Below are 115,343 nucleotides of genomic sequence, written 5' to 3'. Positions count from 1 at the left end.
AATCTAGTAATTCAGGGACGATTAGAAAAATTGGATAATCATCATCAATAGTCATAAATGGGATGGCGCGAAATAGATTGGAAACATGTTCAAGCAATACCAATCTGCGCATGCGGACATAGCTATTATCTGGTGGTAATGATAAAAATGAATGCAGAGAACTAAGAGAAGGGAAATGTAATGGATCAACCATTATGATGCTATCAAAATAAATTCCAAGAGATCTAAGATGATTAGATATGTTATAACCAAAGCGTTGAATCGGAAGTAATAATCGATAACTTTTAGACGCCCGAATTTCTGTTGTAAGCGCCGCAGCGTGAGTATCCCAAAATTTATTTAGCAACACAATTAGGTTTGTAAGTTGATTATCTAAATCGGGAGAGCTAATTATCTCTTTCAGGATGAATCTACGTAATTCCTTCAGTTCTAAATTTATAAATGCGTGTTTATATTTTTCAGAAAAAGCGTTTTCCATCAATAAAACATATTCATTCTGTATGCTTTTTGTAATACAACTCATCATCCATCTCCGAATGGTGATAAAAAACCATTAAAAACAATAGATTGATATTATTTTTTTAACAATCAAATAATATCAACTTCACCACACAACGATTTCCCAGTGTAGTGGTTCTTATCATGTGTATATTGTTAGTCATGTTATCGTAGAAAATTCAGTGGTCAATAACTCATTGAGGTAGCTACTAAAGTTTGCGGTTACCGGGAAGCGCCAGTAAAAAAACCGGCCATAAAGGCCGGTTGGGTCCGGAGCGCGGTTTCACTATCAGGGGCGTCTGAATAACACGATGCTGCGCCCGGCCAGATCGAAATCCATTTCTTCGGTAATCCGCATTCCCTGCTGCGCGTTATCGGCAGTCGTCAGTTCAAGTACCCAGCCGCCTTCTCCCCACATCGGAATACGGAACGGTACGCTGCCTTCAAACGGATTGAAAAGCAGTAAGGCGTCATGCCAGATCCCCGCTTCCGGCTGGAGATCGGGACGACTAATGCATACGCCTATCGTCGATCCCTCATCCCATTGCTCGGATTGCTGCGGTCCTCCCCCGGCGTTAAACCAGCGGATCTCCAGACCGTCACGCCAGCTCTCCCGGCGCAGCAACGGTTGCGTGGTGCGCAGTTGAATCAGATGACGGGTAAACTCCCGTAGCGCATTGGCGGTTTCCGGCAAATTATCCCAGTGGACCCACGATATTTCACTGTCCTGACAGTAGCCATTGTTATTACCCATCTGACTGCGGCCAAACTCATCGCCCGCTAATAACATCGGCGTGCCGTGCGAGAAAAGCAAGGTGGTCAGGAAATTACGTTTCTGTCGCTCGCGTATCGCATTGATGCCCTCGTCGTCGGTTGGCCCTTCTGCGCCATAGTTACAGGAGCGGTTATCATTATGCCCGTCATTATTATCTTCGCCATTGGCTTCATTATGCTTGTCGTTATAAGACACCAGATCGTTCAGCGTGAAGCCGTCATGGGCAGTAATAAAGTTAACGCTTGACCAGGGGCGACGGCCGCGCAAATCATAGAGATCGCCGGAACCCAGCAGGCGTGCAGCGAAATCATTTGTGACGTTGTCACCTTTCCAGTATTCGCGCACCGTATCGCGGTATTTATCATTCCATTCGCCCCACCCTGGTGGAAAACCGCCAACCTGATAGCCGCCCGGTCCGATATCCCAGGGTTCGCCAATCAGTTTCAGTTTTGCCAGCACCGGGTCTTGCGTTACCGCATCAAAAAAACCGCCTCTCTGATCAAAGCCTTCCGGCTCACGACCAAGAATGGTGCCCAAATCAAAACGAAAGCCGTCGACATGCATTGACTCCGCCCAATAGCGAAGCGAATCCATCACCATTTGCAGTACCCGTGGATGAGAGGTATTGACGGTATTACCTGTCCCTGTATCGTTAATGTAATAGCGATGCTGATCGGGCATGGTGCGATAGTAGGAGAAGTTATCGATACCTTTAAATGATAGCGTGGGACCAAGCTCATTCCCTTCTGCCGTATGGTTATAGACCACATCCAGTATCACTTCGATGCCGGCATCATGGAAAGCGCGCACCATATCGCGGAATCCCTGAATACCTTTTGGACCATAGTAGCGCGTCGCCGGCGCAAAAAAGCCAAGCGAGTTGTATCCCCAGAAATTTTTCAGTCCTTTATCGAGCAGATGCTGATCGTCCGGGAACCAGTGAACGGGTAAAAGCTCGACGGAGGTAATGCCCAGACTTTTAATGTAATCCACGCTGGTTTTATGCCCCATGCCCTCAAACGTACCGCGTAGAGGCTCAGGGATCGCGGAATTAAGCTGGGTAAAGCCTTTTACATGCGTTTCATAAATAATGGCGTTCGACCACGGTATGGAAGGCCGTTGTCTATCCTCCCAGTTAGCCTCAGCCGGATCAATCACCCGGCATTTAGGCGTAAATGGCGCGCTATCCTGGTCATCAAAGGTCAAATCTTTATCGTCATGAAGTAATTGATACGCGAAATGCGCATCATTCCACTGAATATCGCCCACCAGCTCACGGGCATAAGGGTCAATAAGCAGCTTATTGGGGTTAAAGCGATGGCCATTTTCCGGGTCATAAGGGCCGTAAACGCGGTACCCATACAGCGCGCCGGGCTGCAACTTCGGGACATAGCCGTGCCATATTTCGTCGGTATATTCCGGTAACTCCAGACGAGCGATTTCATGCTCCCCGCTCGGATCGTAAAGACAAAGCTCGACGCGTTCCGCATGGGCGGAAAAAATAGCGAAATTCACACCTTCGCCGTCATAATTTGCGCCAAGCGTATGGCTGTATCCTGCTCTGATTTCAAAAGCCCTGTTTGTTGTCATTCTCTTTCTCCACCCACGGTAAACGTTGTCCTGTCACGGCACATCAACACATAAACTCAGTCGCTATTAAAACCAGTACGCCGCCCTGGTGTGAGGCCAACGACAGGCGTTCACCAGGCATTAACCTCTCCTGGGTAAGCACATTGCGATAACGATGCTGATTAAGCTGTCCGGGTATAATAATGTCGGTTCCTGACCAGAAAACGCTATGCGATTGTGACAATAAGCCGTCACATTCGGCGAACACCAGTCGGGGCGCAACAACAATCAGCGCATCATCATGATCGACTCTGGCGTAAGCGATGACCTTGTCGGCACGCTGACCAACAGCCCGCAGCGGTATATAGTCGCCAAAACGGAAGAGCTCATGATTCTGCTGACGCAGACGCAGTAATGCGGCTGTGACATACTGATTTACCTGCCCGTTCAGCCAACTCTCTTCGCGCGAGAAAACTCCCGACGTCAGTTGGTCTAACTGCTGCGCCAGCGTGGCGAAATCTGGTTCGCGGCGGTTGTCGGGATCGACAAGGCTAAAATTCAACGCCTCGCTCCCCTGATAGATATCAGGTACTCCCGGCGCGGTTAATTTGATAACGGTCTGCGTCAGGCTGTTAACCAGCCCTGCGCGGATGAAGGGTTGCAAGGAACGATAAAAATCCTGCAAAAATGTCTGATTATCCGGCGCCAGTAAATAACGGGCGTAATCAAGCATTGCCGTTTCGTAAGCCTCATTACTGTCCACCCAATCGGTACGTAACTTCGCTTCGCGTAGCGCTTTCTCCACAAAGGCTTCAAAGCGTGTTTTCAGCGCGTTTAAACCTTTTTCGTCCTGTGGTTGTAGCACCGGGGACCAGACGCCGGTCAGCGCCTGATATAACATCCACGTATCCGCCGATTTTGGCGCAGTGCCATCATTCAAAAATTTGACATGGGTCTGGTTCATCTGCCGCCAGCGAGCAAGACATTCGCTCCACTGTTCCGGCGCTTCGGTAAGCGTATACAGCCGTGCTCGCGCATCCTCGCCTCGCTTGGTATCGTGGGTCGACGTACCGGATAACGCATCAGGCTGTCGCGCCTGTCGGGTTTTCATCTCATGGTGAAAGCGTTCGATGGAGAAGTGATGGGTGACGGGCTCGGCGCCGACTTCATTTAACGCCAGTCCCATGTTTTGACGAAAGAAAAGCGTATCCTCTACCGATTTCGCCATCAGCGGACCGGTGAGTTGCTGGAACCGAACGCGAAACTGTGTCGCCTCCTCCTGGCTGGAGGTGGGAACATCGCCGGTAAGAAGGCGGCTCAGAAATGTAAGCGCTTCTGGCTGCGGAGGGTTTTCAAGCGTCTTTACCCGTTCCACAATACGGTGTAACAGGCAAATATCGGTCGGCGGTAGCCCTTCTGCTGTGCCGTAAGTGCGATATACGGGAAAGGCAATTAATAACTCGCGTAACGCCTGCCGAACGACGCTCTCTTCGTGTGCGATCTGTAGCTCGCTGGCAATCGATAGCGCAATCGCGAGCAGCCGGGTAAATTCCCCCTCGAAATTGCGATCGACCATCAGCAATTTAGCTGCCCGTAATTCCGCCCGCATATCCACTGGCGCGCCTTTAACGGTCTCGTAAGCCTGGCGCAAATTGTCTATCTGTTCATCGTCAACCAGCACCTCCGCCAGCGAGGCGATGAATTCATAGCCTGTGGTGCCGGAAACCGGCCAGTCGTCAGGAAGTTGCTCGCCTTTAGCGAGAATTTTTTCCACGGTGATATAGCACGCCGGCCCCACTTCCTGACGTAAACGCGCAAGATAGGCTTTCGGATCGGCGAGGCCGTCGATATGATCGATACGTAAACCGTCAACCGCCCCCGTTCTGACCAGCTCCAGAATCAGCCGATGTGTATCGTCGAAGACGATTTTATCTTCCACCCGCATTCCTACCAGCCCTGTGACCTCAAAGAAACGCCGATATGAGAGCGAGCGAGCGGCATCGCGCCAGGACATTAATTTCCACGGCTGGCGCTCATGCAAATCAGCAATGGCGGCTTTATCGGTAAGCGCCAGTATTTCAGCCTCGCGCCCCTGCCACGTCGCCGGCGCAAGCGGATAATAGTTATCATAATAGGCGAACGTGGGTTTACCCGTGGCGGGATCGGGCTTGATCGCAATTTCTCCGTTTTCCAGCACGGCGTCAAACGTGTCGCCTAAAAAAGGCAGCGTCAGTCGGCGCGACCAGTCAATATCGAAATAGCGCGCGTAACGGCTCTCCTTGCCATATTCAAGCACGTCGCGCCACCAGGCGTTTTCCAGCGAGCTGGCCATGTGATTAGGCACAATATCGATGATCAATCCCAGACCTTGTGCTTTAAGTTCAGCCACCAGTCTTTCAAATCCTTCGCGCCCGCCAATAGAGGGCTCAATCTCATTCGCATCGGTGACATCATAACCATGCGTTGACGCTTTGGTGGCGGTAAAGATGGGTGAGGCATAAAGATGGCTGATACCCAGATTTTTAAGGTAAGGCACCAGCGCCGCAGCGCGATCGAAGGTCATGCCATTACGAAACTGAAGGCGATACGTTGCAGTTGGGATCATGATGCAGACTCTCCCTGGGCTAAGCGGACAATAAGAGAATGTTGGGAAAGCGACCCGGTGGATTCATTCGGCCAGGCGAAGAGAGTCTTACCCGGTAAATCGGGCAGCAATACTGTCGTGGCGCTAATATTCAGCGCCAGTGACAGTGTTCCTCCCGGAAAACGCCAGCTAACGGCAATAAACCCGGGCGCGGTTTGCAATACCGTTCCTGAGCTCTCACGGGCAGCGGACAACAGCGGTACGATATGCTTCTGGCGCAAAAGCAGTAGTTCGCGGGTAAACGCCAGCCACGCTTTACCCTCTTCACTGTGCTGTTGCTTCCAGTTAAGTTTTGAGCGTTGGAAGGTCTCTGGCGCATTCGGGTCCGGAACATTTTCCCCTGCATGATCGGCAAACTCTTTTGCGCGACCGTCACGAACGGCGCGGGCTAAATCCCCATGGAAATCGGTAAAAAAAAGAAAAGGACGGCTTTCGCCATACTCTTCGCCCATAAAAAGCAGCGGAATATGCGGTGAAAGCAGCAACGTGGCGAGCAATACTTTTGTTCGTTCAGCACCCGCCAGGGTTATCAGTCTGTCGCCCTGGGCGCGGTTACCGACCTGATCGTGATTCTGAATAAAATCCACAAAGGTGACCGGGGGTTGTCCGGTACTTTTTACGCCGCGAGGTTCGCCGGTTTGTGGTGAAGTTTCTCCCTGATAAGCGAATCCTTCGGCCAGCGCTCTCGCGAGGTGTTTTTCCGGGGCATCAGCAAAATCGTTGTAGTAGGCCTGGGTCTCTCCGGTCGCGAAAACGTGGACGGCATTATGAAAATCGTCATTCCATTCGGCGGTAAACAGCGGCGCATTGCCGCCCTGATCACGGGGATGCAGAGAAATAATATTGCGGCTATCTTCGGTAGTCAGATGAATGGGTCTGTCGGTAATGTCTTCCCGAATACGTTGTGCGATTTCAACCAGCACATGCTTTGCGCTACTGTCTTCAATCTGATCGATAGCGTCAAAGCGTAAGCCGTCGAGATGGTATTCTGTCAGCCAGTATAACGGTGCCTCGATGATATAGCGCCGCACGGCGTCGACATCATAGGCGATACCGTTTCCCCACGGCGTCATGCGCTCTTTGTGGAAAAACGCCGGCGCCAATAGCGGTAAATAATTTCCCTCCGGGCCGAAATGGTTCAGCACAATATCCAGGACGACGGAAAGACCATACCCATGCGCGGCGTCAATAAACGCTTTGAAATCATCCGGCGTCCCATAGGCAGAATGCGGCGCGTAAAGCAGTACGCCGTCATAGCCCCAGCCGCGTTCGCCGCCAAATTGCGCAACGGGCATCACTTCAATAACGGTAACGCCGAGTTCAGCGAGATAAGGCAGCTTCGCTATTGCGGCGCGGAAGGTGCCTTCCGGAGTGAACGTGCCTGTATGCATCTCGTACACCACGGCCTGCTCCCAACGGCTACCTTTCCACCCGGTGTTGCGCCACGCGTAGCTGCCTGGATCAACCACATATGACGGACCGTTGACGTCAGTTTTTTGGGCGCGGGAAGCCGGATCGGGGACCACCATGCCATCGCTGAGTACAAAGTTATACTCCGTACCTGGCGTCACCCCGGAGACGTCCAGCGTAAACCAGCCGTCACCGCTCGCCTGCATTTCCTGGTCTTTACCCGCAAGCCTGAGCATAACCTTTTGCTGACCGGTGGCCCAAAGACGAAAGCGGACAACATCAGCGGCGATATATTCAGCCCCCCAGCTTTTGCAAAAAATTTTTGAACTCATCTGTCGCTCCGTTTAACCCATAACCTCTACAGCATCCGAAGAACAAGCATAGACTATGGGGCTAATCTTTACGTGACACTGTCACTTAACGGACGTTCTTTTTCGTATCTGCGTGTAAAACCGTGGAATTATTGTCGGGATTGCTCAGATGTACCGAAGTGCGCGGTATCGCCTCGCCCGTGTTCGCCAGAGCCCTGAACACGCTGTAGCTGGATAACCTCCCCCTGCTCCCAGGCGTTAGCCCCCTTGATAACGGGATGTTCAGGCAGATCCTGCCGCTCGCGTTTAATGGCCTGGGTATCAATTCCCAGGCGGCGATCCCGATCGGCCAGCAGCGCGGGGTCAAGCTGCCCGTCGCCAGTAAAGCCCATCATCAGCGCAGGGATACCCATTGGCAGGGTTTTATCCCGATCGGTATGCCAGGTGTGCCAGGTCTTGCCATAAGTATTAACAATCTTACTCATCAACGCCTTATCAGCGACCTGCGGTAAGCCAGGCGCCACCAGGCTACCGGATTTCACCTCGTACTGGTGGCTGTGCCACAGTTTTTTCTCCTCGGGAGGAAGCGTTTTAAATAAACGTTCGCTGATAATGTACTCCACCCCCATCAGGCGCGCGTTTTTCGTATTGCCGTCGTAAATCACCGCCTGCATGACATCTTCGTTCAGGACGGTAACGTAATGGTGCGCTTCCATCTGTCCGTTTTTATCACCGCTATAAAAATGGAACCCGTCAAGGTAGGTACTGATGGCATCGACAGGTGGTCTGGATTGAATAGCCGCCGCGCCTGTTTCCAGGGTACGTAATTTGGCAGAGGTTTTTTCCCCAGGAATAGGCGTTTGCGGCGGCGTATTATTGGCGCCACATCCGGCCAGAAAAGGAATGATAAAGAGTGTCAGCGGTAAAATTTTCATTAGGTCTCCATATAGTGAAAGGGCTCTAATGAAAATAGTGCAATACCACGTGATTGGTAGAAGAAATGGAAGATGTCATTTGTGACGGTGTCACAAATAGTAAAACCCGACACACAGGCCGGGTTTTGATATCAGTTTACTCTTATTTTGAGAGTTCTTTCTTGATTTCGTCTTTTATTTTGCTTAATTCACTCTGCGGGTTTTTCTTACAAAGCTCAACGGCTAACGGCACTGCTGTCGTCTCAGTTTCCTGGAAATCAACGTAGTCCCCGCCTTTAAAATCTTCATCTTCATTCAGCACCCAAAAAGCGACTGGCGCCATCGTCTGCGGATTGAGATCAACAAACTCCTGGCAGCTCATACCTTTAGGCGTAACGTTTGTTTTAGTAGTATCTGTTGCCGCATTCACGCTAACACTGGTTACCAGCGCTGCCACGATAATACCTGCTGTAGCAAGGGAGAATTTATTCATTGTTGTTGCTCCAATAATTATATAAATAACCTCTACATCTGCACGTTAACCCGTTAATGTAGAACGTAGAAATAATACCCCTCCTCTCTCAGGAATAAAGATCATCCTCCGTGATATGGCTATTAATGATATTTACGTTGACTGATTTTGATGTTTGCTAAAGAAAGCAACATGGCGAGCAGATTTTAGGGCGAAAAAGTAGACCGCGACAACAGCAAATGACGTGGTATGCGCTACGTTGAGCTGATGAAAGAGAACTTCGCTCTGACATGCTGTCGCAATCGCGCGCCAGCCAGACACAAACGGTGGGCAGAACAAACATCGTAAACAGATTTCCTGTCAGCATTCCGGAGGCAACCACCAGCCCTGGCCAAAACGGCTTGTGGCGTCTACACCGCTGGCGAACTCTATCAGGGCTAAACCAACCACTATTGCCCCGGTAGTCATCAGCACCGGGCGCAATCGGATCTACAATACAATTTCATAGCATTTACAGATAGTCTGACAATTTCAGGTTTCCGTAATCATAAAAATCACCTTTCGTACACAAACTGTATACTTCCAGTAGATTTATTGTTATTTAGCACTATAACTGCAAGTAGTTGAATTCAAAGGGTAATAATTCAGGTATTATTGGACAGGGAATTTACATTATTAAGATAAATAAATGCTTATCGGTGAAGTGAGCGACGTTTAAGTTTTGTTGCAACCACGGCTTTATACTTTTTACGAGTGCTATTTTTTTGGCTAATTAAAAAGGTAAAGTTAATGAAACTATCCGTAACATTGACGTTTTTCGGTTACATGATGGCATCCAGTTTAGCACAAGCTAGCGGTATCAATATGTGGCGTGAACCCAAACCTGTTGTGAAAGAGGGTAAATATTACAGCTTAATCGTGGATCGTGGCGAGTTGCAGAAAGCAGTAAAAAGCAGCAATAACAACTATCTCTTTTCCGAAAAAGGTGCAGGAGTGAAACCGCTGGTATTGATCGGCTCTCCGGTAGAGATTAGCGAATTTATGTTGCAAAATAAAACTCGCAGTATTGAAAACCACATTAAAGGTCTACCTGACATTTATATGGGAGTGACAAAATATAAACCCAAACAACGTTTTACCGGCTTATTTCCGCTGCAGGATATATTGACTCAAACTGTTGATCAGGTATCGAAATTTGTGCCCGGTACCGATATCACCGATGCGGTGGGGATCCCCTCCGACCTAAAAGCATTACAGCAAGCCATTTTGGCTATGAAGCCAAAAGATAAAACCAGCAACAATATACTGTACGTCAAATTTAGCTACTTGCCGGAAGATGGAATGGTGAAAGTAGGAAGCAAAACAGTTTCTTTTGGTCGTATTCTGGAGAAAATGCAGCAGAGTAATCGTACCCTGCGTAGATAAGCAGGCAGCTGGCAGTATTTCCAGCTTCTGGAATGTTAACTAAAGCTACAAAAGTTATCTGGAGGTAATAGGTAAGAATAAGTTGTAAAACAGAGGCTTAATTGCAATTTATATATTTAAAGAGGCAAGTGATTATGACTGGAATATTTGCAGATCAAACTGTAGAGGTAGTTAAAAGCGCGATCGAAACCGCAGATGGGGCATTAGATCTTTATAACAAATACCTCGACCAGGTCATCCCCTGGAAGACCTTTGATGAAACCATAAAAGAGTTAAGCCGTTTTAAACAGGAGTACTCGCAGGCAGCTTCTATTTTAGTTGGTGATATTAAAGTTTTGCTTATGGACAGCCAGGACAAGTATTTTGAAGCGACACAAACTGTTTATGAATGGTGTGGTGTCGTGACGCAATTACTCACAGCGTATATTTTACTATTTGATGAATACAATGAGAAAAAAGCATCAGCCCAGAAAGACATTCTCATCAGGATATTAGATGATGGCGTCAAGAAACTGAATGAGGCGCAAAAAGCTCTCCTGGAAAGTTCACAAAGTTTCAACAACGCTTCCGGAAAACTGCTGGCATTAGATAGCCAGTTAACCAATGATTTCTCGGAAAAAAGCAGTTATTTTCAGTCACAGGTGGATAAAATTCGTAAGGAAGCTTATGCCGGTGCTGCAGCCGGCATAATCGCCGGTCCGTTTGGATTAATTATTTCCTATTCTATTGCTGCGGGCGTGATTGAAGGGAAATTGATTCCAGAATTGAATAACAGGCTAAAAGCAGTGCAAAATTTCTTTACTAGCTTATCAGCTACAGTGAAACAAGCGAATAAAGATATCGATGCGGCAAAATTGAAATTAGCCACTGAAATAGCAGCAATTGGGGAGATAAAAACGGAAACCGAAACAACCAGATTCTACGTTGATTATGATGATTTAATGCTTTCTTTACTAAAAGGAGCTGCAAAGAAAATGATTAACACCTGTAATGAATACCAACAAAGACACGGTAAGAAGACGCTTCTCGAGGTTCCTGCCGTCTGATACATTTTCATTCGCTCTGTGTACTTTTAACGCCCGATAGCGTGAAAAAAATGAGAGAGGGAGAAAAAGCGATATTCAACAGCCCGATAAACAAGAGTCGTTACCGGGCTGGCGGAGTTATCAGGCGTTAAGCTGGTAGTCGAGAGTGATTTCCGCATTCAGAACCTGCGAAACCGGGCATCCGGCTTTTGCTTTCTGGATGATTTGATCGAAAGTTGAAGCATCAATATCTGCTACCGCGACTTTGCTTTGTAGTGCAATTTTGGTAATGGCGAAGCCCGCATCCACCTTATCAAGCGATACGTCAGCGGTGGTGTCAATGGAGGTGGGCGTAAATCCAGCCTCTCCCAGCATGAGTGATAGCGCCATGGAGAAACAGGCCGCATGTGCGGCGCCGATTAACTCTTCCGGGTTGGTTCCCTGCGCGCCTTCGAACCGGGTATTGAATCCATACGGTTGTTGATTAAGCACGCCGCTTTCTGTTGATACAGTACCTTTACCCCGTTTGATGTCGCCTTCCCAGTGTGCCTGACCTTTCTTATGGATTGTCATTTTTGCTCTCCTGTTGGCTCAAAAAATAAAGTATAGACCATGCTGCTAATCTGCGTTGACCATGCCGATGGAGGTAGCCTGTTGTCAATTACCCGCACTTCAGATATAGAAAATGGTTTATGCTTTTTCATTTATGGATATTAAACCAACAGGCCTCCCTTTCTTTAAAGAATATACCCCTCCTTTTATCCTTACTTTTTCTTCTGTAAGCGTATTCCATGATATATATTTTAATGTGTATTAAGCTTTGCCCTATCCCATTGTAATAAATGATAAAAATCGCAATAAGTAGTCTTTTAAATGTATATTAATTGACCACTATTTGTATGAGGATATGTAATTGGCAAACGTAGTATATTTTCTTCTGAGGTAAACAACTAGAATTCCGCCTTGCGTTAAAATAACTCCAGGACTAATCTTAACCACAGCCGCAAAAATATTTGCCATGCTGAATACGAATTAATTTTCTGCGAGCCGTACTAAATAAATACATGTTCACGGAGGCATTATATGTTTACTTATCACTCAGCAAATACCTCAGCAGCACAACCGGCCCTGGTCAACGCGATTGAACAAGGATTACGCGCGGAGTTAGGCGTTGTCACTGAAGATGATATTTTAATGGAGCTGACCAAATGGGTTGAGGCTTCCGACAATGACATCCTCAGTGACATCTACCAGCAGACCATCAACTATGTGGTAAGCGGGCAGCACCCGACTCTGTAAAACCTGCTATGCTGTATCGGCAACCTTAGGGGTTACGTTTCTTTCGCGTAAGCGAATTTGTCCTTAAAACTAGCAACAGGATTGAGGAGTTAACATGAAATCGAACCGTCAGGCTCGTCATATACTTGGACTGGATTACAGAATTTCCAACCAGCGTAAGGTTGTTACTGAAGGCGACACCAGCAGCGTGGTGAATAACCCAACCGGCAGAAAGCGCCGCGCCGATAGCCAAAAGTAATCGTACAGTCCTGAAATGACGTTAAACACCATTGCATCTGCAATGGTGTTTTTGTTTATAGGAATGACCTTAACGTCTCACAATGCTTTATACTCAGCGTCGGTTCCCTGGTGGAAGGCAATATATGATGATAAACGACGGTGCCAGGGACAGTTATTCGAAAAAGAGTGAGTAACATGGAAACTACAACCAAGAAAGCACGTTCCCTTTATATCCCTTACGCTGGCCCTGTATTGCTGGAATTCCCCCTGTTAAACAAAGGCAGCGCTTTTAGCGTAGAAGAGCGCCGCAACTTCAATTTGTCAGGACTGCTGCCGGAGGTCGTCGAGTCGATTGAAGAACAGGCCGAACGCGCCTGGCTCCAGTATCAGGGGTTTAAAACGGAAATCGATAAGCATATTTATCTGCGTAATATCCAGGATACCAACGAAACGCTCTTTTATCGACTGGTGCAAAACCATCTTGAAGAGATGATGCCGGTTATCTATACCCCGACCGTGGGCGCGGCCTGTGAGCGCTTCTCTGAGATTTATCGCCGGGCGCGCGGCGTGTTTATCTCTTATCCGAATCGTCACAATATGGACGACATTTTGCAGAATGTGCCTAACCATAACATTAAAGTTATTGTGGTAACGGATGGCGAGCGGATTCTGGGGCTTGGCGATCAGGGCATCGGCGGGATGGGGATCCCTATCGGTAAGCTGTCATTATACACCGCCTGCGGCGGCATTAGTCCGGCCTATACCCTTCCCGTTGTGCTGGATGTCGGCACCAACAATCAGCAGTTACTCAACGATCCGCTTTACATGGGCTGGCGTCATCCGCGCATTACCGACGATGAGTATTATGCGTTTGTCGATGAGTTTATTCAGGCCGTTAAGCAGCGCTGGCCAGATATCCTGCTACAGTTTGAAGATTTCGCGCAGAAAAACGCAATGCCGCTGTTGGCGCGCTATCGTGATGAGATTTGCTCCTTTAACGATGATATTCAGGGCACCGCAGCCGTGACCGTCGGTACGTTGATCGCCGCCAGCCGCGCTGCCGGCAGTCAGCTTAGCGAGCAGAAAATCGTTTTTCTCGGCGCGGGTTCCGCCGGATGTGGGATTGCTGAACAAATCATCGCGCAGACTCAGCGTGAAGGTTTAAGCGAAGACGCCGCTCGACAGAACGTTTTTATGGTCGATCGCTTCGGCCTGTTGACGGACCGGATGCCTAATTTATTGCCGTTCCAGGCTAAACTGGTGCAGAAATGCGACAATCTCCAGCACTGGGATATCGAAAATGACGTGCTGTCGCTGCTGGATGTGGTGCGTAACGTGAAGCCGGATATCCTGATCGGGGTTTCCGGCCAGACCGGGCTCTTTACTGAAGAGATCATCCGCGAGATGCATAAGCATTGCCCTCGCCCGATCGTCATGCCGCTCTCTAATCCCACCTCTCGCGTGGAGGCCACGCCACAGGACATTATCGCCTGGACGGAAGGCAACGCGCTGGTGGCAACCGGCAGCCCATTCTCGCCGGTCATCTGGAAAGATAAGATTTATCCGATCGCACAATGTAATAACGCCTATATTTTCCCTGGCATCGGACTGGGGGTTATCGCTTCCGGCGCATCGCGCATTACTGATGAAATGCTGATGTCAGCCAGTGAGACGCTGGCGAAACATTCTCCGCTGGTGAATAACGGCGAAGGATTAGTGTTGCCAGCGCTTAAGGACATCCAGGTCGTGTCGCGCGCTATCGCTTTTGCCGTAGGCAAAATGGCGCAGCAACAAGGTGTAGCGGTGAAAACCTCTGCGGAAGCGCTGCAACAGGCGATTGACGATAACTTCTGGAAACCGGAATACCGCGATTACCGTCGGACTTCCATTTAATACGTACCCGGCGGTGAATGCCGCCGGATATCACTTTCTGCTTTAGTTTTGGTGAGTCTGTCGACACACCTGCATTCCTTTTCCTGCTTATTTGTCAAGCTACTAATATTAGCCACCTTTATGTATTGAACGGGGATTTATCAGGATAATCCTGGCTAAACTATTACATTGTATTTCTGCCGCCTTGCATAACTCATCAGAAATATTAATCCTAAAGAGGTAATAGCACCTTACCTGCTATTACCTGCTATGCAGTTCACTATTAATAAAGGAGAAGGTTATGAAAGCTGCTGTTGTCACACAAGATCATCAGGTTGATGTTACTGAGAAAACGCTGCGTCCCCTTCGCCACGGTGAAGCTTTGCTAAAAATGGAGTGCTGCGGCGTATGCCATACCGATCTACACGTGAAAAACGGAGATTTCGGTGACAAAACCGGCGTCATTCTGGGACACGAAGGCATTGGCGTCGTGGCGGAAGTCGGTCCCGGTGTCACCTCGCTGAAACCCGGCGATCGCGCGAGTGTCGCGTGGTTTTATGAAGGATGCGGACACTGTGAGTATTGCAATACGGGCAATGAAACCTTATGCCGCAACGTGAAAAATGCCGGTTACACGGTAGATGGCGGCATGGCCGAAGAGTGTATTGTCGTCGCGGATTATGCGGTGAAAGTACCGGAAGGTCTGGACTCTGCGGCGGCAAGTAGTATTACCTGCGCGGGCGTTACCACGTATAAAGCGGTGAAGATTTCTCATATTAAACCTGGCCAGTGGATTGCCATCTACGGTCTGGGCGGTCTGGGTAATCTGGCCTTGCAGTACGCGAAAAACGTTTTCAATGCGAAAGTGATCGCCATTGATGTCAATGATGGACAACTGAAACTGGCCGAGGAAATGGGCGCAGATCTGACCATTAATTCACGTACGGAAGATGCGGCTAAAATTGTGCAGGAAAAAACCGGTGGCGCGCACGCAGCGGTGGTTACCGCGGTCGCTAAGGCGGCGTTTAATTCCGCAGTAGATGCCGTTCGCGCCGGAGGCCGCGTGGTGGCAGTCGGGCTGCCGCCAGAAGCCATGAACCTTGATATCCCTCGCCTGGTGCTGGATGGCATTCAGGTTGTCGGTTCGTTGGTGGGGACACGTCAGGATCTGACCGAAGCCTTCCAGTTCGCGGCGGAAGGAAAAGTCGTGCCAAAAGTCGCTTTACGTCCGCTTGAAGATATCAACGTTATTTTTAAAGAGATGGAACAGGGACAAATTCGTGGCCGTATGGTCATCGATTTCCGTCGTTAAACGATTTGCTGTGGTCGTCTGAGTAGGTTTGATAACAGACAGCAGATGAAAACAAGGCGCTACGAGGATAGCGCCTTGTTTATCAGATCGCGAAAGAATTACTGAATACCTTCTTCGCTCTCTTTTTTTGCTTCCGCCTTCTCGATTTCACGATACCAGCGTGGATGATGTTTCTTCGCCCAGCGACGGCTGACCTTCCCTTCGATCATGCCCTTAATCGAGCCTTTCACCCAAAATGCCATATACATATGGATGAGGATCGCGTGCATTAAAATAATGCCCGCCGCCGCATGAATTAACAGGCTATAACGCACCACCTGCATGGGGAAATACTGCGCGAAATACGGACGCCAGATAATCACGCCAGTTACCAGCAGCACAAAAATCATACTCATAATGGACCAGAACATCATCTTCTGTCCGGCATTGTATTTGCCGACATCCGCCACCTTATGCTCATTGCCTTTCAATACTTCGACAATATTTTTCAGCCACGGAATGTCTTTTTTATCCGGGATGTTGTGGTGGACGAAACGCACGAACATAAACATCAGCGCGATGAAAATGGCAATACCGAAGAACGGGTGCAAAATACGTCCCATCTGCGGCGTGCCAAAGGTTTGCGTCAACCATTGTAGCGTCGGGAAGAAAAACGAAATCCCCGACAGCGCTACCAGGAAGAAGCAGATCACCACCGTCCAGTGACAGGCGCGATCGACAAATTTCGTGCGCACAATCATTTTCGACTTACTCATGATGATCCTCCTCATCGTCGTCCGTTTCTTTATTCGGGCCAATACCGATGTAGTGGTAAATCAGACCGGCGAAAGTGGCGATAAAGCCCGCTGCGGCCAGCGGTTTTAGCGCCCCTTTCCACAGATTGATTGAGGTATCGATCTGCGGATCTTTCGGCAAGCCGTGGTACAACTCCGGCTGATTGGCATGGTGCAGCACATACATAACGTGCGTACCGCCGACGCCCTGCGGGTTGTAGATACCGGCATGTTCAAAGCCACGCGCTTTTAACTTCTCCACGCGTTGCTCACCCAGTTCCAGCATCTCTTTTTTGGTGCCGAAGTGAATAGCCCCGGTCGGACAAGTTTTGACGCAGGCCGGTTCCTGGCCCACGCTGACGCGATCGACGCAAAGCGTACATTTATAAACGCGGTTGTCCTCTTTGTTGAGGCGCGGAATATTAAATGGACACCCGGCGATACAGTAACCACAGCCGATACAGTGTTCAGATTGAAAATCAACAATCCCGTTCGCGTACTGGATGATAGCCCCGGCAGATGGACAGGCTTTAAGACAGCCCGGATCTTCACAGTGCATACAACCATCTTTACGAATCAGCCACTCCAGCTTGCCGTTCTGCTCGGTTTCGGTAAAGCGCATCACCGTCCAGGACTTGGCGCTGAGATCGGCAGGGTTATCGTACACCCCGACACAATGGCCAACGTCATCGCGAATATCGTTCCATTCAGAACAGGCTACCTGGCAGGCTTTACAGCCGACACAGGAGGAGACGTCGATCAGTTTCGCGACTTCGGCTTTGTAATCACGCGCCTGTGGAGGTGGCGTGATGGCGTTTGTTGCGGACCGTTTAATAATGTCCTGCGTTTCCATAGACATATGTTCGCCTCCCTTACGCCTTCTCGATGTTAACTAAAAACGCTTTGTATTCCGGCGTTTGCGAGTTGGCATCACCGACATTTGGCGTCAGAGTATTGGCGATATAGCCTTTGCGCGCGACACCCTCAAAGCCCCAGTGAATCGGGATCCCCACCGTTTCAACCTGCTGACCGTTGACATGCAGAGTGCGAAGACGACGAGTTACCACCGCGACCGCGCGAATAAACCCGCGTTTACTGCTCACCTTCACATAGTCGCCGTTAGCAATACCTTTCGCTGCCGCCAGCGTCTCACTGATCTCCACAAACTGTTCCGGCTGAGCGATAGCGTTAAGTAGCGCATGTTTGGTCCAGGTATGGAAATGCTCTGTGAGGCGGTAAGTCGTGCCCACGTACGGAAACTGCTCCTTCTTACCCATGCGCAGCGCATCTTCTTCATACAGACGCGCCGCCGGGTTCGAGACCACATTCGGGTGCAGCGGGTTAGTGCCCAGCGGCGTTTCCATCGGCTCGTAGTGTTCAGGGAACGGCCCTTCCGCCATTTTATCAATAGCAAACAGACGTCCCAGCCCTTCCGGCTGCATGATAAACGGATTGGTCCCGCTCCCCGGCGCCGCGTTGTTAAAGTCCGGAATATCGTTCCCTGTCCACTTCGCGCCGTTCCACTGGATCAGCATCCGTTTTGGATCCCACGGTTTACCCTGCGAGTCCGCCGAAGCGCGGTTATACAATACGCGACGGTTTAGCGGCCACGCCCACGCCCAACCCAGTGTATTGCCAAGCCCTGACGGGTCGGCATTATCACGTCTGGACATCTGGTTGCCCTGCTCCGTCCAGCTACCGGTATAAATCCAGCAGGAGGAGGATGTCGTACCGTCATCGCGCAGTAATGCAAAACTGCTCAACAACTGGCCTTTCCTGGCAAGCAGTGTACCGTTGGCATCATAGAGATCTTCCAGCGCATAGCCGTTGTTCTCTTTCGCCACTTCTTCCGAATGCGGTTCATCCGGCTGCTTGTAGTTCCAGCTCATCTTCAATAGTGGTTCGGCGCCTTTACCGCCTTCTGCGCGATACATTTCACGCAGACGATGGTAAATACCGGCCAGAATCTCGCCGTCGTTACGCGCTTCGCCCGGCGCGTCCTGACCTTTCCAGTGCCACTGTAACCAGCGACCGGAGTTAGCGATAGAGCCATCCTCTTCCGCAAAACAGGTAGACGGCAGACGGAAGACTTCGGTCTGAATCGTTGTCGGATCGACATCATTAGATTCGCCGTGGTTCTGCCAGAACGTCGACGTTTCAGTCACCAGCGGATCGATAACGACCAGATACTTCAGTTTGCTTAAGCTTTGCACCACTTTGTTTTTGTCCGGGAAGGACGCCACCGGGTTAAAGCCCTGACAGAAATAGCCGGTGACTTTCCCGCTATCCATCATGTTGAAATATTTGATCACGTCATAGGACTGATCCCACTTAGGCAGCCAGGCAAAGCCCCAGTCATTCTCTTTCTGCGCCGCATCGCCATAGAAAGATTTCATCAGGCTGACGAAGAACTTAGGATAATTACCCCAGTAGTTGACCTGATCGGCCAGCGTCGCTTTGGGGGTATTCGCGGACAGATAAGTTTGCAGATCGGCCTGTTTTTCTGACGGTAGCGTCAGGTAGCCCGGCAGGCTGGTGGAGAGCAGTCCTAAATCCGTTAAGCCCTGAATATTAGAGTGGCCGCGCAAGGCGTTCACACCGCCGCCAGCCATCCCCATATTGCCGAGCAGCAACTGGATCATCGCCATAGTACGGATGTTCTGCGCTCCGACAGTATGTTGCGTCCAGCCCAGCGCATACAGGAAGGTCGTCGTGCGATCCGGAACGCTGGTAGAGGCCAACACCTCACACACCTTCAGGAAGTCCGCTTTCGGCGTACCGCAGATGTTTTCCACGACGTCCGGCGTATAGCGCGAAACGTGCTGCTTCAGCAGATTCCACACACAGCGTGGGTGCGTCAACGTTTCATCACGTTTGGCATAGCCGTTTTCATCGAACTGGTAGTTCCAGGAGGATTTATCGTACTGACGCTTTTGGGCGTCATAGCCGCTGAAAAGGCCGTCATCAAAGGCAAAATCATCCCGCACCAGCAGGCTGGCGTTGGTGTAATGCTTAACGTATTCAGCGTTGATTTTGTTATTTTCGATCAGGTACAGCAACACGCCGGACAGAAAGGTAATGTCTGTACCGGAACGTATTGGCGCATAGATATCCGCCACCGACGCCGTACGCGTAAAGCGTGGATCAACGACAATCAACGTCGCATCGTTGTTGTTTTTCGCTTCCATCGCCCAGCGGAAACCCACCGGATGCGCTTCTGCGGCATTGCCGCCCATCACCATCACGACGTTGGCGTTTTTAATATCCACCCAGTGGTTGGTCATCGCACCGCGACCAAATGTTGGAGCAAGACTTGCTACCGTTGGTCCGTGTCAGACGCGCGCCTGGTTATCTACCGCCAGCATACCGAGAGAACGCGCAAACTTCTGCGTCAGCATACCCGTTTCATTGCTGGCCGCCGAGGCGCACAGCATCCCGGTAGAGAGCCAGCGGTTAACCGTGACGCCCTGCTCATTCTTTTCAATAAAGTTGGCGTCACGGTCGGCTTTCATTAATTTAGCAATACGAGTGAAAGCGTCATCCCAGCTAATGCGCTGCCACTTGTCGGAACCTGGCGCGCGGTATTCCGGATAGCGTAGGCGATCTTCACTGTGAACATAGTCCAGCAAACCGGCCCCTTTCGGGCACAGCGCGCCACGGCTTACCGGATGATCCGGGTCGCCTTCAATATGGTAAATCGCTTCTTTCGCGTTTTTTGCCCCATCTCCCAGGCTATACATTAATAGCCCGCAACCTACGGAACAGTATGTGCAGGAGTTACGGATCTCTTTTGCGCGCAACAGCTTATAGTTTCGCGCCTGAGCCAGGGCCATTTTAGGGGTAAAACCCAGTGCGGCCACCGTTGTTCCCGCCATACCGCCCGCGCAGATTTTAAAAAATTGTCTGCGGCTGACGTCCATTGCTTTCCTCTTTTTTCCACGGATGCACGCCTCCTTCGAACTGCAGCAAAACCTCAGTCCAGGATGCGTGTATAACTTCGCGAGGAAACTAACAGCAAAATCGATAACTTTTTTGCGTCAAATCAATATTGAAACGGTTCCGCTATTAAATAGCCCTATTTTTAAACCGCAATAACTCCAGGGAGGTACTAAAAAATGACACTGCATGGCATCGCCCCCGGAAAAAGTGCTATAAGTGGCAGTTTATTTTGCGCGGTATTCAGGACAGTCACAAAGCATGACATCACAAAAAGCAACGCTAATAGGGCTTGTTGCCATCGTTCTGTGGAGCACGATGGTTGGGTTAATTCGCGGCGTCAGCGAAGGTCTCGGACCGGTAGGCGGCGCAGCCATGATCTATTCATTAAGCGGCCTGCTGCTGATTTTTACCGTCGGATTACCTGATATCCGTCGTTTCCCGGGGCGATACCTCATCGCAGGCAGCGTACTGTTTGTCAGTTATGAAATATGCCTGGCGCTTTCTCTCGGTTATGCCGCCACTCGCCATCAGGCTATCGAAGTCGGCATGGTTAACTATTTATGGCCCAGCCTGACCATTCTGTTTGCTATTCTTTTTAATGGGCAAAAAACTAACTGGCTTATTGTTCCTGGATTGCTTATTGCACTTACTGGCGTTTGCTGGGTTCTGGGGGGCGAGAATGGTCTTAATCCAGGAGAAATTATCAGCAATGTCGCCACCAGTCCGCTAAGTTATTTACTGGCATTTCTTGGGGCGTTTATATGGGCGACGTACTGCACCGTCACAAATAAATATGCGCGTGGTTTTAACGGTATCACCGTCTTTGTGTTACTCACTGCCGTGGCGCTGTGGTTCCACTATTTTCTTACACCGCAGCCTGCCATGATATTTAGCCTACCGGTGATTGCTAAACTTTTTACCGCGGCATTAACGTTGGGGTTCGCCTACGCAGCATGGAATGTGGGCATACTTCATGGCAATGTGACTATCATGGCCGTAGGGTCTTATTTTACCCCCGTCATGTCCTCTGCTCTGGCAGCGCTGTTACTCAGCTCACCACTGTCATTCTCCTTCTGGCAAGGCGCAGTCATGGTTTGCGTAGGTTCGCTACTTTGTTGGCTGGCAACGCGGCGGCGCTAATAGCGACGGGCGGGCCGATGTTGATATTAAATCGACCCGCTGCACCTTGACACTCTTCATAACACAACTACGCTTTTATCTATCGCCTGTGTGTCTTTGACGATTTTTCATTTTCACGTGCTCCCCCTGCGCCATGCCAGGATTGCGCTGGTAAAAATGGATTTTATAAAATCGTTAAATATGTTAATGTGATGATATAATTATATTAACAAATATATAATTAACGCTAGCTGGCAACTGTATTAGTGCATATAATAATCAGCCGTTACTACCAAAAATAAAATCATAAACAGCCAAACAATCCCCTTCGAAAATATATTTTATTAGAAAATCCCTATTTAAATTAATACTCTCAAATGTATTAAGGAGATCTCGATCACACAAATTAAAATAATTTGTAATCTTATGAAACTTATTATTGAACTTATGCCACTCCGTCATTTAAAAATAGTCTGCCATTGACAAACGCCTCGTTTAACAATGGTTGAGGAAACACGCTAAGAAAATTATAAGGATTATTAAAATGAAACTTAAGTTAGTGGCAGTGGCAGTGACTTCCCTGTTGGCAGCAGGCGTTGTAAATGCAGCCGAGGTATATAACAAAGACGGCAATAAACTGGATCTGTACGGTAAAGTTCACGCTCAGCATTATTTCTCTGATGATAACGGAAGTGATGGTGACAAAACTTACGCGCGTCTGGGCTTTAAAGGCGAAACGCAGATCAACGATCAGTTAACCGGTTTTGGCCAGTGGGAATATGAATTCAAAGGCAACCGTACTGAAAGCCAGGGCGCTGACAAAGACAAAACCCGTCTGGCGTTTGCTGGTCTGAAATTCGCTGACTACGGTTCTTTCGACTACGGTCGTAACTACGGCGTTGCTTACGACATCGGCGCATGGACCGACGTTCTGCCAGAGTTCGGTGGCGATACCTGGACTCAGACTGACGTCTTCATGACTGGCCGTACTACTGGTGTTGCCACCTACCGTAACACTGACTTCTTTGGCCTGGTTGAAGGTCTGAACTTTGCCGCGCAGTACCAGGGCAAAAACGACCGTGACGGCGCGTACGAGTCTAACGGCGACGGTTTCGGTCTGTCCGCAACGTATGAGTACGAAGGTTTTGGCGTAGGTGCGGCCTATGCGAAGTCTGACCGTACTAACAACCAGGTGAAAGCAGCGAGCAACCTGAATGCTGCGGGTAAAAACGCTGAAGTCTGGGCTGCTGGTCTGAAATATGATGCGAACAACATCTACCTGGCGACCACCTACTCCGAAACGCTGAACATGACCACCTTCGGTGAAGATTCAGCGGGTGATGCGTTTATCGCGAATAAAACCCAGAACTTCGAAGCGGTTGCTCAGTATCAGTTCGACTTCGGTCTGCGTCCGTCCATCGCTTACCTGAAATCCAAAGGTAAAAACCTGGGTACTTACGGCGACCAGGATCTGGTTGAGTACATCGATGTCGGCGCAACCTATTACTTCAACAAAAACATGTCCACCTTCGTTGATTACAAAATCAACCTGCTGGACGACAGCGCTTTCACCAAAGCGGCTAAAGTGTCTACCGACAACATCGTTGCTGTTGGTCTGAACTACCAGTTCTAATTTTGTTGTAGTCTGAATACAAAGCCAGTCCTTTCAGGGCTGGCTTTTTCTCTTGATGTAGACTCGGTCATAAGGAGTATGCCGTGCAGACGTTCACTGGTCGTTGTCTTTGCGGACAGAGCCATTTTACCGTTGACGTCGAAATGCTGGATGTCTATGCCTGCCATTGTACGCTGTGTCAAAAATGGTCGGGTGGAATAGCCATGTATCTGGAAGCCTGCGGGCAACCACAGCTAGCCCCCCTTTCCCCGGAACCGCCATACTTTTCATCCTCTTCACGCGGCGAACGCTACTTCTGTTCCGGCTGCGGGTGTCCGCTGTGGTTTCGGCTTACCGATACCGATCGCTATTTTATTCCCTGGACCTTACTGGAACTGAACGAAGTTGATCGCCGTCGGCTGATTCTGGCTGCGGAAATTTATACCGAAACCCAGCCTGCTTTCTGGCGACTGACGGGGCAATACGCACGCCTCAGCGGTAAAGAAGTTGAGGAAATGGACTCCCCCTGCCAGCTAGCGCATTAAGCGCTTATCTCATCAGGCGTTATGTTATCGGCGTTGGGCTTTTGCCAGGCTGAACCACATCCCTACCGCCAGCAAAAGAAGCATACTCCCGGCGCTGCTTAACGCCACGCTATGCGACCAGATAAAGGCCTGTCTGGCGGCGTCCAGTATTGCCTGCCCCAGCGTGGGCGGCAGGCTATTCGCCAACTGCACAGCTTCACCCATTGAAGATGACGCTCTGGCAATCTCTTGCGCCTCAAGCCCGGCAGGCAGACGGATAGAAGCGGAGAAGCTACGGCTTAACAACAGGCCGAAAATGGCAATGCCCAGTCCTGCGCCCAGTTCATAAGCCATCGTTTCGATCGCGCCGGCCGCCGCCGCTTTTTCTGCCGGCGCAGCGGCCATAATTGCCGACGTGGAAGCCAGCAATGCGCTGGCGGCGCTAAATCCCAGCAGCGCCATCAGCCCCCAGGCCTGCCATTGCTGGGTGCTGAAATCCGTCATCGCCAGACCATAAAAACTCAGCGCGCTTAACGCCATGCCGCCCGTCGCGACCAGCCGTAGTCCCAGACGCGAGACCAGCACGCCCGCAATCGGCCCGCTGAATCCACTGGCGACCATCACTGGCAGCATAAATACCCCGGCCTCATAAGGCGATAGCCCGTGAACAAACTGTAGCTCTTGCGCCATCAGCAGCTCAAAACCCACCAGAGTGATCATCGCGGTCATCGCCATCACGACGCCGCTCAGGATAATGCGATGGGTAAATAGTCGCATATCAATCATCGGACGCGATGTCGCAAGCTGTGTGCGGATAAAGAGTCCCAGGAGCAACGCGCCGGTAAGCAGGGTAAACGAGATGATCCACAGCGACAGATGCCCTTTCAGCGCGGTTTTAGCGCTATAGACCAACAGCAAAATGGCAATAATCAGCATCACCGCATGGCCAAGATTGAGCGGTTGATCGCGACGGCCCGCCTGGCGAGGAACATAACGGGCGGTTAAGCCCATGACGACCAGCACAATCGGCACGTTGATCAGGAAAACCGATCCCCAGTAAAAATGCTCTAATAATATGCCGCCGATGAGCGGCCCAAACGCCGCTCCGCCTGAACCTACCGCTGCCCAGACGCCCAGCGCCATGTTGCGATGCTTCTCTTCACAAAAGGTGGCGCGTATCCCGGCCAGCGTCGCCGGTACAATCATCGCCGCGCCAATAGCCAGCAATACCCTGGTGGCGATAAGCCAACTGGCGGTATGCGAAAACGCCGCCGCCAGTGATGCCAGGCCAAAGAGCGTCCCACCCAGCATCAGCAGGCGTTTAAAACCGATACGATCGCCAAGCGCGCCCATCGGCAACACCATGCCAGCCATGACCAAAGAATAAATATCAATGATCCACAGCAGCTCGTTGCCGCTGGCCCCCAGTGTCATACTCAGTGTCGGGGCGGCGACATGCAAGACCGTGGCATCAATGGCGACAGGAATATAGACCAGCACAATAATGACTAACGTTAACCACTGACGAAACATAACTCTCCCTTCAAAAATTCAAATTTGGACGCTTGTCCAGTTTCAGGATCCTACGGTAAGTTGAACGAATGTCCAGCTTTTTGTTACACTGCGCGCATTGGCTAATGTGGGGAAAATATGAGTTACCTTAACCGGGATGAACGCCGCGAAGTGATCCTGCAAGCGGCGATGCGCGTGGCGCTGACAGAGGGGTTTGCCGCCATGACGGTGCGACGTATCGCCTCAGAAGCCGATGTCGCCGCCGGCCAGGTGCATCACCACTTCAGCTCGGCGGGCGAGCTCAAAGCGCTGGCCTTTGTCCATTTGATACGCACCCTGCTTGATGCCGGGCAAGTTCCGCCGCCCGCCACCTGGCGTGCTCGGCTTCACGCTATGTTGGGTAGCGAAGACGGCGGCTTTGAGCCTTACATAAAATTGTGGCGAGAGGCGCAAATTCTGGCCGATCGGGATCCGCACATCAGAGATGCTTATCTCCTTACGATGCAGATGTGGCATGAGGAAACGGTCACTATTATCGAGCAGGGCAAACAGGCAGGAGAATTTACGTTTACTGCTAACGCCACGGATATCGCCTGGCGGCTTATCGCACTGGTGTGCGGGCTGGACGGTATGTATGTACTGGGTATTCCGGAAATGGCCGATCCCGCGTTTAAATACCATCTGGATCGGATGATTACGCTTGAACTCTTTGCGTAAAGTTACAAATAATTTAATAAAAATCCCTTTTAATTTACAAATAGTAACAATTAAGAAACATCATATCTCCTCTTCGCGCCGCGCTGGCCTGGTTTTTTATCTATTCTTTCACTCAATATTCTAAAAAAACTTCAATAAGTTCTCAAAAGAGCGCGTGACGCTCTGGCTCTTTTTTGTGTTTTTTTCAAATGATATGCGCATGTGAGGGGTAAAATGACACGACAAAACGAGAATTATAATCGTTATCTCTTGAGTGACTGGCGACCTGAAAATCCAGCCTTCTGGGAGAATAAAGGGAAAGGCATCGCCAGAAGAAACTTATGGATTTCAGTAAGTTGTTTGCTCCTGGCATTTTGCGTCTGGATGTTGTTTAGCGCTGTTGCCGTCAACCTCAATAAAATTGGGTTTAATTTTACCACTGACCAACTCTTTTTATTAACCGCACTACCTTCTCTTTCCGGCGCAATATTACGCGTGCCCTACTCCTTTATGGTGCCACTGTTTGGTGGTCGTAAATGGACCGTATTAAGTACCGTAATATTGATTATTCCCTGTGCCTGGCTGGGATTCGCCGTGCAAAATCCTGCCACCCCTTTCGGGGTATTTATGCTCATCGCTCTGTTGTGCGGTTTTGCGGGGGCAAACTTCGCGTCCAGTATGGGCAACATCAGTTTTTTCTTTCCAAAAGCCAGACAAGGTAGCGCGTTGGGTATTAACGGCGGACTGGGAAATCTTGGCGTCAGTATGATGCAGTTGATTGCGCCGCTGGTTATTTTTCTGCCGATATTTACTTTTTTAGGCGTCCGGGGCGTGCCGCAACCTGATGGCTCCCTGCTCGCCCTCACTAACGCCGCCTGGATCTGGGTGCCGTTACTGGTTATCGCGACGCTTGCCGCCTGGTTTGGTATGAACGATATCGGCAGTTCAAAAGCGTCTGTCGCCTCGCAATTGCCGGTGCTAAAACGTCTGCACCTGTGGCTGCTTAGCCTGCTGTACCTGGCGACATTCGGGTCATTCATCGGCTTTTCCGCAGGTTTCGCCATGCTCGCCAAAACGCAATTTCCCGACGTAAACATTCTGCAACTGGCGTTCTTTGGCCCCTTTATCGGCGCGCTGGCGCGATCGGCAGGCGGCGTGATCTCCGATAAATTCGGCGGCGTTCGCGTAACGCTCATTAATTTTATCTTTATGGCGCTGTTTACCGCCCTGCTATTCCTCACGCTGCCAGGCTCCGGTGCAGGCAGCTTTAGCGCGTTCTATCTTGTTTTTATGGGCCTGTTTTTGACAGCGGGTCTCGGCAGCGGTTCTACCTTCCAGATGATTGCGGTGATCTTCCGTCAGATCACGCTCTACAACGTCAAACTGCGCGGCGGGAGCGATGAGCAGGCGCAGCGCGAAGCGGTGACGGATACCGCCGCCGCGCTCGGTTTTATCTCCGCTATTGGCGCTGTGGGCGGCTTCTTTATTCCAAAAGCGTTTGGCACCTCTTTGGCCTTGACCGGCTCGCCGGTGGGCGCCATGAAAATCTTTTTGCTGTTTTACATCGCTTGCGTCCTGCTGACCTGGCTGGTCTACGGGCGTCGTAAGCCTAAACAACAACAATAACAACATACACACCTGTAGGACGGCCATCCGGTAATGGTTTAACGCCAAATCGGCAGGATGGCGGAAAATTTATCGAAGCAGGAGAAATGTCATGAGTAAACTGTTGGATCGCTTTCGTTACTTTAAACAAAAAGGCGATACCTTTGCCGACGGCCATGGTCAGGTGATGCATACCAACCGCGACTGGGAAGACAGTTATCGCCAGCGCTGGCAGTTTGATAAGATCGTGCGCTCAACCCACGGCGTCAACTGCACGGGCTCCTGTAGCTGGAAAATTTATGTCAAAAACGGTCTGGTGACGTGGGAAACCCAGCAAACCGACTACCCGCGCACGCGTCCCGATTTGCCGAACCATGAACCGCGCGGCTGCCCGCGCGGCGCCAGCTACTCCTGGTATCTCTATAGCGCCAATCGTCTGAAATACCCTCTGGTGCGTAAGCGGCTGATAGAACTGTGGCGCGAGGCTCTTTCCCGGCACAGCGATCCGGTACTGGCATGGGAATCGATAATGAACGACCCGCAAAAATGCCAAAGTTACAAACAGGTGCGCGGACATGGCGGCTTTATTCGTTCGAACTGGAAAGAGCTGAATCAGCTCATTGCCGCCGCTAACGTCTGGACAATCAAAACCTATGGTCCGGATCGTGTGGCGGGGTTTTCACCTATTCCGGCGATGTCGATGGTTTCTTACGCCGCCGGAACACGTTATCTGTCATTGCTTGGCGGTACTTGTCTGAGCTTCTATGACTGGTATTGCGATCTTCCGCCCGCGTCGCCAATGACCTGGGGCGAGCAGACTGATGTGCCGGAGTCCGCCGACTGGTATAACTCAGCCTACATTATTGCCTGGGGCTCTAACGTGCCGCAGACGCGTACCCCGGACGCGCACTTCTTTACCGAAGTGCGCTACAAAGGCACTAAGACGATTGCCATCACCCCGGACTATTCCGAAGTCGCTAAACTGTGCGATCAGTGGCTGGCGCCAAAGCAAGGTACCGACAGCGCGCTGGCGATGGCCATGGGTCACGTCATTTTGAAAGAGTTTCATCTCGATAATCCCAGCGACTATTTCCTTAACTATTGCCGCCGTTATACCGACATGCCAATGCTGGTCCTGTTGGATGAGCGCGCAGACGGCAGTTCTGTACCGGGGCGTATGATGCGCGCGTCGGATCTGGTGGATGGACTGGGAGAAGCCAATAATCCGGAATGGAAAACCGTCGCGCTCAACAGTACAGGCGAACTGGTCGCGCCCAACGGTTCTATCGGTTTTCGCTGGGGCGAAAAGGGAAAATGGAACCTGGAACCGGTGGCGGCGGGCGTCGAAACTGAACTGTCGCTCTCTTTACTCGGTCAGCATGATGACGTGGCGGGTGTCGCCTTCCCCTATTTTGGCGGTAACGAAAACCCACATTTCCGCAGCGTGCGGCAGGAACCGGTGCTGGTACGTCAGTTGCCGGTGAAACGCCTGGCTCTGGCGGACGGTAGCGAGCGGATGGTCGTCAGCGTTTACGATCTGGTGCTGGCTAATTATGGGCTGGATCGTGGTCTGGATGACGGCCATAGCGCCAATAATTATAACGACGTAAAAGCCTACACGCCGGCCTGGGGCGAACAGATTACCGGCGTGCCGCGTCGACATATCGAAACTATTGCGCGTGAATTTGCCGAGACCGCCCATAAAACTCACGGTCGTTCGATGATCATCCTCGGCGCGGGAGTGAATCACTGGTATCACATGGATATGAATTACCGTGGGATGATTAACATGCTGGTGTTCTGCGGCTGTGTTGGACAAACCGGCGGCGGCTGGGCGCACTATGTCGGCCAGGAGAAGCTGCGGCCGCAAACCGGCTGGCTGCCGCTGGCCTTCGCGCTGGACTGGAATCGCCCACCGCGTCAGATGAACAGTACCTCGTTTTTCTACAACCATGCCAGCCAGTGGCGCTATGAAAAACTGACTGCGCAAGAATTACTCTCGCCGTTGGCCGATCCGGCTAAATTTTCCGGACACCTGATCGATTTCAACGTGCGCGCGGAACGTATGGGCTGGCTACCCTCGGCACCGCAGCTTAATCTTAACCCGCTCAGCGTGAAAGCGAGCGCCGATAAAGCCGGGTTGTCTGCGGCGGATTATACCGTGCAGGCGTTGAAATCAGGCGCTATCCGTTTTGCCTGCGAACAGCCTGACAGTGGTCATAATCACCCGCGAAATTTATTTGTCTGGCGCTCTAACCTGCTCGGCTCCTCCGGGAAAGGTCATGAGTACATGCTCAAATATCTGCTGGGCACCGACAGCGGTATCCAGGGCGAAGCGCTGGGCTCCAGCGAAGGAATTAAGCCTGAAGAGGTGGAATGGCAGTCCGCCGCGATTGAGGGCAAACTCGATCTGTTGGTCACGCTTGATTTCCGTATGTCCAGTACCTGTCTGTTTTCCGATATCGTCTTGCCGACCGCCACCTGGTATGAAAAAGACGATATGAATACCTCGGATATGCATCCGTTTATCCACCCCCTTTCCGCCGCGGTCGATCCTGCCTGGGAATCCAAAAGCGACTGGGAGATCTACAAAGGTATCGCCAGCGTCTTTTCTGAAGTGTGTGTCGGACACCTCGGACAGGAAACCGATGTGGTGTTACACCCGCTCCAGCATGATTCCCCGGCGGAACTGGCGCAGCCATTTGATATTCTCGACTGGCGTAAAGGCGAGTGCGAACTTATTCCGGGCAAAACCGCCCCCAATATCGTCGTGGTTGAACGCGATTATCCGGCCACCTATGAACGTTTTACCTCGCTGGGTCCCCTGCTGGATAAATTAGGCAACGGCGGTAAGGGGATTGCCTGGAATACGCAAGATGAAGTCGATTTCCTCGGTAAGCTCAATTACACCAAACACGATGGCCCGGCGAAAGGACGTCCGCGCATCGACACCGCGCTGGATGCCTCGGAAGTGATTCTTGCCTTAGCGCCGGAAACTAACGGCCAGGTGGCGGTGAAAGCCTGGCAGGCGCTGGGCGAGATGACCGGGCGCGAGCACACCCATCTGGCCATCAATAAAGAAGATGAGAAAATTCGCTTTCGTGATATCCAGGCGCAACCGCGCAAAATTATCTCCAGCCCGACCTGGTCAGGACTGGAAAGCGAGCATGTCTCTTATAACGCCGGATATACCAACGTACATGAACTGATCCCGTGGCGCACGTTGTCGGGGCGGCAACAACTCTATCAGGATCATGCGTGGATGCGCGCTTTTGGCGAAAGTCTGGTGGCATATCGCCCGCCGATTGATACCCGCAGCGTCAGCGAAATGCGAGAAATTCCGCCCAACGGCTTCCCGGAAAAAGCGCTTAACTTCCTGACGCCGCACCAGAAATGGGGAATTCACTCCACCTACAGCGAAAACCTGCTGATGCTGACGTTGTCGCGCGGCGGGCCGATTGTCTGGATCAGCGAAGCCGATGCCCGTGAATTGGGTATTGAAGATAACGACTGGATTGAAGCCTTCAACGCTAATGGCGCCCTTACCGCTCGTGCGGTGGTCAGCCAGCGCGTCCCGCCGGGTATGACCATGATGTACCACGCCCAGGAGCGAATTATGAATATTCCGGGCTCGGAAGTGACCGGAATGCGCGGCGGGATCCATAACTCCGTGACCCGGGTCTGTCCAAAACCGACGCATATGATCGGCGGCTATGCGCAACTGGCTTACGGCTTCAACTATTACGGAACCGTGGGTTCGAATCGAGATGAATTCATCATGATCAGGAAGATGAAAAACATTAACTGGCTGGATGATGAGGGCCGGGATCAGGTACAGGAGGCGAAAAAATGAAAATACGCTCACAGGTTGGGATGGTACTGAATCTCGATAAATGTATTGGCTGTCACACCTGCTCCGTCACCTGTAAAAACGTCTGGACCGGACGTGAAGGGATGGAATACGCATGGTTCAATAACGTCGAAACTAAACCGGGCATCGGCTATCCCAAAAACTGGGAAGACCAGCAGGAGTGGCAAGGCGGTTGGGTTCGTGATGTTAATGGCAAGATAAGGCCCCGTCTGGGCGGCAAAATGGGGGTAATTAGCAAAATTTTCGCCAACCCGGTGATTCCGCAAATCGATGATTACTATGAACCCTTTACCTTCGATTATCAGCATTTACATAATGCGCCGGAGAGTAAGCATCAGCCCACTGCCCGCCCTCGTTCACTGATTGACGGAAAACGGATGGACAAGGTGATCTGGGGGCCAAACTGGGAAGAGCTGCTCGGCGGCGAGTTTGAAAAACGCGCCCGCGACCGTAACTTCGACAACATACAAAAGGAGATGTACGGTCAGTTCGAAAACACCTTCATGATGTACCTGCCGCGCCTGTGCGAACACTGCCTGAACCCCAGTTGTGTCGCCACCTGCCCAAGTGGCGCTATTTATAAGCGTGAAGAAGACGGCATCGTGCTAATCGACCAGGATAAATGCCGGGGCTGGCGTTTGTGTATCAGCGGCTGCCCGTACAAAAAAATCTACTTTAACTGGAAGAGCGGCAAGTCTGAGAAGTGCATATTTTGCTATCCGCGTATTGAATCCGGCCAGCCGACCGTTTGCTCGGAAACCTGCGTCGGGCGCATCCGTTATCTTGGCGTTCTGCTCTACGACGCCGACAGGATTGAAGACGCGGCCAGTACCGAACACGAGACGGATTTGTATGAACGTCAGTGCGATGTGTTTCTCGATCCGCACGATCCGGCGGTCATCGAGGAGGCGCTTAAACAGGGCATCCCGCAAAACGTCATCGACGCCGCCCAACGGTCGCCGGTGTACAAAATGGCGATGGACTGGAAGCTGGCGCTTCCGCTGCACCCGGAATACCGTACCCTGCCGATGGTCTGGTACGTACCGCCGCTGTCGCCCATCCAGTCATACGCCGACGCGGGCGGGTTGCCGCACAATGGCAATATTCTGCCGGCGGTGGAGACGCTGCGTATTCCGGTTCAGTACCTGGCCAATATGCTCAGCGCGGGCGATACCGGTCCGGTCATTCGGGCGCTAAAGCGGATGATGGCGATGCGCCACTACATGCGCTCGCAGACGGTTGAAGGCGTGACGGATACCCGCGCGATTGACGAAGTGGGTCTGAGCGTACAACAGGTTGAAGAGATGTATCGCTACCTGGCGATTGCCAATTATGAAGATCGTTTTGTCATTCCCACCAGCCACCGGGAAATGGCGCGCGACGCCTTTCCGGAGCGCAACGGCTGCGGCTTTACTTTTGGCGACGGTTGTCACGGCTCGGATACCAAATTCAACCTGTTCAACAGTAGCCGTATTGATGCCATCAATATCACCGAAGTGCGTGATAAAGCGGAGGGGGAATAATGCAAATCCTCAAAGCGATTGGCCTGTTGATGGAGTATCCGGACGACGGGTTGTGGGAATGTCGGGATGAGGCGTTCGCCCTTATCCAGCACGATGCGCCAATGCTGGCCGACTTCACTCGCGAGCTGCTTTATGCGCCGTTACTGGATAAACAAGCAGAATGGTGCGAAGTGTTTGACCGCGGGCGCGCCACTTCATTGCTGTTATTCGAGCATGTTCATGCGGAGTCCCGCGATCGCGGCCAGGCGATGGTCGATTTGTTAAGTCAGTATGAAACCGTGGGCCTGCAGCTCAACTGCCGCGAACTGCCGGATCACCTGCCGCTCTATCTGGAGTACTTAAGCGTGTTGCCGGAAGCGGAAGCGCGCGAGGGATTACAGAATATTGCCCCTATTCTGGCGCTGCTGGGCGGTCGTCTGAAACAGCGAGGAGCGCCGTGGTATCAACTGTTTGACGCCCTGCTGACGCTGGCGGGCAGCCCACTGACAAGTGACAGCGTCACTAAACAGATTGTTCAGGAATCGCGGGATGATACCCGTCAGGCACTGGATGCCGTCTGGGAAGAAGAACAGGTGAAGTTTATCGAAGATAACGCCACGACCTGTGACAGTTCACCGTTACACCATTATCAACGACGCTTTAGCCAGGACGCGGCACCGCAGTACGTCGACGTCAGCGCGGGAGGCCCGAAATGATACAGTACCTGAACGTCTTTTTTTACGACATCTACCCCTATATTTGCGCCACGGTATTCTTCCTCGGCAGTTGGCTGCGCTATGACTACGGACAATACACCTGGCGCGCGTCGTCCAGCCAGATGCTGGATAAGCGTGGGATGGTGATATGGTCGAATCTGTTCCATATTGGCATTCTGGGGATCTTTTTTGGCCATCTGTTTGGGATGCTGACTCCGCACTGGATGTATGCCTGGTTCCTGCCGATTGCGGTAAAACAGCAGATGGCGATGATCCTTGGCGGCGTGTGCGGCGTATTAACGTTGATCGGCGGCGCGGGATTGCTGTGGCGGCGTCTGACCAATCAGCGTGTGCGGGCGACATCCACTACACCAGATATTATCATCATGAGCATTTTGCTGATTCAGTGCCTGCTTGGCCTGAGCACCATTCCGTTTTCGGCGCAATATCCGGATGGCAGCGAAATGATGAAGTTGGTGGGCTGGGCGCAAAGTATTGTCACCTTCCGCGGCGGGTCTTCGGAAATGCTGAGCGGTGTGGCGTTTGTTTTCCGCGTTCATCTGGTGCTGGGAATGACTATTTTCCTGCTCTTCCCGTTCACCCGTCTGGTTCATGTCTGGAGCGCGCCGTTTGAGTATTTCACCCGTCGCTACCAGATTGTTCGTACCCGCCGCTAATTCTCGTTGCCCGGGGGTACGCTTACCGGGCAAAGAAAACGCCTGGGCGTCGTCATTCGGCAACGCACAGGCTATGATGATTCTTCAGTCAAAGGAGAACATCAATGAAACCGCAGATTTACCATGTTGACGCCTTCACCAGCGAACCCTTTCGCGGCAACTCTGCTGGCGTTGTCTTACATGCGGATACGCTAAGCGACGCGCAGATGCAGCTGATTGCCCGTGAACTTCGTCACTCGGAAACCGCCTTTTTGCTAAAAAGCGAAGAGAGTGATGTGCGCATACGCTATTTTACACCGACAGTAGAAGTCCCCATCTGTGGTCATGCCACCGTGGCCGCGCATTATGTTCGGGCAACGGTACTGGGGTTGGGAAACACCACCGTCTGGCAAACCTCGTTAGCGGGCCGTCATCGCGTTGAAATTCATGCCGAACACAACGACTATCGCATCACGCTGGAACAAGGTCAGCCCTCTTTTGAACCACCGCTAGTCGGAGAGATTCGGGCTGCCATCATCGCCGCGCTGAACCTGACTGAAGATGATATCGTGCCGGGAGCGCCAATTCAGGTGGCTTCAACAGGACATGCAAAAGTGATGATCCTGCTCAAACCAGACGTTGATATTGATGCCCTTTCTCCGAATCTGGCAGCCCTGACGGCAATCAGCCAGCAAATTGGCTGTAACGGCTTTTTTCCTTTCCAGATTCGTCCGGGAAAAAACGAAACCGATGGGCGAATGTTTTCTCCGGCGATAGGGATTGTGGAAGATCCGGTAACGGGAAACGCCAATGGCCCGATGGGTGCATGGCTCGTCCATCATGGCCTGATGGCGCATGACGGTAAAACGCTGCAGATTCAAGGCCATCAGGGGCGCGCTTTAGGCAAAGAGGGTACTGTTGATGTTACCGTCACCATTCGCGATAACCAGCCGGAAAACGTCACCATCTCCGGCCAGGCGGTCATTTTGTTTCATGCCGAATGGGCCATTGCTTTTTAATCTTTGTCAGGCCCGCAAATCCTCGCGGCAAAAAATTATTTTCCCGCCTCCGGATGGGTATCAAATGCAGCCATTACCGCGGCCAGCTCCGCCTCAGTAAAACCGTGCTTTACATCATTTACGCCGAGACCAAACTGCTGCTGAAGTAACTGATACAACGACGGTACATCCGGTACATTGGCCTGTTCAACGGCATGTCCCTGGTGGTAACGCGTGAAGTGGAAATTCGTTAATGTCAGCTTGCCGCCATCAGGCAAATGGCGGCACATCAACAAATGATGACGAAAATGGGATTGCGGCCAGTGAGCCGACCAGAAATTGCCCATCACATGATCGCTCTGCTGCTGCACCCCCAGATCAAAACAGTACATCGACTGCCAGTGCCCATGGTGGAGGAATTGTAAAATCCATGTGCCCCCCTCCTGCATCAGGCGGTATTCGCCATGCGGCGTCTGCTGGGCAATTTCGGCCTGCAGACGAAGCGGCGCGGTTAGCGTTTGGCCACCAAACCCCACGTCAGCGATCCACTGCTCATCCTCAACATCAACCAGCAGCAAACGGTGCGTGCGCGGCGGTAAACTGGCGGGATGAGACAGAATGACCCGCCCCAATAAGCTTCGGACGTTAAAACCGATGTCGCGTAACGCACGTTCAAACAGACCATTCAGTTCAAAACAGTATCCACCGCGTCGGGCATAAAGCAGTTTCTCCTCTAATGCCGTCTCATCGAGCTGTATTTCACGAGGCAGTAGCACATCCAGATTTTCAAAAGGAATCGCGCAGTTGTGCGCTAAGTGAAGCGTTCTGAGCGCTTCAACCGTAGGAACCCCCAACGGCTGACAATTTAATCGCGTAAAATAAGCATGTAAAAAAGAGGTCATCTGAGGCTTCCATTAACATTAATGCTTGTGTTCGGCACACAGGCTGAGGTGGATATCGCTGCGCAACAGGATACCCTATCCGTGGAATAGCGTTGGATACTTTTGAAAAAATAAGACAGGCCGGCTACAGCCGCCGGAGGTACGTGGGATTTTGGCCTACAAACGGAAATCGGGTGCTGAGAATCTCTTTGCGACACGCCGCCAAAATAGCGGCGTGTTAAAATTTTTAACGCCAGCTCAGCGAGTCTGATTTCTAACAAAGCTGGCTAAACATAAACGCTTTTTAATACTTGTCCAAATAGTTATGGTAGCGAGATTTTATGTCGGCCGCCCATTGCGCTTTCGCCTCGCCCATGCTGTTGGCCCGAGCGATATAATATTCTAAACTCGGAATGGCACCTGATGCCTGTGGTAAGGCATTATATTCTGCTATTCGTTCTCTGACGGTTTTATGGTCTTTATCAATATCATAAGCATAGTACGCTGGCGCCTCAAAAAAGCCCTCTTCCAATCTCATACAAATATCTTCAAAGGCCCCCTTAACTTCAACGGTATGTTCGCCATCCGATATCCTGACGATTGGCTCACGTCCAGCCATCAGCGAGAGTTGTTCGAATGTTAACATCCGACCATCAGAAAGCTCGACATCTATAGTAAACAGTCCATCACGTACAGCATCAGCAAGATGATTATGGATATTCCCTGCATTGGCACAGAACTCCTCAACTTTAGGCGTAACATTGCAACAATGTTCAATTACTCGCGTAAATCCGTAGGCCAGTCCTGCGGTAAGTACCCACAAGATGCCTTTCATGATTTTTGTTGATAATTTATTTTCATAATCTCCTGCAGCAACATGAGGTAGTTTATTTCCTGATAATGCCCTGGCATAGGTAGAAACTGATGTATGTGGCATATCATACTCCTTCAAATTTTGCTCAATAGCTTTATATGTCCTACTCCTCTCTCATTATAACGATATGTCAATCAACAAAATTGCTCAAAGGCATACATTTTCAGGAGAAAATGAGAATAACAGGCGCAACGGCCTTACCTTATGCTGCTGCAATATCGTCAGGTAGTTTACCGTTCGAGGTTATATCTATGACCATAAATCCCACCAGGGATTAGCGCTGGTTAATTATTGCGCAAAGTAATCACTGCGGATTTGTGCTGGCGTCTTATCTGGCTGAATCGTGACCACACCGCACCACATCTGACCACACAAATAAACTCGACATCCTCATTTTGTTCTTTCCGTATGTTTTGCGTCATTTAACAATTGCAGGTAGGATGCTCCGCCGGCGGTTTTATCCCTGTCACAGAATCAGGGAAAAGCGGCATTCGCCATTGCAGGCAATCGATTGGTGAGCGCCCGTCGCGGCATAAGGAATTTTTCTGTCAGGACAGGCTACAACAGGTAACGTAATGAAAACACAGACTACGCACGCCGCAGAACAACATGCGGCGAAACGACGCTGGCTGAACGCCCATGAAGAGGGGTATCACAAAGCGATGGGGAATCGTCAGGTTCAGATGATTGCTATCGGCGGCGCGATTGGCACCGGTTTATTTTTAGGCGCAGGCGCCCGATTGCAAATGGCCGGACCGGCACTGGCGCTGGTCTATCTGGTATGCGGCATTTTTTCTTTTTTCATTTTACGCGCGCTGGGCGAACTGGTATTGCATCGCCCTTCCAGCGGGAGCTTCGTCTCCTACGCCCGTGAGTTTTTGGGTGAAAAAGCGGCCTACGTCGCAGGCTGGATGTACTTTATTAACTGGGCGATGACCGGGATCGTCGATATCACCGCAGTGGCGTTATATATGCACTACTGGGGCGCATTTGGCGACGTTCCGCAATGGGTGTTCGCGCTCGGCGCGTTAACCATTGTCGGTACCATGAACATGATCGGCGTAAAATGGTTTGCCGAAATGGAGTTCTGGTTCGCGCTGATAAAAGTACTCGCCATTGTTATCTTCCTGGTGGTAGGCACGATTTTTCTCGGTACCGGTCAACCGCTTGAGGGTAATGCCACCGGTTTTCACCTGATTACAGATAATGGCGGCTTTTTCCCGCACGGCCTGTTGCCCGCGCTGGTACTGATTCAGGGCGTGGTGTTCGCCTTTGCGTCGATTGAACTGGTCGGTACCGCCGCTGGGGAATGCAAAGATCCACAGACGATGGTGCCAAAAGCCATCAATAGCGTGATCTGGCGTATTGGTCTTTTCTATGTAGGATCGGTCGTATTGCTGGTTTTACTGCTGCCGTGGAACGCCTACCAGGCGGGGCAAAGTCCGTTTGTCACCTTCTTTTCTAAACTTGGCGTGCCTTATATCGGCAGTATTATGAATATCGTGGTGTTAACCGCCGCGCTTTCCAGCCTGAACTCCGGGCTTTACTGTACGGGGAGAATTTTACGTTCAATGTCGATGGGGGGTTCCGCGCCGAAATTCATGGCGAAAATGAGCCGTCAGCATGTGCCCTATGCGGGAATTCTGGCGACTCTGGTGGTTTACGTGGTCGGCGTGTTCCTGAATTACCTGGTCCCCTCCCGTGTGTTTGAGATCGTTCTTAATTTTGCCTCGCTCGGCATTATCGCGTCGTGGGCGTTTATCATGGTGTGCCAGATGCGTTTACGCCAGGCGATAAAAGAAGGCAAAGCCGCAGACGTCAGTTTTAAACTGCCCGGCGCGCCTTTTACCTCCTGGCTAACGCTGCTGTTTTTACTAAGCGTGTTGGTACTCATGGCGTTTGACTACCCGAATGGAACTTACACTATCGCCTCGTTGCCGCTGATCGCTATTCTGCTGGTCGCCGGCTGGTTTGGCGTGCGACGTCGCGTGGCGGAGATCCATCGCACTGCGCCAGTGACGGCGGATTCGACAGAGAGTGTCGTATTGAAAGAAGAAGCAGCGACATAACATTCCCCTTCCCCGGCAGCCCCAGGCCTGCCGGGTTTAATGCGCGTTGCCGCCAACACCGCATCGCGCCCAATGCTTAGTCAGCCTTAATCAACTGCGCCACATCATTGCTGTTAATTTCCCGCTGGTTGCCTTCCTGATCGGTATAACTGGTCATCCCCGTCTCTTTATCTAACTGCGGCTTACCCTGAGTTACGATCGTTTGCCCATTCTTCGTCGTCATCACATAGTTGGTTGTGCAACCCGCAAGCATAAAAAACATTATGCCCAAACCTGAGCATATAAATAACTTTTTCATATTTTCCTCGTGAATATAATGAGTTAACTACAGCAAAAAAGCAGTGTAATTCTCACAGAATCATCAGGCTATCGGCGGGGTGTAACGAGGCGTATCGGTGCGTTTAAAGAGATGACTGGAGGGGTTTCCCCCTCCATACCCTATTTACAGAGCAATGCGAATAACATCATCCGGCTGCGTCGCTTCCTGTTCACGTGTCGATTTCTGCTTCACGCTGACGTAGAGCGTTTTACCGTCTGCCGATAGCGCCAGGCTATTCGGGTACGTCGGCGTATTGAACGTTTTAACAACGTTATAGGTCTTCGTATCGATCACGCTGACCTGACCTGCCTGACGATGCGTCACATAAGCCTCGTTACGTGTCGGGTTAAACAGGACGGCCAAAGAGGCAGGCGCCGCGATTTTGGCAAGAATATTGCTATTACGGGTATCGACAACCAGAACCTCAGTCGCCTTCGAGTCGGTGATAAACGCGCGATGACCTGCGGTATCGAGACTCAGATTAATAAAGAAGTGTTCTTTACCGTCATCCAGCAACTTCTTACGACTGAGAATTTTATTGCTGGCGGTATCGATGGTGATAAATTCGCCATCCGCATTGGTGGTGTACAGGCGTTGCGCTTTACTGTCGAGCGCCAGACCCGTACTCATTTTGCCGGTATTTTCGATCGTCGTTTTCAGTTTGATGGTTTCGCCATCCACTACCCAAATAGCACTCTCTTTGCCAACACCGCTAATGTAGATCGTGTTGGTAGACGCATCGGCAACCAGCTCACGGGGCTGTAACGGACGAACCTCTTCAGTACGTTTGCGCGCATCAAGTACCAGACGACCTTTTACATCACCCGTTTTGGCATCAATCGCGGTAACAGCGCTGTTAATGGTATTGCCAAACCACAGCGTTTGGGTCGCGGCATTGATGGTGGCGCCGAACGGCTTGAGATCGTTATGAATCGCTTGCGTGATTTCCAGCGTCACCGGGTCGAGACGATAAACTACGCCGCCTTTATCCAGTTTACGGCTTTGCGATGTAGCCAGCCAGAGCGCGTTTTCTTGCTGACTCCAGGCCATCTCATAAGCGCCTTTGCCTACCGCTTTACGCAGCATGTCTTCCGCCGCCAGCGTGCTAAATGAGGATGCGACGAGGAGCGAACCTAACAATAAAGAACCACGCAGGCGCGGCGAAAAAAGATGACGTAAGTGCATGACGACTCCCTTTGATAAAAACGTGTATAGCTGCTTCACACTACTTCGCTGCGCGGGATCTTCGTTCCGCACTTATTATAAGTTGAGAATAATAATCATTATTTATCAGAAAGTGGAGCTTTTCCTCGCCTGCGAATGTCATGGCGCTTAAATACCGCACATTTTCTTAACTTAATGTGCGATTAAAATTTCAAAACTTTACATATTGACTACCCTTAATGTCACGTTTTCCGTTGATACGCTTACATTTATCCGGCATTTTCATGAAAATTATTTCCGTTAGACAGCGACTTTATCCCGCCCTCTTATTGCCTCTGACCTTTTCCCCGGTCCTTCAGGCCGCCAGCGCGCCCAATGAACAAACCATGATAGTCACCGCAACGCCGCAAACCGTATCCGAACTGGATACACCTGCCGCCGTTAGCGTCATTGAGGGAGAAGACATGCGTCTGGCGACGCCGCGCGTCAATTTATCTGAGTCTTTAACCAGCGTCCCGGGATTGCAGGTGCAGAACCGGCAGAACTACGCGCAGGATCTGCAAATCTCTATCCGTGGATTTGGCTCGCGTTCCGCCTTTGGCGTGCGCGGCATTCGTCTGTATGTTGATGGCATTCCCGCCACCATGCCGGATGGACAAGGCCAGATTTCGAATATTGATATTAACAGCATACAAGACGTTGAAGTGTTACGCGGCCCCTTCTCAGCGCTATACGGCAATGCTTCCGGCGGCGTGATAAATGTCACCACTGAAACCGGGAGACAGCCGCCCACCCTTGAGGCCAGCAGCTACTACGGCAGTTATGGAAGCTGGCGCTATGGGCTAAAAGCCACGGGCGCGATGGGTGACGGCACACAGCCAGGCGACGTGGATTACACGGTATCGACTACCCGTTTCACCACCCACGGCTACCGCGATCACAGCGGCGCGCAAAAAAATCTGGCTAATGCCAAACTGGGCGTGCGCCTTGACGATGTCAGTAAACTCTCGCTGATTTTTAATAGTGTAGACATTAAGGCGGACGATCCCGGCGGACTGACCGAATCTGAATGGAAAGCCGATCCGCAACAGGCGCCGCGCGCTGAACAGTACAATACGCGTAAAACCATCAAACAAACTCAGGCAGGATTGCGTTATGAACGTCAGCTCAGCGCGCAGGATGATATCAGCGTGATGGCCTACGCCGGAGAGCGGGAAACCACGCAATACCAGTCTATTCCCCTGGTGGCACAGCTAAAACCAGCCCAGGCTGGCGGCGTAATTACACTGCAACGCCACTATCAGGGCATTGATTCCCGCTGGACTCACCGGGGAGAATTAGGTGTGCCGGTCACCTTCACTGGCGGAGTAAATTATGAAAATATGAGCGAAAACCGCAAGGGTTACAATAACTTCCGCCTCAACAACGGCACCCCTGAGTTTGGGCATAAAGGCGATTTACGCCGGGATGAGCGTAACCTGATGTGGAATGTCGATCCTTACCTGCAAACCCAGTGGCAGCTTACGCAAAAACTCTCGCTGGATGCTGGCGTGCGCTACAGTTCCGTGTGGTTCGATTCTAACGATCACTATATCGCGCCCGGCAATGGCGATGACAGCGGCGACGCCAGCTATCACCACTGGCTACCCGCCGGATCGCTAAAATATGCATTAACTGACGCCTGGAATCTCTATCTTGCTGCCGGTCGCGGGTTTGAAACTCCCACTATCAATGAGCTTTCTTATCGCGCTGACGGCCAAAGCGGGTTCAACTTTGACCTCAAATCGTCGACCAATGATACGGTGGAAGTCGGCAGTAAAACGCGGATTGGCAATGGCTTGTTGACCGCCGCGTTATTTCAAACCGATACCGATGATGAAATTGTCGTCGCCAGCAGTATGGGAGGACGCACTACCTACAAAAACGCGGGCAAAACGCGCCGCCAGGGCGCAGAGCTTTCGTTGGACCAGCGCTTCGCCGGCGACTGGCGGGTGAAAGCATCATGGACCTGGCTGGATGCAACCTATCGCAGTAACGTTTGTCAGGGGCAAAACTGTGATGGTAACCGGATGCCCGGCATCGCCCGTAATATGGGATTCGCCTCATTAGGTTTTATCCCGGATGAGGGGTGGTACGCCGGAACAGACGTTCGCTATATGGGCGATATCATGGCCAATGATGAAAATACCGCCAAAGCGCCTTCGTATACCGTTGTTGGACTGAATACAGGGTATAAATTTAATTACAGTCAGCTTACCGTCGATATTTTTGGGCGGGTAGATAATCTATTTGATAAAGAATATATCGGTTCGGTGATCGTTAATGAATCTAATGGCCGATATTATGAGCCAGCGCCAGGGCGTAACTATGGCGTGGGGATTAATCTGGCATGGCAATTTGAATAAATATCCGGCAAATATCCGGCAATAGCGGGGAGCCCCCGCTATTGATAAGCCATAGTTACATGACGTACTGATTTTTAATCGTCGCTACGTTTTGTTGCAAAACGTTCTGTAAGCAGTGGCGGCTGCCTTCTTTATCACCAGCCACTAACGCATTAAGCAATTTTCTGTACAGATTAACGCCGTTTTGATAATCATCAAGTTTAAAATTATCATATAAAAAATGCAGGCCCGGACCCAGGCGTACCCATAATTGCTCGATCATGGCATACAGCGTTGGCATATCCGCGTAGTGGTAGATCTCAAAGCGGAATGCGCGGTTGGCCAAAAGAATTTTCTCCATAACGCCACTTTCCAGCGCCTGTTGAAATTCATCTAATAGCGCATTCAGCGTCTGCTCGCGATCCGGGGTAATCTTACCCGCAGCGGCGACCACCGCCATCTCCTCCAGGGCAGTACGAATCGTATTAATTTCCAGCAAACTTTCCAGCGAGATCTCCGGCACCATAAACGCCTGTGCTGGCGCCACCGCCAAAGCACTGGAAGAGACCAGCCTTAACAGGGCCTCACGCACCGGCGTAATACTGACGCCTAACTCTTGAGCGATATTTTTAGTGATAAGCCTTGCGCCTGGTTTTAATGCGCCAATAGACAATTGATGCTTTAACCGATTTTCAACCTGTGTGGTCAGGCTTATATGTTGTGTTTTTTCCGTACCCGGCATTTTCCTTCCTTCACCTCTTGGCAGAACAACATCGCAATCGAGTCCCGAAGAAGTTTCGGAACTTAATTGTAAAAAAGATAATCCAGGCCTGAACGGCCAAATAAATAAAAGTGATAATTTACTTGCGTGATATTCTCATCTTTTACAACAATACAGGTTTCTTTATGGCAACCGTTTTATCTCCGTCATTCCTTCATGTATCGAGATTTTTGACCGGTTCAGGCCGCTGAGGGAGATAAGCTGCCCCACCGCGATCTGAATGATGAATATAAGTAAAGCCGGAATTTTAAAATTTGCACATTTTTATGGCGACATAATGCCGCCATTTTTTCTTTACGCATCGTCCGCTAAACGTATCACGACTTTGCCAAAGTTCTTCCCCGCCAGCAGTCCCATAAACGTTTCTGGCGCATTTTCCAGCCCATCAGTAATCTGCTCCCGATAATGTATTTTCCCTTCTTTGATCCAACGCCCCATTTCTTGCTGAAACTCATGTATCCGGTGACCATAGTCCTGGTTGATGATAAAACCTTGCAGGCGAATACGCTTTTTAAGTAATGTCGCCATCAGCAGTGGCAGTCTGTCTGGACCGTCCGGCAACGCTGTCGCATTGTAGCCGCTGACCAGACCGCAGAGCGGAATCCGCGCCGACGTATTCAGTAGCGGTAAGACGGCGTCAAAGACTTTACCACCGACATTCTCATAATAGATATCGATACCCTGCGGGCAGGCCTGCGCAAGCTGTTGTGGGAAATTATCAGCGTGATGATCAAGGCACAGATCAAATCCTAAAACGTCTGTCGCATGGCGGCATTTTTCCGCGCCGCCGGCAATACCCACGACCCGGCAGCCCTTCAGCTTGCCAATTTGCCCAACCGTTGCGCCTACGGGGCCGGTGGCGGCGACAACCAGCGTTTCGCCCTCTTTCGGCTGGCCGATATCCAGTAACCCCATATAGGCGGTAAACCCCGGCATTCCTAAAATACCCAGCGACCAGGAAGGATGTTGCGGATTATCACCCAGCTTTACCAACCCTTCGCCATCTGAAATGTCATAATCCTGCCAACCATTGTAACTCAACACCCATTCGTCTGGTCGGTAATCAGGATGGTTTGACGCGACAACGCGACTGACCGTACCGCCAACCATAACGCAGCCAGGTTCAACAGGCGGCGCATAAGAGGGTTCATCGCTCATGCGGCCACGCATATAAGGGTCGAGTGATAAAAAAACGGTACGCAATAGCACCTGCCCTTCACCGGGCGTCGCGACATCATCTTCTTCGAGGCGGAAGTTATCCATCTGCGGCGCGCCGTGGGGACGCGAGGCCAAAACCCAACGACGATTTCGGTTGGTCTGTTGCTTCATTCTATTCTCCTCATGCCTGGCATAATCCATCAATAATAGTCGAACATTAGCTTTCTGAGGGAGTTAAACACTCTCAGATATCAGGCTGTGCGCTTTTATGAACGACTTTCTTTCCCCTCTCGCTAAATATGAATTCTTGCGCTAATTCGTTGATTTATGCCGCCTTCAATAGTATTTCTAACACTATCGTAAACATTCCCTGGGGTTCCCTATGACGATTCGCTTTGCCGATAAAGCAGACTGCGCCGCGATTACCGAAATCTATAACCATGCGGTATTACATACTGCGGCCATCTGGAACGATCGGACGGTCGATACGGATAATCGCCTTGCCTGGTATGAGGCCCGTCAATTACTGGGCTATCCGGTGCTGGTAAGCGAAGAAAATGGCGTGGTGACTGGCTATGCATCATTTGGCGACTGGCGCAGTTTCGACGGTTTTCGCTATACCGTCGAGCACTCGGTTTATGTTCATCCGGCGCACCAGGGGAAAGGACTGGGGCGAAAACTGCTCAGCAGACTGATCGACGAAGCCCGACGCTGCGGCAAGCATATGATGGTGGCCGGTATTGAGTCACAGAATGCCGCCTCAATACGCCTGCATCATTCGCTGGGATTTACCGTCACCGCGCAAATGCCGCAGGTCGGCGTAAAATTTGGCCGTTGGTTAGATCTTACGTTTATGCAGCTCCAGCTTGATGAACACGCCGCGCCGGACGCCTGCTGATGAACCAGTCGCTGACGCTTATCTTTTTGATCGCCGCCGGCGTCGGGCTGGTGGTACAAAACAGTATTATGGTGCGTATTACGCAGACATCATCGACGATTCTGATCGCTATGCTGTTGAACTCGCTGGTAGGGATCGTTTTATTTGTGACGATATTGTGGTTTAAGCAAGGCGCTACGGGCTTCGGCGAGCTGGTCGCCAGCGTGCGCTGGTGGACATTGATCCCCGGTCTGCTGGGGTCATTTTTTGTATTTGCCAGCATTAGCGGGTATCAGAACGTTGGCGCCGCGACGACTATCGCGGTACTGGTCGCCAGCCAGTTAATCGGCGGACTAGCGCTGGATATCGCGCGTAGCCACGGCGTCACGTTACGCGCAATGGTCGGGCCGGCGTTTGGCGCGCTGTTGCTGGTCATTGGCGCATGGCTGATTGCGAAGCGCCAGTTTTAATGGGTTACAGGATCGTGCCGCCTTTGGTGAGCTGCTCGCGGCGCGCGTCCCGATCTTCTTGGTATTGCCTGCCGTGATGCGCGATAGCCGTGCGCAAACGCTGCTGCTGCACATAACGATCTTCGCGACGTAATTCAGCGTCATCGCTCAAGGCAATCAGCAATTCATTCATATGGGCAATTACGCTCTCCGCGATGGCGGCATCCACGCGGGCGCTCACTTCCTCCAGGTGCGACATAAGCTCTCCTACTCTTTATTCTGTAACAGCATGATTCGCCTATTATACGCGTTATTGCCGCCCGATGCGGTAATTCGCCGCCGCCCCCCTGATTTAACTTACGTCAAGTGGAAACACGGGGCTTAATAGACCGAGAATTCGCGCCTTTTTGCCTTTCTTCCGCCGTTTGCTTGCGTATAGACCCCGTAAAGTAGACGCGTGAAGAAGTCTAAGGGATAACAACGTGGCAAAATCTCTCTTGCGCAGCGGCAATCTGGATGATTATCAGGCCGTGGGCGGCGGCGGTCAGGCCGTATTTGAATCAGCATTGCAAATTCGCGAAACGCTTCGTCTGCGTAAACAGCAGGCGATGGTTGACTGTCTGGCGATTCCGCAACTTAACGATAATGGCGATCGGGTTGACTGGTATTCGCCGATTGAAGGTCAGGCGATAGCGTGGAAAGCGGCTGACGAAGAGACACGTTCTCGGGCTTTACGTTATTTAGCCAGCACTTTTGAAAGCGCGGCTGCACTCAGTCGCAAAAGTCTGCAATCCGGTAAAACAGCGCTCCAGCTATTTGGGTCGCTACTTGAGAAAGCGACGCAATTTCCCGGCGAAAATCATGTTTTCCTGGTTAACGGCAAACCGGTTATCACCTTCTGGGGATTCGTTAATCTCAACGAAAATACACGCGATGATGTGCTGGACTGCCTGCGGGTAACCGAGGCGATCCCCAACATCCCTCTGGTCGAGCCGGAGCCGGAGCCCGAAGAAAAGCCACTGGTAGAGGCGGCATTTAGTCAGGCGGATGAACCTTTGTTAACGTCTGTCATTGAGCCGCCGAAAATGCCGGAGGAACCTGCTGCGCCGCCCGTTATCGTTAGCGAGCCGAAGCCTGCCGCACCTATCCCGGTTGCTGAGGCGAAAAGAGCTCGCCGTCTACCGCTGTGGAGCTTACCTGTCGCTGCCGTGGTTATCGCCGCCGTCGCCACGCCTTTTTTCTGGCCATCTTCATCCGTTGACGGGGCCTCTCCTGTTCGCGCCGCGCCTGTCGCTACCGCGAAAACTGACGTTACCCCCTTGCCTGAACTCACCGCGCATTTGCCGCTGCATCGCGCTGAGGTGACGCCCGCCCCCAAAGCGGCGCCGCTGCCGGAAGCGCCTGTTATCATTGCCGCTATCCCCAAAGACGCGCTGGTAATGGACAGTACGCAGATGAAGCTTGGAACCACGCGCTTTTTAAACGGTAGCTGGCGCGTCAGTGTGGATGTCAAAGATCCGATTACCGGCAAGCCGCCCTCTCTGCGTTATCAGATCCAAAATAACAAAGGTATCGCGCGCGTAGTACATGGCGATAACGTGGTTTGTCGGGCGGAAATTTTCTCTGGTCTGCATCAAACGGGCGAGCTGATGATTAAAAGTCGCGGCAACGCGCGCTGCACCGACGGTTCACGTTATCCGATGCCGGAAATTACCTGTAAAGCAGGCGTCAATGACGTCGCAACCTGTACCGCCCGTTATGGCGACCACGCGGCAATTCCGTTGACGTTTAAAAAGATAGGTGCCTGATTTTATGTTGGTCAATCTGTGTGATTACAAACAGAGCGTCACGCTCATTGCAAACAGCGGCGTCCAGTTTCTTGACTTTGGCTTAACGCCGCAAGAGTCGGCCCACTACGGACGTTTTGTGCGCAAAACGGCAAACGGCCCGCTACTGCGCCTCGATTTTGATCTGACCAGCGGGCGCTACACGTTGCCAGGACGTGCTGGTGGCCAACCCGAAGTCGTGAAACCGGAAAGCACTCAGACGCTGCACTATTCTCTGGATGTACTCGACGGAATATGGCTCCCCCTGCCGTTCCTGCGTTTTAATCCGCCGCGTACCTTTATTGACGGGCCGGATAACTGGGCGCGCATTCAGGTACGTAAACTCAGCGAGCCAGATAGCGCCGGAAACACACACCGCATCACCCTCGCCTTTGACAGTCAGCTGGCAAAAAATATGCCTGCGGCGTTGGCACCTTGCGAAAACGATCTGCTCAATGGCACACGTTTTGCGCTCGCCTGGCGCGATGAAGAAGTTGCCGATTTCCTTGATCAGACATGGATTGACGGCTGGCTGCGCGAGTCGTTTCTTCAGTATGCCTCACAGGTGGAAAACCGTTCGGAACAGGCCATACAACAAGCGCTGCGTAGCTTTGAGTATCAGGCGCACTGGTTGAATTTACTGACGCTGTTAGGCGAACAGCTTACGGTGCCGGAAGTAAAGTTTGTGACACATACGTTAAGCACGCCCGCAATCCCGGTTGATCTGATTCTGGATGTCGGCAATACGCATACCTGCGGCGTATTGATCGAGGATCATGGCGATGCGAATGACGGGTTACGCCAGACAGCAGAGCTTCAGGTGCGTTCTTTAAGCGAGCCGCAGTATCTGAACGATCCTTTATTTACCAGCCGGGTAGAATTCTCGGAAGCGCGCTTTGGCAAGCAACACTTTTCTGTCGAAAGCGGACGAGACGACGCCTTTGTCTGGCCTTCCATTGTGCGTGTGGGCGACGAGGCTCGCGCCCTTGCTATGCAGCGTGTGGGCACCGAAGGCAGCAGCGGTATCTCCAGCCCGCGCCGCTACCTGTGGGATGAAACCCCCGCCTTGCAGGACTGGCGCTTTAGCCAGATCCACGGTAAAACGCAGCGCGAACCGCTTGCCACCGCGTTTCCGCTGATGAATCTGATGAACGACGACGGACAGCCGTTATTCCGCCTGCCGCATGAAGAAAGGCTACCGGTTTTTTCGCCGCAATACAGCCGTAGCACCTTGATGACGCATATGTTGTGCGAAATTCTGGCTCAGGCGCTGGGGCAAATTAACAGCGTCGCCACCCGGCTGCGGCTCGGCTTTCCCGCCTCGCCGCGCCAGCTACGCACCCTGATTTTAACGCTGCCTTCCGCCATGCCGAAACAGGAGCGAGAAATTTTCCGCCAGCGAATGTTTGAAGCGCTGGCGCTGGTCTGGAAAGCTATGGGCTGGCATCCGCAGGATGAGGATTTCACCACGCCTAAGCAGCGTGAAAAAAGCGTGGTTCCGGTACCAGAAATACAGATGGAATGGGACGAAGCAAGTTGCGGCCAACTGGTATGGCTTTATAACGAAGCCATTTCGCATTACGCCGGGCGTACCGAATCCTTTTTTAATGCGCTGGCCAGACCGGATCGCCAGCCTGAACCCGGCGTCGTCCCCGGACGCGCGTTGCGCGTGGCATCGATTGATATCGGCGGCGGCACGACGGATATGGCGATCGTTCACTATCAGTTAGATGACGGCGTGGGGGCCAATGTAAAAATTACGCCTCATCTCCTGTTTCGCGAAGGTTTTAAAGTCGCCGGGGACGATCTGCTATTGGATATTATCCAACGCTGCGTACTCCCTTCCCTGCAAACGGCGTTGCAACGGGCAGGCGTTACGGATGCCGCCGCCCTGCTGGCGACCTTATTTGGCGATTCGGGACGAATTGATACTCAGGCCATTTTGCGCCAGCAAACGGCGCTGCAATTATTTATGCCGCTGGGCCACGCGGTACTTTCCGCCTGGGAGCAAAGCGACATTAACGATCCGTTTGCTGGTTTACACGCGACATTTGGCGATCTGCTGATCCGCCGCCCAACAAGCAACGTGATGAACTATATCCAGCAGGCGATCGATCATGCCTTACCGTCTGGTTCGCCGACATTTGATATATTCAATGTGCCGTTGCAAATCCAGTTTAGCCAGCTTCAGGAGGCTCTGCTGGCCGGTCAGTTTACGCTGACAACGCCGCTTCATGCGGTCTGCGAAGCGATCTCCCACTATCACTGCGATATCTTGCTGGTGACGGGGAGACCGACCTGTTTACCCGGCGTACAGGCGCTCATCCGGCACTTACAACCGGTGCCGGTTAATCGCATTGTGTGGATGGATAAGTATCAGGTACATGAATGGTATCCCTTCAGTCAGCAAGGGCGTATCGGCAATCCAAAATCCACTGCCGCGGTAGGCGCGATGTTATGCAGCCTGGCACTGGACTTACGTCTGCCGCGTTTCAATTTTAAAGCGGCTGATATTGGCGCGTATTCGACTGTGCGTTATCTCGGCGTACTGGATAATACCGTTAATACGCTTCGCGATGAAAATATCTGGTATCACGAGATCGATTTGGATAAACCCGGCGCAACGCTGGACGCTCGCCTGCATTTTCCGCTACGCGGCAACGTAACGTTGGGCTTTCGTCAATTGGCGAACAGTCGCTGGCCTGCGACCCCACTCTATTGCCTGAGCATTAATTCCGCCGAACTGGCGAAAACCATCGCAGGCGACGGCGTACTGAATGTGCGACTGAAATTACGCGGCAGTAGCAAAGATAGCGCCCCGGAATCGTTCATATTAAGTGATGCCTGGCTCCAGGACGGGACGCCGGTCGCCGCCGATGCGCTGACATTAAAATTGAATACGCTGGCTGACCGTCGCCACAGCGGCAGCCACTACTGGATAGATAGCGGGAGTGTATACCTGAAATGACAAAACCGTTAAACGCCACCCAGGCTGTTATCGAGTGGGTTAACAACACGCGCCGTTACGCAACGCGACTGGATGACGAAGCCGACGCTCTGCTGGCGCAACTTACGCTTGCCGCGGCGGATGAGTCAGCGCTTAACGCCGCCTGCGCATCACATGGCTGCGTAGGTCTGTACGGGTATGCGCAATCCGCAAAAGCGCATCTGCTAACGACGCTATGCGGTAACGAGAATGGCAAGCTGGAAATTATCACGCCGGACCGTGACTATGATTATTTCAGCCACATCAATCCGGGTCATGCGCCAGCGAATATGGCTATTCGCTTTACGCGCGACATTTTTTCAAACGAGAACGGCTGGCCGTTGCGCCTGCGCTTGATCAGTGAAGCTGAACTGGTGCAGATCTTTATTGCCTGGACCAGCTCGTCCCCCGTTTGTCGCCAGGTCGAAAAATCCATTATCACATCACGCCTGGAGAAATGGCAATCGCTTCGCCAACCGCAGCCCGTCCCCGGCGTTACCGCTGAAGAGGTCGCGACCATCGCGAGTTTCTGGCGCTCTTGTCTTCCGTCCGCCAGACAACATATTGATGATGCGACATGGCAACACTTTGCCTCGCTCTTGCCTGCGCTGGATCTCACGACACGGGCGCACGCCTGGGCCTTACTGTGGGGAGAGCAACCAGAGATCACCCAGCAATGGCTGGCGCTGGCGCATATGTTGCAACAAACCGGCCATGCCGGGGAACTGGCGGCGCCGCTCAGCCTGCTGGTCGATCATTTTGGCTTACCGGCGGAAAACTTCCTGACGCAAATGGCGCTAACCGCCAGCGATACGCAAAGCGATGTGGTGGTGCATCCGGTTAAGGAAGGCCGACTGCTCAATGCGGTCAGCCTTTCGCTTGATTCTCTGGCGCTGCTTACCCGCGAACTGGTGCTAACCGTTGAAAACAGCGTACTGGATAACGTTGATTTACTGGATATTCCGGTCGCGCCAGACAGTCATCCTCATCCGTTATGGCGGGCGAAATTAGGCTGGATGCTGGCCCATTACCGTCAGCAGGTACAGCCCGATGTTCTGGTGATTTGCAATGCTCTGGCATCTCGCTCGCAAACGTCCACTGCCGCCCGTCACTTACTGGAGTGGGTTAACGCCACGCAGCCGCAGCATGAATCAGCGTTACCCGGCGTCGTCTGGGCTATTACTCCACAGGATGCCCGTTTTGCCACCCAGCAAAATCTGGATGAGGCCGTCCAGCAGTTGATGGGTAAACCTGGCGTGCATTGGGGAACGTTGCAGGCGCTGGATAAACACAGTATGCAGCGTTTGGTGGAGTGGTTATCGCAGGCAACATCGGCACCACAGCGACAGGCGCGCTTACAGGCGTTACGCGAACAACTGCGAGGCCGCGTGCGCGATCTGTTACCGATGTTTGATGACGCGCGGCTACCGGTTGAAACCGTGATCCGGCGTCTTCAGGCCCAGGCCGCCAGACATGGCGACCTGCTGGCCGGGCTGTTACCGCCGGTACAGAATTTCGAAGCGTTGCTGCGCACCCGACAGTCACGAGAAGAACAGGTCAGCGGCTTATTTAATGACGCGATCGATCTCTTTGCCGACGAACCAACGCGCGCTTCAGCGTCAGAAGGTCACGAAACGGGCTATCAGGCGCACAAAATGTGGATCAATCATCTGCGCCAGTGGGCCCACTGCCGGGATAATGCGCAGCGTCTGGGACTGGAACCGCAGATGCTCAACGCCGTGGCGGAGATTTTAATTACCGCCAGCTATCGCCTCGGTTTACCTCAGCAGTTACAGAAAACCATGCAGCGCGAGGAGGTGAGCGGCGCGCAGCTTCATGCCATCATTGGTAACTTCATCGCCTGGCTCGGCTACGCAAATATCGAGGAGGCCCAACGCCCGGCCAGCCGCGTTCAGAAAGGCGCAGCCATTTTCGCCGCAACGCCGTGTTCGACAATGTTGCGTCTAACAAAGCTTGACGAACAGCCCGTTCACGCCGCCAGCCGCTATGTCTATGACTGGCTTGTTGCGCTGTATACCCTGGCCAATGAGAACGCAGGATATCGACATCCGCAGGACGTTACCGACGTAGACAGATCGCAATTAATTACCCTGATAGCCTGACCTGGCGGAAAAACCATGCCCGGTAACCTGTATCGGGCTTGAGGTCAGAAAAGCGAAAACAGCAATGCGACGGGGAAACTTATCGGCCATGTCGCGCCAACCAAAAAGGCGCTCAGGAAACGAATTCGTTTTTTGTCATGAGTCAAAAACCAGGTGATGAGAAATGATATCACCGCCATGACGGCGTAAAAAATTAATATCTTTTGAAAGAGGGTCATATCAGGCATCCGCGCCAACCAGAGGAAAAAACGCGCGCAATATGCTCTTTTTTTTTGACACACATCAAGGTTTGTCAGCCTTAACAGCAAAACGTTCTCAATGCACGGCTCCGCTCACAGAATATCCTGTTTACGTATTATTGCGGATCTCGCCAACCCGTACTATACCCATAGGGGTTATGATGAAAGGTGGCGAAAATGAATGTTTCCAGTAAAACCGTCGTGCTGATTAATGTCTTTGCTGCTGCAGGACTTTTGGGTCTGATCTCGTTGAGATTCGGCTGGTTTGCTTGAGGTGTTCAACCTTTGAGTACTTGCTGCGCATGTCGGCGGGGAGGTCCCCCTCTCCGCCGACACCCGCCTATTTTTTCACGATTTTTCTGAACAGTAAATGATCCTTAATGCTTAACCATGATGTGGCGGACAAGGGTGTAGTCTTCCAGACCATACAATGACATATCTTTGCCGTATCCCGACTGTTTTTGCCCTCCATGCGGCATCTCGCTAACCAACATGAAATGGGTATTAATCCAGGTACAGCCATACTGCAATCTGGCGCTAAGCCGGTGCGCCCGCCCGACGTCCTGAGTCCAGACGGAGGATGCCAGACCATAGCGAGAATCGTTGGCCCACCTCAGAACCTGATCTTCATCATCAAAGACGGTTATACTGACCACCGGGCCGAAGACCTCGCGTTGCACGATGGCATCGTCCTGTTTTGCGTCTGCCAGCAACGTCGGAGCGAAATAGTAACCTTTACCTTCCGTTTGACTTCCGCCAGTAATCACACGGATATGGCTAAGGGCCTTCGCCTCCTCTACTGCCGCTGTGACGCGCTTCAGGTGCGCCAGCGAACTTAACGGCCCCAGCTCTGTCGACTCATCCTCCGGCGCGCCCATTTTCAGGCTGCTCACCGCGTTCCCTAGCTTTTCGACCAGCGCATCATAGATACCGCGCTGCGCGTATATACGGCACGCCGCAGTACAATCTTGTCCGGCATTATAGAAACCGAAAGTCCGGACGCCCTGCGCCACCGCATCCAGATCGGCGTCATCAAAAACAATCACCGGGGCTTTACCACCGAGTTCCATATGCGTACGTTTTATCGCTGGCGCAGTATGGCGCAGAATATGCTCCCCGGTCGCGATAGAACCGGTTAAAGAGACCATGCGTACTTTTTCATGACCGGTCAATACATCGCCAACAGTCTGCCCTCGTCCGAACAGGACATTGAGCACCCCCGGCGGAAAGATATCCTTCGCCAGCGCGGCAAGTTTAAGCGCCGTCAGCGGCGTGATTTCAGAAGGCTTAATCACCACGCAGTTACCTGCCGCCAGCGCTGGTGCCAGCTTCCAGGCCGCCATCATGAGCGGATAATTCCACGGCGCGATAGAGGCAACCACGCCAATCGGGTCCCGGCGGATCATCGACGTATGTCCTTCCAGATATTCACCCGCCGCCAGTCCACTCAAACAACGGGCCGCGCCAGCAAAAAAGCGAAAGACATCCACGATTGCCGGAATTTCATCATTAATTACGCCGTGCAAAGGCTTACCGCAGTTTTGCGATTCAAGCCGGGCGAACTCAAGGGCGTTTTGCTCGATGCTGTCCGCCAGTTTTAACAGACATTCCGCCCGTGCTTTGGGTGTGGTCTGCCCCCATTCGGCAAACGCGCTATCGGCGGCCAGCACTGCGGCGTCAACCTGCGCGGGCGACGCTTCCGCAATCTCAAGTATGACCTCGCCTGTCGCCGGGTTATAAACAGACAGCCTTTCTCCCTCGCCGTCCACCAGCACGCCATTAATCAGTAATTGATATTGCATAGCATTTTCCCATATCGTCATTAATCGATTTCCGGCGAACAGGCCGCCGCTTTCCTAAAAATAGACGGCGCGCCAGATGCTCACCCGGCACACTCGGGAAATTTAGCCAGGTTGTGAGCTGACACGCATTCCACCTCACACAAGGCTTTTAGCGCGCAGCATCTCGCGAATCAGGCTGCCAAGCTGTTTTACGGCCTGTTCTTCCCGTTCTCCCCAATGCCATGCGGTGTTAAAACGAAAGAAACGCGTCCAGGCGCCGGACGTTGAAAACATTTTCCCCGGCGCGATACTGATAAGGTGTTCAAGGGCTTTGGCGCTAAGTTCGCCGGCATCAAGCTGCTCAGGTAGCTCCAGCCAAAGAAAATAACCGCTATCGTTATGGTGAATTTTTACTTCCGCCGGGAGATGGCGCAAAAGGGTTTGCCAGGCTTGCTGTTTACGTTCGGCAAGCTGCCTTCGCAATCGGCGCAGATGCGCGTCATATCGACGTGTCGAGAGATAATCCACTAACGCCAATTGCATGGGGGAACTAGTGGATAATGTGCTCATTAACTGCAAACGCTGAATTTGTCTGGCATGGCTTCCTCCCGCAACCCAGCCGATGCGAAAACCGGGAACCAGACATTTGGAAAAAGACGAACAATGCAACACGGTGTCGTCGCGATCCCATGCTTTGGCAGGCAGAGGTTTCTCGCGGCCAAAGTAGAGTTCGCTATAAACATCGTCTTCAATTAGCGTCACGTTATAGTGCGTGAGTAACGCAACCAGCCGCGCTTTTTTCTCAGCACTCAGCGTGAACCCTAATGGATTCTGGCTGTTGGTCATTAACCAACACGCTTTCACCGGATATTCCTGTAACGCCTGTTTCAGCGCCATAAGATCGATACCTTCTTTGACATCGGTGGGTATCGACAACGCTTTCAGGCGCAATCGCTCCAGGGCCTGTAGCGCACCGTAGAAACAGGGGTTCTCCACCACCACCCAGTCCCCCGGCGCCGTCACCGCCTGTAAACTAAGATTCAACGCTTCCAGCGCGCCGGCGGTAATGACAATCTCGTCAGGAGAAACGGTAATCCCCTGCTGCGCGTAACGGCGTGCTATCGCATAGCGCAATTCTGCATTACCTGGCGGCAAGTTTTCGATGACGCTCATTGCCGTCGCGGTTTTACTGACCTGCGCCAGAGAGCGATTCAATTGCGGCAAGGGAAACAGACGCGGATCGGGAAACGCTGAAGCAAAGGGCACCACTGAGGTATCACGGCTGGCCTGCAGCATCTCAAAAATATAGGTATTGATATCTACGACTTCATCCCGAATAACGTATGCTGCCGTCGCGACTGACCGACAAACCGGATGCGGCGCGACATAATAACCGGATTGCGGACGGGCGATAATCCGTCCCTGACTTTCCAGCAACTGGTACGCATGACCGACAGTCATAAAACTCATACCGCTACTGGCGACCTGCTCCCTCAGCGAGGGTAATCGATCGCCGGGTTGCCAAACGCCAGAGGCGATTTGTTCTCTAATTTGCTCCGCCAGACGTTGATATTTTTTCATTATTTGTTCTCATTGAGCGCTGCTTGCAGGTGGCAACCGCAGTGTATATCAGTTGTTAAAATTAACAACAATTTGCTAACTGTTATGGTGCTTTCCAACAGGCGTAATGATTAGATTTCGCCACAAAACGCCGTTTCAGGGCCTCTGCTTAACGGGAAAGTCAAACCAGGTGTTCGGGTATGGTTCATGAGTAAGGGAGAAGTGCCACCATTCAGTATCCAGTGGCGTAAAGCCCGCATCACGCATCAATGTTTGTAATAACAACCTATTTGCGCGTTGCTGAGCGGTAAGCATGACATTATCGGGATGGGATAACGGACTAAAACAGTCAAAGCCGGTACCAAAATCCAGACTATTATCTGGCGAGCGTTGCGCCGCGGACGCAGTACAATTCACCAGTGGTCGTCCGGGATGGTATATCGGTATTTTACTGTCGAGTGGAACAATCGTTAGATCAAGCGTACTTCCCCGACTGTGGCCGGATCTGGCGGCAAGATAACCTTCCTCAAACAGACGATTTTTCTCTACCTGCGGATAAAATTCGTTTTTCATTTGGTTTTGAGAAGGATCTTTGGCCCACGCGATAAAATCGTTCACTGCGCTTTGCGGACGGTAGCAATCATATATTTTTAAGGTAAGTCCGAAGGGGTGTAAACGATCGGCGACCTGCTTCACTGCGTTCGCGGCTGGTCGTGTTAACAGGCAAACAGGCGCGTTATAGCCTTTAATTGAGCGGCCAATAAAGTTATGGGAAGTGAAGTATCGCATGTCTACCTGTACGTCGGGGGCGACCGTAGTAATGTCGACAACGTCTTTTGGCTGTTGGAGATCAATATGGCTTTCAGTTGACATTGCCTGAACGGACAACAGGCTGAACAAGAGGAAAGAAGATACGCATTTTACCATATGTTACACCTCGCGAGAGTCACAGGGGTGATTATGTATTTGAGCAGGGAAACATTAGCGGACAGCGCTTAAACCGATGGTTAAAATAAGCATCTTTTTCATTACGTAATAATATGAGTTCGTATCGGTAGTTACAGGATAAATGCATCAATACTTTTCCTGCATAATATTAAACTTTTCCTGCATAATATTAACGGACTGATAAACTAGCCATAAAAAAGCGCCACGTTTTGCTGATGATTATCGCCAGTCGGCCAGAACTGTGTTTACGCCTGGCTCGACTGGCTACAATAACTAATTAAAGGCAAAAGCTATAGGCAAATAGTATCCAGGTCTGCCCACTGCATACCTCCATACAGACATCCGGTGGATGCCCTTGTTCTGTACAAACCCACGCCATCGCTGGTGTTGAAAAACTGTAGCGAATAATATTAAAACAGATGCCAGAACGATAGATTTCGCTCGTTTCATCGAGCCTCCAGCAAATTTAAAAGGTCATTTTCATTACTGGATACCATACTTCCGTATAAAGCATATAAGAAATACTCAGTTTTGATAAAAAGATCACCACATCATTGATAGCGTGTTGATATTCATCACCAGCATAAAATCCTTTTGCAATATTGTGTAGGAGTCTCACCTACGCGTTGATACGTTTAAGTTGTTATGAGCCATACCTTCTTGTTAGGCGATGAACCTGTCTTATCCCTTTGTTTACAGTACATCCCAACATAAAAACAAAACCAGCTATAACACCGTAATGCCATGTACATAACTTAAGCGTACTCCATAATACAATCGAGACATGGTTTAACTTCTCGGTGGTTGCAATAGCCTGTATGATAGCCGTAGGGTTGAAGAGCAAAACGCCCAGCAATAAGATTCCCAAAACAATAATCGCAACCAACTGAAAAAGCAGCCATCCGATCGCGAAACGGCACAATAGCAGCAATAAAAACCGCAAAGGATTATTTATCAAATCTGATTCCAGCACATCCCAAAGTGGCGTTTTTCTAGGCGTATAGTTGTCTGACTTCCTCATAATTAGACACCTCATCGGTTTTAATATTTATCATCAGTTAGCTAGCTGATTAAATACAGCCAGCTAATACTTACCATTAAAACTATCAAAATTCATAGCTAAATTATAAAGTTGTTTTTAAACTCATATCACCATCCTCTCCGGAATTGGCATGGCACCTGCATCCCTTACCTACATGATATCCTTGTTAATCTAATAATACATTCAGCATTATTTTTCGCAGGGCGATATACATATTGGTTTAGTAAAGGTTTACTTTTAGGAGAAATAGTATCGAGGAGAATTAATGTGTATAGAAGTTATAAATAGATGCTTGAGGGGCTGTAACAAACAATAATGTTGTTAATACTTACCAGAAAAAACATATATACCCTTCATACTTCAAGTTGCTTATGTGTTGGCTACGCTCGTTCACCCCAGTCACATAGTTATCTATGCTCCTGGGGACTCACTCCCTTGCCGCCTTTAAGCAACTCGAATTATTTTGGGTATAAACCAAGCCGTTGAATGGAACTCTGAAAATATCGATACGTTTCGCTATTCCTGGCATCAATGATGTACACAATCCTACAGATAGATAGGATCTTTTAGTTTGTAACCGACAAGTGATGAGTTATTCAATGACATTATGATATCATTTTTAATAAATTCAGAAATATCAGCAATTTTTTCATCTGTACCTACCGCTCGAAAAGTCTCAACGCGATAACCAGCAACTGTTACATCAAATGTGTCATAGTCGGTAACATTCATTAAAATACGGATTTTTTCGGCTTTTGGATGATGAGGATCGTCATCTGTTATTGTGTATAAATCGAAATAAGCAATATTGTCTGGCACTGTTACGATTTCTGCAGGACTACAACGCGCATTTCCATTCGTTATGTAAACGTAGGGATGTTTATCGCCAACAGCATCACACCAATTACCAGAAGGCAATTTGAGTGACCTGACATATGTATCAATTACTTTTTCCATATAACAGACTTTATCCAGGCATGCTTGCTTACATTCTGTTGCTAACTGAATCGCCACAGGTTTAACAGACACCTCGGAGTCATTTAAAATGACTTAAAGAGAGGTGCCCATGAGCGGTACACGTTATCCCGAAGAGTTTAAAATTGAAGCAGTCAAACAAGTCATTGATCGCGGTCATTCTGTTTCCAGCGTTGCAACACGTCTCGATATCACCACCCACAGCCTTTACGCCTGGATAAAGAAGTACGGTCCAGATTCTTCCACTAATAAAGAACAGTCAGATGCTCAGGCCGAGATCCGCCGTCTCCAGAAAGAGCTGAAGCGGGTTACTGACGAACGGGACATATTAAAAAAGCCGCGGCGTACTTCGCAAAGTAGTCCGACTGAGGTACGCCTTTATTCGTGACAACTCCCGTTGCTGGCCTGTTCGTCTGCTCTGCAGGGTGCTGAATATCCATCCCAGTGGCTTTTACGCCTGGTTTAAGCAACCGTATTCTCAGCGCCACCAGGTAGATCTGAGACTGACGGGACAGATCAAACAGTTCTGGCTGGAGTCCGGTTGCGTTTATGGTTATCGCAAGATCCATCTGGACTTGCGGGATAGCGGGCAACAGTGCGGAGTCAACAGAGTCTGGCGACTGATGAATCGTGCCGGGATAAAGGCTCACGTCGGGTACCGGAGCCCGCGGGCACGCAAAGGCGAGGCCAGTATCGTATCGCCCAACAGGCTCCAGCGACAGTTCAATCCGGATGCTCCGGATGAGCGTTGCGTAACGGGCATAACCTACATCAGGACTCACGAAGACTGGTTGTATCTGGCCGTGGTTGTTGACCTGTTCTCACGCAAAATTATCGGCTGGTCAATGCAATCCCGTATGACAAAGGACATTGCCCTGAACGCACTGCTGATGGCTGTATGGCGGCGTAATCCGCAAAGACCGGTGCTTGGTTCACTCGGACCAGGGCAGTCAGTACACAAGCCATGAGTGGCAGTCGTTCCTGAAATCACACGGCCTGGAAGGGAGTATGAGCCGTCGCGGTAACTGTCACGATAACGCGGTTGCAGAAAGCTTTTTCCAGTTACTGAAACGCGAGCGGATAAAGAAAAAGATCTACGGAACGCGGGAAGAAGCCCGCAGCAATATATTTGATTACAGCGAAATGTTTTATAACAGTAAGCGTCGGCATGGTTCGAGCAATCAGATGTCACCGACGGAATATGAAAATCAATATTATCAACGGCTCAGAAGTGTCTGGATTATCCGTGGCGATTCAAAATACAAAAATCACCCTATATCTTTTTTTGATATTCCTTACATAATGTGGCTTGACTCACACCCATCTATAAGGAATAAAAATGCCAATAACTAACAACACGTCCCCAGAAAATATATTAAAATATTTAAATGCGGCCAGTACTGGTACGAAAGAAGCGATGAGAAATTCAACTTCACCACGCGGTATACTGGAATGGATTGTCAATTTTTTTACCTGTGGTGGAGTGAGGAGAAGCAACGAAAGATGCTTTCAGGAGGTAGTGGAAAAGCTGACTTCAGCGTTATTACATGTAAATAAAGATGATTTTTATAGTGGTGCCAAAATATTTATGGAGGATATCAACGGGTGTACTATATGCCTGTCATGTGTCACAGCCCCTGAATATGAAAATAAAGCCCCCATGGTCACTATAGAAGTGAGTAAAGATGGAAAAACGATAACAGGTGAATTTGATGGTAATAAATTTTGGAGTGTCTGTCAAATGTTAAAACTGATTCGTAAATATAATATATACCAGGAGGATTCACTTTTAACCGAGGAAGGTAAGCTTAACCTACGTGGAGTATACCTGGCTTATAAAGATTTACAGAATGAAAATTTTGAAAATACAGATGCCTCCTATGCATCTTTCTATGGTTCAGATCTTTCTGGCGTAAATTTTTGTGGCGCAAAACTACAGGGTGCAACAATGGCTTACACAAGCCTAGTTGATGCAAATCTGACAGATGCAGACATGACCGACGCTAACATATTCTGTGCAGACTTAACTGGTACTGTTCTATGCAACACAACGCTAACAGGTGCTAATCTAAAGGGTACAAAGGGATTACCCGAAGCTGGCCTGCCAGATGTTCAACATCGTCCTGGCCCCCAGGATAACACGAATGAAACGCCGCCCTCTCTTTTGCCAGCTTCAGATTGGTTGTGATAGCCGTGACTTCTGGATCACGCCATATTAATAAAAATATCCCTTGTAAAGGATTTTATAGCAAGGAGTATTCAACTAAGAGAATACTCCTTGTTTTTTATTAAAAAAATTACCGACATCTGAATTTCATTATAAAAATGAACATATAATCTATCCTTAGTGAAAAAGTCATTAACCACTGCAACCAGGGGTGATGCATCCCAGATGGGGGATATCACATCGTCATGATGGTAATTAATTGAATATAAATTGGTTTTATTGAGAACATCACGCTGAATAGCGTGATGTTTCTCTCAAATTGAGCATGATACTATGCATTAAGCAATAAGATCTGGAGTTCCTTCCTAAAGCTTTTCCTACTGGTTTCGCTATTTACATTCATTCGTTATTGAGAATTTTACTTCCTCAGGAATATGCATATTAAAATTATCGAAAGGTGTAGAGTCTATCATTTTCAATGTTAAATAATTATGATTATAAATTAATTTACCCTCGCCACTTCCGCCAAACGATATGATTCCAAATTCATTATCAATGGAACCATCGATTATTGAATTGTTTTTATCGCAATCAATCCTGCTTCCATTCGCATTAATAAAACAATAAGTTCCTGATAATTTTCCATTATCCTCATGGAGGATAAGATCATACATAGATGAATTGCCTTCATTTTTCCAACACCCAGTGATATCATTGCAATAATGAACGAATTTAATCACTGACCCGGCTACGTGTTCTCATACAACTTATCGCACTTATTGACAAACCGTTTTCGCTAATTTGAAGTGTTGAATAATAACTCAAAGAAATTATTGGCATCATAGCCTCACGACGTAACTGGAAGGTGGCATGATGCTTACAAAAACGTTATCAGTAGTTTTACTGACCTGTGCGCTGTTTTCAGGCCAGTTACTGGCGAAACAGCAAGACCACGCATTCGTATGGTTTGCGACGGGAGGGCACCAACTTAGACACGAAGCCGACAGCGATGAATTACGGGCGGCAGCGGAAGAATCAGCGGAAGGCTTGCGCGAGCACCACAACTGGCAGAAATCGCGCAAACCAGAAAGCTATTTTCGTTAATTAAACGCCCCTGCGCTTCGGCAGCGTTTTCATCAGCGCTTCAGGGCTCACTGAAGCGACAACGCTGCCAGGCTGGGGCATTTTTAAGATGTGGTTTTTAATTTTGCCAATGACATGCATTTCGCATGGGCGGCAGTCGAATTTTAGCGTCAGTACCTCATCGCCATGCACCAACTGCATCGGCGTGGCTTTCCAGCTCTTAATATTTCCTTTCGCCTGCTTTGGACAAAGGTTGAACGCAAAACGCAGGCAGTGTTTGGTGATCATGACCGGTACCTCGCCCTTCTCCTGATGCGCCTCATAGGCCGCATCAATCAATTGTACGCCGTAACGGTGATAAAATTCCCGCGCTTTGTGGTTGTAGACATTAGCGAGAAAGTTGAGATGCGTTTGCGGATAGACGGGCGCAGGCTGCGCCACGGGTTTCCGACGACTTCGTTGATAACGGGTCAGACGTGCCGCGTCAAGCATATCAATCGCCTCCCGACGGAACTGATTGAGCAGGCTATTTGGCACGAACAACGCCGCCGGTAATGTCACCCTCATATCACGCGCGTAGTAAAGCGTTTGTCCCAGCTTCGCCAGTCCGGCTTTTAGGTTATTCAACGCTTTTTCAGAGTTATTGGCTTCCTCAAATACCCCATCAAGCGTATGCGTGATGCAGACACCGTCTTCACTGGTCAGCGTCAGAATAAGCTGTTCCTGCCAGCCGCCCAGCATGATATCAACCGCCACACGGCGCTCACTGGAGGTTTTTGTCAGTGCTTGCTGCCAGTTATGATCCAGATTACGATTCAACGGATGATGCGGACGGACTTTATGCAGGTCGGCAGGCATATCATTTGGCCAAACGCGGTAGCGGTTATGACCGGTTTTCTCCACCGTATTGGCACGAAAACCCACCACTTCACGCTTAATCAACACGTTCAGACCATCGCCATTCGCCAACGGCTCCGTAGCTTCTACATCGAGATAATCCTTCGCCACATTCAGCACCTCGCCTACCGGCAAGCCAATAAACTTTGGTGAATCAAATGCGCCAATATCGCCTTTCCGCGCGTTAACAAAATAGTCGGTGCTGCCGCGATGGAAGGTTTTCTCCGTGGAGGGAACAAAAAAGTGCTCGGTCCGACCAACCGACGCACGCGCCAGATCGCCACGTTGCTCGATAATCGCGTCCAGCATCTGACGATAATGCGCGGTGATGTTTTTGACATAGCTCATGTCTTTATAGCGCCCTTCAATCTTGAAGGAACGTACGCCTGCATCGATCAACGCGCCGAGGTTAGCCGTTTGGTCGTTATCTTTCATCGATAGCAAATGTTTTTCGTAAGAGACCACCCGCCCCTGATCGTCTTTTAACGTATACGGTAAGCGACAGGCTTGCGAACAGTCGCCCCGATTGGCGCTGCGCCCGGTTTGCGCATGAGAGATATAACACTGCCCAGAATAAGCGACACACAGCGCGCCATGAATGAAGAACTCAATCGTGGCGTCAGTAGCCTGATGAATAGCCGCTATCTGACTCAAATTAAGCTCGCGCGCCAGTACAATCTGTGAAAAACCGACATCGGCAAGAAACTTCGCTTTTTCCACGCTGCGAATATCACACTGTGTACTGGCGTGAAGCTCAATCGGCGGGATATCCAGTTCCAGAATGCCCATATCCTGCACAATCAGCGCATCCACCCCGGTGTCGTACAAATCGGTGATTAACCGCTGCGCGGGCTCCAGCTCATCATCATGCAGGATAGTATTCAGCGTGACAAAAATCCTGGCGCCGTAACGATGGGCAAACGGGACCAAATCGGCGATATCGCGCAGACTGTTACTGGCGTTATGACGCGCGCCAAAACCGGGTCCGCCGATGTAGACGGCATCTGCGCCATGCAAAATCGCTTCGCGAGCAATTGCGGCGTCACGGGCCGGACTTAACAATTCGAGATAGTGAGGTTGCTGGCGCATACAGTCTTTCTTATCCAATAGCAGCGAAATGGCGGCTATTGTAGTCAGAAGCGCAAACTAACGAAATAGTTTTCCCGCTTAATCACGCGGGTAATGGATCAGCGAGTGAAAATGAACCGTATGGTCACTGCTGTTGCGATAGGTATGCGCCGTATCGCCGGCAAAACGCAAACCTTTACCGGCGTCTATGGTTTGCCATACCCCACCAGTACGTCCAGCCGACCCTGAATCACCACCACATTAACGCACAAGAGGCGATCATGCGTCTGTTATCACTGCCATTACCTACTGTATTATCGGGTCTGGTCGCCGTTCTGGTCGGCTATGCAAGTTCAGCCGCCATTATCTGGCAGGCGGCGCTTGCCGCTGGCGCAACAGCCGCAGAGATCGCCGGCTGGATGACCGCCCTCGGTATAGCAATGGGCATAAGCACACTAACGTTAACCTTGTGGTATCGTGCGCCGGTTTTAACCGCCAGGTCAACGCCTGGCGCCGCTCTGTTGGTAACAGGGCTTCAGGGATTATCGTTGCCAGACACCGTGGGCATATTCATTGTCGCCAATGCCCTGATTGTGCTGTGCGGCGTCACGGGATTGTTTGCGCGTTTGATGCGGATAATCCCCCATTCTCTTGCCGCCGCAATGCTGGCGGGAATACTGCTACGCTTCGGCCTGCAGGCGTTCGGGATGCTCAACGGAGAGTTTGTCATGTGCGGCGGTATGCTATTGGCGTGGCTACTCTTTAAAGTATTCGCGCCTCGCTATGCCGTTATTGCTGCCATGGTCATGGGGATAACGGAGGCGCTCATCCAGGGTAAGGGGCGATTAGCGGTAGCCTGTATCAGGCGCTTACTCACGAAAGTGAGCGTAACGCGGCAGTTATCGCATTTCTCGTCACCGCCAGCGGACTTACGCTGATGGGCATCGGATCGGCATTCTGGGGGTTGATCGCTGGCGGGATAGGCTACGCAGTATTAACGAGAACGCGCCGCCCATCGTTGTCTGGCTGATGGCGACCGCTAATCTGCCGGGGTTTGCGCCATCTTGCGATGGCGCCGCAGAATTATTTTTTGTTAACGTCAAACATAGAGGTATCCGTCGCCATATCATCCACGACCTGTTTCAACGTTTCAAACGCCATTGGCGTACTGGAATTGCTCAGGTCTTGACCTTCACCCTGGCGCACTACCTTGACGACCGGCTTGTTGGTCGCGGCATCTATCAGCTCACCCTCAAAATAGAGGTGGGTATCCATGGTTCGGTGGCCCGTCGCCATTTGCGTGCCCGCCACAATCAGCGCTACAGGGATCACCTCATAGAATTGCAGTCCTTCTTTGCTGGTATCCACGCCCGTAATCGCTCCGCGGAAAATCAAACTGCGCGGCCCTGGCGTCGTGACCAGCGGTTTGCGCTGTTCAATTGCTGATTTTACTTTAGTGTTCGTATAAGCCAGCAGTTTATCAAGAACTTGCTGCCCGACCTGGGTCGTTGGCTTGGGGACGGGATAATATGTTATCGGATTGTAAACAATACTGTCATAGTTAGAGTCATTGAAATGTGGATCTACCCAGCGCAACACCGGTTTCCCCGTGGCGGAGGTAGCTTCCTTCAGGTCCGAATAATTTTTTAAGAATCCAGAATACTTATCCGGCTGTGTGACTTTGGACGCACAGCCGGATAACGCCAGCAAACCAGTAAGCACTGCAACTTTAAATAAAGTATGAGTACGCATGAAACGATCCCTTTAGTCTTCGCAATGATGCAAAGGAAATAATAGCAAAACGAAATCATTCTGGATGCACTAAAAATGGTAACGACAGCACAATTTGAACGCGGCGCCCGACAAAAAAATGCCGAACGCTGCGAGACTTACAGAACTTGCATCGCTCAGGCCGTTTTTCTCGCCAGCATTGTAGCAAAGCGCAGTTTGATACGGTTGCCGTTTTCGTCCGTGCGGTGAAGCTCGCCGACATCTTCGTTGTATTTCAGCATGTCCCATCCTTCGTAATAGCGGCGTAATTCGCCTTCTTTAAAAGCGAACGGGAATCCCACCGTACAGGGAAAGTCCGGCGTATCCATTGCCGCAACAATCAAATTATACCCCCCGGGTTTTGTGCAGCGTTGCATATTGGCAATTAAACCGGGAATGGTTTGCGCCTCAAGAAACATCATAACCACCGTCGAGAGAATAAAATCGTACTCGCCGTCAAAGGTCAATGTATTCAGATCGACAATGTCGGTTTGCAGATTGTCCAGCCCTTCTGCCGTTTTAATACGCTCAAGGTTAGCCATACTGGCCGGATTTTTATCCCACGCGGTAACGTCATAACCGTTCGCGGCCAGATACAGACTATTGCGGCCATTGCCGCATCCCAAATCCAGCGTTCGGCCCGGCGCGATAACCTTTGCCGCCGCCAGCACATCCGAATGCGTGCGGGTTAATCCGTATTTCTCAGTAAAGTAATTTTCGTCACGAACGGTCATTTTTTTCCTCCGTTTTCAACAGTGCAGCGCGCTCAGTGCGAATAAGCAACGTCCCCTGCACCAGCAATAGAAATGTACGAACCAGCAATAAAGCGATAATAGCGTTAGTGAAAATAAACAGCGGGACGGCCAGAATATGGAAAAGCCCTGATTCACTACCGTGACCAAGATGTAACCCCGTGGTCGCCAGCGCGGAAACGCCGAACGAAAAACTCCAGAAGGAAGCATTAAACGGTTGTGATAAATACCAGGGCATTAATCGCAGCATAAATAAAAGTTGTAACAGACCGTAGCCGAATAGCATTTTCGCCAGCGTGTCGCCCTCCCCGCCATTGACGCTCAGCCAGGCGCTACAGGCGACCAGCGCGGGCGCCAGTTGGATACCCAGCGACGTACGCAGCACCGCCGGTAATTCGCCGCAGCTACGCAGTCGCTGCAAAATAACCGGTTCCAGACTTAACCACGAAAAAACGCCTGCGCCTAAAAACACCAGTCCGGCATCATTGTAACCGAGCGCTCCACAGGCCATAGCGCTGATAAAATTATTCGCTACCGTGGGCAAATAAAGCCCTGGGGTTGTGGCTTCTTCCGGATGCGCTCCGCGCCAAAGTCCCGCCGTCTGCCAGGCGGCATACGCCAGTTGTATGACGACCCCCACGCTGAATAACGCAACGGCCAACGGGCGATACCAGGGGACGAAGCCGATCGCGACCAGCATTGTGGTGGCGGGAAACAGGCTGACAAAACTGCTCATTACCGGATGTCGCACTTCAGCCATCACGCTATGGGGAAAGCGCACCAGACGGCTAAGGAACGCCAGGGTCAAGAGTCCCCAAATAATCATCGCCAGGATCACCATGATGTCGCCGGGCCAGTGGCTTATTGCCCATATCTGGCTGGCATAACGCCAGGCGAATCCCATACCGATAGTGCCAAGGACGATGCCAAAATAGCCCGCAGGCAGATTGAGCACGCGATCGCTCTGCTTGTGATTACGCATTTTGTTTAATTTATAAAGTATATTTGAAATGCATTTTATGGAATTTCTGGTTGTTTCGCCAGTACCTTTGCTACGGTTATCTTAATCGTTCACACGGAATTTCCCTATGACCAAATATCGACTGAGTGAAGAACCTCGTGCTTTTACTTATCAGGTAGACGGTGAGAAGAAAAGCGTCTTATTACGACAAGTTATTGCCGTAACGGATTTTAACGATGTTAAAGCCGGAACCTCCGGCGGCTGGGTTGATGCCGATAATGTGCTGTCACAACAGGGGAATTGCTGGATTTATGATGAAAACGCGATGGCCTTTGCGGGCACGGAAATTACGGGTAATGCGCGTATCACGCAGCCGTGCACGCTCTACAATAACGTGCGAATAGGCGATAACGTCTGGATTGATCGCGCTGATATCAGCGATGGCGCACGAATAAGTGACGACGTCACTATTCAGTCCTCTTCCGTGCGCGGAGAGTGTGCGATTTATGGTGATGCCCGCGTGTTAAACCAGTCCGAAATTCTCGCCATTCAGGGACTAACGCATGAACATGCGCAGATTTTACAAATTTACGATCGCGCCACCCTGAACCATTCGCGGATTGTCCATCAGGTACAGCTTTATGGCGACGCCACTATCACACACGCTTTTATTGAGCACCGGGCGGAGGTCTTTGATTTCGCGCTCATCGAAGGCAACAAAGACAATAATGTCTGGATCTGTGACTGCGCCAAAGTCTATGGCCATGCGCGGGTTATCGCCGGCACAGAGGAAGATGCGATCCCTACCCTTCGCTACAGCTCGCAGGTAGCGGAACATGCGTTAATCGAAGGCAACTGTGTGTTAAAACATCATGTGCTGGTAGGCGGACATGCTGAGGTACGCGGAGGCCCGATTTTACTGGACGACCGCGTGCTGATTGAAGGCCATGCCTGTATACAGGGCGAAATTCTGATTGAGCACCAGGTCGAGATTAGCGGACGGGCGGCGGTGATAGCCTTTGACGGCAATACTATTCACCTGCGCGGCCCAAAAGTGATTAATGGCGAGGATCGTATTACGCGTACCCCCTTAGTCGGTTCCCTTTAAACCGTATCAATAATGCGGGCATACATATTAACGTCGTGATAGTCGCCGTTAAGATATTCTGCCTGTTTCATACAGCCTTCCAGCGTAAAATGGTTGCGCCGTGCAACCGCATTACTGGCCTGATTATCAACGCGGCATTTAATGACAAAGCGCCGAATATCGCCGCGCCGGGCATAATGTGTCATCAGCGCCTGTAATGATTGCGACATTATCCCTTGTCCCTGGAGGGACTCATCCAGCCAGTAACCGATATAGGCGGCTTTGTTTATCGGTTCGATGGCATTAAATGAGAGTACGCCCGCCATCTCATTCTGGCAAAAAATCAGGTACATTTTGGCGTAACCACGCTGGTGCAACAGTATATTACCCTGCACATGCTTACGCGTTTCCTCCTGCGCCGTGACATATTGCGGCCAGTCGAGCGACTGTTGTAGCCACGCTTTGTTTTTGAGTACCAGTTGGTGCAGCGCCGGAACATGACTTTCATCTGCCGCTTGCAGTTCCAGCGTCGTGCTAACAGGAATAATTTCCACCATCGCGTTGCCCTTCTTCGTTGTTGGTCGTGATCACATAAATAGCCTGGTTTACCGATAACCCGCAGGTGATATGAGCGTTTTTATTGTATCGCCATCACATTATTTTTTATTGGCCATATTTAGCGTATTTCCGCGTGACACATTTCACACTTATCCAACCATTCTCCGCCTATAAAACGCTCAACGACTGATTGTTTTATCACCACGGAGACGCCAATGACCTTTTCTGTGCAGGAAACGCTTTTTTCTTTACTGCGGCTAAACGGGATTTCAGGACATGAAAGCAGTATTGCAAACGTTATGCAGCACGCGTTCGAACAGCAGGCCAAAGACGTCTGGCGGGATCGCTTAGGCAATGTTGTCGCCCGTTATGGCAGCGATAAATCCGACGCGCTTCGCCTGATGATTTTTGCGCATATGGATGAAGTGGGTTTTATGGTACGCAAGATCGAACCCTCCGGTTTTTTACGTTTTGAACGCGTGGGCGGCCCGGCGCAAATTACTATGCCCGGTTCGATTGTGACGCTTGCCGGACGTTCAGGCGATATCATGGGCTGTATCGGTATTAAAGCATATCACTTCGCGAAGGGTGACGAGCGCACCCAGCCACCCGCGCTCGATAAACTCTGGATTGATATCGGCGCAAAAGATAAAGCGGATGCCGAACGAATGGGTATTCAGGTGGGGACGCCAGTAACCCTTTACAACCCGCCGCACTGTCTGGGCAACGACCTGGTATGCAGTAAGGCGCTGGATGACAGGCTGGGGTGTACGGCGCTACTGGGCGTCGCCGAGGCCCTCGCCTCCACACCGCTCGATATCGCGGTATTCCTGGTCGCGTCGGTACAGGAAGAGTTCAATATTCGCGGCATTATTCCCGTTTTACGACGCGTGCGCCCCGACCTGGCGATTGGTATTGATATCACCCCATCCTGCGACACGCCTGACCTGCAGGATTACTCAGATGTGCGGGTCAACCACGGCGTCGGCATCACCTGTCTGAACTATCACGGACGCGGTACGTTGGCGGGACTGATTACGCCGCCGCGTTTGCTGCGGATGCTGGAGACCACCGCGCACGAAAATAATATTCCCGTACAGAGAGAAGTCGCGCCAGGCGTCATCACCGAAACCGGCTACATTCAGGTTGAACTGGACGGTATTCCCTGCGCCAGTCTTTCTATTCCCTGCCGCTATACCCACTCGCCAGCCGAAGTCGCCAGCCTGCGCGACCTGGCTGATTGTATCCGTTTACTGACTGCGCTGGCTAACATGTCGCCAGAACAGTTTCCCATTGAGCCTGAAACAGGCGCTACACAAGAGGCACGACCATGATGAAGAAGATCCTTGTGGCATGTGGTACCGGCATGTCGACATCCACCATGATTGCACAAAAACTGCAGGACTTTCTTGCGGAGCAAGGCATTGCGGCAACCACGGCGCAATGTTGTCTGAATGAGATCCCGTTGAACTGTAACGGTATGGATCTCATCGTAACGTCCATGCGTACGCACAGTGACTATGGCATCCCGACGCTCAACGGCGCCGCCCTGCTGACAGGCATCAACGACGACGCATTAAAACAAGAAATCAAGGCGCTGTTAACACAATAAAGGGGGCATTATGTTTGATTACATCCTGTCTCTCGGCGGCACCGTTTTTGTGCCCATCATTATGATTATCATCGGCTTAATCTTTCGTATTCCCTGGCTGCAGGCAGTGAAAGCCGGGGTGACGGTCGGCATCGGTTTTGTCGGCATGGGGTTGGTGATCGTCATGGCGATCGACAGTCTCAGTCCGCCGATTAAAGTGATGATTGAGCGTTTTGGCCTGACGCTGCATGTGTTTGACGTCGGCGCCGGGCCCGCGTCCGGCGTCGGCTATGCGACGGCCATCGGCGCGATGATCATTCCCGTTATCTTTCTGCTCAACGTCGGTATGTTGGTGACTCGTCTGACCAAAACCATGAACGTTGATATTTATAACTACTGGCACTACGCCATTACCGGAACGGTCGTCCAGTTGATGACCGGCAGTCTGATTTATGGCGTACTGGGCGCGATTTGTCACGCCGCCTTGTCGTTGAAAATGGCCGACTGGACGGCGAAACGAGTACAGAACATTGTGGGTCTGGAAGGGATTTCTATTCCGCAAGGGTATGGCTCCAGTTCCGTGCCGTTGTTCGTATTGCTGGATGCGATATACGAAAAAATACCGTTTATGAAAGGACGCAATATTGACGCTCAGGAGATCCAAAAACGGTATGGGATGGTCGGCGACCCGGTGATCATTGGCGTTGTTCTCGGACTGATCTTCGGACTTGCCGCAGGCGAAGGCTTTAAAGGGTGCGCAACCTTAATGATTACCGTGGCGGCGATTATGGTGCTGTTTCCGCGCATGATTCGCCTTATCGTTGAGGGATTAATGCCCATTTCCGACGGCGCGCGTAAGTTCTTCCAGAAACACTTTAAAGGGCGCGAAGTCTTTATCGGTCTGGATACCGCAGTGACGTTAGGCCACCCGACCACCATCGCGGTTGGACTGCTGTTAATTCCCATCATGTTAATTCTGGCGAGCATACTGCCGGGCAATAAAGTCCTGCCGTTGGCTGATTTACCGGTTGCGCCGTTTTTTATCTGCATGGCCACGGTTATTCATCGCGGCGATCTGATTCGTACTCTGCTCAGCGGCATCATTGTCATGATTACCGTTTTGCTGATCGCCACCCAGTTCGCACCGTACTTTACCGATATGGCGCTCAAAGGCGGCTTTAGTTTCGCCGCTGAAAACGCGCAAATTACTGCGCTGTCGGTGGGAAACATGTTTGGCTGGTCAATATCTGAATTGATGTCGCTGGGCATGATTGGCGTGGTTATTGTGGTCGGCATTGTCGCCAGCATCATACTTGTCTTACGTAAACGTGAACTACCGGAATAAGGAGCAACCCAGAATGAGTTGGCTAAAAGAGGTAATAGGAACAGAAAAAGCCGTTATCGCCATGTGCCATTTACGGGCGCTGCCGGGCGATCCCGGGTTCGATACCAGGAAAGGCATGAACTGGGTAATTGACCGCGCCCATGACGATTTAATGGCGCTACAAAATGGCGGCGTGGATGCAGTGATGTTCTCCAACGAATTTAGTCTGCCTTATTTAACGAAAGTCAGACCGGAAACGACCGCCGCGATGGCAAGAATCATCGGTCAGTTAATGAGTGAAATTCGCGTACCGTTTGGGGTAAACGTGTTGTGGGACCCTGTGGCCTCGTTTGATTTGGCGATGGCGACCGACGCAAAATTTATTCGCGAAATTTTCACCGGCGCTTACGCCAGCGATTTTGGCGTCTGGGATACGAATGTCGGCGAAACCATTCGCCATCAGCATCGCATCGGCGCAGGCCACGTGAAAACGCTGTTTAACATCGTGCCGGAAGCGGCGGTGTATCTGGGAAACCGGGATGTCTGTTCAATTGCGAAATCGACCGTATTTAACAATAACCCCGATGCCCTGTGCGTCTCGGGGCTGACGGCGGGCGCTCGCACGGATAGCGCCATACTGAAGCGGGTAAAAGAGACCGTCCCCGACACGGTCGTGCTGGCGAATACCGGGGTGTGTCTGGAAAACGTCGAGGAGCAGCTCTGCATTGCCGACGGATGCGTAACGGCAACCACGTTTAAAAAAGACGGCGTCTTCGCCAACTTTGTCGACCAGGCGCGCGTGGCGAAGTTTATGGAGAAAGTACGCCATATCCGACAATAAAATGGGGATAAGCAAAACGCTTATCCCCTGCAGAGAGCGATAACTCTTCTGCCGATCTCCGTCGCCTTCGCCAAAAGACACGCCGGGGATCGGTTCCAGAGTAACCCGAACCGGCAAGGAGTCAACGATCGATGATTAATGATGTTAAGTGGGTTCAGGCGCAACGCCATGCCAGCGACTGGCGACACGCGCTGGATATCGCCGTTCGTCCGCTGATTACCTTCGGCGCGGCGGCCCCCTGCTACCTGGACGGTATTATTGAGAACACCCTTAAATGGGGGCCATATTATCTTATCGCGCCGGGGATTGCGCTGCCCCATGCCAGACCAGAGCAAGGCGCCAACCATAATCAAATCAGCGTCACTACGTTAGCAACGCCGGTCGCTTTCGGTAATGCGGATTGCGATCCCATCTGGCTGTTGCTTTGCGCCAGCGCCACGGATGCCGAAGCACATATTCGCACCATTCAACGCATCAGCCAGTGGCTCGACTCGCCGGAAAGCGTCGCGATGCTGCAAGATGCGCCAAATGACGCCGCGCTTTTCGCGCAATTAACCGCATTGCGCTGATGGAGGTTCCGATGATCCTGCACCCTTCACTGGCCTCCGCCGATCCGCTGCGCTATGCCGAGGCGTTGACCGCTTTACACGATGTGCCTCTCGGCTCGCTGCATCTGGATATCGAAGATACCAGTTTCATCAACAATATTACCTTCGGTATGAAAACCATTCAGGCAGTCGCACAATACACTCGCCATCCGCTCTCATTTCACCTGATGGTCTCATCACCGCAACGCTGGTTACCCTGGCTTGCAGCTATCCGCCCCGGCTGGATTTTCATTCATGCCGAAAGCGTGCAAAACCCCTCGGAGATTCTGGCGGATATTCGCGCTATCGGGGCGAAAGCAGGACTGGCGCTTAACCCGGCAACGCCGCTATTGCCTTATCGTTATCTGGCATTGCAACTGGATGCGCTGATGATCATGACCAGCGAACCCGACGGACGCGGACAGCAATTTATCGCCGCGATGTGTGAAAAAGTGAGCCAGAGCAGAGAGCATTTCCCTGCTGCGGAATGCTGGGCGGACGGCGGTATTACACTTCGCGCCGCACGGCTGCTTGCCGCCGCAGGCGCACAGCATCTGGTGATTGGCCGGGCGTTGTTCACGACGGCGAACTATGATGTGACGTTGTCACAATTCACCGCGCTATAAAGGAGTCATATGCTGATGAGCCAACAGCGCCCCGACCGTATCAAACAGATGTTGCATTACCTTTGGCAACACAGGCACCTCTCAACACAGCAAGCTATTGAGCTTTTTGGCTATGCAGAGGCAACCGTGCGCCGGGATTTTCACTATATCGCCAGCCGTTATCCCGGTATGGTTCGCGGCCATGGTTGTATTGACTTCGACGACAGTACGGAAGATAAAGAATATGTTTTCGACGTTAAGCGAACGTTACAAAGCGAGGCGAAACGCGAAATCGCCGCCCTCGCCCGCACGTTCATCAAGGATGGCGACTGTTTTTTTCTCGACTCCGGCTCCACCTGTCTGGAACTGGCAAAATGTCTGGTCGACGCCAAAGTAAAAGTCATTTGCAATGACATCAAAATCGCTAATGAACTGGGTGGCTTCCCACACGTAGAGAGCTACATTATTGGCGGACTGATTCGCCCCGGTTACTTTTCGGTGGGCGAGAGTCTGGCGCTGGAGATGATTAACGCCTTTGCCGTTGAACGCGCCTTTATCTCCTGCGATGCGCTGTCGATTGAAACGGGCATCACCAACGCTACCATGTTTGAAGTGGGCGTTAAAACGCGCATCATTCAGCGCTCACGCGAGGTCATATTGATGGCCGATCACTCAAAGTTTGATACTGTAGAACCCCATGCGGTGGCGACGCTGTCCTGTATTACTACCATTCTTAGCGACAGTGCGCTCCCATCTGCTATCGCCCGACGTTATCAGCAAGCGGGGTGCCGTCTCATCATGTCAGATCCCTCATCAGGAGCGCGTTAATGGACATCAGGCAAATGAACAAAACCCATCTGGATCACTGGCGCGGATTGCGAAAACAGCTCTGGCCAGGTCACCCGGATGACGCCCATCTGGCGGACGGCGAAGAAATTCTGCAAACCGATCATCTGGCATCATTTATTGCGATGGCAGACGGGGTGGCGATTGGCTTTGCGGATGCCTCAATCCGCCACGATTATGTCAATGGTTGCGACAGTTCGCCCGTGGTTTTCCTTGAAGGTATTTTTGTTCTCCCCTCATTCCGTCAACGCGGCGTAGCGAAACAATTGATTGCAGCGGTGCAACGATGGGGAACGAATAAAGGGTGTCGGGAAATGGCCTCCGATACCTCGCCGGAAAATACAATTTCCCAGAAAGTTCACCAGGCGTTAGGATTTGAGGAAACAGAGCGCGTCATTTTCTACCGAAAGCGTTGTTGAGGGAAATATTCAGGCTCTTTATAGAGAAGTGGTCACTGATTAAAAAGCAGCCTCAATATACAATAATTCCTGTTTCTAAAACGGAGTCCATCAGGACGTCGGGAATAAGACCCGGCAGATGCATGCCGGGCCTTCATTGCTTACGGTCTTGAGGCCGTACCGTCTGGTGTGCGCGCCATTGTCCAGGATGGGATTCCCCCCTCGCACGGATATTTCGCCGCTTTGGCTTCATCAATGTCAATACCCAGACCCGGCTTATCGTTCAGATAGGCATAACCGTGGTCAATCTCAGGGCAGCCCGGGAAGACATCACGCAGCGCGTCGTTCATTGGCGTGTATTCCTGAATGCCAAAGTTCGGTGAACTCAAATCCAAATGCATATTGGCGCAAACCCCGACTGGAGAAATGTCGCCCGGCCCGTGCCATGCGGTGCGCACACCGTTCAGTTCGCTGTAGACAGCAAGTTTCTTCGCCGGCGTAATGCCGCCGATGGTACTCACGTGGCAGCGAATGTAGTCGATGAGCCTGTTGTCGATGAGCGGCTTCCACTCATTCACATTCACAAACAGCTCACCCATGGATATCGGAGTGGAAGACTGCTGGCGCAGCATTTTCAGCCAGTCGATGTTTTCCGGTGCCACCGGATCCTCAAGATAAAATAGTTGATACTGTTCAAGCGTTTTGGCCAGATTAATGGCAGTCACCGGGGTCACGCGCTCATGTACATCATGAATAAATTCGATGCCAAAACCGAGCTTGTTACGCAGGTGGTCGAACAGACGCGGAACGCTTTTGGCGTAGGCGTCCGGGTCAAAGTAGATGCCGGGCGTTTTGCTGCGCGGTGAACGTTTCGGCTGAATGTTCTTCGCACGAGCTAGCTGCGTGGCGATCAGTTTAAGGTCATCGGTCCCCGCACCACCGTACATTCCCATCTGGCAGCGAACGTACTGGTAACCCTCTTCCATTCTGGCTCGGATGTTATCTTCCACTTCAACTTCATCGCCACCGTCGGTGTGGCAGTACAGCGGGATCCCATCACGGCATTTGCCGCCCAGCAGATCATAAACCGGCATCCCCGCTAGCTTACCTTTGATATCCCACAGTGCCATGTCCACGCCGGACAATGCATTGTTCATGATCGGGCCATTGCGCCAGTAGCCGCTCACCACACCTGACTGCCAGATGTCCTCAATACGGGTCGGATCTTTGCCAACCAGAAAAGGCACCATGTACTCATCGATCGCGCTTTTTACCGCGAAGATACGCTGAGTAAATGTCGCGCATCCCAGCCCATACAGCCCTGGCTCGTTGGTTTCTATCTTAACGACTGCCAAATCAATGCCGCCCGGTGCCGTCAGAATCGTTTTCACGTTGGTAATTTTCAGGTTACTCACTTTCACTCCTTAACTCAGCGAATTTACCGCATGTCATACCGTTGTGGATGATACAACATATATACGTAAGTTGTCCTACAACTTTACGCTGTTATATCACGCTTCTTTTACAGCAGATCGCTGCGAGTGTCATTCTGTGACAGCGATCAAACTGCGTTAAATTTAAACCAAATATATACATATAATTCAATTAATTAATATTAATTACGCGGTCGCCATGTGGAGCTGTTTGTGATCCTTGTTGCAAATTCATGGGTGAACTGTTGATTTTATCAGGGTGAAAATTCAACCTTAAAAAAGGATAGTCGTCATACAAATTAAACAAGTGAGGAAACAACATGACCGCTTTATTTGATTTAACTGGGAAAACGGCGCTGGTAACGGGTTCTGCACGAGGACTGGGCTTTGCCTACGCAGAGGGTCTTGCCGCTGCGGGTGCACGGGTTATCCTGAATGATATTCGCGCCACGCTGTTGGCCGAATCAGTGGATACGCTGACCAGAAAAGGCTACGACGCACATGGCATGGCTTTTGACGTCACCGATGAACTGGCGATTGAGGCAGCTTTTAGCAAACTTGATGCAGAAGGGATCCATGTTGATATCCTGATCAATAACGCCGGTATTCAGTACCGCAAACCAATGGTCGAGCTGGAGCTGGAAAACTGGCAGAAGGTGATCGACACTAACCTGACCAGCGCATTTTTAGTCTCCCGCTCGGCGGCAAAACGGATGATCGCCCGCAACAGCGGCGGCAAAATTATTAATATCGGCTCGCTCACCAGCCAGGCGGCCCGCCCGACTGTTGCCCCGTACACGGCAGCAAAAGGCGGCATCAAAATGCTCACCTGCTCGATGGCTGCAGAATGGGCGCAGTTTAATATCCAGACCAACGCCATTGGACCTGGCTACATTCTGACCGACATGAACACCGCGCTTATCGAAGACAAGCAGTTCGATAGCTGGGTGAAAAGCAGCACCCCTTCTCAGCGTTGGGGTCGTCCGGAAGAGCTCATCGGCACCGCTATCTTCTTATCATCCAGAGCATCTGATTATATCAACGGGCAGATTATTTACGTCGATGGTGGCTGGCTCGCAGTTTTATAAGTCGCCCGCACTCTACCTACTCGCCTTTAAAATTGATGGCATGTGTTCACCCCGATGCATGCCGATATAACACAGGTATTATTATGAAGGCTTCAAGACAACGACTCTTTATTCTCACATTGCTGTTTATTGTGACTGCAATTAATTATATGGATCGCGCCAATCTTGCCGTTGCTGGTTCGAATATCCAGAATGATTTCAGTCTGACGCCAACACAACTGGGTTTGCTTTTCTCCATGTTTACCTGGGCCTACGCTGCCAGTCAAATTCCTGTCGGCTATGTTCTTGATCGTATTGGCTCACGTATTCTTTATGGTGGTGCGATTATTCTGTGGAGTATTTTTACCTTTATGATGGGGTTCGCCTCACACCATTTATTCGCGACGGCAACCGCTTCATTTGCAATGCTTCTGGCCTGCCGCGCATTAATTGGTATTGCCGAAGCGCCATCCTTCCCGTCTAACACAAAAATAATTGCCACCTGGTTCCCGGACCATGAACGTGCCCGTGCGACCGCGATTTATTCCAGTGCACAATATATCGGTCTCGCGCTGCTGACGCCTGCCCTCGCCTTTATTGTGGCTAACTACGGTTGGGAAATGTCGTTTTATCTGTCCGGTGGCGCCGGTATTCTGTTTGGCATCTACTGGCTTATGTATTACCGCGATCCACAGCACAGCACTGCTGTGAACCAGGCCGAACTGGATTATATCAAAGCAGGCGGCGGCTATGGCTCGGAGAATCAATCCTCCGTGAGTGCAAAAATTAGCTGGCAAAATATTAAATTCTTCCTCAGCAAAAAAACGATTTGGGGTTTGTTCATCACCCAGTTTGCCTGCTCGTCTACGCTCTATTTCTTCCTGACCTGGTTTATTGTTTACCTGGAAAAAGGACTGCATCTCTCTATTTCCAAAGCCGGGATAGGCGCCATGCTGCCCTATATTATGGCGATGCTTGGGGTGCTCTGTGGCGGTACGCTAAGCGACATGCTGCTGAAAAAAGGAAAATCCCGAACGCTGGCACGAAAATTACCCGTTATGGCTGGCCTGTGCGTCACAATGATTATTGGCCTGGTCAATTTCTTTGAAAACCAGCCGGTTATTGCGATTGTCATTCTGTCTGTTGCGTTCTTTGCCAACGCCTTTTCAAACCTGGGCTGGGTGGTCTGGAGCGATGTGATTCCCCGTAATTTTCTCGGCACTATGGGTGGCTTTTTAAATATTTGCGGCAACCTTTCGGGGATCGTTAGCCCAATTGTTATTGGGGTTATTCTCCAGCGCACGCAAAACTTCCAGTATGCCATGTGGTATATCGCAGGCGTCGCCGGACTGGGCTTATTAGCCTACATATTCCTGGTGGGCAAAATTGAAGTGATCCTGCCTGAAAAAAAGAATACCGCCACTGTAGATAAGAATGCCATTAACCCGGCAACTGCCAACAAATAATGAGGTCATTATCAAAATGGAAAAAATAACTTGTAACGCTTGTCTGGCCCATGCGGAAAAAGACGTACGCTTTGAATCACGTGAAATTGAGCACAGTGAACATGACGTCGTCGTGAAGGTCGCCTGCGGCGGCATCTGTGGCTCTGATATTCACTACTATCAGCATGGCCGCGCGGGGATGTCTGTCCTCAAGCACCCGATGGTGATTGGCCATGAGTTTGTTGGCGTGATCGGCAAAGTGCCAGCAGGCAGCGATCTGAAAGTGGGCCAGACGGTTGCGGTGAACCCGTCCAGCCCCTGCAATCAGTGCGAGATGTGCCTTTCCGGCCATCAAAATCTGTGCGGCTCCATGCGCTTTATGGGCAGCGCGCAGTTCAATCCGCATGTGAATGGCGGTTTTTCTGAATACGTGGTGGTAAAACCGGAGCAATGCATTCCTTACGATAGGCGCGTGCCCGCAAACGTGATGGCCTTTTCGGAACCGCTGGCGGTCGCCATTCATGCAGTAAAAAAGGCGGGCCAGTTGACCGGCAAACGCGTACTGGTGATTGGCGCAGGCCCCATTGGTTGTCTGATCCTCGCGGCGGCGCGCAGTGCCGGAGCATCTGAACTGGTGGCATCCGATCTCAGCCCACGCTGTCTGGAACTGGCACGCCAGATGGGGGCCACAGCGGTGATGGATCCGCGCGATGAAGAACAGGTTGCCCATTATCAGCAGCATAAAGGCTACTTTGATGTCGTGTTTGAGGCCTCCGGCGCGCCGATTGCCGTGGCATCTACCGTCGACTTCACCCGCCCTGCCGGCACCATCGTTCAGGTGGGGATGGGTGCCAGCCCGGTAAGCTGGCCAGTGTCAACGATGCTGGTTAAAGAACTCAACTGGGTCGGCTCATTCCGTTTTATCGGTGAGTTCATCACCGCGGTACGCTGGCTGGAGGATGGGCGCGTCGATCCTCGCCCGCTTATCAGCGCCGAGTTCCCGCCCCAGCAAATTGAAGACGCGCTGATTACCGCCACAGACAAAAATGTCTCTGCTAAGGTACTCATTCGTTTCGATTAACGGTGAAAAGCGCTCGGCCGGGCGCTTTGTTCTTAAAAGAGAATTGTTATATAATAAGTCACTTCAGCGACATCTTAACGGATACCCATCTTGAGCATAAAATCCATTCAAAAACAGAATGTTGTAAATGAAATTTATGATCAGATAAGCAGCAAACTACTGGACGGCAGTTGGGCGCCGGGTAGCCGTTTGCCCTCAGAAGCGGAGCTGACCACCTCATTTAACGTCAGCCGGGTCAGCGTTCGCAGCGCAGTGCAGCGTTTTCGTGACCTGGGGATTGTGGTGACGCGTCAGGGCAGCGGCAGCTACGTGAGCGAAAACTTCACTCCGCAGATGTTGAGTAACGATCCCCGCCCAATCATGCACCTTAGCCGCGAAGAGTTTCACGATATGATGATTTTTCGTCAGACTGTGGAGTTCAAATGCGTGGAGCTCGCCGTCACACACGCCACCGATGATGACATTCGCCAGCTCGAAGAAGCATTGAATAACATGCTGATCCACAAAGGTGATTATAAAAAATACTCGGAAGCGGACTACGAGTTCCATCTGGCGATTGTCAGGGCATCGCACAACAGCGTGTTCTACAACGTGATGAGCTCGATTAAAGACATCTATTACTACTATCTTGAAGAGCTTAACCGTGCGCTGGGTATTACCCTTGAAAGTGTGGAAGCCCATATCAAGGTCTACATGTCCATAAAGAATCGCGATGCCAGCACGGCAGTCGAAGTGCTCAATGAAGCGATGTCAGGCAACATTATTGCGATCGAGAAAATCAAATCTACAGAGACATCAGGGACAAAATAACCGTTGGTTACAAGCTCAACTAGTAGAACACTTTAGCATATCTGAATCCGAAATAGTTGCCATCAACGGAGTAAAGTGATCCATCAACTATTTAGTGACATAGTCCCACTTTAAAATCGTGGCAGTGCGGCCTGAAATCAGCGAAGCTTCAAATAGCCAAGCCCCAGGCCCCCCCTTAACATACAATAATTTGCATCATCATTCCCTTTATTGCTTAACCGCTTCTGCCTGGATTTTTACATCGACAACTTTCGTCATCCCCATATCGACCAGATAATCTACCCCCCACTGGGTGCGATCTATTTGCGTGACAAAATCACCGCCGCAAACCTGTGCCTTGAATATCGGACTCATATAACAGCCAAACTTGGTGGTGGTTAAGGTGACGGGCTTAGTTACTCCCTTCATTGTTAACAAACCGTCAATAGAAACCGGTTTATTATCTCCAAAATGCCATTTTGTTGATTTAAATACTATTTCTGGATATTTTTCTGCATCCAGAATATCGCTACTGCGGATATGATTATCAAACGCATCCACCCCGGTATTTAAGGCGGTCACGGGAATCGTCACGCGCATCTCTGCGACTTGCTTTTCCGGCTGATATTTCAGCTCACCGCTAATAGCATAAAACCCGCCATGATTGGTTGAGGTCTGGAAATGATCGATATTAAATACCGCATTGGTATGCGTATTATCAAATTTATATACATCTGCATGAGCAGCACTTAATAAACCCAGAGACAGGACAGCACCAAGAAAACTCTTTTTCATTATATTCACTTTATATCTTAAATAAGGTGAAGCTATCTTAATGTTCCCTGTCCGCAGGATCGAGAGGGAGAAACAGGAAGGACTGTTGCAAAAATAGAACGATGGAAAGACCGTATCACAAAAACAGCGGATCACGAGTGAGTTTATGTCAGGGCTATTTCCGGAACCTGTACCGCCTTTGTGGCGGTACAGAAGGCAAACTGACTAACGCATGATACGATCGTCGACATAACGGCGCTTATCCGGCGCGGGCGGGAAATACTGATACAGCCAGGTTTCGCTGATAGCCTCCCCCTGGCAGCGCAGGAACATACGCATATCCACCGGTGCCGTAGAATCCGAGGTCGGATACCAGTCAAACTGGATACGATAACCGTCGAAAGGCTCAACGTAGAGGATCTCAATCTGCTTCGCCTCACCGCTGGAGAGCGTAATCACCGGCTCAATGCCTTTTGGCGCGGCCGCTTTCAGATCGCCGCCGACAAAATCAATAGCAAAACGGCGCGCCCATTTATCCGGGTAATGTTCGCCCGGCGCCCAACCTTCGGGAAAGCCGCCCATCCCTGTACGGGTCGCCATGACCCGCGCAAGCGGGGATTGTACCGGCGGCTGCGCGCTCCAGTACAAACGATAATTGAACGCCAGCGTATCCCCGGCTTTGATCGCTTTTTCCGGCTGCCAGAAACAGACCACATTATCCAGAGTTTCGCCAGTGGTTGGGATCTCCATCAGGCTAACCGCGCCTTTCCCCCACTTACTGCGCGGCTCCACCCACAGGCTCGGACGTTTGTTGTACCAGCCCATCACATCCTGATAATGCGAGAAATCGCGATCGAGTTGCAGCAGGCCGAACCCTTTCGGGTTATCGTCCATATATGCATTGAACTGCAATTTCTGCGGATTATTCAGCGGGCGGCAAATCCACTCGCCATTACCCCGCCACATCGCCAGCCGATCGGAATCGTGAATTTGCGGATGAATGGTGTCGCATACCCGACGTTCATTGTTCCCACAGCTAAACATACTGGTCATCGGCGCAATGCCAAGTTGCTTAATATCTTTACGGGCGTAGAGATGGTTTTCTACATCCATGATCACCTGCGATTTTTCGCAGTGGATCACAAATTTATACGCGCCCGTCACGCTGGCGCTGTCCAGCAGAGCGTAAACGGTAAACGTAGTATCGCCCGGCTTCGCGGTGTCAAACCAGAATGCGGTGAAGTCAGGGAACTCTTCCTGACCGTCAGTATAGGTATCTATCGCCAGCCCGCGAGCCGACAGGCCATACTGATAAGTATCATCTACCGCCCGGAAGTAACTGGCGCCCAGGAAGGAGACGACATCGCGCCGCGCCAGTTCCGGCGCTTTAAAGACACGGAAACCGGCGAAACCGAGATCGCTCTGCCCTTCCAGTTGCGTCGTATCGACGCCGGCATCGTTGTATTTAAACAGTTCCGGGCGAAAATGAATCTCGCGAGCAAGATGCGTCGTCGTATCAACGGAAAACATGCGTACGCGACGACGAAAGCCCATCCCTACGTGGAAAAACTGAATATCGAGCTGCCGGTTGGCAACACCGTTCCAGAGTGAATGCGCCGCGTCATACTGAATGCTGTTATAGGCCTGCGGCGTCAGATTGGCGAGCGTATCCGGCAAGGGTCCCGGCGCGCCGCGCCAGGGCTTTTTCGCTAACGCCTGGGCCATTGATTGCAGACCAGCAAAATCAAAACGGACAATTTTACCATCCGCAATATCGGATTCCGCGGCAAACGCCGCCTGAGAAAAGAGGGAAGCAATACCGCTGGAACCGCACACGGCGGCCATTGCCATTGAACCTTTAATAAATCGTCTACGATTCATACCTGAAAATGAGTCCTTCTGGTCTTGTGAATGGTCCCGCGCTGGTTTTTTCAGCAGCAAGAATGTGCCCGTTTCTGACCGCTCACTCTAGACAAAATTCATTAATAATCCAATTGTTGGTCGCCTGGAAACTGTGCAAAAGCGTAAATATTTTATGTCGATAAGAACCGACCGAATCGGATGTAAACCTTACGCAGCATTCTTCAGGTTATGAAAAGTTTATTCCAGACTAACGTGATGTTTCATGACTCGTTTAAACAGCGCCAGACGCGCACGCATAAAGCGGTTTTCCACTTTAAAACCGGCAAGTTTGTTCAGCCCAATCCGCAACAGACGATCTCGCCCCCGAATGCTGGCGGGCCAGCGAACCGGACCGTGCAGCACGTCGCGCGTGCGGCTGGCATGACGTGCGAAATTCACCCAGTAATCCGCCACCTGCGAGGCAAAGGCCAGGTCATTCTCATTCACATAATGACATGTGGGCTCAGCCCGCGTTAACGTATCGAATACATACGGTATTTCATTGCCATGACAGGCGCCATTCGCGTAGGTGTTATGCTCCGCTTCGGCGACATAATCAAACCAGTAACGCCAGCACGGTTCGCCGATCCGCTGCTGCGCTTGCATGACGACATAACCCAACGTGGTAAATACCATATCCCGACAGACCTGCCGCCCTAGCGCTTCGTCGCCTTTCACTCCAGGATAAAGCAGCCGGATTAACCCCAGACCAACACGCCGCTCACGGCGCATTTTTTGAATTTGACCGGCAATATCGACGCCAAAAACTGCCAATACGCTGGCTTCATCGCTATTCGAGCCGATCATCACCGGTATCGGATGCTGTTTCGCCGCAAAGAAGGTTTCCAGCATCGGATGCGGCAGTACGACGTCGCCGGAAATCGGCGTCGGCGCAATTTTAAAAGGTGCGTCCAGCGGCCAAAACGTCTCTGCCGGTAAAGCGCGTAGCTGTTCGGCAGTGGCATGGGCTAAGCCAAGATGTTCCGCCAGCGCAACGCCTTTTTTTAGCGCCACCTCGCGGGGCGTATCCGGCAGCGTATAACCACTCTGAATAATCGCTTTATGAAAAAGCCCCTTCGCCAACGGCGAAGCCATCAACGACAGCACGCTGCGGGCGCCGGCGGATTCGCCAAATAACGTCACATTCTGCGTATCGCCGCCAAACGCAGCAATATTGTCCTGCACCCAACGCAGCGCAGCGATTTGATCGAGTAAAGCGAAATTATGAATACACTCCGCCCCTTCGCCTTCCAGCGCCGGATGCGCGAAAAAGCCCAGATGGCCAAGCCGATAATTGACCGTCACCACGATCGCGCCGCGCTTCGCCAGCGCTTGACCGTCATAGGGCGGCAAACTCCCCGCGCCAATGGTGTAACCGCCGCCGTGTAGCCAGACCATGACCGGCAACGGTTCATGACGCACGGCGGGAGCCCAGACGTTCAGATAGAGACAGTCTTCGGAAAAATTTCCCGGATCGCCACCGCCGAGTTCACGACACCAGGTAATATCCTGCCAACTGGCGCAGGAGAAACAATCCGCCTGGCGCACATCCTGCCAGGGCGTAACAGGCTGCGGCGCACGCCAGCGTAGCTCCCCTGTTGGCGGCGCGGCATAAGGTATACCGCGCCAGATATGGATTTCTTCCTGTACGACGCCCACGATTTTACCGTGACGCGTCGCCACCAGCGGGATGGAGGGATTCAACATAACGCCTTCCTTTTACAGTATCCTCACAGCCTGTGAAGCTTACCGCTTTTAAAGCAGACCGCAACGGCGTTTACTGCGTTCTTCCGCTTCCTGATATAACGAAAATTCATCCCGTACTGCACATCCCAGCGCCTGTTCAAAGGCGTCGCGGCTGGCATTACCGTGCCTTCTGGCCAGCGTTTCATTTCCCAAATTCGACTGAAAAATGCCGGCTGCGCTGACCGGAAGAAAATCTTCATAGGTAATCGGCTGCGCGATCACCCAACCGCGCTCAATAAGCGGCTGCGGATCGTCGCCAGGATGGATCGCCTGACGATGCGCCTCGCCGGAAGGCGTTAAGCGATAGCGGAACCAGGCAAGCCCCTGCTGGCGAAGCAGAAATTCGCTATCCGGAAAGGCGTTAAAGACCTCCTGCAAATGGAGTTGATGCGTGAAGTTATCCTTACCCGTTCCCGCCTTGTGCAACAGTTCGTCATATAATCGACGACCTTTTGGCGTCAGCGCGACGCCACGTTGCTCAATTTCGCCGAAGCGCGCCGTGTGCGTACCCTGCTTTTCATCAACGAAGAGCACCTGCTCTTCCAGGGCTTTGAAACTGGTTTGCCGCAACAGAATAGGCACTTCGCGGCGAGGCGGACCTTCGATAAGAGTTTTAGGCGTAATGCCGCACTCCGGCATCATGGCCTGTACCCGGTCGATATCCAGAGTACGCGGCGTCAGATGGTTAATGTGACATCCCGGGAAACAGACCACGTCGGCAATTAAACGATGCTCACGATGCAGGCTGCGGTACGTTTCTTCATCAACGGTAGCCTGACGATGCCAGCGAAAAGTCTCCAGCGTTTCACGGACGAACGCTTCGGCCTGAGCAGCGTTAAAACCGCCCTGCTCGTCGTACTCATCCAGCAATTGTCGGCAGCGTGATGTAAAAATATCCCGCTGCGATAAGATTTCCGCCGCCCGCTGGCGTAATGCCGCGTTTTCAATGAGCTCCAGGCGTAATAGCGAAGTGAACATGCGAAAGGGATTACGCGAGAGCGAAGCCTCGTCAATGGGACGAAATGCCGTGGAATGCACAGGCACGCCCGCCTGAGAGAGATCGTAATAACTTACTGGGTACATCCCCATGATGGCGAATATCCGACGCAAGGTAGAAAGTTCTTCTGCGGTGCCAACACGAATGGCGCCATGTCGTTCCACGTTCAATCGCGCCAGTTCATCGGCATTAGCCAACTGCTCATGCAGTTTGGGATTATTTTCCAGCACCGCCAGATTCACGTCAGCCACAAGTTCCAGTAACGTACCGTACTGCGGAACTTCCTGCTGGTACATTGCCGACATTGCCTGCGAAAAGTGTTCCCGAATCTCATCTGCCGTGATGGTGTTCGCCATAATGTCATGCCTCCAGTGAATGTTACCTGGAGTGTAGAAAACCTCATCCATTCCGGGGAGAAGAATTTATAAAGTGTGATCCGGCCTGAATTCATTATGCAGAACGGATTGACATGAGCTGGCATATCCCCGACCAGATCGCGGCTTAACACGCTTAACGGCCGTTGAATCATCAGTAAAATAAAACAGTTGTAACTTGAAATGGTAAAATGTTAATAATATTTTGCTATCAGGTTATCAAAAACAAACAACTTTACTTGTCACCCGCACGGCTCTGTTTTTAACATCGCTTATGGAAAAAAATGGTCTGTTTAGTCAGCGCATTCGGTTGCGCCACCTTCATACATTTGTCGCCGTTGCGCAACAGGGAACTCTGGGGCGCGCGGCTGAAACCCTTAACCTGAGCCAGCCAGCGCTTTCTAAAACGCTGAACGAACTGGAGCAACTCACCGGAACCCGTCTGTTTGAACGCGGGCGACTGGGCGCGCAATTAACGGTTCCTGGCGAACAATTTTTGACTCATGCGGTAAAAGTATTAGATGCATTGAATACCGCCGGGCAGGCGCTGAATCGCAAAGAGGACGCCAGCGCCGATGTGGTGCGTGTTGGCGCGCTCCCCACCGCTGCGCTGGGTATACTCCCGGCGGCTATTGGGCGGTTCCATCAACAGCAAAAATCGACCTCGTTACAGGTCGCGACCATGAACAATACGATGTTGCTTGCAGGTCTGAAGTCAGGCGAGATCGATCTGGGTATTGGCCGCATGTCAGACCCGGAATTAATGGGCGGTTTAAATTACGAACTGCTGTTTTTAGAATCGCTTAAATTAGTGGTACGCCCCGGTCATCCCCTGTTACAGGAGACGATCACGTTCAGCCGGGTTATGGAATGGCCGGTAGTCGTTTCGCCAAAAGGCACGGTACCGCGCCAGAATGCGGAAGCCCTGTTGCAAAGCCAGGGGTGTAAAATGCCTGCCGGATGTATCGAAACGCTATCCGCATCGTTATCACGACAACTGACCGTAGATTACGATTACGTCTGGTTCGTCCCCTCTGGCGCGGTTAAAGAAGATCTTCGCCAGGCGACGCTGGTCTCATTACCCGTGCCGACCCAGAGCGCGGGCGAACCGATAGGTATTCTTACGCGAGTTGATATCCCGCTCTCAACCGGGGCGCAAATGCTGATTGCGGCGATCCGTAAATCGATGCCGCTGTGATAGCGGCTGTCGGAGAATAAACGCGCCCGCGGCTAAAATAGCCCGCTGGCGCGACGCTTACTAAAGGAAGGATGATCGCATCGTCGCGCCAGTATCCTGTAAACGAAACGCATCAACAGCTTGCGTCAAGCGGGCGGCCTGTTCTTCAAGCGAAGCGGCCGCCGCGGACGCCTCTTCGACCAGCGACGCGTTTTGTTGCGTAACCCTGTCCATCTCAGAAATCGCCTGACTGACCTGAACAATACCGCGACTTTGCTCATCAGAGGCTGCCGCGATATCGAGCATAATATCGGTGACGCGTTTGACGGCATCCACTATCTCATTCATGGTGCTCCCCGCAGCGATAACCTCTTCGGAGCCTTGTTCAATCAGGCTGACCGATGCGCCGATCAAGCCTTCAATCTCTTTTGCCGCCTGCGCGCTGCGACTGGCGAGGGTACGAACCTCACTGGCGACCACCGCAAAACCGCGTCCTTGTTCCCCGGCGCGTGCCGCCTCGACCGCCGCGTTCAGCGCCAGGATGTTGGTCTGGAAAGCGATACTGTTAATGACGGCGGTAATTTCCGAGATTTTTTTCGAGCTGGTGGAAATATTCCCCATCGTTTGTACGACCCCGGAAACCATCTGGCCTCCGCGACTGGCTTTACCGGAAGCATCTTCCGCCAGTTTGCTGGCGTGATGCGCATTATCCGCATTCTGCTTAACGGTTGCCGTCAACTGTTCCATACTGGCCGCGGTCTGTTCAATGGCGGCAGCCTGCTGTTCAGTACGAGAAGATAAATCCGTATTACCAGCGGTAATTTCGCTGGTGCCTCGATAAATTTCCTCCGCCCCCTGACGCACCGTCCCTACCGTTTGTTGCAACGCATGCTGCATCTGCTGAAGATGATGACTCAGGCGACCAACTTCACTGCGTCCTGTGGGCTCGTCAGCCATGGTCAGATCGCCCGCCGCAATGCGTTCGATACGTGACGCCGCCTGCTGCAAGGGTCGTATCACCGTGCGACGCAGCACCATAAAGGTCATTAACGTCAATACCAGCGCCAACGTAAATGCGCCAATCATAAACATCATACCGAGCCGGGTACGTTGGTAAGCCTGCCCGCTAAGTAGTCTCGCCCGCTCGGTGCGCAGTTCAATCGCTTTCAACAGGACATGGTTATATGCGGCATCCAGTTGTTTTGCCTGCTCGTTTTCATGATTAATGATCGCTTCGAACATGCCATTTTTGGCAAATTTCAGCATCGGTTGCAGGCCGTTGATATAGGCGGTGTAGCGGGCGTTTAACTCGTTATCCAATGCTTCATCGGCGGGTGTTTTCACCGCTCTGGACATATAAGCGTTAAAGCCGTCCTGAGACTGCTTGATCCGCGTTTCCGCAGCGGCAATATTGGCTTTCATTTCATCCATTTCGGCAATCCGGCTCGCCGCGCCAGCGTGGATCATATTGATACGTGCGGTACGTAAGTGGTTAGCGCTGTTGGATAAGCCCATCCGTACCTGAATCTCGTCCGTGACATCACGCTGATCGCGATCGGCCTGTAACAGAAAATAGCCTGCCAGCCCGGAGCTCAAAGCAAAAAGAAGAAGGATGCCACCGAGAATGGAGGAAAACAGCGGAACCAGTCGAATATGATGCAGGAAGCCCAGTTTATGCGAGGCTTGCATCGAGAATGTGTTGCCCATGACCGTCGACTCTCTTGTAGGTTTTATGCGTAAAACACGCCCGTTAGATAGTCATCGGCACTTCGTGACGTTTGCTTACCGCGAAAAGCATCGCCTTCGTCACATTTTCACAACATTCATTCCAGAAAATTCAGAAAAGCGCCAGCGGAAAATCCGCTGGCGGATGAATCAGTTATCGCCAAAGTGAATAACAGTACGGATGGATTTACCCTGATGCATCAGTTCAAAGGCATCGTTAATCTGCTCCAGCGGCAGGCGGTGAGTAATAAAAGGATCTAAACGGATTTTACCAGTCATCGCATCTTCTACCATCCCTGGCAGCTGCGTGCGCCCTTTCACGCCGCCAAAGGCGGAGCCACGCCAGACGCGACCAGTCACTAACTGGAAGGGACGGGTTTTGATTTCCTGCCCTGCCCCCGCAACGCCAATAATAATGCTTTCGCCCCAGCCTTTATGACAACATTCCAGCGCTGCTCGCATCACGTTAACGTTGCCGATACATTCAAAACTGAAATCTACGCCGCCATCTGTAAGCTCAACAATAACGTCCTGGATCGGTTTGTCGTAATCATTCGGATTAATAAAGTCCGTCGCCCCCATTTCGCCCGCCAGCGTAAATTTTTCCGGATTCGTGTCGACAGCTAAAATACGCCCAGCTTTAGCCTGAACCGCGCCCTGAATAACCGCCAGCCCAATACCGCCTAAACCAAAAACGGCAACGGTGTCGCCCGCTTTCACTTTAGCGGTGTTATGGACGGCACCAATACCAGTCGTCACGCCGCAGCCCAACAGACACACTTTATCCAGCGGCGCCTGCGGGTTCACTTTCGCCAGAGAAATTTCCGCGCAAACGGTATATTCGCTGAATGTGCTGGTTCCCATATAGTGATAAACGGGTTCGCCGTTATAAGAAAAGCGGGTAGTGCCATCCGGCATCAGCCCTTTTCCCTGAGTGGCGCGTACGGCCTGACAAAGGTTAGTTTTACCTGACTTACAGAACTTACACTCGCCGCATTCCGCCGTATACAGTGGAATAACATGGTCGCCGGGTTTCAGGCTGGTGACCCCCTCGCCGACCTCGACCACCACGCCGCCGCCTTCGTGACCCAGGATTGCCGGGAATACGCCTTCCGGATCATCGCCGGAAAGGGTAAATGCATCGGTATGGCAAACGCCGGTATGGGTGATTTTGACCAGAACTTCGCCTTTTTTCGGCGGCGCAACGTCAATCTCGACAATTTTTAGCGGCTGACCGGGACCAAAAGCAACTGCTGCACGTGATTTCATATATCTCTTCCTGTTACGGTGAGGGAAATTGTTATTTTAGATAAGCGCGAAGAAGATGGCCGATTTCCGCCATCCGAACCGCGCGCTGATCTGGCGTAGTTTCCCCGCTGACCAGCTCATCTTTCAGATGGATTTCAACCATTTCACTCATCAGGCCATTAGACGCGCCGCGCACGGCGGCAATTTGTTGCAGAATCGCCAGACAAGGTTCGCCAGACTCAAGCGCCCGCTCCAGCGCTTCGACCTGCCCGCGTATGCGACGAACACGGGTAAGGATACGTTTTTTATCTTCAGGTGAATGCGGCATTCGACCTCCATATATTATAGGGGGGTATAGTATCAGGATTTTTACATAATTGTAAAATTAAGCTCATTATAAAAATCAATTGATTATAGCTTTCCGGCATAGATCATTAAGAATTAGCTCATATTCAGCTCATGGGGAACTTTTTCAGGCCACATACAATAAACGCCAAAGCTTCCTTTATATGCTGTAATGTTCTGCCCGGCTGGGGCACAGAGGTAATGCCGGGTGAATCCAGCCTCATTACCCAGAAGTAAATATTTACTCAATAGTTTTTATTTACTCACCAGGTGGTAATGAATAAAGGTTACGATATGCAGATGTCAGTCTTGTAAGAACATAACATCACAACTGCGATACACCGCCGACGGGTAGCGAAAATATCTCAACTCTTAGTCAATAGTGAACAAAAAATCAAATGAGCGTTATTTGAAAGATTTTTAATACCCGAAAGTGTCATCATTATTGTTAATTTGAAATCAATCTCAGGTAATAATCCATTCCTGTTTCGATTTGTAAACATGATGCTCCTTTTGTTGTTCAACATGAAAATCGGTACGGTTCCGGGGCAAGTCAGTCATCATCACTTTTCAAATCAATCCGCCATATTAGCAACTCTCACGAGATAATAAACTTTATAAGTTGCTATAGTGCAAATGGAAGCTGTTTTTCCAATGCACAGATGCCAGCCAATGCCTCAGGGAGCCCTGTTATAGGTTACTATGGGAAAATAAATAAGTTAACAGCTAATCTGGATAATAGCGGTCGTATATTTCGCCCACAGCATAAACTTGCGGCCAGGATTTGTTATCCAGGTAATCGGCTTCTGAGCGGTCCAATTCAACCTGGGTTTGGCCTGAAACATCTGCTAACCTGTCACTCAGATGGTAATGTCATGCCCTTCCTGGCATCGCTATTCCACAACCTACAGATATGGGCGCTCAGTTCTCTTTCCCCCATCTCTGCTATGGAAGCGCGGGAGTCAATTCACACCCTCGCCAACCCGTATTTGATTAAAGTCTGACTTTTACCAGAGTAATTTCATAAGAGTGTCCATCTTTTGGTCTAAAAATAATAAATCTGTTATTATTTTTAGTAAAGGATTTCGACAAAATAAAACTATCATGATACCTGGCCAGGACGTAGTACCAGCCTCCATCATACAATATCATTTCGTATTCTTTCTTTAATTGTGGTTTATAGATCCCAACAAAAAAAGAAAATATAAAAAAATATATAATAAAACCAAGCATAACTATAGTGAAACAATGTCTTCGCACCCAACTGAGTTGCGTAAAGCAAATCACTGGCATTAATTTACTATAAAAACGCATCCCCACCGATAAGCATAAAGCCACCAGTAAAATGATAAAAAAAAGCTCCCACAAAAACGATTCTGTTAAGAGAGAAAACTCGATAACAATTGGAATAAAGAACAAAACCGCTGCCAAAAAAAGACGTAAGAAGCTAAGATCGTGGATACGTGCTTTTTGCTTTACTAAAAAAAATAATAGAATACCCACTCCCCACGCTATTATGAATATAGCCATCAGGCTAATCGCATGGAATAGACTTCGGGCAATGTTGTCTGGGCCGACGCCTACATACCACCACGGGAAACCATAGTACGCGGAGACGCCCCAGCCATAAAAATAGGCGCTTCCCCATCCCAAACCACCTAAATAGGCCAAAAGCATTGAAGAGTTTTTAATAATTGAATCATCACTCATTATAGTTAACTCACTTAAAAAATATTTAATATGAAAATAGAAATCAAAAAGTTACATAAAACACTTGCACTTTAGCAATAATAGTCGGATGATAAGTTTATCTGCTTTTCCTGAGTATCAAGCCAGCTAATACTCACGCCAGCACACTAAAATCAGGAGTGACTGCTTTTTAAGATCTTTGCCTTAGCTAGGCCATACTCAATAATGATAGCAGTCAGATAATGTGTATCCGACATTAACTTCACGTTGTTGATGATATATTTACTTCCCTGAAAAATAATAAACACTGTATATATTTTATTGACGGCGACAAACTGTTAAAGAAACGCCATTCCATATACACTATTTACCTGATTACTTTTTCTTGCTAATATTTGCTAATTAATGCTTTGCTAAAGTGCGTTTAATATAGTAAGGAGAGCACTATGCCATTGAGTGTTGGACAGGGTTATTTCACATCATCTATCAGTTCTGAAAGATTTAATGTGATAAAAGAAAGCGCACGCCCTCCAGAATTAAGTTTATGGGAGAAAATCAAAGCATATTTTTTCACCACCCACCATGCAGAGGCGCTCGAATGTATCTTTAAACTTTATCACTATCAAGAACTGAATCTAACACTGGTACAGGTTCGTGGAGCCTACATCAAACTTCGAGCCTTAGCGTCTCAGGGATGTAAAGAACAGTTTATTATAGAATCACAGGAACACGCCGACAAGTTGATTATTAAAGGTGATAATGGTGAAGATATTTTATCTATTGAGGTTGAATGTCATCCGGAAGCTTTTGGCCTTGCCAAAGAAATCAATAAGTTACATCCCAAGCCAAAAAATATTTCTTTGGGTGATATTACCAGACTGGTATTTTTTGGCGACAGTTTATCTGACTCCATGGGGCGTATGTTTGAAAAAACACATCATATCTTACCCTCCTATGGTCAATACTTTGGCGGAAGGTTTACTAATGGATTTACCTGGACTGAGTTTTTATCGTCCCCACACTTCTTAGGTAAAGAGATGCTTAATTTTGCTGAAGGGGGAAGTACATCGGCAAGCTATTCCTGCTTTAATTGCCTCGGTGACTTTGTATCAAATACGGACAGACAAATCGCATCTTACACCCCTTCTCACCAGGACCTGGCGATATTTTTATTGGGGGCTAATGACTATATGACACTACACAAAGACAATGTAATGATGGTCGTTGAGCAACAAATTGATGATATTGAAAAAATAATTTTCGGTGGAGTTAATAATGTATTGGTCTTGGGAATTCCCAATTTGTCTTTAACACCCTATGGCAAACATTCTGATGAAAAAAGAAAACTTAAGGATGAAAGCATCGCTCACAATGCCCTGTTAAAAACTAATGTTGAAGAATTAAAAGAAAAATACCCCCAGCACAAAATATGCTATTACGAGACTGCCAATGCATTTAAGGTGATAATGGATGTGGCCAGTAATATTGGTTATGATACGGAAAACCCTTATACTCACCACGGCTATGTACATATTCCAGGGGCTAAAGACCCTCAGCTAGATATACGTCCACAATACGTCTTCAACGACCTTGTCCATCCAACCCAGGAAGTCCATCATTGTTTTGCCACAATGTTAGAAAGTTTTATAGCTAATCATTATTCCACTGAATAATGTTCCATCGGCTGCGGTACGCCGTGAGTAAAACATCGTTCAATATCATAGTGCCAGTGGCATGAAAATATGAGGCTGTCTTTGCTGCCGATTGGTCAATGAGTGATACATGCTCTATGTTCAGTAAGACAAAAATGGATAGAGTCGATAAATCGCCACCGTAGCTAAAATACTTACTATCACACTGACGATAAAGTATGTTTTGAATGGCTGCTTTTGCGTTTTATGACGGAAGAGTTGTTGACCAACAATCGCACCAGGCCACCCACCGACAACCCCAAACACCAATAAAGTGGATTCCGGCACTCTGCGCCAGGTCTTACGTGCCGCCGTTTTATCTACACCGTAGATCGCCAGCGTTAGCACATTGGCGAGCAGGAACCACATCGCGACGGGATGCGATGTAAAAATGCTTCCGACCGCAGCGGAGATCAGGAGCAAATAACAAAAGCGGTTAAGATACATATTATTATGTCATAGCAATGATTAGGGGCATCGAAGCCCATTATACGCGATACATGCGCCTATGTGATGTAGAATTTTCTTTTCACTCAGCCAACGAGTCATCAAGGATTCATTTTTAATTACCATGGTAATCATAAGGTAATTAACGTGTTGTGAACACGATTAAAATGGGTAAAGCCACCGAAAATGTTACCACCTTAACCGTTGCCAGGATAACTTAATGAAGAACCCTCTTTATTGCTGTTTGTTATCCGGTTGGCAGTCTCAGTTTTGGATTTATTTATCGTATTTATATTTATTACATAAAATGTACGATGTTAATTTGAGAATTTTATCTCGAAAACCGCATATATTCAGATATTTCTGAATTAAGATTATTATCGATTAAAACAAGTTAACGTTTTGATAAACATAACAACATCGTCAGAACTCCTGATTTGTTGTCGCTTGTTCATAAGACAAATAATTTATATGCTTGCAAATATAGATAGCACGCAAATCAACTTAGCTCAGAAAATGTATTTGACAAGCAAAGATAAGTCTTTATATTGGCCCTGGATAGAGTGGCAAGATGATACTTAGAGACATTAAAGGCACCGTCACTGAAGCATTTATCTGCTTATCATGTAAATATGTATGCGTAAATGGAGCATAAACTATGTCCAGTATACTAATGTCTATGGTATCTTTACATTTGCACCTTTCATGGAGTCTCTGTACTCATATCCAGTTGATATCTCATGGTATATTAAATCCATTCCCTTTGATGATTCCTGTCAAACCTCCTGATTAAATTAGTTAACAGCGATGGAATACATAACGTTAAGTACTTTACGCCTGCAAATGTCAGGTTCACGTCCTAATGCTTAATTTATATACCCAAAATAATTCGAGTTACTTAAAGGCGGCAAGGGAGTGAGTCCCCAGGAGCATAGATAACTATGTGACTGGGGTGAGTGACAAATCTGCCGGGAGCAGATTTGAACGTCGCGTGCGACGGCCCGTCAGGGCGAGGCCCATGGATGGGCCGAGTAATCCGTAGCCAACACATAAGCGACTTGAAGTATGAAGGGTATAATACGCATTACCTTACCACAGGAGATAGATAGCATGTTATGCAAAAAATTTGGCTTATCGATGATAGTGTTGGGAATAATGTCGTCTTCAGCTTTTGCTGATAGCATCGTTGAAGGGAAAACACTCAATGTCGCAGTATCACCGGCCTCTCCCCCTATGTTATTTAAAAGTGCTGATGGCAAATTGCAGGGGATAGATCTGGAGCTTTTTTCGTCTTACTGTCAGTCACGGCATTGTAAGCTAAACATCACCGAATATGCCTGGGATGGAATGCTTGGCGCAGTGGCGAGTGGTCAGGCAGATGTCGCATTTTCGGGAATTTCAATCACAGATAAACGTAAGAAAGTTATTGATTTTTCTGAACCTTATTACATCAACTCTTTTTATCTGGTCAGTATGGCCAATCATAAAATAACGCTCAATAACCTCAATGAATTAAATCAATATTCTATTGGATACCCTCGAGGAATGGCTTACTCCGACCTTATCAAAAACGATCTGGAGCCCAAAGGATACTACTCGTTAAGTAAAGTAAAATTGTATCCAACATATAATGAGACGATGGCTGATCTAAAAAATGGTAATCTTGATCTGGCTTTTATAGAAGAGCCGGTTTATTTTACCTTCAAAAATAAGAAAAAGATGCCGATAGAAAGTCGTTATGTTTTCAAGAATGTTGATCAACTTGGCATTGCCTTTAAGAAAGGCTCCCCCGTGCGCGATGATTTTAACTTATGGCTTAAAGAGCAAGGACCACAAAAAATATCTGGCATCGTCGATAGCTGGATGAAATAGTAAGCTATGTCATCAGGTAATATGCTGGCTATCTTTTATTTCCTATTGGAAGGGATTGGTAATACGCTGCTTGTAACCTTTACCTGTTTTCTCTCAGCGTTTTTTACCGGGCTTACAGTCGCCGTATTACGGCGACTATCCCCCCTTCCACTACAGAAGATGCTCGACGTACTGGTCTTTATTCTTCGGGGAATTCCAATACTTATTGCTGTTTTTCTTGTTTATTTTGGATTGCCATCGATTGGCATATATGTTTCACCACTGGTGGCCATGAACCTCAGCGTCGGCTTAATCAGCGGGAGTTATCTTGCCGAGGTGTTCAGAGGGGCGCTTAAATTAGTTGAGCCATTCGAAATTACGGTAGCGAAAGTAGCAGGAATGCGTCAATTACAGGTTATAATAAATATTGAACTGCCACAGATGTTGCGATTTTCTGTGCCCGGTATTATCAATGAGTTTTCTTCTGTATTAAAAGCGACGCCCTTTGCTTATACTGTAGGTATCGCTGAAATAGCGAAGCAGGCAATGTCACTGACAGCCATCACGCTAAACGGGTTACAGATCTATACGCTTGCCGGAGTATTATATTTCATTATTTATAAAGTTTTTACGCTTCTGGCCGGAGTGTTTGAGAAAAAATATCGCATCAGTTGAAGCATAAAAATAGAGGTGATACTCATGGCTTTACTGGAACTAAAAGAGATAAGTAAGGAATATTCAGGAAAAAAGGTTCTTGATACGGTTAGTCTGAAAATTCAATCGGGAGACATGAAAGTAGTCATGGGGCCATCGGGTTGTGGAAAAACGACGCTTTTACGCTGTCTGCTTCGATTAGAAGAGCCTGATTATGGCGATATTTATTTTCACGGGAAAAATATTTACGATAAAGAATTTACTACTCTTGAGTTCAGAAAAAAAGTCGGTTGTGTCTTCCAGAATTACGCTTTGTATCGCCATCTTAACGTCATGGATAACATTACCCTTGCCCTATGTAAAGTGTTTGGCATGCCGGGACAACTAGCTCGGGAGAAAGCCTTACATGAGCTACAAAAACTTGATATGGTCTCGCATAGCGCGAAGTACCCTTCGCAATTATCGGGCGGCCAGCAGCAGCGCGTCGCCCTGGCCCGAACAATGGTCACCGACCCAGAACTCATTATTTTTGATGAGCCGACGTCTGCGCTTGATCCGCTCATGACTCGCGAAGTCGGAATGTTGATCAAGCAACTTCACGACAATGGCGTCACTATATTATGCGTCACTCATGATATTCGCCTCGCCAGATTACTAAGCGATAACGTAACGTTTCTTAATCATGGCAAGATTCGTGCAGAAGGCGCTTTTACCGATCTTGCCTTACGAGAAACGGATCCAGATATCCACTGTTTTTTTAGCGAGGCACAACGATGATCGCTGGCTGGTCTCTTTTCTTTAATGACCTGGCTGAACAACTGCCACTTGTTGTGGATGGTATTAAAGAAACCTGTAAACTTGCGCTGATTGTTTCCATCACCGGTTTTTTGTGGGGAATTATTATTTTCTTTCTGAGCCTGAGCCATCGCCCCGAGGTAAAAGCCATAACTCGACTGTACATGGATTTCTTTATCGGTACGCCACTCATTCTTATTCTGTTTGTTATCTATTATGGTTTACCTCAATCTGGCATTCACCTTTCCTCTTTTACCGTGGCGGTTACAGGGTTTACCTTAAATGTCGGCGCATATAATGCCGCGTACATGACAACGGCCTATAACGCATTGAATAAATATGAAACTGAGGCAGCAGTCGTTCAGGGGTTGAACAAACGGCAGGTCTTTTTGTGGATTATACTGCCTCAGGTATTGCTGTCTTCCATTCCAGCCTTAACGAATCAGGTGATTAATAACCTTAAAGACAGTACCATCGTTTTTCTTATCCAATATACAGAGTTTTTCGCGCGAATTCAGGAGGTTGCGGCAACCAGCTTTAAATTCTTCCATGCTTACCTTTTTGCCGCCATAGTGTATCTTATTGGCGTTACCTTTATTGTCGGTTTGACCCGGTTTTTAGAGCATAGACTGCTTCGCCATTACGGTCAGGATTACTGAGTTGCACTGAACTATTCTGATTAATTCACCGCTGACATTATCAAAGTTATTTTTATTTAGTGTTGGTTAAGGTTTTAACCCTCATTATTGCGTTAGGTGTCCATTCTGGTCTAAATCTTACTCCATTGAGAATATTATGGCGCTACCACAACTATCAATATGGCAGCCCGGCGATGGGTTAAGAAAAATAAAGTATAAATATCATGTTTGTCTCATTGTCATGTTCTCCGCCCTTATACGGCTGCTATTTTTAACTGACCGCTACCTTTGGTGTGACGAAGCGTCCAGCGTGCTGATTAGTCGCCATAGCGTAGACAATCTGCTCTTCCATGCCGCTTTTGACGTGCATCCTCCGCTTTATTATCTGTTACTGCATGACTGGATGATATTATGGGGTGATAGCATTGCAGCGGTACGCTCTCTCAGTCTACTCTTTGGGATCCTGACAGTTGTGCTGGTTATCGCGCTTACGCGATGGCTGGCAAATGAGCGTACAGCCTTATTGGCGGGATGGTTCGCCGCCCTGATGCCGATGGCAGTCCTTTACAGTCAAGAAACGCGCATGTACGCGTTAATGGGAATGCTAACGCTCGCTGCTGCGTTAGCATTGATGATGTGGATAAAAACACCCACCCATAATCGCTATCTTATCGCGTATGCTTTACTTATGACGTTCAGCTTTTACACCCATTATTTCACCCTGTTTGCACTTATTGCCCACTGGATCGCAGTAACAATATTATCCTGCCAAAGCCATAAAACGGCCTGCTACCTTAAACTTCCTGGCTGGTGGTTTGCCAACCTGGCGATTGCTGTCGCTTATCTCCCCTGGTTGCCCGTATTGTTTAATTTACTGACTCATCTGGCGCAGTTGAGAGCCGGTAATGATATCGGTTGGATTCCCCCCGTAACATGGCGTGACCTGCCTGCGATGTACTGGCATTTTTTTACCGGAAACAACGGACAGGGTTTTCCGTCGATCATTCTGTGGCTGGCTGTAGGAAGTTTTATCGGTACTGTGGGGCGAATATCTTTATGCAACGGAGAATATGAAAGATACCAGCTGATATTATTTTGTAATCTGGTCATCCCTGTAATGCTGGTTTTCATCATTTCCTGGTGGATGCCGTTATTTATCGATCGTTATTTCTTCTTCTCATCTCTGAGCATTCCTCCCCTGCTCGCGGTATTACTTACCCGCGCAAAAAAAGCGGTTTGTGGCTTCTGGTTTATCTTATTCACCTTATTATTCGGCTATGGTTTATATCATAATAACCCTGAGCACAAAGACGAGTTTAAACCACTGGTAAACTATATTAATACCCGCCACCAGCCTAATGATGCCGTGGTAGTCAGTAAAATGTTCGATTATTTAAGTTATGTGTATTATAATAAGCGAGATTATCATACGTTTCTTTATACACCGCCTAACGCACACGGAACATCAGGCAGACCGAATGCCTATGGCTTTGGATCACTGTTTTATGCGCAAGCCGATCAGACATATATTGATACTCTGACAACGCTTTCAAAAAGTCACCATCGTGTCTGGTTGATAAGCGGCGGTAACTTTAGTCAGGATTACCCCTTGCCGTCAGAATGGCAAAATATCGCAAACTTCAGAAGTGGTAGATTTCAGGTACAATTATTTGTAATACCGACTCAACAGGCGCGTCAAATGCAATGATTACCGTTTTTTATCCAGTGCAGTGATAAACAGTACTGTTACTGCCAGACCGCCTAAAAGTAAGGTCCAGCCAAACGCTTCAAAAACCTCAATCATATCGCCTCCGGGTAGGTGATATTAAATCAAGATGGCTATCTCAGCGTAACATTTAAAATATCAACTAAAGTGCAATAATCGCTTTATGTGCATGAATAAATATTGTTCCTCCTACATTTAATTGCATTGCTATTATCATAGGGCTTAATATGGGTATATTAACGATTATTAATTATCAGTTTATAATAATATGACTGCCCAATTCATTTATCAGCTATTATTATCCTCTATCCTCTTTAAGATAGCCGCTTAATTCATAATGTCGCCTTTATTCGTCGCATTAAATTACTCACTCACCTGATTAATGCTTGCCTAACGATTGCTTCGTTGTTTTAATTCCAGCGCGAAATTATTTAGTGAGAGAACAATGAAGCATACACAACAATCAGGCGCAAAAGTCTATAACCCATTCACGCTTAGCTTATATGACTGGTGGGTACTCAATATCTCAAACAAATATGCCTGGAAGTGTCCTACTGATACGCGACTACTTCCTTTCTTCCTGCATCACATGGGCGAGACTCACCTGGATATTGGCGTAGGTACAGGTTATTACCTGAAACATGCACCTGCGACTCATGCCATTTCGCTGATGGATTTAAATCCGGATAGCCTGAAAATAGCCGCCAGCCGAGTGGGTAATACGAAAATCCGCGCCACACTACAACACGATGTTTTCGACACGTTCCCGGCGGACTGGCACGGGCGCTTCGATTCCGTTTCGATGTACTATCTTCTGCACTGCTTACCTGGTGAGATGACAACAAAAGCGAAGGCAATTAAAAATGCCGGTATGGCGCTTAAACCCGGCGGCACACTTTTTGGCGCCACGATTCTGGGCAGAGAGGTTCCTCACAATGCTTTTGGCAAGAAATTGATGGCTGTTTATAACAAGAAAGGAATATTCAGTAATACCAATGATTCAGCCGATACGTTACGCAGCGTGTTGGACGAACATTTCGCTAAGGTGACTTTGGAGCAACATGGCGCCGTTGCGCTATTTTCCGCCACTACGCCACGTTCATCGTAAGTGTAGGCACTCCCGACCGGTCGGACAGCGCGATCATGTGGGTTTAACCCGTTGATTAAACATTGAATTACGGGATAGCAATTGCTTATTTTATTTATCATACAAATAAGTATAATACCCGCTTCCGATGTAGACCCGTCCTCCTTCGCCTGCGTCACGGGTCCTGGTTAGACGCAGGCGTTTTCTGTATGGAATACGCCATCCCCTCTGATAGATGCCTTGCTTGCCTAAAGCGGTTAACCCCGCCTGCGATAAACGTCATGCAGGAAGATCAGTAACGCTTACGCGGCATCATCCGTAACAGCGTATTGTCTTTCCAGAAATAGTGATGCATCAAAGCAGCGATGGCATGAAGTCCAATAACAAAATAGCCCAGATTCGCCAGCGTGACGTGCCAGAATTTCAGCATATCTACGCGTTCAAAGTTAGCTTCAGCGGCATGGGGCATAGTAATGCCAAATGCGACCCAGGGATTGCCGCGGTTATACATCATGACCAGACCAATAACAGGCAGCACGATAAATAACAGGTAAATCACCAGATGTCCCAAATGTGCCATTCCGGTCATCATCGGTTTTGGGCGAGGAACAATGGGCGGCGTGGGATATTTCAGCCGAATAAACAAGCGCGCTACCATTAAAAGCAAAATAGTGATACCACATGAAACGTGCGTCATATTAAACCAGGGCCGATAACTACGCGGCGCAAAACCGCGTAGCTCCATCGCGGCGTAAGCCACAATAACCAGAAAAAAGACTAACCAGTGAATACCAATTTGCAGGCTGGAATACTTATTGCCCATAGCGCGTCCTGAATGAAAACCGTAAAGCGACAACATAACCAGCTTTTATAAATAATTCATCAAATTTATGAATTGGTGGTCGCACTTGCCCGTTCACCCTCGCAAACGGGCGATTTTTAGCGTAAAGCTCTCTGATCTAACGCACTGCGCAGCGTAGTATCTGCCTGCAATACCTGCCATGCGTTTTCAATATCACGTGGGATATCAACGTGAATGATAAAATCTTTACCACGCGGTCCATACCCTGTTTCATCGTCACGCAAACGTGGCAGCTCGCCGGCAATCAGAGACAGATAACGCTCCACCGTCCAGATGCCCTCTTCAACATTGGCAAAACGTGTACCGTCATTAAGGTGGCGCAGTACCGGAACAAAACCAGGAAAACTCAGCCAGCGCGGCGCATCGGTGTCGTCGTTTGTCACGCGCCGGAACGTCGCGATAGTGCGCCGCTGCATGGTGGGGTCTTGCACAACGATAGCCGTGTTAATGTTTTCTTTCGCCTGACGGATCAGTGCGCAGGAGAAACGGGCATTTTCGCCGCAATTAGTTGACCGATCTTCCAGCCAAATTTTCTCAGCCGGAATATGCCAGAACTGGTTCGCGATATCCGCGAGGATAGCGGCTTCAGCGCGTCCGGTTGTGCGAATAGTGTGGTAGCGCGGATGCCAGGCAATCACGGCGTACAAAAACGGCGTTGAATGACCTATACCGCCGCTAATCAGTAAAGGAACGCCTTGCGCTTTGGCGATGCGACAGGCCGCGTCGATAGTGGGGATCACCGCATTGCCCGCCAGGACGACGCAATCCGACGAATAAGGTTGTTCGCCGGAAAAATCATTTTGCGCCAGCCACTGCCCGACGGTATTCACCGCCAGCAATGTTTCCGCAGAGAGCGCCGGAAATGGCGTTGTATTCATAATTCCTCCTTTTTGTTCCGAACTTGTACCGGATCTCTTTGAAAGACGTCGTCGCCTGGCTTTTTAGGCCGTAATCTGATCCATGGCCTGTAAAATACGCTTATCGGAAATAGGATAAGGCGTACCGAGTTGTTGGGCGAAATAACTGACACGCAGTTCTTCAATCATCCAACGGATCTCTTTAACATCATCATCTTCGCGACGCGCTGGAGGCAGTTTATTTATCCATTGTTGCCACACCTGCTGGACGCTTTCGACTTTCAGCATTTGCGCCCGATCGCGGTGCGGATCGACAGCCAGTTTCTCCAGCCGCTTTTCAATTGCCTGCAGATAACGCAACGTATCGCCGAGACGTTTAAAGCCGTTGCCAGTCACAAAACCACGGTATACCAGACCGCTCATCTGCGCCTTGATATCGGAAAGCCCCAACGCCATGCTCATATCCACCCGCCCTTTCAGACGCTTATTGATATTGAATACGGTCGTCAGGATCCGCTCTACCTGCTTCGCGATATCCGCCACAGTATCATTCAGCTCGGCGCGTACCTTTTCGTGCAGCGCGGTGAAACCTGCTTCGCTCCACACCGGTCCGCCGTTGGCATCTATCAGCTTATCTACCCCGCAGGCGATACAGTCATCAATCAACTCCAGTACTTTGCCGTACGGGTTAAAGTACAGACCTAGCTTGGCTTTATTCGGCAATTTCTCATGCAGATACTTAATCGGTGAAGGAATATTGAGCAACAGCAGACGGCGTAAACCGCACCACATCGCCTGTTGTTGTTCCAGCGGATTATCAAACAATTTGATAGCGACGCTGTCACGCTCATCCACTAACGCTGGCCACGCCTTCACTTTATAATTACCGCGTTTCTGTTCGTAGCTTTCCGGCAGCGCGCCGAAACTCCAGATATGCAGCCCGCTCTGCTCGATGCCGTCATCCGCCACCGCCGATAGCGTCTCCTGCACTTTGCCTTTCAGCGCATTTTTAAGCCCGGCGAGCGAGCGCCCTTCCTGCAGTTTCTTGTTTTTGTCATTCACGACGCGAAACGTGATTTTCAGATGCTCGGGCACCTGATCCCAATGCCAGTCTTCCCGGTCGACCGTGACGCCGGTCATCCGGCGCAGTTCACGCTCCAGAGCGTCCAGCAGCGGCAGCTCCAGCGGCGTTACGCGACCTAAAAACGCTTCAGCATAGTTTGGCGCCGGAACAAAGTTGCGACGTACCGGTTTTGGCAACGATTTAATCAGCGCAATCACTAATTCACGGCGCAGCCCTGGGATCTGCCATTCAAAACCGCTCTCGTCAACCTGGTTAAGTAGCGGCAACGGAATATGGACGGTCACGCCGTCAGCATCCGCGCCCGGTTCAAACTGATAGCTCAAACGCAGCTTGAGATTGCCCTGGTGCCAGAAGTTCGGGTAATCCAGTTTGCTGATTTTTTCCGCGCCTTCTTTAATCAGCATACTTTTTTCAAAGTTGAGCAGATCCGGCGTCTCGCGGCTGATTTTTTTCCACCAACTATCAAAGTGGCGGGCGGAAATAACGTCATGGCTAATACGCTGGTCATAAAACTCAAACAGGGTATCGTCATCCACCAGGATATCGCGGCGGCGAGATTTGTGCTCAAGTTCCTCGACTTCCGCACGCAATTTTAGATTCTCACGGAAGAAGGCATGACGGGTTTGCCAGTCCCCCTCCACCAGCGCATGGCGGATAAACAACTCGCGACACAACGCCGGGTCAATCTGGCTGTAATTCACTTTGCGCGCGGCGACAATCGGCAGACCGTAGACAGTAACCTTTTCCGTCGCCATCACCACGCCTTGCGCCCGCTCCCAGTGCGGTTCGCTATATGAACGTTTAATCAGGTGCTGGGCTACCGGTTCCACCCATTCTGGCTCAATGCGGGCAGCGATGCGCCCCCACAAACGGCTGGTCTCCACCAGTTCTGCGACCATTGTCCATTTCGGCGGTTTTCTGAATAAACCGGAACCGGGGAAAATAGAGAATCGGGCGTTGCGCGCGCCGGTGTACTCTTGTTTATCGGCATCTTTCATCCCGATATGCGACAACAGCCCCGTTAACAACGCAACGTGAATTTCCCGGTACTCTGCGGGTTCGCTGTTTACCGGAATCCCCAGTTCTTTTACCACCTGACGCAGTTGGGTATAGATATCCTGCCACTCACGCACGCGTAAATAGTTCAGATAGTCGGTGCGACACAGCCGGCGGAATTGATTCGACGACAGAGCCTTTTGTTGCTCGCCGAGGTAATTCCACAGGTTAACAAACGCCAGAAAATCGGACTCCTTATCATGGAAGCGCCGGTGTTTCTCATCGGAAGCCTGCTGCTTATCCACTGGGCGCTCGCGCGGATCCTGAATAGAGAGTGCGGAAGTAATGATCATCGCTTCGCGCACACAGCCATGTTTTTGCGCTTCCAGAACCATACGCGCCAGGCGCGGGTCGACCGGCAGCTGAGATAATTGTCGGCCCAGCGGCGTCAGCTTATATGCCGTTTGCTGTTCGTCGGCGGTAATCGCCCCCAGCTCTTCCAACAAACGCACGCCATCCTGAATATTGCGCTTATCCGGCGCTTCGACAAACGGGAAGGCGGCGATGTCACCCAGCCCCAGGGCGGTCATCTGCAAAATAACCGACGCCAGGTTGGTACGTAGAATTTCCGGGTCGGTAAATTCCGGACGTGACAAAAAGTCATCTTCCGAATACAGACGAATGCAAATCCCTTCCGATACGCGCCCGCAACGCCCTTTACGCTGGTTGGCGGAAGCCTGCGAGATCGGTTCAATCGGCAAGCGCTGCACTTTAGTGCGGTAGCTGTAGCGGCTGATGCGCGCAGTGCCAGGATCGATCACATACTTGATACCTGGCACCGTTAGCGAGGTTTCCGCCACGTTAGTCGCCAGCACGATACGGCGTCCGCTGTGCGACTGGAAAACGCGGTTCTGTTCGCTGTTCGACAAGCGTGCATACAGCGGCAACACTTCGGTATGCCGTAAGTTCAGCTTGTTCAAGGCGTCGGCGGTATCGCGGATTTCCCGCTCTCCGCTCATAAAAATCAGGATATCGCCGGGACTTTCACGCCCCAGTTCATCAACAGCGTCGAAAATTGCCTGTAGCTGATCGCGTTCAGTGTCGTCAGCCTCTTCCACGATGGGGCGATAACGAACTTCTACGGGATACGTTCGGCCAGAGACTTCGATAATCGGCGCGTTATTAAAGTGGCGCGAGAAGCGTTCCGGGTCGATGGTCGCAGAGGTAATAATCACTTTCAGATCGGGGCGACGCGGCAGAAGCTCTTTCAGATAGCCGAGCAAGAAGTCAATATTCAGGCTGCGTTCATGCGCTTCATCAATAATGATGGTGTCATACTGCATCAATAGCCTGTCCTGCTGGATTTCCGCCAGCAGGATACCGTCCGTCATCAGTTTGACCATGGTGTTGCTACTGACATGATCGCTGAAACGAACTTTATAGCCGATGCAGCCGCCAGGCTCCGTTTGCAACTCTTCGGCAATGCGGTTAGCGACGGTGCGCGCCGCCAGGCGACGCGGCTGAGTATGTCCAATAAGTCCTTTAATTCCGCGTCCCAGTTCCATACAAATTTTCGGCAACTGGGTGGTTTTACCGGACCCGGTTTCCCCTGCCACGATCACCACCTGATGATCGCGGACCGCTTCCAGAATGTCCTGTTTCTTCTGGCTAACAGGCAAATTTTGCGGATAAGTGATTGAGGGGCGCGCCGCTTCGCGGAGAGCGACCTGCGCCGCAGCCTGTTCAATTTCTTTCGCCATCGTCTGGAAAATGGCCTGTTGCGCATCAGGGTTTTTTACTTTCTTTACGCCATGCAGGCGGCGCGCAAAGCGCTGTTTGTCGCGCAGCATCAGTGCATCCAGCCGCTGCTGTAACACCTGAAGCGTCAACGTAGATTGTTCAGTCATAAAGCTCTTGGGCAGCATTCTGCCTGTTTAAAATCGTTTTAAATGATAGGTATAGAGTACCACATTGGGGCTTTTTGTGCGTTGTTCAATAATTTCGAACAAAGGGTTCGATATATTGCGCTATCCCTGCGACATATTTGTGAATAAAGTGTCAACAAGCAACGGGGCACGCCCCTTCAAACACATAAAAGGAAACACCCATGAGCAAGGTATTAGTTCTTAAATCCAGTATTCTGGCAGGGTACTCTCAGTCTGGTCAGTTGACTGACTATTTTATTGAACAATGGCGCGAAAAACACGTCGCAGATGAAATTACTGTCCGCGATCTGGCGGCCAACCCTGTTCCGGTGCTGGATGGCGAGCTGGTGGGCGCGATGCGTCCGGGCGATGCGCCTTTAACGCCACGTCAACAGGACGCTCTGGCGCTGTCCGACGAACTCATTGCTGAACTGAAAGCCCACGACGTCATCGTTATTGCGGCACCGATGTACAATTTCAATATCCCGACGCAGCTGAAAAACTACTTTGATCTGATTGCCCGCGCCGGTGTCACTTTCCGCTATACCGAAAAAGGCCCGGAAGGTCTGGTAACCGGCAAACGCGCGGTGGTTCTCTCCAGTCGCGGCGGTATCCATAAAGACACCCCGACGGATTTGATTGCGCCTTACCTGAAAGTGTTCCTTGGTTTTATCGGTATCACCGACGTGAATTTTGTCTTTGCCGAAGGCATCGCCTACGGGCCGGAAGTGGCGGCTAAAGCTCAGGCCGATGCAAAAGCTGCGATTGACAGCGTAGTGGCCGCTTAATAGCTCAAACTGCCCCGAAAGTTGGCTCTCAGCGAGTAGGGGTCGTGTCTCGCGATAATCAAAGAGCAAGCGCGAATAGCCATATCCCCCACAGAGCGACTATCGTAACCAGCGTGCGGCGAAATTGTTTGAGCGCCCCCTGCTGACGTTCGCTTAGTGTTAGCGTTCGCACTCTTTCGCGCCGCCAGATAATAAAAAGCCCTTCCCCAGCTTGCTGGTTATTCTCCTGCGTAATCAGCACAAAATAGCGCTTATCTAACCAGATCCGCCAACAGCCGAAACAGGCCGTGCCGCACAACAATGCGATAACCACGCGCAGCGCCCCTGGCGGGGAGATAAATATCACCCATACACCAGGAAGGAGAGTAAAAAGTAGAAAAAATCGCCAACTCGCTAACGTCTGCGACAATAACTCGCGCTGAAGTATATCTCCATTTGTTACAGAGTCACTTTTTATTGCCATTGCCGCAGTTCGTCCAGATGTTCATCCGTTAGCACAATCTGTAACCGACACGCACGAATATATGCTACCGCCTGTTCTACCGTTGCGGCATGGCCATAGCATAATAGCCATGCCGCAACCACCATCGCGCTACGAGACAACCCCAGCGAGCAATGTACCAACACCGTTTCCTGTTCCTCACGCAGCGCCTCCAGCATAGCCACCGCCTGCCGTAACTGCGCATCGTCCGGCGTAACCAAATCCAACATCGGTACGCAATAATAGGTCTTCAACCTTGTTGCCAGGCCACGAGGAAACTCGCAGGTTACATCCAGCACCGCGTTTTGCATGGGGGTGTGGCGCGGATAACTACCAAGATAAACGCCTGCGGCGATGTGATTGACCGGGGGCAGACGATGCGTAAACCAACGCATCGATAGCCACATCACACAGCGCCACGGAAGCGTTAGCCAATAGACGGAAGGCGATAACCGCCCCTCTTTGTCTTTACACAACGCTGCAGCGCCGAATCCGCCATAGCCGCGTCCCACAATCAACAAGGATAATGCTGGCCAGCACAGACACACCGACGGCCAGAATGACCACGGCGCCAGCAATACCCCCACAATAATGCATAAGGACATCCCGAATACGTAACGCCGCACCAACCGGAACCGAACCGCATTGGGTGCCTGCCAGTGCCAACGACTCTGTGCCGGCACCATCCAGTCGATCAACATCCCCACCATCAGACCGGTAATAATATCAATAAAATGATGTTGCCAGGTTGTCAAAACCGAAATGGCAATCAGCAGGAACCAGCCATCGCACAGCCTGCGCCAACCACCGGAAAGATGGCGGCTGAAATGCCTCCACAGCAGCCAACAAAGAATAATATGTAGCGACGGCGACTGGTTATATGGCAAGTCGAACTGTTCAAGTTGCGTAAACAACCACCCCGCAACGCCGGAAACAGGCGGACGCGTAAAACTAAACTGTAAAGGGAAAAGTAGAAATCCAACGCAGGCTATAACTGACGCCAGTACCAGACGGCGCACCAGCCGACATTGTTCAAAGCTTGTCGCGCAGATAAATAGTGACAGCCCATAGAGCAAATCCAGACTCCAGTAAGGAACAATACTCCACGGAATAAAGGGAATGGCAGATTCCCAGCCAAGTACCACGCTCCCAATATCATGGAATTGGGTATCTCGCCAGGCGGTAAATTGATTTACTTTTGCGTAGGTGACAAAGAAAAACGGCGCCAGTAGCAGCAGCCAACCAGCACCCTGTATGAATACCTTGCGACGCTCAGTTTCCACGGCGCACCGCCATCGAAACGGTAAAAATCCCGAATTCATCAATTAGCTGCGCGCATTTATCAAATCCCGCCTCATGCACTAAAGCATCCATCTCACCCTGCGTGCGTATACGCATAACCCATGCTTTATTATCTTTGTGGCTCGTAAGCGACCAGGCGATAGTTTTCAACTGAGGATGCCAGGGTTGTCCGGTATATAACAACATGCCCCCAGGTTCGATAGCGGCAGCCAGCCCAGCAAGCGAACGTCGAACCAAAGCGTTATCCGGAAAAAGTTCATAAAGACCAGAGACAATACCTAATGTCGGACGTGGTTTCAGCGCCGCCAGTTCGTCATTATTGAAGGCGTCACCGCGTTCAAAACGCACTCTGCTGGACATTCCTCGGCTCGCAATCATCTCCTGCCCTCGTGCGACGTTTAATTCGCTGAAATCACGCAATAATATATCGCTAACCGCCGCCTCATCTTCCAGCGCATCAAGGATGTAACGCCCGTGTCCTGCGGCAATATCTACTACCCGGACCGGTTTTCCCTGCTCTGTCAGCTTTTGAACCGCCTGACGGATAAGGTTTTGCAAATGAATCTTACGCTGACGAATACCTTTCCAGCCGACACTATTAAGATAATTTTTATCGATTAAACGTCCCACTATATTGCCTCCCTGCGGCTGATTACGGTAGACATAATCCAGCGTACTACCGGAATCAAATCCCGTCTCAAACCCCAGGCGTATACCCGCCGATTGAGCGCCCCATCTTTTCATTACATAACGCAAACTACGATAAGCGATATCATCCCATGAACAGGGAGCAGCCCCTCCACTGAGTACACGCCAGGTATCCGCGCCCGGACTCCAGCGGTCTTCATGCTGGTAGTCAAAACGCTGCGGCGGCAAGTTATACAGCGTCTCAATAAAACAACGCATTTTCTCAAATGCCAGATGTCTGTTTTTTTCGCCAAGCGTATCGTGAAAAAAACCTGCAAAAACATGAAGCTCTTTCAGTCGACTACGTAGCCCCTGATAAAAATCCACCTGCGGCTGGCGGTGAACGACATAATCCTTACCGGATACCAGTAGCAGTGTGGGTAAAGTAATCGCACTGGCATCGGCGATAATACGTACCGATGTTTTATACAAATCAAGGAGGATATTCACCGCAATAGCGCGGGTAATCTGTGGATCATGATTAAAACTTGTCACGCGTTCAGGATCATGCGTCAGATATTTACCTTTTACATAGGAATTAACGTAGAACAGACCCCGCAAACGATGCCACAAGGCTAACCCTGCCCGTGCAAACGGTACATACAGTTTCACTTTAAATGCCGGAGAAGCCAGTATCAGACCACGAATGTTTGGCGCGTAATCATGCGCCCAGGTTGCCGCTAACACCGCGCCGACGCTCTGCGCCACTACAACGATATTTTCCAACGGAGTCTGGCTATCAGCGGCGACAAAACGAATAAACTCGTCCATATCTTGTACCGAGCGGGCGAGCGACGGGCTATAACCGCGTTGGCCAGGAGAATATCCATGTCCTCTGGCATCCCATGCGTAAAATATCATCTCTGGCATCGCCAGCTCATCGACAATATGTTGCAGGCGCCCCGAATGTTCATGGCCGCGATGAAATAAAACAATGACTTTCGGCGTTGTGCTTACCGACATTGCAGGCCAGTGACGATAGAAGAGTTCAGTGTTGTCACTCGTCAAAAAACACCGTTTATTCGGCGTGCGAAGGTGAGGCATGAGTAAGATTCCCTGACGTCTGTTGCTGAAGCTCAAGCAGTCTGTACCTGAGATCGTCCATAAATTGCTTTTTTTCGGGGTGTGAATGCAACGCATCGCCAATCGTGACATCAATAAAGAGCGGGAGCGGGATGCGGTTCCCCTTCGCCATGATTCGCTCTGTGCCGCATAGCCAGACGGGGACTACGCTCGCCTCCGGCACGCGCTGGCTCAAATGCCAGATTCCTGATTTCAGCGGCGATAATATTCCCGGTTCGCCGCGCGTTCCTTCGGGAAACAAAATCAGGATTTTATTATCACGCAACGCTTGCTCGCACCGCGCCAGCGGGTTTGCCTCTCCGCCTTTGCGGGTTACAGGAACAATATTAAGAATGTTAACCGCAAACCAGCCCATCCACTTGTTACGCAAAAAATAGTCAGCGGCAGCGACCGGATGAACATAACCCTGTTGACGTAGCGAAAACAGCGACAAAAGCGCAAACACATCCATGTGGCTATTATGATTGGCCACCACGATCAGCGGGCCGCAATGGGGAAGTCGCTCCCGGTGCTTCACCCGCAGCCCAAGCCACAACCGGATTACGGGCCAGACAAGACACAACGTAAATAAGGTGCGAAGAAATCGGTTCATAACGGTTCAGTAGCAAAAATAACGAATAAAATGAAAAAACACCGGCGCGGTAAAGATCAGGGAGTCCAGCCGATCAAGCAAGCCGCCGTGACCGGGTAACAACGTACCGCTGTCTTTTACGCCGGCATCACGTTTTACGGCGGACATCACCACATCGCCGCAAAACCCGGTGCCGCCAATCATTAACCCGGCCAGTATTGACATTGGCGCATTTAGTGGGGTGAGTAACGGTCCCAATGCCAGTCCCGCCAGCGCCGTTGTCATCACGCCCCCCGCCAACCCGGCCAGGGTTTTATTCGGGCTTACGGTCGGCGTCACTTTGATGTGCCCGAATGATTTACCCCATAAATACTGCGCAATGTCGTTAAACTCAGTCAGCCCGACCAGAAACAATACCAGTAGCGCGCCGGTTTGTTTGCCGTCCGCAGGCAGCACCAACAAAAAAGCGACATGGCTAAAGGCAAAAACCGTGGTCATCAGACTCCAGTGAAGCTGCGACGCGGTGCGTAAAAACCCCTGCGTATCACCCACGATCACCATACGCGCCGGTAAAAATAAGAAGACATAAACCGGAATAAACACCACGAACATGCCGTACCAGCCAATTCCAATCAGCCAATAATTGATGGGAATCGCGATAAACATCCACAACAGCGGCATTCGGTCAGAATGACGGGAGGGAACCAGCGTCAGGAATTCTTTTAGCGCCATAAAGCTGAGTAAGGCGAAAAAGGTCAATGCCAGCCAGGTCGGACACAATAGCGCCAGCGAAAACAGTATGATGATTAGCCACCAGGTCCGAATGCGTAGCGCCAATTCGCGCCAGTCCTTATCAGGACGACGCCACACCAGAATTCGATTTACCAGAGTGGCCACCAGCAAAAGAGCAAAAATGACGAGCAGGGATTTTTCGAGCAGCATCATTTGACATCCACCGCAATTAATGCGCTTCGACAACGGTTTACTGTCGTCCAAAGCAGCAATACGAGAGCAATGCTCCAGACTATATTGCTCCACTGCGCCACCTGAGGCCAAAAGGTCAGCGCCAGCCCCCCTGCGCCAAACACCAGCGCTCTGTCGCTTTTGCCAAACGGTCCGGCATAACTACGTACGCCGTTGATCGTTTGCGCTAATATGCCGCAAAACTCAGTCATCACCATCGCCAGGAGCATGGCGAGCACCAATGGCGCGCTGCTGTCGGCCAGAAAAAGAAACGGTAGGTAAAGCGCGATGTCTGAAATCACATCGCCCGTTTCATTCAGAATGGCGCCTAAACGAGATTGCTGGCGGCATTCGCGCGCTAACATACCATCCAGCGCGTTGAGCGCCATGCGCGCAAATAACACGATGGGCAACAGAAAATACAGGGGCACTACAATCAATATCAGGCCGGTCGCAATAGAGAGAGCCATAGCGGAAAGGGTGATCTGATTGGCTGTAATATGATGCCGATATAACCAGGCCATTACGGGGCGAAGCAGCGCCTGAAAAGCAGGTTTAATTTGATAAAGCGTCATCGGTATTCTCTGAAAAACGACTCAACGCGAGACACTCCATCAGAGATGACGCCGCACGGCTATCCTAATTTCGGCGCAAACGGCTAAATTCAGAAATTACCAATATAACAATGCATTTTGCGGTAAAAAAATTGTCGGAAAGCGGTTATTTACGCATCCATTTGCCATTAATTCCCTGGACATATTCTCCCGGCCTGGCGCGCTCAACCAGTTTTTGCCCTGCCATCTTCGCCACCTCGTCCACGGGAA

98 protein-coding genes and 4 pseudogenes (2 of these 102 only partly in view) are annotated in these 115,343 nt (G+C 50.4%); 51 read left to right on the top strand and 51 right to left on the bottom strand.

Translation table 11 applies throughout. The features are described 5' to 3' along the window. The 6 genes from ACLD4K_RS02350 to hdeB form a co-directional block, all read right to left on the bottom strand. Positions 1 to 526, bottom strand: the 5' portion of a protein-coding gene (locus ACLD4K_RS02350) for a hypothetical protein (RefSeq protein WP_411011332.1). It extends 941 nt beyond the left edge of the window; the window shows 526 of its 1,467 coding nt (coding positions 1-526); it begins with the start codon at positions 524 to 526; the stop codon falls past the left edge of the window. 261 nt (positions 527 to 787) lie between these two features. Then, positions 788 to 2,863 carry a glycogen debranching protein GlgX gene (gene glgX / locus ACLD4K_RS02345; RefSeq protein WP_411011331.1) on the bottom strand — a complete coding sequence of 692 codons (2,076 nt, stop codon included), beginning with the start codon at positions 2,861 to 2,863 and terminating at the stop codon, positions 788 to 790. 43 nt (positions 2,864 to 2,906) lie between these two features. Continuing rightward, positions 2,907 to 5,447, bottom strand: coding sequence for a malto-oligosyltrehalose synthase (treY, locus tag ACLD4K_RS02340; RefSeq protein ID WP_411011330.1), 2,541 nt, complete (start codon positions 5,445 to 5,447; stop codon positions 2,907 to 2,909). After that, a complete protein-coding gene (treZ, locus tag ACLD4K_RS02335) occupies positions 5,444 to 7,228 on the bottom strand; it encodes a malto-oligosyltrehalose trehalohydrolase (protein ID WP_411011329.1) in 1,785 nt (594 codons plus the stop codon). Before treZ ends, treY begins: the two co-directional genes overlap by 4 nt. A gap of 128 nt (positions 7,229 to 7,356) precedes the next feature. Continuing rightward, positions 7,357 to 8,142 carry an OBAP family protein gene (locus tag ACLD4K_RS02330; RefSeq protein WP_411011328.1) on the bottom strand — a complete coding sequence of 262 codons (786 nt, stop codon included), beginning with the start codon at positions 8,140 to 8,142 and terminating at the stop codon, positions 7,357 to 7,359. A 142-nt stretch (positions 8,143 to 8,284) separates the two neighbouring features. After that, positions 8,285 to 8,614, bottom strand: coding sequence for an acid-activated periplasmic chaperone HdeB (gene hdeB, locus ACLD4K_RS02325; protein WP_001032161.1), 330 nt, complete (start codon positions 8,612 to 8,614; stop codon positions 8,285 to 8,287). Between the two features lie 768 nt (positions 8,615 to 9,382). On the opposite strand from hdeB, the gene ACLD4K_RS02320 reads away from it, so the two are divergent. After that, on the top strand, positions 9,383 to 10,018 hold the full coding sequence (locus tag ACLD4K_RS02320) for a hypothetical protein (protein ID WP_183060350.1): 636 nt from the start codon (positions 9,383 to 9,385) through the stop codon (positions 10,016 to 10,018). Positions 10,019 to 10,152: 134 nt separating this feature from the next. Continuing rightward, on the top strand, positions 10,153 to 11,064 hold the full coding sequence (gene hlyE / locus ACLD4K_RS02315) for a hemolysin HlyE (RefSeq protein WP_058331496.1): 912 nt from the start codon (positions 10,153 to 10,155) through the stop codon (positions 11,062 to 11,064). Positions 11,065 to 11,184: 120 nt separating this feature from the next. On the opposite strand, the gene ACLD4K_RS02310 is transcribed toward hlyE, so the two are convergent. Further along, positions 11,185 to 11,616, bottom strand: a complete 432-nt coding sequence (locus ACLD4K_RS02310) for an OsmC family protein (RefSeq protein ID WP_023218048.1) — start codon at positions 11,614 to 11,616, stop codon at positions 11,185 to 11,187. A gap of 510 nt (positions 11,617 to 12,126) precedes the next feature. Here ACLD4K_RS02310 and bdm point away from each other — a divergent pair. From bdm to adhP, 4 genes are all read left to right on the top strand, one after another. Beyond that, positions 12,127 to 12,342: a biofilm-dependent modulation protein gene (bdm, locus tag ACLD4K_RS02305; protein WP_000495700.1), complete on the top strand. Its 216-nt coding sequence runs from the start codon at positions 12,127 to 12,129 to the stop codon at positions 12,340 to 12,342. Positions 12,343 to 12,436: 94 nt separating this feature from the next. Continuing rightward, a complete protein-coding gene (sra, locus tag ACLD4K_RS02300; protein WP_000841559.1) occupies positions 12,437 to 12,580 on the top strand; it encodes a stationary-phase-induced ribosome-associated protein in 144 nt (47 codons plus the stop codon). Between the two features lie 176 nt (positions 12,581 to 12,756). After that, entirely contained in the window at positions 12,757 to 14,454 is a 1,698-nt protein-coding gene (locus tag ACLD4K_RS02295) for an NAD-dependent malic enzyme (RefSeq protein ID WP_411011327.1), read from the top strand. Positions 14,455 to 14,734: 280 nt separating this feature from the next. After that, positions 14,735 to 15,745 carry an alcohol dehydrogenase AdhP gene (gene adhP / locus ACLD4K_RS02290; RefSeq protein WP_000642447.1) on the top strand — a complete coding sequence of 337 codons (1,011 nt, stop codon included), beginning with the start codon at positions 14,735 to 14,737 and terminating at the stop codon, positions 15,743 to 15,745. 98 nt (positions 15,746 to 15,843) lie between these two features. Here adhP and fdnI read toward each other — a convergent pair whose 3' ends face one another. From fdnI to fdnG, 3 genes are read right to left on the bottom strand one after another with little or no spacing between them, the layout of a single operon-like run. Next, positions 15,844 to 16,500 (bottom strand): formate dehydrogenase-N subunit gamma, encoded by a 657-nt coding sequence (gene fdnI, locus ACLD4K_RS02285; RefSeq protein WP_000045657.1) that lies wholly within the window; start codon positions 16,498 to 16,500, stop codon positions 15,844 to 15,846. Next, positions 16,493 to 17,377 (bottom strand): formate dehydrogenase subunit beta, encoded by an 885-nt coding sequence (gene fdxH, locus ACLD4K_RS02280; RefSeq protein ID WP_411011326.1) that lies wholly within the window; start codon positions 17,375 to 17,377, stop codon positions 16,493 to 16,495. The genes fdnI and fdxH overlap by 8 nt, the downstream gene beginning before the upstream one ends. 13 nt (positions 17,378 to 17,390) lie before the next feature. Further along, positions 17,391 to 20,438: a formate dehydrogenase-N subunit alpha gene (fdnG, locus tag ACLD4K_RS02275; protein WP_411011325.1), complete on the bottom strand. Its 3,048-nt coding sequence runs from the start codon at positions 20,436 to 20,438 to the stop codon at positions 17,391 to 17,393. Positions 20,439 to 20,715: 277 nt separating this feature from the next. Here fdnG and yddG point away from each other — a divergent pair, with 277 nt between their 5' ends. The 3 genes from yddG to ACLD4K_RS02260 all read left to right on the top strand — a co-directional run bounded on the left by yddG (position 20,716) and on the right by ACLD4K_RS02260 (position 23,733). Then, positions 20,716 to 21,597: an aromatic amino acid efflux DMT transporter YddG gene (gene yddG, locus ACLD4K_RS02270; RefSeq protein WP_000203795.1), complete on the top strand. Its 882-nt coding sequence runs from the start codon at positions 20,716 to 20,718 to the stop codon at positions 21,595 to 21,597. A gap of 523 nt (positions 21,598 to 22,120) precedes the next feature. Continuing rightward, the gene (ompD, locus tag ACLD4K_RS02265; protein WP_411011324.1) at positions 22,121 to 23,209 is read left to right on the top strand and encodes a porin OmpD; all 1,089 of its coding nucleotides are present in this window, start codon (positions 22,121 to 22,123) and stop codon (positions 23,207 to 23,209) included. Between the two features lie 143 nt (positions 23,210 to 23,352). Beyond that, complete coding sequence (locus ACLD4K_RS02260) at positions 23,353 to 23,733, top strand: GFA family protein (RefSeq protein ID WP_014343841.1); 381 nt, start codon at positions 23,353 to 23,355, stop codon at positions 23,731 to 23,733. Positions 23,734 to 23,757: 24 nt separating this feature from the next. Here ACLD4K_RS02260 and smvA read toward each other — a convergent pair whose 3' ends face one another. Beyond that, positions 23,758 to 25,245 carry a methyl viologen efflux MFS transporter SmvA gene (gene smvA, locus ACLD4K_RS02255; RefSeq protein ID WP_411011323.1) on the bottom strand — a complete coding sequence of 496 codons (1,488 nt, stop codon included), beginning with the start codon at positions 25,243 to 25,245 and terminating at the stop codon, positions 23,758 to 23,760. A 117-nt stretch (positions 25,246 to 25,362) separates the two neighbouring features. Here smvA and ACLD4K_RS02250 point away from each other — a divergent pair, with 117 nt between their 5' ends. The 7 genes from ACLD4K_RS02250 (at position 25,363) to ACLD4K_RS02220 (ending at position 35,289) form a co-directional block, all read left to right on the top strand. Next, entirely contained in the window at positions 25,363 to 25,941 is a 579-nt protein-coding gene (locus tag ACLD4K_RS02250) for a TetR family transcriptional regulator (protein WP_183060365.1), read from the top strand. Positions 25,942 to 26,154: 213 nt separating this feature from the next. Then, the gene (locus ACLD4K_RS02245) at positions 26,155 to 27,546 is read left to right on the top strand and encodes a NarK family nitrate/nitrite MFS transporter (RefSeq protein WP_411011322.1); all 1,392 of its coding nucleotides are present in this window, start codon (positions 26,155 to 26,157) and stop codon (positions 27,544 to 27,546) included. Positions 27,547 to 27,637: 91 nt separating this feature from the next. Further along, entirely contained in the window at positions 27,638 to 31,378 is a 3,741-nt protein-coding gene (locus ACLD4K_RS02240; RefSeq protein WP_183060369.1) for a nitrate reductase subunit alpha, read from the top strand. Then, complete coding sequence (narH, locus tag ACLD4K_RS02235) at positions 31,375 to 32,919, top strand: nitrate reductase subunit beta (protein ID WP_000702587.1); 1,545 nt, start codon at positions 31,375 to 31,377, stop codon at positions 32,917 to 32,919. Before ACLD4K_RS02240 ends, narH begins: the two co-directional genes overlap by 4 nt. Continuing rightward, entirely contained in the window at positions 32,919 to 33,614 is a 696-nt protein-coding gene (gene narW, locus ACLD4K_RS02230) for a nitrate reductase molybdenum cofactor assembly chaperone (RefSeq protein WP_368371806.1), read from the top strand. The genes narH and narW overlap by 1 nt, the downstream gene beginning before the upstream one ends. Beyond that, positions 33,611 to 34,291 carry a respiratory nitrate reductase subunit gamma gene (narI, locus tag ACLD4K_RS02225; RefSeq protein WP_000617106.1) on the top strand — a complete coding sequence of 227 codons (681 nt, stop codon included), beginning with the start codon at positions 33,611 to 33,613 and terminating at the stop codon, positions 34,289 to 34,291. The genes narW and narI overlap by 4 nt, the downstream gene beginning before the upstream one ends. A gap of 104 nt (positions 34,292 to 34,395) precedes the next feature. Next, positions 34,396 to 35,289 carry a PhzF family isomerase gene (locus ACLD4K_RS02220; protein ID WP_156010648.1) on the top strand — a complete coding sequence of 298 codons (894 nt, stop codon included), beginning with the start codon at positions 34,396 to 34,398 and terminating at the stop codon, positions 35,287 to 35,289. Positions 35,290 to 35,324: 35 nt separating this feature from the next. Here ACLD4K_RS02220 and nhoA read toward each other — a convergent pair whose 3' ends face one another. Both nhoA and steA read right to left on the bottom strand, forming a co-directional pair. After that, positions 35,325 to 36,170, bottom strand: a complete 846-nt coding sequence (gene nhoA / locus ACLD4K_RS02215) for an N-hydroxyarylamine O-acetyltransferase (protein WP_411011321.1) — start codon at positions 36,168 to 36,170, stop codon at positions 35,325 to 35,327. 283 nt (positions 36,171 to 36,453) lie between these two features. Beyond that, positions 36,454 to 37,086 (bottom strand): type III secretion system effector SteA, encoded by a 633-nt coding sequence (gene steA, locus ACLD4K_RS02210; protein WP_183060376.1) that lies wholly within the window; start codon positions 37,084 to 37,086, stop codon positions 36,454 to 36,456. A gap of 512 nt (positions 37,087 to 37,598) precedes the next feature. Here steA and ansP point away from each other — a divergent pair. Beyond that, positions 37,599 to 39,092, top strand: a complete 1,494-nt coding sequence (gene ansP / locus ACLD4K_RS02205; protein WP_079811191.1) for an L-asparagine permease — start codon at positions 37,599 to 37,601, stop codon at positions 39,090 to 39,092. A 76-nt stretch (positions 39,093 to 39,168) separates the two neighbouring features. Here the strand turns inward: ansP and ACLD4K_RS02200 are convergent, their stop codons facing one another. Further along, positions 39,169 to 39,390 carry a YgdI/YgdR family lipoprotein gene (locus ACLD4K_RS02200; RefSeq protein ID WP_079944346.1) on the bottom strand — a complete coding sequence of 74 codons (222 nt, stop codon included), beginning with the start codon at positions 39,388 to 39,390 and terminating at the stop codon, positions 39,169 to 39,171. A 144-nt stretch (positions 39,391 to 39,534) separates the two neighbouring features. Then, complete coding sequence (locus ACLD4K_RS02195; protein ID WP_411011320.1) at positions 39,535 to 40,596, bottom strand: YncE family protein; 1,062 nt, start codon at positions 40,594 to 40,596, stop codon at positions 39,535 to 39,537. Positions 40,597 to 40,859: 263 nt separating this feature from the next. On the opposite strand from ACLD4K_RS02195, the gene pqqU reads away from it, so the two are divergent. After that, positions 40,860 to 42,980, top strand: a complete 2,121-nt coding sequence (gene pqqU / locus ACLD4K_RS02190; protein WP_411011319.1) for a TonB-dependent receptor PqqU — start codon at positions 40,860 to 40,862, stop codon at positions 42,978 to 42,980. Positions 42,981 to 43,035: 55 nt separating this feature from the next. Here the strand turns inward: pqqU and mcbR are convergent, their stop codons facing one another. Together mcbR and ACLD4K_RS02180 are read right to left on the bottom strand one after the other, a co-directional pair. Then, a complete protein-coding gene (gene mcbR, locus ACLD4K_RS02185) occupies positions 43,036 to 43,701 on the bottom strand; it encodes a colanic acid/biofilm transcriptional regulator McbR (protein WP_058331487.1) in 666 nt (221 codons plus the stop codon). 333 nt (positions 43,702 to 44,034) lie between these two features. Then, positions 44,035 to 45,069, bottom strand: a complete 1,035-nt coding sequence (locus ACLD4K_RS02180) for an NADP-dependent oxidoreductase (protein ID WP_411011318.1) — start codon at positions 45,067 to 45,069, stop codon at positions 44,035 to 44,037. 211 nt (positions 45,070 to 45,280) lie between these two features. Between ACLD4K_RS02180 and mddA the strand changes: the two genes are divergently transcribed. Both mddA and ACLD4K_RS02170 read left to right on the top strand, forming a co-directional pair. Beyond that, entirely contained in the window at positions 45,281 to 45,796 is a 516-nt protein-coding gene (mddA, locus tag ACLD4K_RS02175) for an L-methionine sulfoximine/L-methionine sulfone acetyltransferase (protein ID WP_411011317.1), read from the top strand. Continuing rightward, on the top strand, positions 45,796 to 46,245 hold the full coding sequence (locus ACLD4K_RS02170; protein WP_001076571.1) for a DMT family transporter: 450 nt from the start codon (positions 45,796 to 45,798) through the stop codon (positions 46,243 to 46,245). Before mddA ends, ACLD4K_RS02170 begins: the two co-directional genes overlap by 1 nt. Positions 46,246 to 46,249: 4 nt before the next feature. Here ACLD4K_RS02170 and ACLD4K_RS02165 read toward each other — a convergent pair whose 3' ends face one another. Continuing rightward, a complete protein-coding gene (locus ACLD4K_RS02165; protein ID WP_000018720.1) occupies positions 46,250 to 46,483 on the bottom strand; it encodes a YdcY family protein in 234 nt (77 codons plus the stop codon). Positions 46,484 to 46,706: 223 nt separating this feature from the next. Here ACLD4K_RS02165 and srfA point away from each other — a divergent pair, with 223 nt between their 5' ends. From srfA to srfC, 3 genes are read left to right on the top strand one after another with little or no spacing between them, the layout of a single operon-like run. Beyond that, positions 46,707 to 48,032 carry a virulence-associated effector SrfA gene (srfA, locus tag ACLD4K_RS02160; RefSeq protein WP_001129963.1) on the top strand — a complete coding sequence of 442 codons (1,326 nt, stop codon included), beginning with the start codon at positions 46,707 to 46,709 and terminating at the stop codon, positions 48,030 to 48,032. 4 nt (positions 48,033 to 48,036) lie between these two features. Then, complete coding sequence (locus ACLD4K_RS02155) at positions 48,037 to 51,018, top strand: virulence factor SrfB (protein ID WP_000960830.1); 2,982 nt, start codon at positions 48,037 to 48,039, stop codon at positions 51,016 to 51,018. Next, positions 51,015 to 53,159, top strand: a complete 2,145-nt coding sequence (srfC, locus tag ACLD4K_RS02150) for a virulence-associated effector SrfC (RefSeq protein ID WP_411011316.1) — start codon at positions 51,015 to 51,017, stop codon at positions 53,157 to 53,159. Before ACLD4K_RS02155 ends, srfC begins: the two co-directional genes overlap by 4 nt. 44 nt (positions 53,160 to 53,203) lie before the next feature. Here srfC and ACLD4K_RS02145 read toward each other — a convergent pair whose 3' ends face one another. After that, positions 53,204 to 53,377 carry a GhoT/OrtT family toxin gene (locus ACLD4K_RS02145; RefSeq protein WP_001522647.1) on the bottom strand — a complete coding sequence of 58 codons (174 nt, stop codon included), beginning with the start codon at positions 53,375 to 53,377 and terminating at the stop codon, positions 53,204 to 53,206. A gap of 198 nt (positions 53,378 to 53,575) precedes the next feature. Here ACLD4K_RS02145 and yncL point away from each other — a divergent pair, with 198 nt between their 5' ends. Then, the gene (yncL, locus tag ACLD4K_RS02140) at positions 53,576 to 53,671 is read left to right on the top strand and encodes a stress response membrane protein YncL (protein ID WP_001103198.1); all 96 of its coding nucleotides are present in this window, start codon (positions 53,576 to 53,578) and stop codon (positions 53,669 to 53,671) included. Positions 53,672 to 53,775: 104 nt separating this feature from the next. Here yncL and patD read toward each other — a convergent pair whose 3' ends face one another. The 5 genes from patD to ACLD4K_RS02115 all read right to left on the bottom strand — a co-directional run bounded on the left by patD (position 53,776) and on the right by ACLD4K_RS02115 (position 59,758). Beyond that, entirely contained in the window at positions 53,776 to 55,221 is a 1,446-nt protein-coding gene (patD, locus tag ACLD4K_RS02135; protein ID WP_411011315.1) for an aminobutyraldehyde dehydrogenase, read from the bottom strand. 114 nt (positions 55,222 to 55,335) lie between these two features. Then, positions 55,336 to 56,760: a GntR family transcriptional regulator YdcR gene (gene ycdR, locus ACLD4K_RS02130; protein ID WP_411011314.1), complete on the bottom strand. Its 1,425-nt coding sequence runs from the start codon at positions 56,758 to 56,760 to the stop codon at positions 55,336 to 55,338. A 135-nt stretch (positions 56,761 to 56,895) separates the two neighbouring features. After that, a complete protein-coding gene (locus ACLD4K_RS02125) occupies positions 56,896 to 57,666 on the bottom strand; it encodes a M15 family metallopeptidase (protein WP_411011313.1) in 771 nt (256 codons plus the stop codon). Positions 57,667 to 58,330: 664 nt separating this feature from the next. Continuing rightward, on the bottom strand, positions 58,331 to 58,708 hold the full coding sequence (locus tag ACLD4K_RS02120; RefSeq protein ID WP_183060401.1) for a D-alanyl-D-alanine dipeptidase: 378 nt from the start codon (positions 58,706 to 58,708) through the stop codon (positions 58,331 to 58,333). A gap of 567 nt (positions 58,709 to 59,275) precedes the next feature. Then, entirely contained in the window at positions 59,276 to 59,758 is a 483-nt protein-coding gene (locus ACLD4K_RS02115) for a hypothetical protein (RefSeq protein WP_411011312.1), read from the bottom strand. Between the two features lie 37 nt (positions 59,759 to 59,795). On the opposite strand from ACLD4K_RS02115, the pseudogene ACLD4K_RS02110 reads away from it, so the two are divergent. Both ACLD4K_RS02110 and pipB read left to right on the top strand, forming a co-directional pair. Continuing rightward, a pseudogene (locus ACLD4K_RS02110) lies at positions 59,796 to 60,940 on the top strand (IS3 family transposase); the annotation flags it as partial. 103 nt (positions 60,941 to 61,043) lie between these two features. Beyond that, positions 61,044 to 61,892: an SPI-2 type III secretion system effector PipB gene (pipB, locus tag ACLD4K_RS02105; protein ID WP_411011311.1), complete on the top strand. Its 849-nt coding sequence runs from the start codon at positions 61,044 to 61,046 to the stop codon at positions 61,890 to 61,892. Between the two features lie 368 nt (positions 61,893 to 62,260). On the opposite strand, the gene ACLD4K_RS02100 is transcribed toward pipB, so the two are convergent. Further along, positions 62,261 to 62,545 carry a hypothetical protein gene (locus ACLD4K_RS02100; RefSeq protein ID WP_094964475.1) on the bottom strand — a complete coding sequence of 95 codons (285 nt, stop codon included), beginning with the start codon at positions 62,543 to 62,545 and terminating at the stop codon, positions 62,261 to 62,263. A gap of 199 nt (positions 62,546 to 62,744) precedes the next feature. Between ACLD4K_RS02100 and ACLD4K_RS02095 the strand changes: the two genes are divergently transcribed. Next, positions 62,745 to 62,975: a DUF2554 family protein gene (locus ACLD4K_RS02095; RefSeq protein WP_000956438.1), complete on the top strand. Its 231-nt coding sequence runs from the start codon at positions 62,745 to 62,747 to the stop codon at positions 62,973 to 62,975. On the opposite strand, the gene ACLD4K_RS02090 is transcribed toward ACLD4K_RS02095, so the two are convergent. Beyond that, a complete protein-coding gene (locus ACLD4K_RS02090; RefSeq protein WP_411011310.1) occupies positions 62,976 to 64,940 on the bottom strand; it encodes a peptidase U32 family protein in 1,965 nt (654 codons plus the stop codon). A 78-nt stretch (positions 64,941 to 65,018) separates the two neighbouring features. Then, positions 65,019 to 65,182, bottom strand: a pseudogene (locus ACLD4K_RS02085) (XRE family transcriptional regulator); the annotation flags it as partial. 18 nt (positions 65,183 to 65,200) lie between these two features. Here ACLD4K_RS02085 and ACLD4K_RS02080 point away from each other — a divergent pair. Further along, positions 65,201 to 65,949 (top strand): annotated as a pseudogene (locus ACLD4K_RS02080) (benzoate/H(+) symporter BenE family transporter). Positions 65,950 to 66,002: 53 nt separating this feature from the next. Here ACLD4K_RS02080 and ACLD4K_RS02075 read toward each other — a convergent pair. The 3 genes from ACLD4K_RS02075 to tehA form a co-directional block, all read right to left on the bottom strand. Then, positions 66,003 to 66,671, bottom strand: a complete 669-nt coding sequence (locus tag ACLD4K_RS02075) for a DUF3313 domain-containing protein (RefSeq protein ID WP_411011309.1) — start codon at positions 66,669 to 66,671, stop codon at positions 66,003 to 66,005. Positions 66,672 to 66,826: 155 nt separating this feature from the next. Beyond that, the gene (gene tehB / locus ACLD4K_RS02070) at positions 66,827 to 67,423 is read right to left on the bottom strand and encodes a tellurite resistance methyltransferase TehB (protein ID WP_411011308.1); all 597 of its coding nucleotides are present in this window, start codon (positions 67,421 to 67,423) and stop codon (positions 66,827 to 66,829) included. Then, positions 67,410 to 68,423, bottom strand: a complete 1,014-nt coding sequence (gene tehA / locus ACLD4K_RS02065) for a dicarboxylate transporter/tellurite-resistance protein TehA (protein ID WP_183060409.1) — start codon at positions 68,421 to 68,423, stop codon at positions 67,410 to 67,412. Before tehA ends, tehB begins: the two co-directional genes overlap by 14 nt. A gap of 106 nt (positions 68,424 to 68,529) precedes the next feature. Between tehA and ydcK the strand changes: the two genes are divergently transcribed. After that, a complete protein-coding gene (ydcK, locus tag ACLD4K_RS02060) occupies positions 68,530 to 69,510 on the top strand; it encodes a YdcK family protein (protein WP_411011307.1) in 981 nt (326 codons plus the stop codon). On the opposite strand, the gene rimL is transcribed toward ydcK, so the two are convergent. Next, positions 69,507 to 70,046, bottom strand: coding sequence for a 50S ribosomal protein L7/L12-serine acetyltransferase (rimL, locus tag ACLD4K_RS02055; RefSeq protein ID WP_411011306.1), 540 nt, complete (start codon positions 70,044 to 70,046; stop codon positions 69,507 to 69,509). The two genes, ydcK and rimL, sit on opposite strands and share 4 nt — an antisense overlap. Before the next feature lie 216 nt (positions 70,047 to 70,262). Here rimL and ACLD4K_RS02050 point away from each other — a divergent pair, with 216 nt between their 5' ends. The 8 genes from ACLD4K_RS02050 to aac(6') all read left to right on the top strand — a co-directional run bounded on the left by ACLD4K_RS02050 (position 70,263) and on the right by aac(6') (position 76,260). Next, positions 70,263 to 71,381 carry a M42 family metallopeptidase gene (locus tag ACLD4K_RS02050; RefSeq protein ID WP_000144623.1) on the top strand — a complete coding sequence of 373 codons (1,119 nt, stop codon included), beginning with the start codon at positions 70,263 to 70,265 and terminating at the stop codon, positions 71,379 to 71,381. Then, positions 71,378 to 71,659, top strand: coding sequence for a PTS sugar transporter subunit IIB SgcB (sgcB, locus tag ACLD4K_RS02045; protein WP_000976132.1), 282 nt, complete (start codon positions 71,378 to 71,380; stop codon positions 71,657 to 71,659). Before ACLD4K_RS02050 ends, sgcB begins: the two co-directional genes overlap by 4 nt. 10 nt (positions 71,660 to 71,669) lie before the next feature. Next, positions 71,670 to 72,983, top strand: coding sequence for a PTS sugar transporter subunit IIC SgcC (gene sgcC / locus ACLD4K_RS02040; protein WP_000460835.1), 1,314 nt, complete (start codon positions 71,670 to 71,672; stop codon positions 72,981 to 72,983). A gap of 13 nt (positions 72,984 to 72,996) precedes the next feature. Further along, the gene (sgcQ, locus tag ACLD4K_RS02035) at positions 72,997 to 73,803 is read left to right on the top strand and encodes a BtpA family protein SgcQ (RefSeq protein WP_000118615.1); all 807 of its coding nucleotides are present in this window, start codon (positions 72,997 to 72,999) and stop codon (positions 73,801 to 73,803) included. A 131-nt stretch (positions 73,804 to 73,934) separates the two neighbouring features. Then, on the top strand, positions 73,935 to 74,372 hold the full coding sequence (gene sgcA / locus ACLD4K_RS02030; protein ID WP_000606454.1) for an SgcA family PTS sugar transporter subunit IIA: 438 nt from the start codon (positions 73,935 to 73,937) through the stop codon (positions 74,370 to 74,372). 11 nt (positions 74,373 to 74,383) lie between these two features. After that, the gene (locus tag ACLD4K_RS02025; RefSeq protein WP_000600620.1) at positions 74,384 to 75,016 is read left to right on the top strand and encodes a ribulose-phosphate 3 epimerase family protein; all 633 of its coding nucleotides are present in this window, start codon (positions 74,384 to 74,386) and stop codon (positions 75,014 to 75,016) included. Between the two features lie 15 nt (positions 75,017 to 75,031). Continuing rightward, on the top strand, positions 75,032 to 75,823 hold the full coding sequence (locus tag ACLD4K_RS02020) for a DeoR/GlpR family DNA-binding transcription regulator (RefSeq protein WP_001670738.1): 792 nt from the start codon (positions 75,032 to 75,034) through the stop codon (positions 75,821 to 75,823). After that, on the top strand, positions 75,823 to 76,260 hold the full coding sequence (aac(6'), locus tag ACLD4K_RS02015) for a cryptic aminoglycoside N-acetyltransferase AAC(6')-Iy/Iaa (protein WP_411011305.1): 438 nt from the start codon (positions 75,823 to 75,825) through the stop codon (positions 76,258 to 76,260). The genes ACLD4K_RS02020 and aac(6') overlap by 1 nt, the downstream gene beginning before the upstream one ends. Positions 76,261 to 76,400: 140 nt before the next feature. On the opposite strand, the gene ACLD4K_RS02010 is transcribed toward aac(6'), so the two are convergent. Beyond that, a complete protein-coding gene (locus ACLD4K_RS02010; RefSeq protein WP_411011304.1) occupies positions 76,401 to 77,654 on the bottom strand; it encodes an enolase C-terminal domain-like protein in 1,254 nt (417 codons plus the stop codon). Between the two features lie 338 nt (positions 77,655 to 77,992). On the opposite strand from ACLD4K_RS02010, the gene ACLD4K_RS02005 reads away from it, so the two are divergent. The 4 genes from ACLD4K_RS02005 (at position 77,993) to ACLD4K_RS01990 (ending at position 82,075) form a co-directional block, all read left to right on the top strand. Beyond that, the gene (locus ACLD4K_RS02005) at positions 77,993 to 78,760 is read left to right on the top strand and encodes an SDR family oxidoreductase (RefSeq protein WP_183060421.1); all 768 of its coding nucleotides are present in this window, start codon (positions 77,993 to 77,995) and stop codon (positions 78,758 to 78,760) included. Positions 78,761 to 78,843: 83 nt separating this feature from the next. Then, entirely contained in the window at positions 78,844 to 80,205 is a 1,362-nt protein-coding gene (locus tag ACLD4K_RS02000) for an MFS transporter (protein WP_411011303.1), read from the top strand. After that, entirely contained in the window at positions 80,174 to 81,265 is a 1,092-nt protein-coding gene (gene idnD, locus ACLD4K_RS01995; protein ID WP_411011302.1) for an L-idonate 5-dehydrogenase, read from the top strand. The genes ACLD4K_RS02000 and idnD overlap by 32 nt, the downstream gene beginning before the upstream one ends. 90 nt (positions 81,266 to 81,355) lie before the next feature. Further along, positions 81,356 to 82,075, top strand: a complete 720-nt coding sequence (locus ACLD4K_RS01990) for a FadR/GntR family transcriptional regulator (RefSeq protein WP_000023780.1) — start codon at positions 81,356 to 81,358, stop codon at positions 82,073 to 82,075. 207 nt (positions 82,076 to 82,282) lie between these two features. Here ACLD4K_RS01990 and ACLD4K_RS01985 read toward each other — a convergent pair whose 3' ends face one another. The 4 genes from ACLD4K_RS01985 to ACLD4K_RS01970 form a co-directional block, all read right to left on the bottom strand. Continuing rightward, positions 82,283 to 82,858 carry a YceI family protein gene (locus ACLD4K_RS01985; protein ID WP_411011301.1) on the bottom strand — a complete coding sequence of 192 codons (576 nt, stop codon included), beginning with the start codon at positions 82,856 to 82,858 and terminating at the stop codon, positions 82,283 to 82,285. Between the two features lie 195 nt (positions 82,859 to 83,053). Further along, positions 83,054 to 84,709 (bottom strand): glucan biosynthesis protein D, encoded by a 1,656-nt coding sequence (locus tag ACLD4K_RS01980; RefSeq protein WP_080250317.1) that lies wholly within the window; start codon positions 84,707 to 84,709, stop codon positions 83,054 to 83,056. 219 nt (positions 84,710 to 84,928) lie between these two features. After that, positions 84,929 to 86,437 (bottom strand): carboxylesterase/lipase family protein, encoded by a 1,509-nt coding sequence (locus tag ACLD4K_RS01975; protein WP_000933983.1) that lies wholly within the window; start codon positions 86,435 to 86,437, stop codon positions 84,929 to 84,931. Between the two features lie 48 nt (positions 86,438 to 86,485). Continuing rightward, entirely contained in the window at positions 86,486 to 87,829 is a 1,344-nt protein-coding gene (locus ACLD4K_RS01970; protein WP_183060431.1) for a VOC family protein, read from the bottom strand. Positions 87,830 to 88,121: 292 nt separating this feature from the next. On the opposite strand from ACLD4K_RS01970, the gene ACLD4K_RS01965 reads away from it, so the two are divergent. After that, positions 88,122 to 89,045 carry a LysR substrate-binding domain-containing protein gene (locus tag ACLD4K_RS01965; RefSeq protein ID WP_183060433.1) on the top strand — a complete coding sequence of 308 codons (924 nt, stop codon included), beginning with the start codon at positions 88,122 to 88,124 and terminating at the stop codon, positions 89,043 to 89,045. A 60-nt stretch (positions 89,046 to 89,105) separates the two neighbouring features. On the opposite strand, the gene ACLD4K_RS01960 is transcribed toward ACLD4K_RS01965, so the two are convergent. The 3 genes from ACLD4K_RS01960 to ACLD4K_RS01950 all read right to left on the bottom strand — a co-directional run bounded on the left by ACLD4K_RS01960 (position 89,106) and on the right by ACLD4K_RS01950 (position 92,325). Beyond that, positions 89,106 to 90,731 carry a methyl-accepting chemotaxis protein gene (locus ACLD4K_RS01960; RefSeq protein ID WP_411011300.1) on the bottom strand — a complete coding sequence of 542 codons (1,626 nt, stop codon included), beginning with the start codon at positions 90,729 to 90,731 and terminating at the stop codon, positions 89,106 to 89,108. Between the two features lie 168 nt (positions 90,732 to 90,899). Beyond that, positions 90,900 to 92,018 carry an S-(hydroxymethyl)glutathione dehydrogenase/class III alcohol dehydrogenase gene (locus ACLD4K_RS01955; RefSeq protein ID WP_183060437.1) on the bottom strand — a complete coding sequence of 373 codons (1,119 nt, stop codon included), beginning with the start codon at positions 92,016 to 92,018 and terminating at the stop codon, positions 90,900 to 90,902. A gap of 31 nt (positions 92,019 to 92,049) precedes the next feature. Continuing rightward, positions 92,050 to 92,325 (bottom strand): metal/formaldehyde-sensitive transcriptional repressor, encoded by a 276-nt coding sequence (locus ACLD4K_RS01950; RefSeq protein WP_001120770.1) that lies wholly within the window; start codon positions 92,323 to 92,325, stop codon positions 92,050 to 92,052. 496 nt (positions 92,326 to 92,821) lie between these two features. On the opposite strand from ACLD4K_RS01950, the pseudogene ACLD4K_RS01945 reads away from it, so the two are divergent. Then, positions 92,822 to 93,217 (top strand): annotated as a pseudogene (locus ACLD4K_RS01945) (effector protein); the annotation flags it as partial. A gap of 118 nt (positions 93,218 to 93,335) precedes the next feature. Here the strand turns inward: ACLD4K_RS01945 and ACLD4K_RS01940 are convergent. Continuing rightward, on the bottom strand, positions 93,336 to 94,052 hold the full coding sequence (locus tag ACLD4K_RS01940) for a hypothetical protein (RefSeq protein WP_076726614.1): 717 nt from the start codon (positions 94,050 to 94,052) through the stop codon (positions 93,336 to 93,338). A 425-nt stretch (positions 94,053 to 94,477) separates the two neighbouring features. Between ACLD4K_RS01940 and sseJ the strand changes: the two genes are divergently transcribed. Beyond that, entirely contained in the window at positions 94,478 to 95,704 is a 1,227-nt protein-coding gene (gene sseJ / locus ACLD4K_RS01935) for an SPI-2 type III secretion system effector SseJ (protein ID WP_411011299.1), read from the top strand. Positions 95,705 to 95,824: 120 nt separating this feature from the next. Here sseJ and ACLD4K_RS01930 read toward each other — a convergent pair whose 3' ends face one another. After that, positions 95,825 to 96,169, bottom strand: coding sequence for a DUF1294 domain-containing protein (locus tag ACLD4K_RS01930; RefSeq protein ID WP_411011298.1), 345 nt, complete (start codon positions 96,167 to 96,169; stop codon positions 95,825 to 95,827). 1,110 nt (positions 96,170 to 97,279) lie between these two features. On the opposite strand from ACLD4K_RS01930, the gene ACLD4K_RS01925 reads away from it, so the two are divergent. The 6 genes from ACLD4K_RS01925 (at position 97,280) to ACLD4K_RS01900 (ending at position 102,941) form a co-directional block, all read left to right on the top strand. Further along, on the top strand, positions 97,280 to 98,041 hold the full coding sequence (locus tag ACLD4K_RS01925; RefSeq protein WP_183060443.1) for a transporter substrate-binding domain-containing protein: 762 nt from the start codon (positions 97,280 to 97,282) through the stop codon (positions 98,039 to 98,041). A 6-nt stretch (positions 98,042 to 98,047) separates the two neighbouring features. After that, positions 98,048 to 98,695: an amino acid ABC transporter permease gene (locus ACLD4K_RS01920; protein ID WP_411011297.1), complete on the top strand. Its 648-nt coding sequence runs from the start codon at positions 98,048 to 98,050 to the stop codon at positions 98,693 to 98,695. Positions 98,696 to 98,719: 24 nt separating this feature from the next. After that, the gene (locus ACLD4K_RS01915; RefSeq protein WP_411011296.1) at positions 98,720 to 99,451 is read left to right on the top strand and encodes an amino acid ABC transporter ATP-binding protein; all 732 of its coding nucleotides are present in this window, start codon (positions 98,720 to 98,722) and stop codon (positions 99,449 to 99,451) included. Next, a complete protein-coding gene (locus ACLD4K_RS01910) occupies positions 99,448 to 100,128 on the top strand; it encodes an amino acid ABC transporter permease (protein WP_411011295.1) in 681 nt (226 codons plus the stop codon). The genes ACLD4K_RS01915 and ACLD4K_RS01910 overlap by 4 nt, the downstream gene beginning before the upstream one ends. A 136-nt stretch (positions 100,129 to 100,264) precedes the next feature. After that, positions 100,265 to 101,815, top strand: a complete 1,551-nt coding sequence (locus ACLD4K_RS01905; RefSeq protein WP_411011294.1) for a glycosyltransferase family 39 protein — start codon at positions 100,265 to 100,267, stop codon at positions 101,813 to 101,815. Positions 101,816 to 102,278: 463 nt separating this feature from the next. Further along, the gene (locus ACLD4K_RS01900; protein WP_411011293.1) at positions 102,279 to 102,941 is read left to right on the top strand and encodes a class I SAM-dependent methyltransferase; all 663 of its coding nucleotides are present in this window, start codon (positions 102,279 to 102,281) and stop codon (positions 102,939 to 102,941) included. A 271-nt stretch (positions 102,942 to 103,212) separates the two neighbouring features. Here ACLD4K_RS01900 and cybB read toward each other — a convergent pair whose 3' ends face one another. The 3 genes from cybB to hrpA form a co-directional block, all read right to left on the bottom strand. Then, entirely contained in the window at positions 103,213 to 103,743 is a 531-nt protein-coding gene (cybB, locus tag ACLD4K_RS01895; protein WP_183059612.1) for a cytochrome b561, read from the bottom strand. A 116-nt stretch (positions 103,744 to 103,859) separates the two neighbouring features. Beyond that, positions 103,860 to 104,660 carry a YdcF family protein gene (locus tag ACLD4K_RS01890; RefSeq protein WP_411011292.1) on the bottom strand — a complete coding sequence of 267 codons (801 nt, stop codon included), beginning with the start codon at positions 104,658 to 104,660 and terminating at the stop codon, positions 103,860 to 103,862. 63 nt (positions 104,661 to 104,723) lie between these two features. Further along, complete coding sequence (gene hrpA / locus ACLD4K_RS01885; RefSeq protein ID WP_411011291.1) at positions 104,724 to 108,626, bottom strand: ATP-dependent RNA helicase HrpA; 3,903 nt, start codon at positions 108,624 to 108,626, stop codon at positions 104,724 to 104,726. A 200-nt stretch (positions 108,627 to 108,826) separates the two neighbouring features. Here hrpA and azoR point away from each other — a divergent pair, with 200 nt between their 5' ends. After that, a complete protein-coding gene (gene azoR, locus ACLD4K_RS01880; RefSeq protein WP_057484300.1) occupies positions 108,827 to 109,432 on the top strand; it encodes an FMN-dependent NADH-azoreductase in 606 nt (201 codons plus the stop codon). Positions 109,433 to 109,490: 58 nt separating this feature from the next. On the opposite strand, the gene ACLD4K_RS01875 is transcribed toward azoR, so the two are convergent. From ACLD4K_RS01875 to ACLD4K_RS01845, 7 genes are all read right to left on the bottom strand, one after another. Continuing rightward, positions 109,491 to 109,778 carry a hypothetical protein gene (locus ACLD4K_RS01875; RefSeq protein ID WP_077916080.1) on the bottom strand — a complete coding sequence of 96 codons (288 nt, stop codon included), beginning with the start codon at positions 109,776 to 109,778 and terminating at the stop codon, positions 109,491 to 109,493. Positions 109,779 to 109,885: 107 nt separating this feature from the next. Further along, positions 109,886 to 111,196 carry a phosphatase PAP2/dual specificity phosphatase family protein gene (locus tag ACLD4K_RS01870; protein ID WP_411011290.1) on the bottom strand — a complete coding sequence of 437 codons (1,311 nt, stop codon included), beginning with the start codon at positions 111,194 to 111,196 and terminating at the stop codon, positions 109,886 to 109,888. After that, positions 111,186 to 112,946 (bottom strand): bifunctional alpha/beta hydrolase/class I SAM-dependent methyltransferase, encoded by a 1,761-nt coding sequence (locus tag ACLD4K_RS01865; RefSeq protein ID WP_058107835.1) that lies wholly within the window; start codon positions 112,944 to 112,946, stop codon positions 111,186 to 111,188. The genes ACLD4K_RS01870 and ACLD4K_RS01865 overlap by 11 nt, the downstream gene beginning before the upstream one ends. After that, on the bottom strand, positions 112,921 to 113,577 hold the full coding sequence (locus tag ACLD4K_RS01860) for a lysophospholipid acyltransferase family protein (RefSeq protein WP_411011289.1): 657 nt from the start codon (positions 113,575 to 113,577) through the stop codon (positions 112,921 to 112,923). The genes ACLD4K_RS01865 and ACLD4K_RS01860 overlap by 26 nt, the downstream gene beginning before the upstream one ends. Positions 113,578 to 113,583: 6 nt before the next feature. After that, complete coding sequence (locus ACLD4K_RS01855; protein WP_183059615.1) at positions 113,584 to 114,501, bottom strand: phosphatidate cytidylyltransferase; 918 nt, start codon at positions 114,499 to 114,501, stop codon at positions 113,584 to 113,586. Then, complete coding sequence (locus ACLD4K_RS01850) at positions 114,498 to 115,094, bottom strand: CDP-alcohol phosphatidyltransferase family protein (RefSeq protein ID WP_010835226.1); 597 nt, start codon at positions 115,092 to 115,094, stop codon at positions 114,498 to 114,500. Before ACLD4K_RS01850 ends, ACLD4K_RS01855 begins: the two co-directional genes overlap by 4 nt. A 145-nt stretch (positions 115,095 to 115,239) precedes the next feature. Further along, positions 115,240 to 115,343, bottom strand: the final stretch of a protein-coding gene (locus ACLD4K_RS01845; protein WP_000760414.1) for a YdbL family protein. The gene runs 220 nt beyond the window's last position; only the last 104 of its 324 coding nucleotides appear in the window; its start codon lies off the right edge, out of view; it ends in the stop codon at positions 115,240 to 115,242.

The organism is Salmonella sp. 741265055_HSA, from assembly GCF_046569525.1.
Lineage (GTDB): Bacteria > Pseudomonadota > Gammaproteobacteria > Enterobacterales > Enterobacteriaceae > Salmonella > Salmonella enterica.
This window is presented reverse-complemented; position numbering and strand designations above follow the sequence as displayed.

Coding starts and splice junctions, on each gene's coding strand:
- glgX (WP_411011331.1), bottom strand. CDS start 2,863: ATGACAACAAACAGGGCTTTTGAAATCAGAGCAGGATACAGCCATACG.
- treY (WP_411011330.1), bottom strand. CDS start 5,447: ATGATCCCAACTGCAACGTATCGCCTTCAGTTTCGTAATGGCATGACC.
- treZ (WP_411011329.1), bottom strand. CDS start 7,228: ATGAGTTCAAAAATTTTTTGCAAAAGCTGGGGGGCTGAATATATCGCC.
- ACLD4K_RS02330 (WP_411011328.1), bottom strand. CDS start 8,142: ATGAAAATTTTACCGCTGACACTCTTTATCATTCCTTTTCTGGCCGGA.
- hdeB (WP_001032161.1), bottom strand. CDS start 8,614: ATGAATAAATTCTCCCTTGCTACAGCAGGTATTATCGTGGCAGCGCTG.
- ACLD4K_RS02320 (WP_183060350.1), top strand. CDS start 9,383: ATGAAACTATCCGTAACATTGACGTTTTTCGGTTACATGATGGCATCC.
- hlyE (WP_058331496.1), top strand. CDS start 10,153: ATGACTGGAATATTTGCAGATCAAACTGTAGAGGTAGTTAAAAGCGCG.
- ACLD4K_RS02310 (WP_023218048.1), bottom strand. CDS start 11,616: ATGACAATCCATAAGAAAGGTCAGGCACACTGGGAAGGCGACATCAAA.
- bdm (WP_000495700.1), top strand. CDS start 12,127: ATGTTTACTTATCACTCAGCAAATACCTCAGCAGCACAACCGGCCCTG.
- sra (WP_000841559.1), top strand. CDS start 12,437: ATGAAATCGAACCGTCAGGCTCGTCATATACTTGGACTGGATTACAGA.
- ACLD4K_RS02295 (WP_411011327.1), top strand. CDS start 12,757: ATGGAAACTACAACCAAGAAAGCACGTTCCCTTTATATCCCTTACGCT.
- adhP (WP_000642447.1), top strand. CDS start 14,735: ATGAAAGCTGCTGTTGTCACACAAGATCATCAGGTTGATGTTACTGAG.
- fdnI (WP_000045657.1), bottom strand. CDS start 16,500: ATGAGTAAGTCGAAAATGATTGTGCGCACGAAATTTGTCGATCGCGCC.
- fdxH (WP_411011326.1), bottom strand. CDS start 17,377: ATGTCTATGGAAACGCAGGACATTATTAAACGGTCCGCAACAAACGCC.
- yddG (WP_000203795.1), top strand. CDS start 20,716: ATGACATCACAAAAAGCAACGCTAATAGGGCTTGTTGCCATCGTTCTG.
- ompD (WP_411011324.1), top strand. CDS start 22,121: ATGAAACTTAAGTTAGTGGCAGTGGCAGTGACTTCCCTGTTGGCAGCA.
- ACLD4K_RS02260 (WP_014343841.1), top strand. CDS start 23,353: ATGCTGGATGTCTATGCCTGCCATTGTACGCTGTGTCAAAAATGGTCG.
- smvA (WP_411011323.1), bottom strand. CDS start 25,245: ATGTTTCGTCAGTGGTTAACGTTAGTCATTATTGTGCTGGTCTATATT.
- ACLD4K_RS02250 (WP_183060365.1), top strand. CDS start 25,363: ATGAGTTACCTTAACCGGGATGAACGCCGCGAAGTGATCCTGCAAGCG.
- ACLD4K_RS02245 (WP_411011322.1), top strand. CDS start 26,155: ATGACACGACAAAACGAGAATTATAATCGTTATCTCTTGAGTGACTGG.
- ACLD4K_RS02240 (WP_183060369.1), top strand. CDS start 27,638: ATGAGTAAACTGTTGGATCGCTTTCGTTACTTTAAACAAAAAGGCGAT.
- narH (WP_000702587.1), top strand. CDS start 31,375: ATGAAAATACGCTCACAGGTTGGGATGGTACTGAATCTCGATAAATGT.
- narW (WP_368371806.1), top strand. CDS start 32,919: ATGCAAATCCTCAAAGCGATTGGCCTGTTGATGGAGTATCCGGACGAC.
- narI (WP_000617106.1), top strand. CDS start 33,611: ATGATACAGTACCTGAACGTCTTTTTTTACGACATCTACCCCTATATT.
- ACLD4K_RS02220 (WP_156010648.1), top strand. CDS start 34,396: ATGAAACCGCAGATTTACCATGTTGACGCCTTCACCAGCGAACCCTTT.
- nhoA (WP_411011321.1), bottom strand. CDS start 36,170: ATGACCTCTTTTTTACATGCTTATTTTACGCGATTAAATTGTCAGCCG.
- steA (WP_183060376.1), bottom strand. CDS start 37,086: ATGCCACATACATCAGTTTCTACCTATGCCAGGGCATTATCAGGAAAT.
- ansP (WP_079811191.1), top strand. CDS start 37,599: ATGAAAACACAGACTACGCACGCCGCAGAACAACATGCGGCGAAACGA.
- ACLD4K_RS02200 (WP_079944346.1), bottom strand. CDS start 39,390: ATGAAAAAGTTATTTATATGCTCAGGTTTGGGCATAATGTTTTTTATG.
- ACLD4K_RS02195 (WP_411011320.1), bottom strand. CDS start 40,596: ATGCACTTACGTCATCTTTTTTCGCCGCGCCTGCGTGGTTCTTTATTG.
- pqqU (WP_411011319.1), top strand. CDS start 40,860: ATGAAAATTATTTCCGTTAGACAGCGACTTTATCCCGCCCTCTTATTG.
- mcbR (WP_058331487.1), bottom strand. CDS start 43,701: ATGCCGGGTACGGAAAAAACACAACATATAAGCCTGACCACACAGGTT.
- ACLD4K_RS02180 (WP_411011318.1), bottom strand. CDS start 45,069: ATGAAGCAACAGACCAACCGAAATCGTCGTTGGGTTTTGGCCTCGCGT.
- mddA (WP_411011317.1), top strand. CDS start 45,281: ATGACGATTCGCTTTGCCGATAAAGCAGACTGCGCCGCGATTACCGAA.
- ACLD4K_RS02170 (WP_001076571.1), top strand. CDS start 45,796: ATGAACCAGTCGCTGACGCTTATCTTTTTGATCGCCGCCGGCGTCGGG.
- ACLD4K_RS02165 (WP_000018720.1), bottom strand. CDS start 46,483: ATGTCGCACCTGGAGGAAGTGAGCGCCCGCGTGGATGCCGCCATCGCG.
- ACLD4K_RS02155 (WP_000960830.1), top strand. CDS start 48,037: ATGTTGGTCAATCTGTGTGATTACAAACAGAGCGTCACGCTCATTGCA.
- srfC (WP_411011316.1), top strand. CDS start 51,015: ATGACAAAACCGTTAAACGCCACCCAGGCTGTTATCGAGTGGGTTAAC.
- ACLD4K_RS02145 (WP_001522647.1), bottom strand. CDS start 53,377: ATGACCCTCTTTCAAAAGATATTAATTTTTTACGCCGTCATGGCGGTG.
- yncL (WP_001103198.1), top strand. CDS start 53,576: ATGAATGTTTCCAGTAAAACCGTCGTGCTGATTAATGTCTTTGCTGCT.
- patD (WP_411011315.1), bottom strand. CDS start 55,221: ATGACGATATGGGAAAATGCTATGCAATATCAATTACTGATTAATGGC.
- ycdR (WP_411011314.1), bottom strand. CDS start 56,760: ATGAAAAAATATCAACGTCTGGCGGAGCAAATTAGAGAACAAATCGCC.
- ACLD4K_RS02125 (WP_411011313.1), bottom strand. CDS start 57,666: ATGGTAAAATGCGTATCTTCTTTCCTCTTGTTCAGCCTGTTGTCCGTT.
- ACLD4K_RS02120 (WP_183060401.1), bottom strand. CDS start 58,708: ATGAGGAAGTCAGACAACTATACGCCTAGAAAAACGCCACTTTGGGAT.
- pipB (WP_411011311.1), top strand. CDS start 61,044: ATGCCAATAACTAACAACACGTCCCCAGAAAATATATTAAAATATTTA.
- ACLD4K_RS02100 (WP_094964475.1), bottom strand. CDS start 62,545: ATGTATGATCTTATCCTCCATGAGGATAATGGAAAATTATCAGGAACT.
- ACLD4K_RS02095 (WP_000956438.1), top strand. CDS start 62,745: ATGCTTACAAAAACGTTATCAGTAGTTTTACTGACCTGTGCGCTGTTT.
- ACLD4K_RS02090 (WP_411011310.1), bottom strand. CDS start 64,940: ATGCGCCAGCAACCTCACTATCTCGAATTGTTAAGTCCGGCCCGTGAC.
- ACLD4K_RS02075 (WP_411011309.1), bottom strand. CDS start 66,671: ATGCGTACTCATACTTTATTTAAAGTTGCAGTGCTTACTGGTTTGCTG.
- tehB (WP_411011308.1), bottom strand. CDS start 67,423: ATGACCGTTCGTGACGAAAATTACTTTACTGAGAAATACGGATTAACC.
- tehA (WP_183060409.1), bottom strand. CDS start 68,423: ATGCGTAATCACAAGCAGAGCGATCGCGTGCTCAATCTGCCTGCGGGC.
- ydcK (WP_411011307.1), top strand. CDS start 68,530: ATGACCAAATATCGACTGAGTGAAGAACCTCGTGCTTTTACTTATCAG.
- rimL (WP_411011306.1), bottom strand. CDS start 70,046: ATGGTGGAAATTATTCCTGTTAGCACGACGCTGGAACTGCAAGCGGCA.
- ACLD4K_RS02050 (WP_000144623.1), top strand. CDS start 70,263: ATGACCTTTTCTGTGCAGGAAACGCTTTTTTCTTTACTGCGGCTAAAC.
- sgcB (WP_000976132.1), top strand. CDS start 71,378: ATGATGAAGAAGATCCTTGTGGCATGTGGTACCGGCATGTCGACATCC.
- sgcC (WP_000460835.1), top strand. CDS start 71,670: ATGTTTGATTACATCCTGTCTCTCGGCGGCACCGTTTTTGTGCCCATC.
- sgcQ (WP_000118615.1), top strand. CDS start 72,997: ATGAGTTGGCTAAAAGAGGTAATAGGAACAGAAAAAGCCGTTATCGCC.
- sgcA (WP_000606454.1), top strand. CDS start 73,935: ATGATTAATGATGTTAAGTGGGTTCAGGCGCAACGCCATGCCAGCGAC.
- ACLD4K_RS02025 (WP_000600620.1), top strand. CDS start 74,384: ATGATCCTGCACCCTTCACTGGCCTCCGCCGATCCGCTGCGCTATGCC.
- ACLD4K_RS02020 (WP_001670738.1), top strand. CDS start 75,032: ATGAGCCAACAGCGCCCCGACCGTATCAAACAGATGTTGCATTACCTT.
- ACLD4K_RS02005 (WP_183060421.1), top strand. CDS start 77,993: ATGACCGCTTTATTTGATTTAACTGGGAAAACGGCGCTGGTAACGGGT.
- ACLD4K_RS02000 (WP_411011303.1), top strand. CDS start 78,844: ATGAAGGCTTCAAGACAACGACTCTTTATTCTCACATTGCTGTTTATT.
- idnD (WP_411011302.1), top strand. CDS start 80,174: ATGCCATTAACCCGGCAACTGCCAACAAATAATGAGGTCATTATCAAA.
- ACLD4K_RS01980 (WP_080250317.1), bottom strand. CDS start 84,709: ATGAATCGTAGACGATTTATTAAAGGTTCAATGGCAATGGCCGCCGTG.
- ACLD4K_RS01975 (WP_000933983.1), bottom strand. CDS start 86,437: ATGTTGAATCCCTCCATCCCGCTGGTGGCGACGCGTCACGGTAAAATC.
- ACLD4K_RS01970 (WP_183060431.1), bottom strand. CDS start 87,829: ATGGCGAACACCATCACGGCAGATGAGATTCGGGAACACTTTTCGCAG.
- ACLD4K_RS01965 (WP_183060433.1), top strand. CDS start 88,122: ATGGAAAAAAATGGTCTGTTTAGTCAGCGCATTCGGTTGCGCCACCTT.
- ACLD4K_RS01960 (WP_411011300.1), bottom strand. CDS start 90,731: ATGGGCAACACATTCTCGATGCAAGCCTCGCATAAACTGGGCTTCCTG.
- ACLD4K_RS01955 (WP_183060437.1), bottom strand. CDS start 92,018: ATGAAATCACGTGCAGCAGTTGCTTTTGGTCCCGGTCAGCCGCTAAAA.
- ACLD4K_RS01950 (WP_001120770.1), bottom strand. CDS start 92,325: ATGCCGCATTCACCTGAAGATAAAAAACGTATCCTTACCCGTGTTCGT.
- ACLD4K_RS01940 (WP_076726614.1), bottom strand. CDS start 94,052: ATGAGTGATGATTCAATTATTAAAAACTCTTCAATGCTTTTGGCCTAT.
- sseJ (WP_411011299.1), top strand. CDS start 94,478: ATGCCATTGAGTGTTGGACAGGGTTATTTCACATCATCTATCAGTTCT.
- ACLD4K_RS01930 (WP_411011298.1), bottom strand. CDS start 96,169: ATGTATCTTAACCGCTTTTGTTATTTGCTCCTGATCTCCGCTGCGGTC.
- ACLD4K_RS01925 (WP_183060443.1), top strand. CDS start 97,280: ATGTTATGCAAAAAATTTGGCTTATCGATGATAGTGTTGGGAATAATG.
- ACLD4K_RS01920 (WP_411011297.1), top strand. CDS start 98,048: ATGTCATCAGGTAATATGCTGGCTATCTTTTATTTCCTATTGGAAGGG.
- ACLD4K_RS01915 (WP_411011296.1), top strand. CDS start 98,720: ATGGCTTTACTGGAACTAAAAGAGATAAGTAAGGAATATTCAGGAAAA.
- ACLD4K_RS01910 (WP_411011295.1), top strand. CDS start 99,448: ATGATCGCTGGCTGGTCTCTTTTCTTTAATGACCTGGCTGAACAACTG.
- ACLD4K_RS01905 (WP_411011294.1), top strand. CDS start 100,265: ATGGCGCTACCACAACTATCAATATGGCAGCCCGGCGATGGGTTAAGA.
- ACLD4K_RS01900 (WP_411011293.1), top strand. CDS start 102,279: ATGAAGCATACACAACAATCAGGCGCAAAAGTCTATAACCCATTCACG.
- cybB (WP_183059612.1), bottom strand. CDS start 103,743: ATGGGCAATAAGTATTCCAGCCTGCAAATTGGTATTCACTGGTTAGTC.
- ACLD4K_RS01890 (WP_411011292.1), bottom strand. CDS start 104,660: ATGAATACAACGCCATTTCCGGCGCTCTCTGCGGAAACATTGCTGGCG.
- hrpA (WP_411011291.1), bottom strand. CDS start 108,626: ATGACTGAACAATCTACGTTGACGCTTCAGGTGTTACAGCAGCGGCTG.
- azoR (WP_057484300.1), top strand. CDS start 108,827: ATGAGCAAGGTATTAGTTCTTAAATCCAGTATTCTGGCAGGGTACTCT.
- ACLD4K_RS01865 (WP_058107835.1), bottom strand. CDS start 112,946: ATGCCTCACCTTCGCACGCCGAATAAACGGTGTTTTTTGACGAGTGAC.
- ACLD4K_RS01860 (WP_411011289.1), bottom strand. CDS start 113,577: ATGAACCGATTTCTTCGCACCTTATTTACGTTGTGTCTTGTCTGGCCC.
- ACLD4K_RS01855 (WP_183059615.1), bottom strand. CDS start 114,501: ATGATGCTGCTCGAAAAATCCCTGCTCGTCATTTTTGCTCTTTTGCTG.
- ACLD4K_RS01850 (WP_010835226.1), bottom strand. CDS start 115,094: ATGACGCTTTATCAAATTAAACCTGCTTTTCAGGCGCTGCTTCGCCCC.